Annotated in this window: 112 protein-coding genes, 1 tRNA gene and 1 pseudogene (2 of these 114 only partly in view); 80 read left to right on the top strand and 34 right to left on the bottom strand. The window is 60.7% G+C overall.

Annotation, left to right across the window (positions count from 1 at the left end):
* The 8 genes in view from VGG22_15310 to VGG22_15345 are tightly spaced (at most 41 nt apart) and all read right to left on the bottom strand, a layout consistent with a single transcriptional unit that may run on beyond the window.
* A protein-coding gene (locus tag VGG22_15310) for a hydroxyacid-oxoacid transhydrogenase (GenBank protein ID HEY1729742.1) crosses the window boundary here: on the bottom strand, positions 1–1,282 show its 5' portion. The gene continues 32 nt to the left of window position 1, outside the view; only the first 1,282 of its 1,314 coding nucleotides appear in the window; it begins with the start codon at positions 1,280–1,282; its stop codon lies off the left edge, out of view.
* Positions 1,283–1,292: 10 nt separating this feature from the next.
* Positions 1,293–2,459, bottom strand: a complete 1,167-nt coding sequence (locus tag VGG22_15315; GenBank protein ID HEY1729743.1) for an aminotransferase class V-fold PLP-dependent enzyme — start codon at positions 2,457–2,459, stop codon at positions 1,293–1,295.
* Entirely contained in the window at positions 2,456–3,226 is a 771-nt protein-coding gene (locus VGG22_15320) for an amino acid ABC transporter ATP-binding protein (GenBank protein ID HEY1729744.1), read from the bottom strand. The genes VGG22_15315 and VGG22_15320 overlap by 4 nt, the downstream gene beginning before the upstream one ends.
* Positions 3,226–3,870 carry an amino acid ABC transporter permease gene (locus VGG22_15325; GenBank protein HEY1729745.1) on the bottom strand — a complete coding sequence of 215 codons (645 nt, stop codon included), beginning with the start codon at positions 3,868–3,870 and terminating at the stop codon, positions 3,226–3,228. The genes VGG22_15320 and VGG22_15325 overlap by 1 nt, the downstream gene beginning before the upstream one ends.
* Positions 3,871–3,876: 6 nt before the next feature.
* On the bottom strand, positions 3,877–4,533 hold the full coding sequence (locus tag VGG22_15330) for an amino acid ABC transporter permease (GenBank protein HEY1729746.1): 657 nt from the start codon (positions 4,531–4,533) through the stop codon (positions 3,877–3,879).
* 1 nt (position 4,534) lies between these two features.
* Positions 4,535–5,362 carry a transporter substrate-binding domain-containing protein gene (locus VGG22_15335; protein ID HEY1729747.1) on the bottom strand — a complete coding sequence of 276 codons (828 nt, stop codon included), beginning with the start codon at positions 5,360–5,362 and terminating at the stop codon, positions 4,535–4,537.
* A gap of 41 nt (positions 5,363–5,403) precedes the next feature.
* Positions 5,404–6,669, bottom strand: coding sequence for a hypothetical protein (locus VGG22_15340; protein ID HEY1729748.1), 1,266 nt, complete (start codon positions 6,667–6,669; stop codon positions 5,404–5,406).
* Positions 6,666–7,379: an FCD domain-containing protein gene (locus VGG22_15345; protein HEY1729749.1), complete on the bottom strand. Its 714-nt coding sequence runs from the start codon at positions 7,377–7,379 to the stop codon at positions 6,666–6,668. The genes VGG22_15340 and VGG22_15345 overlap by 4 nt, the downstream gene beginning before the upstream one ends.
* 117 nt (positions 7,380–7,496) lie before the next feature.
* On the opposite strand from VGG22_15345, the gene accB reads away from it, so the two are divergent.
* The 5 genes from accB to VGG22_15370 all read left to right on the top strand — a co-directional run bounded on the left by accB (position 7,497) and on the right by VGG22_15370 (position 13,300).
* Entirely contained in the window at positions 7,497–7,937 is a 441-nt protein-coding gene (gene accB, locus VGG22_15350; protein HEY1729750.1) for an acetyl-CoA carboxylase biotin carboxyl carrier protein, read from the top strand.
* Positions 7,934–9,289 (top strand): acetyl-CoA carboxylase biotin carboxylase subunit, encoded by a 1,356-nt coding sequence (gene accC, locus VGG22_15355; GenBank protein HEY1729751.1) that lies wholly within the window; start codon positions 7,934–7,936, stop codon positions 9,287–9,289. The genes accB and accC overlap by 4 nt, the downstream gene beginning before the upstream one ends.
* Positions 9,286–10,716 carry a pyruvate carboxylase subunit B gene (locus tag VGG22_15360; protein ID HEY1729752.1) on the top strand — a complete coding sequence of 477 codons (1,431 nt, stop codon included), beginning with the start codon at positions 9,286–9,288 and terminating at the stop codon, positions 10,714–10,716. Before accC ends, VGG22_15360 begins: the two co-directional genes overlap by 4 nt.
* Complete coding sequence (locus VGG22_15365; protein ID HEY1729753.1) at positions 10,713–11,861, top strand: thiolase family protein; 1,149 nt, start codon at positions 10,713–10,715, stop codon at positions 11,859–11,861. The genes VGG22_15360 and VGG22_15365 overlap by 4 nt, the downstream gene beginning before the upstream one ends.
* Before the next feature lie 110 nt (positions 11,862–11,971).
* On the top strand, positions 11,972–13,300 hold the full coding sequence (locus tag VGG22_15370) for an MFS transporter (GenBank protein ID HEY1729754.1): 1,329 nt from the start codon (positions 11,972–11,974) through the stop codon (positions 13,298–13,300).
* On the opposite strand, the gene VGG22_15375 is transcribed toward VGG22_15370, so the two are convergent.
* A complete protein-coding gene (locus VGG22_15375; GenBank protein ID HEY1729755.1) occupies positions 13,297–14,058 on the bottom strand; it encodes an SDR family NAD(P)-dependent oxidoreductase in 762 nt (253 codons plus the stop codon). The genes VGG22_15370 and VGG22_15375 overlap by 4 nt on opposite strands.
* A 104-nt stretch (positions 14,059–14,162) precedes the next feature.
* Here VGG22_15375 and VGG22_15380 point away from each other — a divergent pair, with 104 nt between their 5' ends.
* From VGG22_15380 to VGG22_15390, 3 genes are read left to right on the top strand one after another with little or no spacing between them, the layout of a single operon-like run.
* Positions 14,163–14,855, top strand: coding sequence for a FecR domain-containing protein (locus VGG22_15380; GenBank protein HEY1729756.1), 693 nt, complete (start codon positions 14,163–14,165; stop codon positions 14,853–14,855).
* 37 nt (positions 14,856–14,892) lie between these two features.
* Positions 14,893–16,818, top strand: a complete 1,926-nt coding sequence (locus VGG22_15385; GenBank protein HEY1729757.1) for a bifunctional diguanylate cyclase/phosphodiesterase — start codon at positions 14,893–14,895, stop codon at positions 16,816–16,818.
* 27 nt (positions 16,819–16,845) lie between these two features.
* Positions 16,846–18,612, top strand: a complete 1,767-nt coding sequence (locus tag VGG22_15390; GenBank protein ID HEY1729758.1) for a tetratricopeptide repeat protein — start codon at positions 16,846–16,848, stop codon at positions 18,610–18,612.
* Here VGG22_15390 and VGG22_15395 read toward each other — a convergent pair.
* Positions 18,590–19,435: a VOC family protein gene (locus tag VGG22_15395; protein ID HEY1729759.1), complete on the bottom strand. Its 846-nt coding sequence runs from the start codon at positions 19,433–19,435 to the stop codon at positions 18,590–18,592. The genes VGG22_15390 and VGG22_15395 overlap by 23 nt on opposite strands.
* Before the next feature lie 46 nt (positions 19,436–19,481).
* Here VGG22_15395 and ggt point away from each other — a divergent pair, with 46 nt between their 5' ends.
* Positions 19,482–21,080 (top strand): gamma-glutamyltransferase, encoded by a 1,599-nt coding sequence (gene ggt, locus VGG22_15400; GenBank protein ID HEY1729760.1) that lies wholly within the window; start codon positions 19,482–19,484, stop codon positions 21,078–21,080.
* Complete coding sequence (locus tag VGG22_15405; GenBank protein HEY1729761.1) at positions 21,074–22,408, top strand: amidohydrolase; 1,335 nt, start codon at positions 21,074–21,076, stop codon at positions 22,406–22,408. Before ggt ends, VGG22_15405 begins: the two co-directional genes overlap by 7 nt.
* Here the strand turns inward: VGG22_15405 and yihU are convergent.
* Positions 22,405–23,292: pseudogene (yihU, locus tag VGG22_15410) on the bottom strand (sulfolactaldehyde 3-reductase). The gene VGG22_15405 and the pseudogene yihU overlap by 4 nt on opposite strands.
* A gap of 13 nt (positions 23,293–23,305) precedes the next feature.
* The gene (locus VGG22_15415) at positions 23,306–24,343 is read right to left on the bottom strand and encodes a hypothetical protein (protein ID HEY1729762.1); all 1,038 of its coding nucleotides are present in this window, start codon (positions 24,341–24,343) and stop codon (positions 23,306–23,308) included.
* A 45-nt stretch (positions 24,344–24,388) separates the two neighbouring features.
* Here VGG22_15415 and VGG22_15420 point away from each other — a divergent pair, with 45 nt between their 5' ends.
* Positions 24,389–24,802: a hypothetical protein gene (locus VGG22_15420; GenBank protein HEY1729763.1), complete on the top strand. Its 414-nt coding sequence runs from the start codon at positions 24,389–24,391 to the stop codon at positions 24,800–24,802.
* Positions 24,803–24,818: 16 nt separating this feature from the next.
* On the opposite strand, the gene VGG22_15425 is transcribed toward VGG22_15420, so the two are convergent.
* Complete coding sequence (locus VGG22_15425) at positions 24,819–25,874, bottom strand: tartrate dehydrogenase (protein ID HEY1729764.1); 1,056 nt, start codon at positions 25,872–25,874, stop codon at positions 24,819–24,821.
* A 64-nt stretch (positions 25,875–25,938) separates the two neighbouring features.
* On the opposite strand from VGG22_15425, the gene VGG22_15430 reads away from it, so the two are divergent.
* The gene (locus VGG22_15430; protein ID HEY1729765.1) at positions 25,939–26,721 is read left to right on the top strand and encodes a GntR family transcriptional regulator; all 783 of its coding nucleotides are present in this window, start codon (positions 25,939–25,941) and stop codon (positions 26,719–26,721) included.
* Positions 26,718–27,776 carry a P1 family peptidase gene (locus VGG22_15435; protein HEY1729766.1) on the top strand — a complete coding sequence of 353 codons (1,059 nt, stop codon included), beginning with the start codon at positions 26,718–26,720 and terminating at the stop codon, positions 27,774–27,776. Before VGG22_15430 ends, VGG22_15435 begins: the two co-directional genes overlap by 4 nt.
* Here the strand turns inward: VGG22_15435 and VGG22_15440 are convergent.
* A complete protein-coding gene (locus VGG22_15440; protein ID HEY1729767.1) occupies positions 27,773–28,243 on the bottom strand; it encodes a cupin domain-containing protein in 471 nt (156 codons plus the stop codon). The genes VGG22_15435 and VGG22_15440 overlap by 4 nt on opposite strands.
* Positions 28,240–29,334, bottom strand: a complete 1,095-nt coding sequence (locus VGG22_15445; protein HEY1729768.1) for a RuBisCO large subunit C-terminal-like domain-containing protein — start codon at positions 29,332–29,334, stop codon at positions 28,240–28,242. The genes VGG22_15440 and VGG22_15445 overlap by 4 nt, the downstream gene beginning before the upstream one ends.
* A 41-nt stretch (positions 29,335–29,375) precedes the next feature.
* On the opposite strand from VGG22_15445, the gene VGG22_15450 reads away from it, so the two are divergent.
* The 3 genes from VGG22_15450 to VGG22_15460 are packed head-to-tail and all read left to right on the top strand — an operon-like array spanning position 29,376 to position 31,925.
* On the top strand, positions 29,376–30,203 hold the full coding sequence (locus tag VGG22_15450) for a PilZ domain-containing protein (GenBank protein HEY1729769.1): 828 nt from the start codon (positions 29,376–29,378) through the stop codon (positions 30,201–30,203).
* A gap of 10 nt (positions 30,204–30,213) precedes the next feature.
* Positions 30,214–31,062: a PilZ domain-containing protein gene (locus tag VGG22_15455; GenBank protein ID HEY1729770.1), complete on the top strand. Its 849-nt coding sequence runs from the start codon at positions 30,214–30,216 to the stop codon at positions 31,060–31,062.
* Positions 31,062–31,925 (top strand): NAD(P)-dependent oxidoreductase, encoded by an 864-nt coding sequence (locus VGG22_15460; GenBank protein HEY1729771.1) that lies wholly within the window; start codon positions 31,062–31,064, stop codon positions 31,923–31,925. Before VGG22_15455 ends, VGG22_15460 begins: the two co-directional genes overlap by 1 nt.
* Here the strand turns inward: VGG22_15460 and VGG22_15465 are convergent.
* Positions 31,906–32,670 carry an exodeoxyribonuclease III gene (locus VGG22_15465; protein ID HEY1729772.1) on the bottom strand — a complete coding sequence of 255 codons (765 nt, stop codon included), beginning with the start codon at positions 32,668–32,670 and terminating at the stop codon, positions 31,906–31,908. The two genes, VGG22_15460 and VGG22_15465, sit on opposite strands and share 20 nt — an antisense overlap.
* A 20-nt stretch (positions 32,671–32,690) precedes the next feature.
* On the opposite strand from VGG22_15465, the gene ligD reads away from it, so the two are divergent.
* Positions 32,691–33,617, top strand: coding sequence for a non-homologous end-joining DNA ligase (gene ligD / locus VGG22_15470; GenBank protein HEY1729773.1), 927 nt, complete (start codon positions 32,691–32,693; stop codon positions 33,615–33,617).
* Here the strand turns inward: ligD and VGG22_15475 are convergent.
* Both VGG22_15475 and VGG22_15480 read right to left on the bottom strand, forming a co-directional pair.
* Positions 33,614–34,342, bottom strand: a complete 729-nt coding sequence (locus tag VGG22_15475) for an ATP-dependent Clp protease proteolytic subunit (GenBank protein HEY1729774.1) — start codon at positions 34,340–34,342, stop codon at positions 33,614–33,616. The two genes, ligD and VGG22_15475, sit on opposite strands and share 4 nt — an antisense overlap.
* A gap of 93 nt (positions 34,343–34,435) precedes the next feature.
* Positions 34,436–36,553 (bottom strand): sodium-translocating pyrophosphatase, encoded by a 2,118-nt coding sequence (locus VGG22_15480; protein HEY1729775.1) that lies wholly within the window; start codon positions 36,551–36,553, stop codon positions 34,436–34,438.
* 251 nt (positions 36,554–36,804) lie between these two features.
* On the opposite strand from VGG22_15480, the gene VGG22_15485 reads away from it, so the two are divergent.
* The 46 genes from VGG22_15485 to tyrS all read left to right on the top strand — a co-directional run bounded on the left by VGG22_15485 (position 36,805) and on the right by tyrS (position 82,987).
* Positions 36,805–37,824: an ABC transporter permease gene (locus tag VGG22_15485; GenBank protein HEY1729776.1), complete on the top strand. Its 1,020-nt coding sequence runs from the start codon at positions 36,805–36,807 to the stop codon at positions 37,822–37,824.
* Complete coding sequence (cheB, locus tag VGG22_15490) at positions 37,821–38,915, top strand: chemotaxis-specific protein-glutamate methyltransferase CheB (protein ID HEY1729777.1); 1,095 nt, start codon at positions 37,821–37,823, stop codon at positions 38,913–38,915. Before VGG22_15485 ends, cheB begins: the two co-directional genes overlap by 4 nt.
* Positions 38,916–38,977: 62 nt before the next feature.
* Positions 38,978–39,793, top strand: coding sequence for a FliA/WhiG family RNA polymerase sigma factor (locus tag VGG22_15495; GenBank protein HEY1729778.1), 816 nt, complete (start codon positions 38,978–38,980; stop codon positions 39,791–39,793).
* A 42-nt stretch (positions 39,794–39,835) separates the two neighbouring features.
* On the top strand, positions 39,836–40,171 hold the full coding sequence (locus tag VGG22_15500) for a hypothetical protein (protein HEY1729779.1): 336 nt from the start codon (positions 39,836–39,838) through the stop codon (positions 40,169–40,171).
* A 10-nt stretch (positions 40,172–40,181) separates the two neighbouring features.
* Positions 40,182–42,167, top strand: a complete 1,986-nt coding sequence (locus tag VGG22_15505; GenBank protein ID HEY1729780.1) for a flagellar hook-length control protein FliK — start codon at positions 40,182–40,184, stop codon at positions 42,165–42,167.
* The gene (locus VGG22_15510) at positions 42,164–42,487 is read left to right on the top strand and encodes an EscU/YscU/HrcU family type III secretion system export apparatus switch protein (GenBank protein HEY1729781.1); all 324 of its coding nucleotides are present in this window, start codon (positions 42,164–42,166) and stop codon (positions 42,485–42,487) included. Before VGG22_15505 ends, VGG22_15510 begins: the two co-directional genes overlap by 4 nt.
* A 71-nt stretch (positions 42,488–42,558) precedes the next feature.
* Positions 42,559–43,473, top strand: coding sequence for a signal recognition particle-docking protein FtsY (gene ftsY, locus VGG22_15515; GenBank protein ID HEY1729782.1), 915 nt, complete (start codon positions 42,559–42,561; stop codon positions 43,471–43,473).
* Positions 43,474–43,563: 90 nt separating this feature from the next.
* Positions 43,564–44,640: a recombinase RecA gene (gene recA / locus VGG22_15520; GenBank protein ID HEY1729783.1), complete on the top strand. Its 1,077-nt coding sequence runs from the start codon at positions 43,564–43,566 to the stop codon at positions 44,638–44,640.
* A gap of 16 nt (positions 44,641–44,656) precedes the next feature.
* Complete coding sequence (locus VGG22_15525; protein ID HEY1729784.1) at positions 44,657–45,082, top strand: regulatory protein RecX; 426 nt, start codon at positions 44,657–44,659, stop codon at positions 45,080–45,082.
* 20 nt (positions 45,083–45,102) lie between these two features.
* On the top strand, positions 45,103–45,792 hold the full coding sequence (locus VGG22_15530; GenBank protein ID HEY1729785.1) for a response regulator transcription factor: 690 nt from the start codon (positions 45,103–45,105) through the stop codon (positions 45,790–45,792).
* On the top strand, positions 45,792–46,898 hold the full coding sequence (locus tag VGG22_15535; GenBank protein ID HEY1729786.1) for a HAMP domain-containing sensor histidine kinase: 1,107 nt from the start codon (positions 45,792–45,794) through the stop codon (positions 46,896–46,898). Before VGG22_15530 ends, VGG22_15535 begins: the two co-directional genes overlap by 1 nt.
* Positions 46,899–46,928: 30 nt before the next feature.
* Positions 46,929–48,245 carry a glycoside hydrolase family 125 protein gene (locus VGG22_15540; GenBank protein ID HEY1729787.1) on the top strand — a complete coding sequence of 439 codons (1,317 nt, stop codon included), beginning with the start codon at positions 46,929–46,931 and terminating at the stop codon, positions 48,243–48,245.
* A 6-nt stretch (positions 48,246–48,251) separates the two neighbouring features.
* On the top strand, positions 48,252–49,535 hold the full coding sequence (locus VGG22_15545; protein HEY1729788.1) for an adenylosuccinate synthase: 1,284 nt from the start codon (positions 48,252–48,254) through the stop codon (positions 49,533–49,535).
* Positions 49,536–49,721: 186 nt separating this feature from the next.
* A complete protein-coding gene (gene fliF, locus VGG22_15550; protein ID HEY1729789.1) occupies positions 49,722–51,401 on the top strand; it encodes a flagellar basal-body MS-ring/collar protein FliF in 1,680 nt (559 codons plus the stop codon).
* Positions 51,401–52,507, top strand: coding sequence for a flagellar motor switch protein FliG (gene fliG, locus VGG22_15555; protein ID HEY1729790.1), 1,107 nt, complete (start codon positions 51,401–51,403; stop codon positions 52,505–52,507). Before fliF ends, fliG begins: the two co-directional genes overlap by 1 nt.
* Before the next feature lie 3 nt (positions 52,508–52,510).
* Positions 52,511–53,389, top strand: coding sequence for a FliH/SctL family protein (locus tag VGG22_15560; GenBank protein ID HEY1729791.1), 879 nt, complete (start codon positions 52,511–52,513; stop codon positions 53,387–53,389).
* 1 nt (position 53,390) lies between these two features.
* Positions 53,391–54,740, top strand: coding sequence for a flagellar protein export ATPase FliI (gene fliI / locus VGG22_15565; GenBank protein ID HEY1729792.1), 1,350 nt, complete (start codon positions 53,391–53,393; stop codon positions 54,738–54,740).
* Positions 54,741–54,743: 3 nt separating this feature from the next.
* Entirely contained in the window at positions 54,744–55,199 is a 456-nt protein-coding gene (locus tag VGG22_15570) for a flagellar export protein FliJ (protein ID HEY1729793.1), read from the top strand.
* Between the two features lie 12 nt (positions 55,200–55,211).
* On the top strand, positions 55,212–55,859 hold the full coding sequence (locus tag VGG22_15575; GenBank protein ID HEY1729794.1) for a hypothetical protein: 648 nt from the start codon (positions 55,212–55,214) through the stop codon (positions 55,857–55,859).
* Positions 55,860–55,978: 119 nt separating this feature from the next.
* On the top strand, positions 55,979–57,691 hold the full coding sequence (locus VGG22_15580) for a flagellar hook-length control protein FliK (protein HEY1729795.1): 1,713 nt from the start codon (positions 55,979–55,981) through the stop codon (positions 57,689–57,691).
* An 11-nt stretch (positions 57,692–57,702) separates the two neighbouring features.
* Positions 57,703–58,206: a flagellar hook capping FlgD N-terminal domain-containing protein gene (locus tag VGG22_15585; GenBank protein ID HEY1729796.1), complete on the top strand. Its 504-nt coding sequence runs from the start codon at positions 57,703–57,705 to the stop codon at positions 58,204–58,206.
* A 1-nt stretch (position 58,207) separates the two neighbouring features.
* Complete coding sequence (locus VGG22_15590) at positions 58,208–58,615, top strand: TIGR02530 family flagellar biosynthesis protein (GenBank protein ID HEY1729797.1); 408 nt, start codon at positions 58,208–58,210, stop codon at positions 58,613–58,615.
* 104 nt (positions 58,616–58,719) lie between these two features.
* Positions 58,720–60,219 (top strand): flagellar hook-basal body complex protein, encoded by a 1,500-nt coding sequence (locus VGG22_15595; protein HEY1729798.1) that lies wholly within the window; start codon positions 58,720–58,722, stop codon positions 60,217–60,219.
* Positions 60,220–60,347: 128 nt separating this feature from the next.
* Positions 60,348–61,865 (top strand): glycosyltransferase, encoded by a 1,518-nt coding sequence (locus VGG22_15600; protein HEY1729799.1) that lies wholly within the window; start codon positions 60,348–60,350, stop codon positions 61,863–61,865.
* Positions 61,862–62,062, top strand: coding sequence for a flagellar FlbD family protein (locus tag VGG22_15605; GenBank protein HEY1729800.1), 201 nt, complete (start codon positions 61,862–61,864; stop codon positions 62,060–62,062). The genes VGG22_15600 and VGG22_15605 overlap by 4 nt, the downstream gene beginning before the upstream one ends.
* 111 nt (positions 62,063–62,173) lie before the next feature.
* Entirely contained in the window at positions 62,174–63,007 is an 834-nt protein-coding gene (locus VGG22_15610) for a motility protein A (GenBank protein ID HEY1729801.1), read from the top strand.
* Complete coding sequence (locus VGG22_15615) at positions 63,008–63,835, top strand: flagellar motor protein MotB (GenBank protein HEY1729802.1); 828 nt, start codon at positions 63,008–63,010, stop codon at positions 63,833–63,835.
* 11 nt (positions 63,836–63,846) lie between these two features.
* Positions 63,847–64,830, top strand: coding sequence for a flagellar motor switch protein FliM (gene fliM / locus VGG22_15620; protein ID HEY1729803.1), 984 nt, complete (start codon positions 63,847–63,849; stop codon positions 64,828–64,830).
* Position 64,831: 1 nt separating this feature from the next.
* Positions 64,832–65,767, top strand: coding sequence for a flagellar motor switch protein FliN (gene fliN, locus VGG22_15625; GenBank protein HEY1729804.1), 936 nt, complete (start codon positions 64,832–64,834; stop codon positions 65,765–65,767).
* A 36-nt stretch (positions 65,768–65,803) separates the two neighbouring features.
* Positions 65,804–66,148: a flagellar biosynthetic protein FliO gene (locus VGG22_15630; GenBank protein HEY1729805.1), complete on the top strand. Its 345-nt coding sequence runs from the start codon at positions 65,804–65,806 to the stop codon at positions 66,146–66,148.
* Complete coding sequence (gene fliP / locus VGG22_15635; protein HEY1729806.1) at positions 66,145–66,933, top strand: flagellar type III secretion system pore protein FliP; 789 nt, start codon at positions 66,145–66,147, stop codon at positions 66,931–66,933. The genes VGG22_15630 and fliP overlap by 4 nt, the downstream gene beginning before the upstream one ends.
* Entirely contained in the window at positions 66,930–67,199 is a 270-nt protein-coding gene (gene fliQ / locus VGG22_15640; GenBank protein HEY1729807.1) for a flagellar biosynthesis protein FliQ, read from the top strand. The genes fliP and fliQ overlap by 4 nt, the downstream gene beginning before the upstream one ends.
* A 212-nt stretch (positions 67,200–67,411) precedes the next feature.
* Positions 67,412–68,194, top strand: a complete 783-nt coding sequence (gene fliR / locus VGG22_15645) for a flagellar biosynthetic protein FliR (GenBank protein HEY1729808.1) — start codon at positions 67,412–67,414, stop codon at positions 68,192–68,194.
* A gap of 8 nt (positions 68,195–68,202) precedes the next feature.
* Positions 68,203–69,270: a flagellar biosynthesis protein FlhB gene (gene flhB, locus VGG22_15650; GenBank protein ID HEY1729809.1), complete on the top strand. Its 1,068-nt coding sequence runs from the start codon at positions 68,203–68,205 to the stop codon at positions 69,268–69,270.
* 68 nt (positions 69,271–69,338) lie between these two features.
* Complete coding sequence (gene flhA, locus VGG22_15655; protein HEY1729810.1) at positions 69,339–71,447, top strand: flagellar biosynthesis protein FlhA; 2,109 nt, start codon at positions 69,339–69,341, stop codon at positions 71,445–71,447.
* Entirely contained in the window at positions 71,444–71,821 is a 378-nt protein-coding gene (locus VGG22_15660) for a response regulator (protein ID HEY1729811.1), read from the top strand. The genes flhA and VGG22_15660 overlap by 4 nt, the downstream gene beginning before the upstream one ends.
* Positions 71,818–72,423 (top strand): chemotaxis protein CheC, encoded by a 606-nt coding sequence (locus tag VGG22_15665; protein HEY1729812.1) that lies wholly within the window; start codon positions 71,818–71,820, stop codon positions 72,421–72,423. The genes VGG22_15660 and VGG22_15665 overlap by 4 nt, the downstream gene beginning before the upstream one ends.
* Positions 72,420–74,123: a chemotaxis protein CheA gene (locus VGG22_15670; protein ID HEY1729813.1), complete on the top strand. Its 1,704-nt coding sequence runs from the start codon at positions 72,420–72,422 to the stop codon at positions 74,121–74,123. Before VGG22_15665 ends, VGG22_15670 begins: the two co-directional genes overlap by 4 nt.
* On the top strand, positions 74,120–74,590 hold the full coding sequence (locus VGG22_15675; protein HEY1729814.1) for a chemotaxis protein CheW: 471 nt from the start codon (positions 74,120–74,122) through the stop codon (positions 74,588–74,590). Before VGG22_15670 ends, VGG22_15675 begins: the two co-directional genes overlap by 4 nt.
* Positions 74,590–74,832: a hypothetical protein gene (locus tag VGG22_15680; GenBank protein ID HEY1729815.1), complete on the top strand. Its 243-nt coding sequence runs from the start codon at positions 74,590–74,592 to the stop codon at positions 74,830–74,832. Before VGG22_15675 ends, VGG22_15680 begins: the two co-directional genes overlap by 1 nt.
* Positions 74,833–74,834: 2 nt before the next feature.
* The gene (rlmD, locus tag VGG22_15685) at positions 74,835–76,184 is read left to right on the top strand and encodes a 23S rRNA (uracil(1939)-C(5))-methyltransferase RlmD (protein ID HEY1729816.1); all 1,350 of its coding nucleotides are present in this window, start codon (positions 74,835–74,837) and stop codon (positions 76,182–76,184) included.
* A gap of 19 nt (positions 76,185–76,203) precedes the next feature.
* Positions 76,204–76,497 (top strand): Asp-tRNA(Asn)/Glu-tRNA(Gln) amidotransferase subunit GatC, encoded by a 294-nt coding sequence (gene gatC / locus VGG22_15690; protein HEY1729817.1) that lies wholly within the window; start codon positions 76,204–76,206, stop codon positions 76,495–76,497.
* On the top strand, positions 76,497–77,984 hold the full coding sequence (gene gatA / locus VGG22_15695) for an Asp-tRNA(Asn)/Glu-tRNA(Gln) amidotransferase subunit GatA (protein HEY1729818.1): 1,488 nt from the start codon (positions 76,497–76,499) through the stop codon (positions 77,982–77,984). Before gatC ends, gatA begins: the two co-directional genes overlap by 1 nt.
* 44 nt (positions 77,985–78,028) lie before the next feature.
* On the top strand, positions 78,029–79,474 hold the full coding sequence (gene gatB, locus VGG22_15700) for an Asp-tRNA(Asn)/Glu-tRNA(Gln) amidotransferase subunit GatB (GenBank protein ID HEY1729819.1): 1,446 nt from the start codon (positions 78,029–78,031) through the stop codon (positions 79,472–79,474).
* On the top strand, positions 79,461–81,803 hold the full coding sequence (locus VGG22_15705; protein HEY1729820.1) for an endonuclease MutS2: 2,343 nt from the start codon (positions 79,461–79,463) through the stop codon (positions 81,801–81,803). The genes gatB and VGG22_15705 overlap by 14 nt, the downstream gene beginning before the upstream one ends.
* Entirely contained in the window at positions 81,800–82,987 is a 1,188-nt protein-coding gene (gene tyrS, locus VGG22_15710) for a tyrosine--tRNA ligase (protein ID HEY1729821.1), read from the top strand. Before VGG22_15705 ends, tyrS begins: the two co-directional genes overlap by 4 nt.
* Here the strand turns inward: tyrS and hslO are convergent.
* Complete coding sequence (hslO, locus tag VGG22_15715) at positions 82,984–83,868, bottom strand: Hsp33 family molecular chaperone HslO (GenBank protein HEY1729822.1); 885 nt, start codon at positions 83,866–83,868, stop codon at positions 82,984–82,986. The genes tyrS and hslO overlap by 4 nt on opposite strands.
* Positions 83,869–84,001: 133 nt before the next feature.
* Between hslO and VGG22_15720 the strand changes: the two genes are divergently transcribed.
* The 4 genes from VGG22_15720 (at position 84,002) to VGG22_15735 (ending at position 86,458) form a co-directional block, all read left to right on the top strand.
* Positions 84,002–84,322: an HU family DNA-binding protein gene (locus tag VGG22_15720; protein HEY1729823.1), complete on the top strand. Its 321-nt coding sequence runs from the start codon at positions 84,002–84,004 to the stop codon at positions 84,320–84,322.
* 37 nt (positions 84,323–84,359) lie between these two features.
* Positions 84,360–84,436 (top strand) — tRNA-Pro (locus VGG22_15725).
* Between the two features lie 92 nt (positions 84,437–84,528).
* A complete protein-coding gene (locus VGG22_15730) occupies positions 84,529–85,398 on the top strand; it encodes a MoxR family ATPase (protein HEY1729824.1) in 870 nt (289 codons plus the stop codon).
* Positions 85,388–86,458 (top strand): VWA domain-containing protein, encoded by a 1,071-nt coding sequence (locus VGG22_15735; protein ID HEY1729825.1) that lies wholly within the window; start codon positions 85,388–85,390, stop codon positions 86,456–86,458. The genes VGG22_15730 and VGG22_15735 overlap by 11 nt, the downstream gene beginning before the upstream one ends.
* 2 nt (positions 86,459–86,460) lie before the next feature.
* On the opposite strand, the gene VGG22_15740 is transcribed toward VGG22_15735, so the two are convergent.
* Entirely contained in the window at positions 86,461–87,528 is a 1,068-nt protein-coding gene (locus VGG22_15740) for a hypothetical protein (protein ID HEY1729826.1), read from the bottom strand.
* 85 nt (positions 87,529–87,613) lie between these two features.
* The gene (locus tag VGG22_15745; protein ID HEY1729827.1) at positions 87,614–88,594 is read right to left on the bottom strand and encodes a hypothetical protein; all 981 of its coding nucleotides are present in this window, start codon (positions 88,592–88,594) and stop codon (positions 87,614–87,616) included.
* Between the two features lie 106 nt (positions 88,595–88,700).
* Here VGG22_15745 and VGG22_15750 point away from each other — a divergent pair, with 106 nt between their 5' ends.
* From VGG22_15750 to VGG22_15770, 5 genes are read left to right on the top strand one after another with little or no spacing between them, the layout of a single operon-like run.
* A complete protein-coding gene (locus VGG22_15750) occupies positions 88,701–89,108 on the top strand; it encodes a ribonuclease HI family protein (protein ID HEY1729828.1) in 408 nt (135 codons plus the stop codon).
* 6 nt (positions 89,109–89,114) lie between these two features.
* Positions 89,115–89,765 (top strand): hypothetical protein, encoded by a 651-nt coding sequence (locus VGG22_15755; protein ID HEY1729829.1) that lies wholly within the window; start codon positions 89,115–89,117, stop codon positions 89,763–89,765.
* A gap of 11 nt (positions 89,766–89,776) precedes the next feature.
* Positions 89,777–90,481 carry a polysaccharide deacetylase family protein gene (locus VGG22_15760; GenBank protein HEY1729830.1) on the top strand — a complete coding sequence of 235 codons (705 nt, stop codon included), beginning with the start codon at positions 89,777–89,779 and terminating at the stop codon, positions 90,479–90,481.
* 39 nt (positions 90,482–90,520) lie between these two features.
* Positions 90,521–91,090 carry a GNAT family N-acetyltransferase gene (locus tag VGG22_15765; protein HEY1729831.1) on the top strand — a complete coding sequence of 190 codons (570 nt, stop codon included), beginning with the start codon at positions 90,521–90,523 and terminating at the stop codon, positions 91,088–91,090.
* 28 nt (positions 91,091–91,118) lie between these two features.
* Entirely contained in the window at positions 91,119–91,493 is a 375-nt protein-coding gene (locus VGG22_15770) for a hypothetical protein (GenBank protein HEY1729832.1), read from the top strand.
* Here VGG22_15770 and larC read toward each other — a convergent pair.
* Positions 91,462–92,112, bottom strand: coding sequence for a nickel insertion protein (gene larC / locus VGG22_15775; protein ID HEY1729833.1), 651 nt, complete (start codon positions 92,110–92,112; stop codon positions 91,462–91,464). The two genes, VGG22_15770 and larC, sit on opposite strands and share 32 nt — an antisense overlap.
* Positions 92,113–92,203: 91 nt before the next feature.
* On the opposite strand from larC, the gene VGG22_15780 reads away from it, so the two are divergent.
* From VGG22_15780 to VGG22_15790, 3 genes are read left to right on the top strand one after another with little or no spacing between them, the layout of a single operon-like run.
* Positions 92,204–93,817 (top strand): efflux RND transporter periplasmic adaptor subunit, encoded by a 1,614-nt coding sequence (locus VGG22_15780; protein ID HEY1729834.1) that lies wholly within the window; start codon positions 92,204–92,206, stop codon positions 93,815–93,817.
* The gene (locus tag VGG22_15785; GenBank protein HEY1729835.1) at positions 93,814–94,524 is read left to right on the top strand and encodes an ABC transporter ATP-binding protein; all 711 of its coding nucleotides are present in this window, start codon (positions 93,814–93,816) and stop codon (positions 94,522–94,524) included. Before VGG22_15780 ends, VGG22_15785 begins: the two co-directional genes overlap by 4 nt.
* The gene (locus VGG22_15790; protein HEY1729836.1) at positions 94,521–95,735 is read left to right on the top strand and encodes an ABC transporter permease; all 1,215 of its coding nucleotides are present in this window, start codon (positions 94,521–94,523) and stop codon (positions 95,733–95,735) included. The genes VGG22_15785 and VGG22_15790 overlap by 4 nt, the downstream gene beginning before the upstream one ends.
* Before the next feature lie 105 nt (positions 95,736–95,840).
* Here the strand turns inward: VGG22_15790 and VGG22_15795 are convergent, their stop codons facing one another.
* Both VGG22_15795 and VGG22_15800 read right to left on the bottom strand, forming a co-directional pair.
* The gene (locus VGG22_15795; protein ID HEY1729837.1) at positions 95,841–96,944 is read right to left on the bottom strand and encodes a hypothetical protein; all 1,104 of its coding nucleotides are present in this window, start codon (positions 96,942–96,944) and stop codon (positions 95,841–95,843) included.
* 54 nt (positions 96,945–96,998) lie between these two features.
* The gene (locus VGG22_15800) at positions 96,999–98,327 is read right to left on the bottom strand and encodes an aminotransferase class I/II-fold pyridoxal phosphate-dependent enzyme (GenBank protein ID HEY1729838.1); all 1,329 of its coding nucleotides are present in this window, start codon (positions 98,325–98,327) and stop codon (positions 96,999–97,001) included.
* Positions 98,328–98,358: 31 nt separating this feature from the next.
* Between VGG22_15800 and VGG22_15805 the strand changes: the two genes are divergently transcribed.
* Together VGG22_15805 and VGG22_15810 are read left to right on the top strand one after the other, a co-directional pair.
* Positions 98,359–98,994: a pyridoxamine 5'-phosphate oxidase family protein gene (locus tag VGG22_15805; protein ID HEY1729839.1), complete on the top strand. Its 636-nt coding sequence runs from the start codon at positions 98,359–98,361 to the stop codon at positions 98,992–98,994.
* The gene (locus VGG22_15810; GenBank protein HEY1729840.1) at positions 98,994–99,596 is read left to right on the top strand and encodes an FMN-binding negative transcriptional regulator; all 603 of its coding nucleotides are present in this window, start codon (positions 98,994–98,996) and stop codon (positions 99,594–99,596) included. The genes VGG22_15805 and VGG22_15810 overlap by 1 nt, the downstream gene beginning before the upstream one ends.
* Here the strand turns inward: VGG22_15810 and VGG22_15815 are convergent.
* Entirely contained in the window at positions 99,593–101,242 is a 1,650-nt protein-coding gene (locus tag VGG22_15815) for a long-chain fatty acid--CoA ligase (protein HEY1729841.1), read from the bottom strand. The two genes, VGG22_15810 and VGG22_15815, sit on opposite strands and share 4 nt — an antisense overlap.
* Positions 101,243–101,302: 60 nt before the next feature.
* On the opposite strand from VGG22_15815, the gene VGG22_15820 reads away from it, so the two are divergent.
* Entirely contained in the window at positions 101,303–102,103 is an 801-nt protein-coding gene (locus tag VGG22_15820; protein HEY1729842.1) for a DUF72 domain-containing protein, read from the top strand.
* Here VGG22_15820 and VGG22_15825 read toward each other — a convergent pair.
* From VGG22_15825 to VGG22_15865, 9 genes are all read right to left on the bottom strand, one after another.
* Positions 102,093–102,551, bottom strand: coding sequence for an NUDIX hydrolase (locus VGG22_15825; GenBank protein ID HEY1729843.1), 459 nt, complete (start codon positions 102,549–102,551; stop codon positions 102,093–102,095). The genes VGG22_15820 and VGG22_15825 overlap by 11 nt on opposite strands.
* Positions 102,548–103,993: a multicopper oxidase family protein gene (locus VGG22_15830; GenBank protein HEY1729844.1), complete on the bottom strand. Its 1,446-nt coding sequence runs from the start codon at positions 103,991–103,993 to the stop codon at positions 102,548–102,550. Before VGG22_15830 ends, VGG22_15825 begins: the two co-directional genes overlap by 4 nt.
* A 1-nt stretch (position 103,994) precedes the next feature.
* A complete protein-coding gene (locus tag VGG22_15835; GenBank protein ID HEY1729845.1) occupies positions 103,995–104,582 on the bottom strand; it encodes a c-type cytochrome in 588 nt (195 codons plus the stop codon).
* A 62-nt stretch (positions 104,583–104,644) separates the two neighbouring features.
* On the bottom strand, positions 104,645–105,496 hold the full coding sequence (locus VGG22_15840) for a phospholipase D-like domain-containing protein (GenBank protein ID HEY1729846.1): 852 nt from the start codon (positions 105,494–105,496) through the stop codon (positions 104,645–104,647).
* Between the two features lie 9 nt (positions 105,497–105,505).
* On the bottom strand, positions 105,506–106,387 hold the full coding sequence (locus tag VGG22_15845) for a hypothetical protein (protein HEY1729847.1): 882 nt from the start codon (positions 106,385–106,387) through the stop codon (positions 105,506–105,508).
* An 8-nt stretch (positions 106,388–106,395) separates the two neighbouring features.
* Positions 106,396–108,306: a copper homeostasis membrane protein CopD gene (copD, locus tag VGG22_15850; GenBank protein ID HEY1729848.1), complete on the bottom strand. Its 1,911-nt coding sequence runs from the start codon at positions 108,304–108,306 to the stop codon at positions 106,396–106,398.
* A gap of 6 nt (positions 108,307–108,312) precedes the next feature.
* Entirely contained in the window at positions 108,313–108,684 is a 372-nt protein-coding gene (locus VGG22_15855) for a copper resistance protein CopC (protein ID HEY1729849.1), read from the bottom strand.
* Positions 108,681–109,604 carry a hypothetical protein gene (locus VGG22_15860; protein ID HEY1729850.1) on the bottom strand — a complete coding sequence of 308 codons (924 nt, stop codon included), beginning with the start codon at positions 109,602–109,604 and terminating at the stop codon, positions 108,681–108,683. Before VGG22_15860 ends, VGG22_15855 begins: the two co-directional genes overlap by 4 nt.
* A gap of 55 nt (positions 109,605–109,659) precedes the next feature.
* The gene (locus VGG22_15865; GenBank protein HEY1729851.1) at positions 109,660–110,040 is read right to left on the bottom strand and encodes a hypothetical protein; all 381 of its coding nucleotides are present in this window, start codon (positions 110,038–110,040) and stop codon (positions 109,660–109,662) included.
* A 28-nt stretch (positions 110,041–110,068) separates the two neighbouring features.
* Between VGG22_15865 and VGG22_15870 the strand changes: the two genes are divergently transcribed.
* Together VGG22_15870 and rpoB are read left to right on the top strand one after the other, a co-directional pair.
* Positions 110,069–111,613, top strand: a complete 1,545-nt coding sequence (locus VGG22_15870; protein HEY1729852.1) for an adenylate/guanylate cyclase domain-containing protein — start codon at positions 110,069–110,071, stop codon at positions 111,611–111,613.
* 185 nt (positions 111,614–111,798) lie between these two features.
* Positions 111,799–115,343, top strand: the 5' portion of a protein-coding gene (rpoB, locus tag VGG22_15875; protein HEY1729853.1) for a DNA-directed RNA polymerase subunit beta. 295 nt of this gene lie beyond the right edge of the window; 3,545 of the gene's 3,840 nt are visible here — the first part of the coding sequence; its start codon is at positions 111,799–111,801; its stop codon lies beyond the right edge, outside the window.

Consider the following 115,343-nt stretch of genomic DNA (forward strand, 5'->3'; position numbering starts at 1 on the left):
CGCGCAACTGCTCGCGGGATGTCTCGCGCGGTGCGTTATTGATCAGGCCCTTTTGCGGAAACGATCCCTCGGTCAGCGATTCGAGATCGCTATTGTCGTAACCGACCGCAGAGAGTCCGTTCGGGATTCCAGTCTGCTTCATAAGCGCGATGATCTGCTCGCTGATGACTTGACCCGCATCGTCGGGTCCGGCGCTGCGCACATCGGCACCGAGCTTTTCGGCCGCTTCCAAATGGCGCTCCGGACACGCCGGTGCCGTAAAGCGAAAGACCGACGGCGCGTTGAGAATGACCGACATCCCGTGCGGGACCATTGCTTCTTTGGGATCGTAGCCCGGAGCGCGGAAACTCTTGACGAGTCCGGACACCGCGTACGACATTCCATGCGGAAGATGGCAGCCTGCGTTGCCGAACGCGATTCCGGCGAGCATCGCCGCAAACATCATGCGCTCGCGCGCTTCGTCGTCGTTCGGATCGTGCACGGCACGAGCGATGTGCTGGCCGAGGATCGAGAGCGCGCTGATGCATCCGACGTCGCTGTACGGATTTGCGCCCTGAGAAAGCGGACGCGCTACGCCTTTCGCGACGCGCGCCCGGTGCGTGAACGGAAGCGCCGTGTACGATTCGAGCGCATGGCTGAGAACATCGAATCCGCTACAGGCTACGACCATCGGCGGCAGCGAGCGCGTGACGTCGGGGTCGATGATGCCGAGCGTCGGGCGCAGCTCGCGCGCACGGATTCCGGTCTTCGCTTCCATTTCGAGATAATCGAAGATCGCGATGCCGGTGCACTCGCTTCCGGTTCCCGAGGTCGTCGGGCACGCAATGTGCGGGCGCAACGGGCCCGGTACCGGTTTCCCGGCGCCGATCGGTGCGTTGACGTAGTCCATGAATTCCGCGGGATACGTTGCGTAGAGATCGGCTGCTTTGGTCGTATCGATCGTTGAACCGCCGCCGATCGAGATATAGCCGTCGAATTTTCCTCGGACGGCGAACGCGGCCGCTTTTTTGAACGAAACGTCGGTCGGCTCCACCGTTATATCGGTGTACGTCTCGGAATCGATCTTGGCTTCGCGCAGCGACGTAAGCGCCTTCTCGACGAACTCTTGGCGGCGCAGAAACGGGTCGATGAAGACCGCGACGCGCGTCATGCCGAGTGCTTTGGCGGCTTCGCCGACCTCGGAGAGGACGCCACGTCCGTATTTGATCCGTGCTCCGTCGACTTCGAAACCATAGTCGCCCGTCGCGGTCGGTGCATAGTGCTCGTGCTGGCAGCAAATCATGTCTGCCGCTTCATCCAGCCCGGTTTACGCTCCTGGATGCGTGCCCTTGACTAAGAATATCCGCCAAGCGATCGACATCCTGCACCGTATTGAACATGGCAAACGAGATGCGAATCCCATTGCGAACCTGCGAGGCGCGCACATTATGTTGCGCAAGATGCTGGAGCCAAACGCCGGAATCCAGCGCCAGGACATAAATGTGCGAGCGATAGCGGCGTTCACGTGGTCCGACGAGACCTATGCCCAGCGCGTCGAGGTGTCCGATCAATCGATCGCCGAGATCTAGGACGTGCTCGGCGATGGCAGGCACGCCGGCGCTCCGGATGAGGTCGATTGAGGCGTCGAGCGCATGAACGCCGGCGTGATTGTAGTTGCCAAGTTCGAAGCGTCGTGCCCCGTCGGCAAATTCAAACGGTCCCGGGCCGACGACGAGATCGGCCGGCGGATTCGCCAGCGAAGAGAGCGCGTAATATTCGGGCTCGAGGTTCGCCGCGAGCTCTTTGTCGCAATACAGTATGCCGATACCCTGCGGCGCCAGAAGACCTTTGTGCGCGCCGGCTGCGAACATCGCGATTCCGAGCTTCTTGACGTCGACGGGAAGAACACCGATCGACTGCATTCCATCGACGATAAGTTTGATGTCGCGTTCGCGGCAAAACGACGCGAGCCGTTCGAGATCATTACGCTGTCCACTGTGGAACATGACGTGCGATATGGAGATTGCGCGCGTGCGTGCGTCGACGAATCGTTTGAACGTTTCAGCGTCGACCCACTTGCGCGATTCCGGGATGAGCCGCACCTCGAGACCCGCTTTGCGGCGGCCGAGCCAGGCGCATGTATTATTAGGATGCTCGCCCTCAACGAGGAGGACGTTGTCGCCGGGATCGTATCGCAGCGCGTGTGCAGCGATATTTAGGCCCTCGGACGTGTTCTTAGTGAAAGCGATCTCGGAAGAATCTGCGCCGAGCAGCTCGGCGATTTTCGCACGGACGCCGGCCAGGCGCTCGAGCCACACAGATTTTGGCCCAGCATTATAATGAGCTTCGTCGTAAAACGACATCAACCGTTCGCGCACGCTCCTTGCAAGCGGCGTCTGAAACGCTGAGTCGAGATACAGCATGTGCTCCGTGACGGGGAACTCGCGACGGACGGCATCGACGTCGTAGGCGGTCATCATGAGATCGCGGAAAATCGGCGCATGAACCGCTGGAGACGTTCGTCACGCGGGCGATCGATGAGATCGCGAGGTATTCCCTCCTCGACAATCGTCCCGTCGGCAAAGAACACCATTCGATCGGCGACGTCGCGCGCGAAGTGCATCTCGTGCGTCACAACGAGCATCGTCATGCCCTCTTCGGCAAGACTTCGCATGACTTGCAGAACTTCGCCGACCAGCTCAGGGTCGAGCGCGGACGTAACCTCGTCGAACAGCATCAGGCTGGGGCTCATCGCGAGGGCACGCGCGATGGCGACGCGCTGCTGCTGCCCACCGGATAGGTTGGCGACGTGTTCGTGCGCCTTGTGTTCCAGACCAACTTTCGCAAGCAACTCGCGCCCGCGCGCGGTCGCATCCGGGTGCGACTCGCCTTTGACGTGAATAGGTCCAAGCGTGACGTTGTCGAGGGCTCGCAGGTGCGGAAACAAGTTGAACGATTGAAAGACCATGCCGACTCGCGTGCGCAACAGCTCGTTCTCACGCTCGCGGCGCTTGCGTCGATTTCCCTGGGCGTCGACCGTGTATCCAACGGATTCGCCGTCCACCTCGATCGTGCCGTGATCGTAGTCTTCCAAGATGTTGATGCAGCGCAGCATCGTGCTCTTACCCGAGCCGCTCGCTCCAATGATCGCGAGCACCTCGCCGCTCTCGACATCGAGATCGACCCCGCGCAAAACTTCGAGGTCTCCGAACGATTTGCGCAGCCCGCGGATGCGAAGCTTCGGCATTAGTGTTGGAATCCAAGCCGGCGTTCCGCCGAACGCGCCAAAGACGTCAGAGCGAAACAGATAACGAAATAGAGAAAGAGCGCAAACCCGTAGATTTGGAAGGGGGCGATCGTTCGTTGCGCGACCTCGGTGCTTGCCGTCGTGAGCTCCCAAGCGCTGATGACCGAGGCGTAGGACGTTCCTTTGATGAGAATGATCGCAACGTTGATGAGCGGCGGGATGGCCGTACGTGAGGCGATTGGCAAGATGACCAGACGTACGCGCGCCCAAAAAGAAAGACCGATGCTCTTCCCGGCGTCGATCTGCCCTCGGGGAATCGCAATGACTGCGCCGCGCACGACCTCACTGATGAAGAACGTGAAATAGAGGCTCAACCCGATGACCGCGGTCGAGTACGGATCGATGTCGATTCGGATCAGCGGCAAGGAGAAGTAGATGAAGTACAGCACCACGAGGAGCGGGATTCCGCGCACCGAGTAGACGCCGATCTGATTCAGAATGACGATCGGCCAGAATCGAAACGCCGCGAGTACGCCGATTGCCGTCCCGAGTGCGAGGCTGATGCTGAGGCTGACAGCGGATAGCCACAGAGTGTTTCCGGCAGCCTTGAGCAAATATGGCGCATTCTCGATGATGACGTGCATTGCGCTTTACTCCGCGAAGCGGAGTCGTTGCTCCAGCGCGCGCATGCCGACCGTGATCACGCCCGTGACCACCAAGTAGTAAATTGCGACGGCAACAAACGCAAGCGACGTGGCTGCGGTTTGTTCGGCCAGCGTCCGGGCTTGAAGTGTCAGCTCCATGACGGCAATCGTAGATGCGACTGAGGTGTCTTTCACGATCTGGACCAACTCGTTGCTGATCGCCGGAAGCGTTCGTACGACCGCAAGTGGCAGCGTCACGAGCCGCAGTGTTTTCCAGTAACCCATCCCAAGCGCTTTGGCTGCCTCTTTGTGCCTGCGGCTGACCGATTGAAATCCGCCTCGATAAACTTCGGCGAAGAACGCCGCATGCTGCGTCGCGAGCGACAGTGCCGCGGCCTGGAAGGGTGATAACCGCAAACCTATCAGCGGTAGCCCGAAGAAAAAGAAGAACATCTGGACGAGTAGCGGCGTATCGCGAAGCACCTCGACATAGGCTGCAACAAGCCACCGAATCCACGTCCAACGCGAATTCCGTAGCAGCGCGAGTCCAAGTCCGGCGATTGCCGAGATCACGATCGCGATGATCGCAAGCTCGAGCGCCGTCCAGAGTCCCGGCAGCAGGCGTGGAAATACGTACGCGAGCTGCCGGGCAAAGGCGTTCAAGTTATCTCTCGGGTGGAGCGTGCACGCCGAACCACTTCATGTAGACCTTGTCGTAGTCCGTGTACAGTGAACCGTGCCGCATCTCATGAACTAGCGTGTTGAGGTAAAGCCACCACTGGAAGTCGCCTTGTTTCATGAAGATGGCATTGTTATACGTCCCCTGCGTAACACCGGGAAGCATCCGCAGCTCATTTTCGTGTTGGCTGACGATCCATGCCAAGAACGGACGATCCGTGCATGCGGCTTGCGCTTGTCCGCTGAGGACGGCGGCGTATTGGGCGGCCTGCTGCGTAAGATAGATCGCTTTGGATTTCGGATAGAGCAGTTCGTGCCGTTTGTGGTCCGGATCGACGTTGAGGAACGCGATCGTGACCTTGGGATTGTTCAGGTCCGAGAAGCTATGGAGCGGTGAGTTCTTGCGAACCAGGCACCCGTTGCCCGAATCGATGTAGCCTTCCGTGAAGGCCGCCTGCAGAAGGCGCGCCGGATAGACCGTCGTCACCATAATGCCGAAGTCGGCCCGGCCGCTATTGACGGTCTCGAATCTACCGTCAAACGTCGTGCGGACGAATTCGATCTTGTTTTCGTCGTTGAAGAGCGCCTTTGCGATCAACTTGGCGATGTCGATGTCGAAGCCGGCGAGCTGGCCGTCCTTGTCGACAAATGCAAAGGGCGGCGAACCGGTCGTCGTCGCGACACGGACGGTTCCGCGTTGCTGGACCTCGGCGAGAAGCGATGCTGCTTGTGCGTTTACCGGACGGGCCTGCATCGTGAATGGAGCCACGGCGAGCAACGAACAAGCAAGGAGCATACGAACAATTCTAGACATGCGGCGCCTCCTTCGGCGGAAAGTGCGTGGGTGAGAGTCGATCAACCGAAATAGAGTGAGCTCAACGCTTGAGGCTTTGCGAGCATGCCCGCGAGCGCGTCCAGCGATTTGTCGACCGCGTCGACATAGGCCTGTGTTCCACCGAAGCGCGAGAGCGTCTCGGGTGGAATGAACTTGACGAGCAGGTCGCCCGTGCCGGGCGGCACGCCGACAAAGTGTACGGTCAGCACACCGTAATTTTCCAAGAGCAACATGCAGAGTGCGGCCGTCGCCTCGAATGGAACGATCGGCGGCGTCGTCGTCCCGGCTCGCCGCATCGCGGTTTGCAGGATGTCTTCTCCGAGAAGTGCTCCGATGACGGGCGTTTCCGAAACGGTGTCCCCGAGGCGTGAGCGCAACGCCGCCGTTAGTCCTTTCGTGCACGCAACCAGCTCGCGAACGCGCTCGGGCGTATACGATTCGAGCGTATGAACGATCGCGGGATAGAGCAGCGGGCGCACTTCCATTGCGAGTTCCCAGCTCCGCGCGCGGGCTTTTCCAACCAAGTCGGCGCGACCGGCAAGTAACCCGAGACGTGGACCGCGCGTTCCGTATTTGTCGAGACCCGTCGCAACCGCATCGACACCCAGATCAAGAAGTCGTGGTTGATCGAAGATCGCCGGACCGACCCGGGCTCCGCCGGCGTCGTCTGCGTACACGGTGATGCCGCGCGCACGAGCCGCAGCGATGACGCGTTTGATCTGATCGAGCTCGAGAATTTCGTAGGTGACGGCAAGGCGCGTCATGATGACGAGCGCGACGCGAGGTTGGCGCGCCAGCTCTTCCTCGAACTGCTGTGCACCGACGGTGTCGATGAAGGTTCCACCGGCAAGATTCACCGCGCGAGGGACCGAGGGATGACTGTGACTTGCCGTAACTCCGATGACGACGTCGCCGGGCTTTACCGTTACCTGGGCAACTGCAATCGTGGCGCCGGTGAGGCGATTGAAGGCCGCCACATCGTGCTCAGGTGCTTTTCCGCCCAAGTGTTTGAACGTAGCATCGCGCAGCCGATCCGCATAGAGAGACGGCGCCAGCTCGTCGGTGACGAATGCAAGCTCATCCGGCTCCATCGGGAGGCCGTGCTCGAGTCCCGTAAAGTTGTAAACCTTATCGAGACCGCGCGAACGGATGACGCGCCATGCGCGCTCGAGCTTTTTGAAGTCGGTCTCCGTGCTCGTCAGGATGCGGCCGCGTGCATACGGTAGCCCCGCCGCAAGCGGATTCCCAAAACGATCGGTTCGCTGGCTTGGAAGGTCCTTGATCACTTGATTTTCCCTCTGTGAGTTGCTACGGAAAGCAATGGATAGTGGTCGTAGTGTTTGGTGACCGCCGCAACGGCGGCGGTGAGATCTTTGCGCCGAATGGCGTCGGCGATTGCCGCGTGCATGCGTAACGAGATTTGCGCGGTGTGTGGTGTGTAGCGTTCGTGTAGGAGCCACTGATCGTTGCGATGGCGCTCGATCAGTTCGGCGACGGCGTTTAGCAAGAAGGGATTGTGTGCGGCTGCGGCCACCTCGAGATGGAAATCGAGCGTGGCCAGCAGGTAGTCTTTGAGTTCTCCCTTTTCCACCAGCGTCGAGAGTGCGCGCATCTTGCGGTTGAGTCTGGCCATATCGGCGCGCGTCGCCTTGCGCACCGCGAGGCGTACGCACGCGACCTCAAGCGCTTCGCGCGCTTCGAGCGTTTCGGCGATGCCGATTCCGGCTAGCACGGTGCGCCGGTCGCGTTCGAAGTCGGGCTTAGGTGCGCTCGCAACATAACTGCCGTCCCCGACGCGCGTATCGATGTAGCCGGCGAGCTGTAGTGCGGCCAGCGCTTCGCGGACGGCCGCGCGGCTCACGCGATGGCTCGAGGCCAAGGTGCGCTCCGGAGGCAGACGCATCCCGATCGCCCACTCCCCCGAGCTGATGTACTGCAAGAGGCGATCGACGAGCTGGTGACTTTTCTTTGGGAGCGCGAGAGCCCGAGCTTCCAATGGCCCACCCTATTCCACCGGTATGACCGGTCAGACCAATTTAGCCCGTGGTGCCGGTGCTGTCAAGACGCCGTTTGGAAGGGCTGCGGAATCTTTTGCGGGCATGGCTCGCATTCGATGGCAGATCTGAACTACGACGATGTTCGCAAGATTCTCGCGATCCTCGACGCATCGACGCTCGACGAAGTGCACATCGAAATCGGCAATTTTAAGCTCGACGTGCGTCGTCGCGGCGCAAGCGCACCGCTGCCCGCGGCGCAAGCCAAGCCGCCGCCTGCGCCCGCGAAAGCGCCACCGAGCGTAGTGCTTGCGCCGGGGCAATTCGCACTCACCGCGCCGATGCTTGGAACACTTTATCGCGCTCCCTCGCCCGATGCGCCGCCATTCATACAAGTCGGTGGCGTTGTCTCGGCGGACGATACGCTTTGCATCATCGAAGTCATGAAGCTGATGAACACGATCAAAGCCGAGAAGCCGGGCCGCGTCGCCGCGATCGTCGCCGAAAACGGAACGCTCGTCGAGTTCGGCCAGACGCTGATCGTTTTCGATCCGCTGTGATCAAACGTGTTCTGGTTGCGAACCGCGGCGAGATCGCGGTGCGCGTGATCTCGAGTTGCCGCGCGCTCGGAATCGAAACCGTCGCCGTCTATTCGGACGCCGATCGCAGCGGACGTTGGCTTACGCTCGCCGATCGTGCGGTGTGCATCGGTCCCGCAACGGCAGCCAAGAGCTACCTCGCAGCGCCCGCACTCATCTCGGCGGCCCTCGGAACCGGCTGCGATGCAGTGCATCCGGGGTACGGCTTTCTCGCAGAGAATGCCGAGTTCGCACGCTTGTGCGAAGAGAACGCGATCAGCTTCATCGGTCCGGCACCTGACGCGATCGCGCAAATGGGGAACAAGATTGCCGCTCGCGCTATCGCGCGCAAAGCCGGCGTTCCGACGATTCCGGGCTCCGAGGGTCGTCTTGCAGGCATCGATGCGGCGCGGCGAATCGCGGATGAGGGCGGTTATCCGCTCTTGCTCAAGGCGGCGGCCGGTGGCGGCGGACGCGGAATGCGCGTCGTGAGGAGTGAACGCGAGCTCGGCGAGCGCTTTGCCGAAGCCGAATCCGAAGCGCGCGCGGCCTTTGGTGACGATGCGCTGTACGCGGAAAGATTTCTCGAAGGTGTCCGGCACATCGAAGTGCAGCTCGCAGGCGACGGCCGCGACGTGATTCATCTCGGCGAACGCGATTGCACGTTGCAACGGCGTTCGCAAAAGTTGATGGAAGAAGCGCCCAGCGTGGTGTTGGATTCGGAGGTGCGCGAGCAACTAACCTCGGCGGCCGTGGCACTCGGGAAGCGAATCAACTATCGCAGTCTCGGGACGATCGAATTCGTCTACGAGCCATCGAGTAAAGCGTTTTATTTCTTGGAGATGAACACGCGAATTCAAGTCGAGCATCCTGTGACCGAGATGATAACGGGTCTCGATCTGGTCGCCGAGCAGCTGCGCATCGCGGGCGGCGAATCTCTCTCTTTGCAGCAAAACGACGTGCGGATGAGCGGGCACGCGATCGAATGCCGCATCAATGCCGAAGATCCCGAACGTGATTTTCGTCCTTCGCCCGCGGCGATCGAGGCTTGGGACCCGCCCTCGGGTGAGGGCATTCGGATCGATACCCACGCGTACGCCGGATACACGATTCCCCCGTTCTACGACTCGATGATCGCGAAGCTGATCGTCTGGGGCGAAGATCGCGCGCAAGCGCTCGAACGAGCGCGCAGTGCGGTCGCTGGTTTCCGCATCGAGGGACCGCGTACGACGCTCGGTCTACACGCGAACTTGTTGCGCGATTCAAACGTCATAGCAAATCAGACCGATACGACGTGGGTCGAGCGCGAGTTCTTGAAAACGGCCGTCGCGTGAGAAGCATTAAATTTATCGACACGACGCTGCGCGACGCGCACCAGTGTTTGTGGTCGACGCGTATGACGACTGCGATGATGCTTCCGGTCGCGGACTATTTGGATCGCGCCGGCTTCGAAGCGATCGATTTGGAAGGCGGCGCCGTTTTCGACGTGTGCGTGCGCTTCCTGCGCGAAGACCCGTGGGAGCGGATGCGGATCATGAGCGAGGCGATCACACGCACTCCGCTGATCATCATGACCCGCGGCCAGAGCCTGTACACCTTCGAGCTTTTCTCGGACGACGTCGTCGAGCTGAACGCCCAACGCATTGCAGCCAACGGCATCCGCTACCATACGCCCTACGACGCGCTCAACGATGTGCGCAACCTCGTCGTCTCGGTGCGCGCCGCCAAAGAGGCGGGACTCTATGTCGCAGCCGGCGTCGTCTACACGATCAGTCCGGTGCACACCGACGACTACTACGCCAAGAAAGCGCGTGAGATCGTCGCGCTCGGCGTCGATGCGCTGTATCTCAAGGATCCAAGTGGACTCCTGACGCCGGAGCGCGTCCGGACGCTCGTTCCGGCCTTGCGAGCGGCGATTGGAGCGCTTCCGCTGCAGCTCCACACGCATTGTCTCACGGGTCTTGGACCGCTTGCCGCGCTCGAGGCGATTGGCTGCGGTGTCGACGCCGTGCACACGGCGACGTCAGTTCTCGCCAACGGCGCTTCGCAACCGTCGACGGAATGGGTTGCGAGCAACGCGCGGCGCATGGGATACGGCGTTGATCTCGATCTCGATTTGATCGAGCCCGTGCGCGAGCATTTCAAGTACGTCGCCGAGCGCGAGGGCAAGCCGCTTGGCGAGGTTCTCGAGTACGACCCGTTTCACTACGAGCATCACGTTGCGGGCGGTATGATCTCGAATCTGCGCAGCCAACTGCGCGATATGGGAATGGAAATCAAGCTCGAAGCGATTCTCGCGGAGATGGCGCACGTCCGAAAGGATCTCGGCTATCCGATCATCGTGAGTCCGTTCGCGCAATTCGTCGCGACGCAGGCGACGCTCAACGTCATCGGCGGGGAGCGCTACAAGACGATTCCCGATGAAGTGCGACGTTACGTGCTCGGCTACTACGGCGAGCTGGCCGCGCCCGTCGAGCCGAACCTCTACGATCGGATCACGGCCGGGGAACGTGTCGTCACCGAGCGCCCGGGCGACCTGCTGCCGCCGACCCTCGAGCGCATTCGTCGCGAGCGCGGGCCGTTCGACTCCGACGACGATCTGCTCTTGGCTGTGTTCTACAGTGCGGATCAATATGACGCGCTCAAAGCGGCGGGGCCGATTCAGCGAGCCTACGCCGTCGATCGAACGCCGCTACTCACACTTGTACGCGAGCTTTCGGGCCGCGACGACATTGCTTCTTTCCGTTTGGTGAAATCGTGATCGAAATTCTTGGCGGCGTGCGAACGCCCATCGGCAAATTCGGCGGCGCGCTCCAGAAGCTCCGCGCCCGCGACATCGGCACGCACGCGGTGCGCGAAACGATCGCTGCGACCGGCATCGCCGGAAGCGACGTCGATTTGGCGATCGTCGGACTCGCGCGTCAAGCCGGCAACGGGCCGAATCCGGGACGCTTGATGGCAGTCGGCGGTGGGCTGCCGCACACGACGCCTGCGTATACGGTGCAGCAAGCCTGTCTGTCGGGAATGCTTGCGGTGATCAACGGAACGCAAGCCATCGAGACTGGCGCCGCGAGCGTCGTCTTGGCGGGTGGCGTCGAACACATGTCGAGCGTTCCCCATCTGTCGTTCGATACGCGCTGGGGTGCGCGCATGGGAACGTCCGAGCTGGTCGACGCCATGTTTGCCGACGGCTTCATCGATCCAATGTGCGGAAAACACATGGGCAAGTTGTGCGACGAGCTTGCAGCACGCTACGGGATCTCGCGCTCCGAACAAGATGCGTATGCGCTCGAGAGTCAGCAGCGCTGGGCAAAGGCAAACGCCGCGCGCGCGGACGCCGGAATAATTTCGGGCCTCACGCCGCTGGGCGTCGACGAGAATCCGCGTCCGGATTCCGCGCTCGAAGCCCTCGCAAAACTCCGGCCGGCGTTCGATCCCGAAGGCACCGTGACGCCCGGTAATGCATGCGGTCTTGCCGACGGCGCTGCAGCCATCGTGTTTGCGTCTTCCGAAGCATCTCAGCGAATTGGCGCGAAACCGAAAGCGCGAATCATCGGGACGGCGATCGCAGCCATCGATCCCAAAGACTACGCGATTGCTCCGGTAGCCTCGACGCGCAAGCTGCTCGCGAAGCTCAACATGCGCATCGATCAATTCGATTTCGTCGAGATCAACGAAGCGTTCGCCGCGCAGATGTTGGCCTGCATTCGGGATCTCGAGATCGACCGCGCACGCGTCAACGTTTGGGGTGGCGCAATTGCCGTCGGGCATCCGATCGGCATGTCGGGAATTCGCGTGTTGTTAAACGCCGTCCATCAGCTCGAGACATTGGGTGGACGTTACGCGCTTGCCGCGATCTGCGGCAATGGAGGCCAGGGGGCGAGCATCGCGCTCGAGCGCGTCTAGCCTGCGAGCTCGACCCCTCGGGAGTGGTAGCTATCGGTAGCTTGGTCGTTAGACGAGGATAATCAGGGCCGGCCGGAAATGTCCGTACCGGTATAGCCGGGAGGGGAACCATGGCAGTACGTTCGTCCGCTACAGGAACGAGTAATATTCGGCTCGTCGCATTGGCGAGCACGGTTGGCACCACGGTTGAGTGGTACGACTTCTTCCTGTACAACACGATGGCAGCGCTCGTGTTCAACAAGCTCTTCTTTCCGCAGTTCGATCCGGTTGTCGGAACGCTGCTCGCGTTCACCGCGTCGTTCGTCGGATTCATCGCTCGACCGATCGGTGCAGTCGTCTTCGGACACTTCGGCGATCGTATCGGACGAAAGAGCATGCTGATCCTGACGCTCTTGATCATGGGCGTCGGAACGTTCTTGATCGCGTTTCTGCCGACGTATAGTGCGATCGGAACCTCGGCTGCGATTCTACTGCTGATATTGCGCATGGTGCAAGGTTTCGGTCTGGGCGGAGAGTGGGGCGGCGCAGTCTTGATGTCCGCCGAGCACGCGTCGGACCGCGATCGCGGCTTCTACGCAAGCTGGCCGCAAATCGGGGTTCCCGCTGGTCTCGCACTCGGTACGACCGTTACCGCTCTTCTCTCGCACGGCTTGTCGTCGGATGATTTCTTGAACTACGGCTGGCGCATTGGTTTCGCGCTCAGCGCGGTGCTCGTTATCATCGGTATCTACATTCGTTTGCGGATCTTCGAGACGCCGCTCTTCCAGCAGGTGCAAGAGCAAAAGCAGATTGCGACGGTCCCGTTTGCGGAGCTATGGCGCGGCTATAGCCTAAACGTGATCCTCGGCATGGGGATCCGCTACATCGAAGGCGTCGGCTTCAACATATACGCGGTGTTCGTTATCGCATACATGGCTGGAACGCTGAAGTATCCGCGCACCGACGTGCTCAACGCGGTAACGATTGCGGCGATCGTGATGATTTTCTTCATCCCGTTTTGGTCGCGGCTTTCAGATCGCATCGGGCGGCGCAAGGTTTTCGGCGCCGGCGTAATCGCAACGGGCATCCTTGCCTATCCGGCGTTTTGGCTGATGGGCCAAGGCGTGGGCTGGGCGTGGCTCGCGATCACAATTCCGTTCGGAATCGCATACGCGGCGATTTACGGACCGGAAGCGGCGCTCTTCAGTGAGCTGTTCGACACGCGCGTGCGTTACACGGGCATCTCGTTTGTCTATCAATTCTCAGGCATCTTCGCGAGCGGCTTAACGCCGATTATCGCGACGGCGCTGTTGAAGACGAGCGGTACTCCGTGGCTGGTCGCGGGCTATATGGTGATCGTCGCCGTGGTTAGCTTGGCATCGCTCCTGGCCATGCGCAAGTTCTACATGCCGGTTCCCTCAAGCGGCGACTCCGCCATCGCGGCGGCCGGCGCAGGCTAAGCGGTCAGCAAACCGCCGTCAATCACGACGATCGAGCCGTTGATGTACGCGGCGAGATCGGAGACGAGGAACAGCGTTAGGCCAGCAATCTCGGAAGGTTCAGCAATTCTTCCGGCCGGTATGCTGCGCTCGACACGCGCGCGGAGCTCGAGATTCGAGAAGCTATCCTGGGTCATTGGCGTCTGGGTGACCGCAGGCGCGACGGCGTTCACGTTGATTCCGAGCGGTGCGTATTCGCGCGCGAATCCCTTGGTGAGAGCGATGACGGCGGCTTTGCTCGCGCCGTAAAGCACGTTCCCGACCGATCCTCCGCCTTTGAACGCGGAGATCGAAGAAAGATTGACGATCTTTCCGTAGCGTTGTCCGCTCATCATATCGACGGCCGCTTTGCAGCACAAATACACGCCACCGACGTTGATGCGTGAGAGCACCTCCCAATCGGCGGGCGTCGAGTCTCCGAGCGTGCTCGTTCTCAGAATCCCGGCGCTGTTGACGAGCACGTCGAGACGCTTTTCGCGACTGCGAATGCGGCTGAAGACTTCTTGCACGGAGTTCGCGTCGCCGACGTCGAGACCGACCCCCTCGGCAGCCGCTCCATTAGAACGCAGTGAATCAGCCGCGTCGGCGGCCCCGCTCGCATCCAAATCCGCGAGATAGACGCGGACGCCCTCGCTTGCTAGTGCCTGCGCGACGGCGCGTCCGATTCCGTTCGCCGCGCCCGTGACCAGGGCGATCTTGCCACTCAGCCCGAGATCCATGCTCGCGCTGTTCGTTCATTAAGCCCTCGCAAACCTCGGGTCCATTAGAAGGAAGGAAACGACGGGACCCAGGAGCAGCGCTGGTGCGGTCTATAGCGGCGGTTTTGTTTGCATCTGTCGTGCTGCTCGCCGGGGCTCTTCCGGGCGGAACGTCGAGCGATATGACGCTGCAACGGCTTGCCGGCTACGTCGGATATCAGAACAGCACGTCGTCGTCCGTGACGATGGTTTCGATCTCGCATCCGTTCGATAGCGACGCGTACGCGTCGACGCAAGCGCAGTCGATTGCCGTCCTCGATTTTCCGGATGACTCGCGCGTGACGCTGGGCGGAAACAGCGTCATCCAGGTGCACGCCAACTTTTCGAAACGCAAGCACGTGCGCCGGCATCAGGATCCGATCGTATGGGAAGGCTCGGCGATTCGTCTTCCATCGGATGCCTCGATCTTACGCTTCGATATTCATCAACCGTACGACGGCAACGAGCTATACGTCGTTTCGACGCGTTTCGCGCGGATCGCGATTCGTGGAACGACCGCGCTGCTCGCGGACAGCCTAAGCGGCGACATCCTCACGTGTCTTGACTGCGGTGCCGGCGATATCGTCGCCGACGTGGGTGGAAACGACTTCGCGATTCTCAACAACGAAACGTTGCGCATTCGTGCCAACGGACGAGTGACGGTCGAAGAGACGAATCCGGTGATCTTGCAAGAATTCATCGACGCGGGGTTGTCGACATACATTCCGCGACCGCGACCGTCGCCCAAACCCCGCTTTCACTGGCCGATCAAGCTCTAGGCGGGTAAGAATGGCCTCAATTCCACTCGAGGCACCGTTGGCGCGGCTCCTTGCCGTAACGCGCGATATTCTTGAAGCAGAAGATCTCGACCGAGGTCTCGATTCGATTGCATCCGCCGTGCGCGATCTGTTTCATTTCAAATATGTTACGATCGTCGCCGCCGAGGATGCATCTGCGCCGATGCAACGCCGCGTCATGCAGGGTTGGCCCGAAAGCTTAACAGCGCAGCGCATCGGCGAACGCGTCGGACGCGACGAGATACGCGCCATCCTCAAGCGCGAATTCGAAGTCTTTGAATCTTGCTATTTCATTGCCGCCGAGACCGACACGCAGTGGTCGCGCTCGATCTATTCGGGCGATCTTCCCGCGGATGCGCCGCGTCAGGCTCCGGAACGGTGGCACGAGCGCGATTCGCTAACGTTCGTGTTGCGCGACCGGTTGGGTGGAATGCTCGGGTACATGGGCGTCGACGGTCCGGAAGACGGCACGATTCCGCCACGCGATACCTTGCGCTCGATGCAGCTCTTCGTAAACTTGGTCGGGCTTGCGCTCGCAAACGCTCGCGCCCACGCGGCGGAAATCGAACGGCGGCGTTTGCTCGAGGCTAGTCATGCGCAGCTGCGTTATGAAGCCACGCACGACGGGCTCACGCGCCTTCCGAATCGCCAGCTTTTTGCCGAAGAGCTCGAAGCTACGCTGCGCGCGGGCACGATCGCCGGCCGAACCAACGCGGTTGCGTTCGTGGATCTCGACGAGTTCAAAACGATCAATGATACGCTCGGACACTTGGCGGGTGACCTGGTTTTGCTGCGCGTTGCAGAGCGCCTACGCGCAACAACTTCGCGCAGCGACGTCGTGGCGCGGCTCGGCGGCGACGAGTTCGCCGTGCTGCTGCGCGATCGCAAAGACTCAGAAGAGATCCAAGATCAAGTCGATTCGATGATCAACGAGATCATCCAACCAATCGAGCACGAGGACGGCAGAGTCTTTGCGTCCGCGAGTGTCGGCATCGCGATTCTCGAACAACGTCATGTAACGATCTCGGATGTGCTGCGTGAAGCCGACGTCGCGATGTATGCTGCAAAGACGAGCGGACGGTCGCGCAAGGCACTGTTCGATGCCGAAATGCACTCGCAGTCCGCGCGCCGTTTGGGCTTGATCAGCGGTTTGCGTGATGCCGTCGACGGCACCCAATTCACGGTCGAGTATCAACCGATCGTTTCCTTGGACGATGGAACGATGGTCGGCGTCGAAGCTTTGATTCGATGGGCCCATGCAACGCTCGGCAAAGTCTCGCCTGGTGAGTTCATTCCACTTGCAGAGGAGGTCGGCACGATCGTTCCGATCGGGCGCTTCGTTTTGGAAGAATCATGCCGGCGCTACGCGGAGTGGATGCGAATTCGGGAAGGGCGCCCGTTCTCGTTGCACGTGAACCTGAGCGTGCAAGAGATCTTACAACCTGACGTCGTGCCCTTCGTCGAGCACTTGTTACGCGAACGCGGGATTGAACCGGCCGAACTCACGATCGAGATCACGGAGCACGCAATCTTGCGCAGCAGCAACTATGCGAACGCGGCGCTGGTCGGCTTACGCGGTTTGGGCGTCAAGCTCTGCATCGACGACTTTGGCACCGGCTATTCGTCGCTGCGCTATCTTCAAGAATTTCCGATCGACTCACTCAAGATCGATCGCTCCTTCATTCACGGAAGGAGCGGTGGTTTAGGAAGTGAGCCAATCGTCAAGATGTTGACACAACTAGCTGCGTCGTACGAGGTCGAAGTGATCGCGGAGGGTGTCGAACATCAACGGCAGGCCGACGCGCTCGTGCGACTCGGGTGTCGTCACGCGCAAGGTTTCCTATTCGCCGCCTCGCAGACACCCGAGCTGATTTCGAAGAAGCTAGCTGCTACGCAGCCCGCGCCGCAACAAGCTCGAGTTCGAGCGGGTCGTCGCTCTTCGTAACTACACCTCAGTGGGTAGGTATAACTCGTGAAGCAGCGAGGGCGAAATCTTTTGGAGCGTGCGGCGACGGCGTTCCGCGCGGGCGACTTGACGGCAGCCAAGCGCTTCTGCGACGAGGTGCTGGCCGGCGCCGGCGGCGACTCCGAAGCGTTAAACATTTCGGGCGCGATTGCTTTTTCGCAGCGTGATTACCCCGAGGCGGAGCGTCTGTTCATTCTTGCCGCTGCATCTTCGAAAGAGAATCTTGCGGCACTCTTCAACCTCGGCAAAGTCCTCGAAGTGCAAAAACGCTTCGAAGAAGCTGCGAACGCATATCGCAAGATCTTGCGCGTGCAACCCGGAAATATCGAAACGCGCCTGCGCCTTGGGATCGCGCGCTACCAGCAGAATTCCTACGACGACGCGATCGACGTCTTTCAAGATGTCCTGCGTCGCGAGCCGGAAAACGCGACTGCCGCGCTGAGCCTGGGCGTCGCATTCAATACGACGGGGCGTTACGAAGAATCGATCGTCGTTTTGCGTCGTCTCCTCGTGCGCGAGCCGGATCAAATCGAGGCGTATCACGCGCTCGGTGATTCGTTGATCGCGCTACACCGTCCGGACGAAGCCGCGCGGGCTTGCGAATCAGTGCTCTCGCGCAATCCGAACGACGTGCTGGCGACGATCCTCATGGGACAAGCCGAGTGCGAGCGCAACGACTATACCGCCGCCGAGCGTTACTTCCGGCGTGCCGCATTACTCGACCCGAAACGGCACGAGGCCAACATGAATCTCGGCGTCCTCTTTCAACGCCTCGGCCGCATCAATGACGCGCTCTCGTGCGGGAAGATCGCGGTCGAGCTTGCGCCGCGGGACCCGCTCGCGCACGTGAACTACGGGATGGGACTGTTGCTCGCGGGCGAGCTTGCAAAGGGCTGGCCGGAGGCCGAGTGGCGCCAGGCCGATCCGCACATGCGCGGCCATTTCCCTTATCGAGCGCGCCTTCCGATATGGACCGGCGAGCGGCTGAGCGGCAAGCTCTTGATCGCGCGCGAGCAAGGTCTGGGTGATTTCGTGATGGCGTCGCGGTTCTTTGCCGAGACTGCGGCTCGGACAAACGAGGTTGTGGTCGAGGTTCCGGCCGAGTTGATGCCGCTGTTCAAGGAACGGACCGACGTTCGCGTCGTCGCCGACCGTTGCGATCCCGCGATCCTGGAAACGTTCACCGCGCATTTGCCGGTGTGTAGTCTGCCTTTCGTCTTAGGTGTCAACGAAACGAACATTCCGGGGACGGTACCGTATCTTCTTGCGTCACACGAGCTTACCGCGCGTTTCAAGAAGCGTTTTGCGGAGCTCGGGGACGATCTGAAGATCGGTCTTGTTTGGGCGGGAAGTCCCGGCCATCTGCTGGACCGGTATCGCTCCGCGCCGGTCGCGCAATTTGCGGAACTGGCGGACGTCGAAGGCGTGCGCTGGATCAGTCTGCAGAAAGGCACGCACGAACCGTTGCAGGCGCTGCCGATCATCGATCTCGCTCCCGAGCTTACTGATTTTGGCGTCACTGCGGCGGCGATTTCCGCGCTGGATGTGATCGTCACCGTCGACACGGCGGTCGCACATGTCGCGGGAGCGCTCGGAAAGCCGGTTTGGCTTCTCAATGGTTTCGGCAGCTACTGGCTTTGGCAGCTGCGGCGTACCGATTCTCCGTGGTATCCGACGATGCGGTTATTCCGGCAACACGCACCCAATGATTGGAAAGGGTTGTTTCGCGAGCTTCGCGCCGAGCTGGAAGCTACGGAGCGAATTCGAGCATAACGTTCAAAGCGGCTCCGGCCGGAACCAAAATACGTTCGTTGCCGATTTGCATCGTTGGGATCGACCCGGCGGAAAGCGCGGCAGCCGTGGTCGCAAGGCTCGAGGTCCGAATCGTCAGGCCCGCCATCGCTTCATCGCGACCCCCGAGGTCGGGCGCGGCGTCCCGAAATGCGTGCGCAATCTCGGCGCGCGGCATAATCTCGATGCGCGTGCCCTTCGCGCGCACGACGCAAGAATCGCCTTCGAGCGATGTCGCTGCTTCACCGAACATCGTCGCGAAGAGCGTACCGAGGCGATGCGGCTGCGCGGCTTGGACGATGACGCGCGCGATGTCGAGCGCGCCGTTATCGTGATGCTGCCACTCCGGTCGCCAGACAAGCTCGGGCGTGAAATGTTCGCAGAAGTAGAGGCGCGTTGATCCGAAGGCTCCCGGTTCAAAGCGTACCGTTCGAAAGCGCGCTTCCATTTGCGCGCCGTTGGGAAGACGAACCGGCCGCGAAAACGTGAGCGGCGGTTGTGCCGGCAATCCTGCAGTCGCAAACGATGCGGTCAGCGTGTCGGCGTCGTTCGCCCGAAAGACAAGCCCATTCAAACCGAAGGGATAGCGCGAGAGCTCCGGACGCGCATTCGCGGCGCCGCCTTCCCAACCGAGTAGTTCCATGTAGTTCGTTTGGAAGACGGCCAGATGATTGACCGAACCGAGCGTGTGGTAGCCACGCGCTGTAAGCGAAAAGCCGAGCCGTCGAAACAGCGTGACCGCGTCATCGACGCCATCGCGAACGTCAACGACGACATGGTCGAGAATCGGCTCAGATTGGGACATCGTCGAGAGGATATTGCTCCGAGCGATATGTAGGAGCCTTCGAGAGATGAGTTTCGGTACGTCATTCGCCGTCACGACACGGCCGACGATCATGGGAAGAAACGCGGCACTTGTTGCGGGTCATCAGCTTGCCGCGCAAGCCGGCATGCGCATGTTGGAGGCCGGCGGCAACGCGATCGACGCCGCGATTGCGATAGCTGCTGCTGCGGCAGTGCTCAAGCCGGATGCATGCGCTCTTGGTAGCGATCTGTTCTTGCTCTTCGCGCAAGCCGGAACGAACGAAGTCTTTGCGCTCAATGCAAGCGGAGCGGCGCCCCGACTTGCAACGCGCGATGCGTTCCCGAACGGCATCGAACATCTGGGGTTGCGTGCTGCATCCGTCCCGGGAGCCGTCGACGGCTGGTACCGCGCGATCGCGCGCTTCGGCCGCCTAACGCTCGGCGAGGTTCTGGCTCCCGCGATCGAGCTTGCACGTAGCGCTCCGGTCTCGGCGCTGTTCGCCTCGACGCTGGCAAAGAACGAAGATACGTTGCGAGGCTTCCCGGAAACCTATCGTATCTACTATCCGAGCGGACGCGCTCCGCGCGCGGGCGAAGTTCTCGTTCAAACCGATCTTGCGCGTACGCTCGAAGCCATCGCGAGCGAAGGTCCACAGAGTTTTTATCGCGGCGCGTTCGCACAAGCGCTCGACAAATACGCGCAAGCGACCGGAGCCTTCTTGCGTGCCGATGATCTAGCCGGGTACGAAGCCGAATGGCGCGAGCCGCTGAGGTCGACATATCGTGGCTACGAGTTGATCGGGCAGCCGCCGGTTTCGGTCGGTCTCGCCGTACTCGAGGCGATGCAAATCCTCGAGCATTTCCCGGTTGCCGATCTCGAAGACTCGAGCGCAGAACGGATCCACTTCCAGGTGGAAGCGATGAAGATTGCGATGAGCGACGTGCGCGGTCATCTCGGCGATCCGGCATTTGTTTCCGAACGCGCAGTCCCCGAATTGCTCGATCGCAGCCGTTCGGCACGACGCGCGAAGGAGATCGATCCGGCGCACGCGCGCAACTACGAACCTGCAAATCTCTTTGCGCGAGCAGGTTCCGACACGAGCTACGCCGCCGTCGTCGACGCGGATGGGAACGCGGTATCGCTGTTGCAGAGCGTCTATCACATATTCGGTTGCGGGGAAGTGATCCCGGGGACGGGGACCTTGCTCAACAACCGGATGACTGGTTTTTCACTCGATCCGGCTTCCCCCAATGCACTCGAGCCGGGCAAACGCACGATGCACACGCTGAACCCATTGCTCCTGCGCAAAGAAGGTCGTGCCGCAATCTGTCTAGGCACACCCGGTGGTCCAAGTCAGATCTACACGAATATGGAGTTGTTGACGCGTTTGATCGACGACCGTCTCGAGCCGCAACGTGCGATCGATGCGCCACGCTGGTTTGTGACGCCCTCGGGCGACCTGAACGTCGAACGCAGCGTTCCTTCGGACGTACGCGCCGCTCTCGCAGCGCTCGGACATCGCGTCGTCGATTTCCCGGCTCACAGCGCGTCGTTCGGCGGAGCCGGCATCATCGCGATCAACGCGGCGAACGTCCGCGAAGCCGCGGCCGATCCACGCCGCGAAACATACGCGCTGGGATGCTAGCGAGCCCACCACTTGGGGAGCTCAAGGCCAAGCTCGGGTCGATCATCGATGCACACGCGCAATCTTTGACCCATTTCGGCAACGATGTTTTTGCGCATCCGGAGATAGGTTTTCGCGAGGAACGGACCTCTGCGCGGATTGCAGAGGCGCTACGGCGGCTCGATCTTACCGTCGAAGAGGGTTTGGCGCTGACCGGCGTGCGCGCGCGCTTGCGTCTTGGGAAACCCGGCCCGACGGTTTGCGTAATGGGCGAGCTCGACGGATTGCCGGTCCCCGGACATCCGAATGCCGATCCGGCGACGGGAGTCGCACACGCTTGCGGACACAATGCGCAGCTCGCGCATCTTCTCGGCGTCGCAACCGCGCTCGTCGAAAGTGACGCAGCCGCGCATCTTGCCGGTGAGATCGTTTTTCTCGCGGTTCCCGCCGAAGAATACGTCGATTTGGAATGGCGCACCGATCTCGCGCGCCGCGGAAAGGTCGAGTTTCTCGGCGGCAAGCCCGAACTGCTGAAGGACGGCGTCTTCGATGACATCGACCTCGCAATGATGGTGCACGCGTCCGGCACGCCAAACGGCAATCTGCTTTCGACGACCTGGAACTACAATGGGTTTGTCGCGAAGCAAGCCCGCTTCATTGGACGAGCCGCTCACGCGGGCAATGCACCCTATCGCGGGATCAACGCGCTCAACGCGGCGGTGCTGGCGATGCAAGCCATGCACATGCAGCGCGAGACGTTTCGGGACGAGGACCACATACGCGTTCATCCGATCATTACGCGCGGCGGCGATGCAATCAACGTCGTTCCCGCCGACGTGCGCTTGGAGACGTTCGTTCGGGGTGCGTCGCTCGAAGCGATCGACGAGGCGGCGGAAAAAATCGATCGTTCCTTGCACGCGGGCGCCCTCGCGCTCGGGGCCGCCGTCGAGATACGAACGCTGTCGGGATATCTTCCGCTCTCCGTCAATCGCGAGCTTGGTGAGGTGTTTCGCGAAAATGCGGTCGAGCTGGTCGGATCCGCACGCTATGGCGAGTCACCCACCAATTCGGCCTCGACAGATGCGGGCGACCTCTGTCACGTGATGCCGGTGCTCCATCCGAACCATGGGGGTTGCAGCGGCGCGAATCACACCGTCGATTTTCGGATCGTCGATCCGATCGATGCCTACATCACGCCCGCGAAGGCGATGGCGCACACGCTGGTGGACTTGTTGTCCGGCGACGCGGAACGCGCGAAGAGCGTCATCGCCGGATTCAAACCGAAGCTCACGCGCGACGAATATCTTGCAAAGATGCGCGCGCTCAACAGGACGGAGCGGTTTCCCTAACCTTTCTTGCCGTTGCGCACATAGGTGTAGAGCGCAGTCCAGTCCTCACGGCCGCGCCCATCTTTACGTGCAGCATCATAAATCGGACGGGCCGCGGCTGCGGTCGGAACGTCGAGACCGACTTCACGCGCAAGATCGAGCGCCAGTCCGAGATCCTTATAGGCAAGATCGATTGCGAAGCCGGGTGTGCTATCGCCACGCAATACCTTGGCCGGATACGTCGTCGACATGTGGCCTTGCCCGGCAGTAGTCCCTAACATCACGGAGAGCGCGATATCGGGGTTCAAGCCGCTGCGTTCGGCCAGCGTCAGCGCCTCGGCCGTCGTCACATTGAGCGTAACCGACATGAAATTGTTGACGATCTTCATGCGCGAGCCCATGCCGGGCGGTCCGCAATGAATGATCGTATCACCCATTCGCTCGAGGATGGGACGCACGCGCTCGAGTGCAGCCGGCGTTGCGCCGGCCATGATCAGGAGCTTTCCGTCGGCTGCGTGTTGCGGTGAACGGCCGACGGGGGCATCGACCATCTCGATTCCGCGTTTCTGCAAGGCTGCGATAAAGCGGTCGGTTGCCGACGGCGCAATCGTACTCATATCGATGTAGATGGCCGATTGCGGCAGCGTGCTTGCAATGCCGTTGGCACCGAGCAGCGCATCCTCTACCTGCGGCGAGTCGGGAACCATCGTGATCGCGACGTCGGCGTCACGCGCGGCCTCTGCCGGCGTCGCGGCCGCGACGGCGCCGTCGCCGACGAGTTTTGCTACAGCCTGGGGGTTTGTATCATACGCGCGTACCGCGTATCCGGCACGCACGAGATTGCGCGCCATCGGTCCGCCCATCGTACCGAGTCCGACGAATGCGATTTTCTGCATGGTGCGGAGCTTTTTGCCGGAGTTATTGTGCCGCCTGCGGCGAGGGCAAGAAGCTCACGCCAAGCCCGCAGACACCTGCCCATACCAGCGCTCCGCCGAGTAAAGGAGGATCGAACCAAACGCCTCCCGTCGCGAGCGTCACTACAAAATATGCACCGTAATACGCGACCGGGATGACGAAACCGAAGGCATGCAGCCACCGTCCCGCAAGCGGCAAGGTTGGGGAGCGCGCGATGATCGCGTCGGCTGTGATTCCGGCCGCAAGCGACATTACGATGTACGTGAGCAGCATCGGCGTATCGTTCGTGAGCGCGGCGGCGATGATGCAGTTACCGAGCACGAAGAAGATCGTCATTGCGCCGGGGCGCAGTCGAAATCGTGTCGCAAGCCAGACCGCAAAGAGCATAACGATCAGCGTTTGCAAGATGATTACCGCCACGCCAGTGCCGGTTTTGTATAAGAACAGCGTGGTGTTCGTGAAGTAGTCCGGTGAGTAGACAATGGCATCCGGCGGTGTGTACATCCGCGCAGCCGACGGATCGAACGCGTATGCCATTCCGAGGTGCACGAACTCGATCCAGGTTGCCAGCGAGAAAATCAACGGCAGTTGGGACCACAGCGTCCGTAGATCGGAGCGCGATTCGAGCGCAGAGAGAATCGGGGCGCTCGTTACGGTAAGGACACCGATTCCAATAATCAGGTGCGTTGGACTCGTCACCGCGTCGACGCGGTCCTCGATACCAAAAATCGTATGCCAGATCAGATCGCCGACGCCCCCGATGAAGAAGATCGGGACGCCGACGAGCGCGATTTGATATGCCTTGGGGACGAGATTCCAGCCGTGAAAGCCCTGCGCGCGATTTCTGAGTGCCGCCACGCCCAGGACGGCTGCGCCCGCGACCATCGCGGCGTAGAAGATTGCGTGATACGGCGTGAAGAAGGTCTCCACCGGAACGTGCAAATGCGCCCAGGAATCCCAAAGAAAACCACTGGCCAGCCAAAGGCCGATGACGCTGATCGCGAGATCCAGCGTCGCGTTGCGCGGCGGCGCAATCGACATGTCCCCAGCTACCGGCTAGGTAACTGGTTCTCCTGGCTCGCGATTGTGTGCATTGCAACGAGCGGATGCGCATCGGGTGCGCCGCGCGTCCCTTCGAATGTCATCGTCGCCCCACAAGCACCGGCCGCTTGGCCGACGCCGATCGTCGCGGCGCCGAACGCGCTGCCGCAAATTCAAGCGGTCCGGTTTTCGAGTCTCGACGTCGCGCTCGGCAACGATTGGAGCGGCGAGATCGTTGCGTCATCCAATACGGCGAGCATCGAGATATTCACGAATCTCTTCGATTTCAGCGTTCCTCGGCCAACCGTCGGCCACTTTGCGTTTAGCTTTCATATGCTCGACGTTCCGCCGTTCTTCATCCGAGCGTATCCGTTGCGCATCATTGCGCGCAACACCGCCGGGGTGAAAGTCGAAGAGATAGCGCCCTTCAGGATTCGAGGCCGGTCCAGTACGCCGTGAAGACGCTCGTTTTGGCTCAGAGCGCCGCGGCGATGGCTTTGCCGACGTCCTCGGTGCTGGCCGTTCCGCCGATGTCGCGTGTTCGCGGACCGCTTTGGAGCACTTTCTCGATCGCCTGCACGATCGCGTTCGCCGCATCGGGATAACCGAGATGCTCGAGCATCATCGCGCCCGACCAGATTTGACCGATCGGATTGGCGATGCGCTTTCCGGCGATGTCGGGTGCCGATCCGTGCACCGGTTCGAACATCGATGGAAACTCGCGCTCCGGATTGAGATTCGCGGACGGCGCAATACCGATCGTTCCGGTGACGGCAGGTCCGAGATCTGAAAGAATGTCGCCGAACAGATTCGAGCCGACGACGACATCGAACCAGTCAGGATGCTGAACGAAATGGGCGGTGAGGATGTCGACGTGATATTGATCGGTTTTCACGTCGGGATAATTCTGCGCCATCGCCCGCACGCGCTCGTCCCAGTACGGCATCGTAATCGTGATGCCATTCGATTTCGTTGCCGACGTCAGATGTTTTTTGGGCCGGCTGCGTGCAAGCTCGTACGAGAACCGCAAGATCCGGTCGACGCCGCGCCGCGTGAAGACGGATTCTTGCACGACGAGCTCGTCGTCGGTGCCCTCGTTGAGACGTCCGCCGATCGATGAATATTCGCCCTCGTTGTTTTCACGCACGATCCAGAAGTCGATGTCGCCGGTCTTGCGGTTGGCGAGCGGTGATTCGATTCCGGGCATGAGACGGACGGGCCGCAAATTGGCATATTGCCGAAACGCGCGGCGGATCGGGATGAGCAAGCCCCACAGCGAGACATGATCGGGGACGCTCGGCCATCCGACCGCGCCTAAGAAGATCGCGTCATGATGCGCGATGCGGGCCAGACCATCGTCCGGCATCATCTTGCCGGTCGCCGCGAAGACCTCGCAGCTCCACGGGAACGCGTCCCACTCGAACGTGATCCCGGCTTTCTTGGCCGCCTCGTCGACGACGCGAATGCCCTCGGGGACAACTTCCTTGCCGATGCCGTCGCCGGCGATCGTCGCGATTCGGTACGATTTCACGCTACGCTTGTCGGCCTAGATACATAGTGTTCCCTCTTGCCTGGGGTTGTCTCGAGAATGTATTATGACATCTGTCTTGGCCGAGAGGGGTTTCGCGCGCGCCAAGTTCGACGGTCCGGAGGCACTTTACGTGCAGTTGGCCGAGGACTTGGCGAGCCGAATTAATAGCGGCGAATACGGCCCTCGCCGCCGTCTACCGGGCGAATTTGAGCTCGTGGATCGCTATGGGCTCAGCCGCGTTACCGTGCGGCAAGCGATGTCCGTCCTCGAACGGCGGGGACTCGTCATACGACGTCGCGGCGTCGGAACGTTCGTTGCATCGCCCAAAGTGCACCAAGATCTTGCCGAGCCGCTGCGCGGCTTTTACGACGGGCTCATCGCCAAGGGACTCAAGCCGGAATTTTCGCTGGTCGACTTCCGCAAGGTAACGCCGAACGCGCAGATCGCCGCAAAACTTGGGACCGAGAGCGCCATGCTCGTGATGCGTTTGTACAAGCTTGACAACGCGCCGTTCGCCGTAACGAATATTCACCTGCATTCCATCACGGCCGACGTTACGCGCGAAGAAATCTCGTCGATGCCTATCTATCGGATTTTGGAACGGCTGGGCCGGAAGATCGCCCGCGCTGATCTCACGATCCGCGCGCAGGCGGCCGGACACGGACCGGGACGTCTGCTGGAGATTGCTGCCGGAGAACCGGTTTTAATATTGGATCGCACCAGCTACGATGAGAGCGATTCAGCCGTGGAAAACACCGTCTGCTATTTGCGTTCGGACGCCTACGAGTTCGGGCTGTCGATCGGTGGGAACATTCCGCTCTCGCAAACAATTCGAACGTCACGGTGAAAAGAAGGTCGTTTGTCGCGAGCGCTGCAACCGGCGCGATGGTTGCGGCATCGCTTGGCGATGCGCAGGCTTCATTTATGATCGATCCACATAGCGCGATTACCGACGTCGAGGGGATTATGGTCGGGCATTTCACATCGACCGCACGGCCGACGGGATGTACCGTCGTGCTTGCGCCGCCCGGCGGCGCCGTCGGTGGCGTCGATGTGCGCGGGTCGGCGCCCGGGACGCGTGAAACGGATCTGCTCAATCCTGAAAATCTCGTCGATCGCGTCAATGCGATTACGCTTGCCGGCGGCAGCGCATTCGGACTCGATGCCGCGAGCGGCGTCGTTCATTGGCTCGACGAGCACGGCATCGGCTTTGACGTGCGGATCGCAAAAGTACCGATCGTGCCTGCGGCGATTCTTTTCGATCTTGCCGTCGGCGATCCGAAAATTCGTCCTGATGCGGCTGCCGGCTATGCAGCTTGCGTTGCGGCGACGACGCAGCGACCTTCGGAGGGAAACGTCGGTGCCGGTGCAGGCGCGACCGTCGGTAAGCTGTTCGGATTCGACCGAGCAATGAAAAGCGGAATCGGAACGGCCTCGGTTACGCTCGATGGTCTCGTCGTCGGCGCGATCGTCGCAGTGAACGCGATCGGCGACGTCATCGATCCGTCGAATGGAAAAGTCGTGGCGGGCGCTCGCACTGCCGATGGTAAAAAGAAGATCAACGCGGTTCAGACGATCCTGGGCGGCGAGGTTCCCCCGACGCTTGCCCCGGGGACGGCGACGACAATCGGCGTCATCGCGACGAATGCCGATCTGACCAAGGCGCAAGCGCAGAAGATTGCACAGATGGCCCAGGATGGAATCGCGCGTGCGATCGTGCCCTCGCACACGATGTTCGACGGCGACACGATCTTCACGATGGCGACCGGCAGCGCCAAGAAAAGCGGAAATCCAACGCTGCTTGGACTCATGGCCGCCGAAGTTGTCGTTGCTTCGATTCTGCGCGCGGTTATGGCGGCGCGCAGCCTGCCGAACTTACCGTCAGTTCACGACGTGCGTTAGTCTTCGAGGAAGCGGGCGATCTCGGGTTGTGCGCGCAGCTCGCGCAACTCGTCGTCGTTGGGGAGTTGAGGATGGTCGCGTTCGCTAGGGACAAGACACAAGAATCCCATCGGTTCGTCGTCGCCGGCGCGAAATTGATGCCACGTCATCGGCGGTACGCGAAAGAGATCGAATTGGTGGATCGGATGGATCTCCGTTCCGAGCAGCGCTTCGCCGCCACCACGTAAGATCATGACGGCGTGAACGTGCTCGTGCCGTTCCAGGGTTGTATGTCCGCCGGCGCCGACCTCGAAATATCGCCACTGATAGCCAAGCTCGGCTTCTTCGAAGAGTACCGAGCGCGTTACGTCCTTGAACGGGGCGCTGCCCTCTTCTTTATATTGGAGTACGTCAACGCTCTGCCACCGGTAGTGCTCGCCCTCCGGGCGGAACGTCCGTGCGTGACGTGCCTCGCTCGTCTCTCTCATACGCCCTGCACAACCGCCCGGGCGAAGCTTCGGCTTCGTTCCGCAAGACGGTCCCCGGCCGAAAGCAAGCTGCCTCCGATCAGCAGCATAACCTCCGTGCCGTAGAACGCAATCATTTCCGGGACTCGCTCGACCGCCATGCCACCGGCCGGTACCGGCATTGCGGGCCGAATCGTATGCCACGGTTCGCGGGCTGCCTGCGCGAGCGCTCGGCAGACGTCTGCACTGTAGGCGAATCGGCCGCCGTAGTTCGGATAGATCGTCGCATCCGCGCCGAGCAGCCGGAAGAATTTTCCGAAGAGCCAGACCGGTGAGATGCGCGAAGCGCCGCCGAACGCCGGATGCGCGAGAATGACAAAGTCCGGGAACGTCGCCACGAATTCCGCGAACGTCCCCAGACCAATCAGCATCGGTGCAAGGAGCACGGCGCGTACCCCGCACTCTCGGGCGTGTTCCGCTTGCTCGAAGATGCGTCGCGGAGAGCCGACCAGACTGGGAGCGTAGATGACCGGCTTTCCCGTGGCGTCCGAGGCGCGCTCGGCCGCAGCATAACAGGCGCGGACACGTTCGGTGAACGGCGCGTAGGCTTGATCCGCGATGCCGTGGTCGTCCTTGATCACGTCGATCCCGGCGCGTCCGAAGGTTTCGCAGAGCTCCGCGAGCGCCTGGGGCGACGACCCCTGCGGTTTGAGGGCCGTACACGTCAGCGGACGCTTCGGTGCTTGGACGAGCGCGCGCAATCCGCTGATCCCGTGACGCGGTCCGCCGAAACGTTTGAGCAGCTCGGGCGGGAATGCGACGTCCTCGAGCTCGACGTCATCTTGCAGCGAGCAATTTCCGAAGAGCATATTGGTTAGCTGCGTCACATCTTCGCCCGTCGTCGCGGCGGCGATCTGCAAGGTGACGCGGTGTCGCTCTGCATCGAGCGGTTCGATCGACGCGACGCGCGCCACGATCGAATCGCGAATCTTCGGATCGGCGACGGCTTCGAGCGGCATCTCGACGCTTTGCTCCAGCGCAAGCGCCGCCGCGCGTTTGTGGACCTCGTCCGCGCGAGACGCGAGCAAATACGTCGCAGAAACCCAAGCCATACCGCGAGGAGGCTTCGCACGGTGAGGAGTAGAGCCTCTCCATGGCCGACGCAGAGAAGCAACGTACGGCGTTTCGTCTCGAAGTTAATGAAGATATCGTGATAACGCTTGACGGCATCGGTCGTTCGATGGGGGCAACGCTCGTCGATCTTTCCGAAGGCGGCTGCCGCGTACGTACGCGATTGTGCATTCCGTACTCGCAGCTCCAGTTCAAATGGAAAGGACCGAAAAGCCAGATCAAGCTTTACGGCGAGATGGTCGGCATTCGGATCACCGAGCAGAAGACGACGGAGTTCGGCGTGCGCTTCGAGATGCCGCAGAACGAGAAAGACATTCTCGTTCAAGAGCTCCACGAAATTCAGCGCCGCATGGCCTTCAAGACCGAACCGACGGAGGGCGGCGACAGCGGTATCGGGCGCGCTAAGCGCAAAGCATATCGCGCGCCGATCCGTTTTCCCATCTCGTATAAAGTCAAGGGTGGAATGCACGAGCAAGTCGCGACCGCGGCCGATCTCTCGATCGGCGGCCTGATGCTGATTACGCCCGACGCGATTCCCGAAAATACGGAAGTCGAGCTTGACTTCGTGATGCCGGTCGAAGCGGTTGATTTGGGCGGCGAGCAACGCGAAGTCGTCGAGAATACACCTTTCGGGCAACGCAAAGTAAAGAAGCTTGTGCCCGTTCGCCCGTTCGAACCGATTCACTGTAAGGCAAAAGTGGTAAAACGCATCGGCGCGACGGCCGAAGGCACGTCGTACGGAACATCATTTTTCGAGATGCCGGCATTCACGACCGAGGAGGTCGCACGGTTCGTGCACGCTTTCCAATTAACGCAGCTGCGTAAGGCCGCCGCTGCCGCCGACGCCTAGCTCAGCACCGATGAGCGAACCTCGGCGCCAAGCCTTCCGGCTCGACGTCAACGCTGAGATTACCGTTCGTCTTGCGGATCTCGGCCGCGACCTCAAGCTGACGCTCGTCGACATCTCCGACGGTGGCGGTCGTTTACGTTCGACCACCAAACTTCCGCCGCACACGCGCGTCGCGTTTGCATGGATGGGACCGTCGCGCCAACCGATTCCGTTGAGCGGACGCGTCGTAGCCGTTCGCATGAGCGATCCGAAGACGGCCGAGTACGGCATTCAGTTCGACATGTCCGAAGCCGCCAAAGACAAGCTTGCTCATGAGTTGGCCGAAGTGCAGCGCCGCAAAGCGTACAAGCCGGCCGATATGCCGGCGCATCAGATTGACGACGGCGATGTCGGCGGACGCGCGAAGCGGCAGGGTTACCGCGCTGCGGTCACGTTCAACGTCGTTGCGAAAGTCCCCAACAAAGACGGTCGTATCATCCCAGTGCGCGCGGAAGCGCTCGATCTTTCGATTGGCGGCATGCTGATTGCGATGCCGGGCGAATACGAGGAGGGTATCGAGACCGAGATTTCGTTCACGATGCCGGTCGGCGCCGTCGACATGGGCGGCGAAGAAAAAGAAGTGATGGAACAAACGCCGTTCGGCGAGCGGCGCGTGAAGAAGCTCGTACCGGTTCGGCCGTTCGATCCGATCTCGTGCAAGGCAAAGATCGTGAAAAAAACCGGCAGCGCGCGCAACGGCGTGCCGACCTGGGGAATCGGATTCGCCGATCTCTCGGCATTTCTCAAAGAAGAGATCGCGCGTTTCGTCCACGCGCACCAGCTCTCTCAATTGCGCAAGGCCGCCGCGACCCAAGGTTAGTGCGCGGGAAGACGCTGTTCATTACCGGTGCCAGCCGCGGCATCGGGCTTGCTATTGCGTTGCGCGCGGCGCGCGACGGCGCCAACATTGCGATCATCGCAAAGACGACCGAGCCCCATCCAAAGCTGCCCGGGACGATCTTTACGGCGGCCGATGAGATCGAGCATGCCGGCGGAAAAGCGCTCCCGCTCGTGTGCGATATTCGCTTCGAGGAACAGGTCGTAGCCGCCGTCGAGAAGACCGTCGCACGTTTCGGTGGGATCGACGTCTGCGTCAACAACGCCAGCGCAATTGCGCTTACGCAAACCGTCGATACCGAGATGAAGCGCTACGACCTGATGAACGCGGTCAATGCGCGTGGGACGTTCGTGTGCTCGAAAGCGACGATTCCTCATTTGGCGAGGGCGGAAAATCCGCACATCTTGAACCTCGCGCCGCCGCTCGACATGCAAGCGCGGTGGTTCAGCGGTCACGTCGCCTACGCGATGGCGAAATTCGGCATGTCGATGTGCACGCTCGGCATGGCGGAAGAGCTTCGCGTGCAAGGCATCGCGGTCAATTCGTTATGGCCGCTGACGACGATCGATACCGCGGCAGTTCGTAATTTGCTCGGCGGTGAAGTTGCCGCGAGGCTCGCGCGAAAGCCCGAGATCGTCGCCGACGCCGCGATCGAGATCCTGCAGCGCCCTTCGCGCGAGTGCACGGGCAACTTCTTCATCGACGAGGAGATCCTGCGCGCGGCGGGCCTCCGGGATTTCTCGATCTACGCGAACGATCCGGCCTCATCGCCGCAGGTCGATATCTTCATCTCGGACGCGATTCAGGCTCGAATTCCGACGAAGCTCACTCCGAATAGTCGATGATCACAGGAGCATGATCCGAAAAACGTTCGTCTTTGTAGATGCGCGCAGACGTTACGCGTTCGCGTAGCTCGGGCGTGACCAGCTGATAATCGATCCGCCACCCAAGATTCTTTTCGAAGGCGTTGCGCCATCCCGACCACCAGGTGAATTGCTTACGGTCTTGATTCACCACGCGAAAGGCGTCGATCCACCCAAGCTCGCCCGTGACGCGATCGAACCAAGCGCGTTCGGGCGGCAGAAAGCCCGTCGTCGCCGCGCAAGCTCGGACGCTGAAGACGTCGATCTCGAGGTGGGCAATATTGTAATCGCCGCAGATGATGATCGACCGCCGTTCATCGCGCATGCGTTTCAAGTCGCCGAAGAAGCGGTCGAGAAATTCGTACTTGATCTCTTGGCGCGCGGGTCCGCTCGTCCCGGACGGAACGTACAGCGAGCAGATCGTCAATTCGGGGTAGTCGAAGCGCAGGAAACGCGCTTCATGATCGAGCAGGTCCGGGCCCAAGCCGCGCGTCACGTTGTGCGGCGCAGTCCGTGCGTAGATCGCGACGCCGCTGTAGCCTTTCTTCACCGCGTCGAGATACACGGCGGAGTATCCGGCCAACACGGCTTCGCCCGGCAGCTGGTGCTCCTGCGCCTTGGTTTCTTGAATGCAGACGAAGTCCGGCGTTTCGGACAGCATCCATGCAAAGAAGCCTTTGCGGGTCGCGCTCCGTATGCCGTTCGCGTTGAAGGAGATGATGCGCACCAACGCCGAGTCCACGCCCGTTGACTAAGATTCCTACCGGCGAGGACGATCTCACCTTCGCGGTCGGCAAGAAACGCGTCGCGCTGACGAATCTCGGCAAGATTTTTTGGCCGAAGGACGCTTACACCAAGCGCGATCTCTTGCAGTATTATCTCGATGTTGCCAGCGTGCTGCTACCGCATCTGAGCGAGCGGGCGATGGTGATGAAGCGTTATCCCAACGGAATCGACGGCGATTTCTTCTTCATGAAGCGTACGCCGCCCAAGCGTCCGGAATGGATCACCACATGCCGGATCACACATGGCTCCGGAAACGTGATCGACTTCCCGATCATCGACGACGCGGCGGCGCTCTTGTGGGTGATCAATCTTGGTTGTATCGATCTCAATCCGTGGTACGCGCGCTGCGATGACTACGATCGTCCCGACTACCTGCACTTCGATCTCGATCCGGTCGAAGGAACGCCGTTTGCGACGGTGCGCGAGGTTGCGCTAGCCGTGCACGGCGCTCTCGACGGATTGAAAATGCCGAACTATGCCAAGACAACAGGGTCCAAGGGAATACATATCTACGTCCCGATCGTGCGCGGGCCGACGCAGAAGGAAGTCTGGACGTTCGCGAAAGCGCTCGCGCAAGCGATCGAAAAATCGTATCCGAAGATCGCAACTGCAATCTATAACGTCTCCAAGCGCCCACGCGGAACCGTGCTTGTCGACTACAATCAGAATCGCTGGGGCAGTACGCTGGCTTCGATATACTCGGTGCGGCCGCGTCCGCACGCCACGGTATCGATGCCGGTCGATTGGGACGAGGTCGATGGGGGCGTCGAGATCGGGGACTTCACGCTCGCGAACGCGCGTGAGCGCATCGCAAAGCGCGGCGACCTATGGGCGCCGCTGCGTCCGCTGGCGCGCGGACGATTCGAATTGCGAACCTTGCTCGGTTAGCGAACGATCGAGATGACCGGCGCGGGTTTCGCAAGCCCGGGCGCGGTCAGAACAGCATCGACGAGGCCTTCGTGTAAGGCTTCGTCTGCATCCAGGTACCAGTCGGTTTTGTAAAGCTTCTTGCGATAGTATTCGACGGACTTGCCGGTCCGGTTTGCATAGATCTCATATAAGCGATCTTGCAAGCGTTCCTGGAATGCCCGTTCCTCGCCGTGATCGCTCACGCGGCCGCTGCTGCGGTACCAGACCTCATGAAGCAAGAAGAACGAAGAAGCTTCCATGGTGCGGTAGTTCGCGACTTGGGCGATGACGCTGGCCATGCTCATCGCGACGCCCTCGATGTGTACGTTTACTTGCCGGCCGAGCCGGCGAAGCGACGTGATCGTCGAGACGAGCGCCAGGCCCGCGAAAACATTCCCTCCCACGCTGGAGAGAAAAAGCGTTACCGGCTTATCGGGCGCCAGGTTGAGGTGCGTGCGCAGCAACTGTTGCTGCAGCGGGACTACGTGCTGTTCTTCTATCTCACTGTGAAAAAACAGCATCCCCTCGTCGGACGGTTCGACGGGCTCGAACGCGCGGCGTGGTACGACGTCGAGAAGATCGCCCAAGAGCGATTCGCGCATGGTCGCGTCATCAATCTGCACGCGCGAAAGCAGCTGATCGAAGTGTAAGCGGAGATCTGCCCGAGTAGAAGAGACGGACACGAAGAGGCCTCCAGCAGACATGCTATTGCGCCATGGGTATTACCCACGGCTGATTCAATAGATTACCTGCACTCGCGTTCGCGCGCAAGTGAGGGTGACGAAGGGCCTGCTCGGTTATCTAACGAGGAAGCCGACCAAAAGCAGCGCGACGATATTGAGAACTTTGATCATCGGGTTGATTGCCGGTCCGGCCGTATCTTTGTAAGGATCGCCGACCGTATCGCCCGTAACCGCAGCCTGGTGCGCGATCGAACCCTTGCCTTCGTAGTGGCCGTCCTCGATGTATTTCTTGGCATTATCCCAGGCCCCGCCACCGCTCGTCATGGCTATCGCGAGGAACAGCCCGGTGACGATTGAGCCCATCAAGACGCCGCCGAGCATTTGCGCGCCGGTTGGACCCGGAAGCACGCCGACCGCCGCGAGAATGACGATCAGGATCGGAATCCCAACCGGGATGAGCGCGGGAACGATCATTTCCTTGAGCGCGGCGCCGGTGACGATCGAAACGGTCGTCCCGTAGTCCGGACGCGACGTACCGGCCATGATGCCGGGGTTCTCGCGGAATTGGCGACGGACTTCTTCGACGACGGAACCGGCCGCGCGTCCGACCGCTTCCATTGCAAGCGATGCGAAGAGATACGTGCAGATGCCGCCGAGGAAAAGACCGGTGAGGACGTACGGATCGCCGATGCTGAACGAGATCGGCGTCGTCGCGCAGATTGCGCTGGGCGTCGCTTTGCACTTATCGGAAAGCTCTTGCAAGAACGCGGCAAAGAGGACGACTGCCGCGAGTCCGGCCGAACCGATCGCGTAACCCTTCGTAACGGCTTTCGTCGTGTTGCCGACTGCATCGAGGGGGTCCGTGACTTCGCGAACCGATTCCGGAAGCTCGGCCATCTCGGCGATGCCCCCGGCGTTGTCGGTGACGGGTCCGAACGAGTCGATGGCGACGATGATGCCGGCCATCGAAAGTTGCGCCATGACCGCAATGGCAATTCCGTACGTTCCCGCCAGCGAGTACGAAACGAGAATGCCGAAGATGATGACGATTGCGGGAAGCGCGGTCGCTTGCATCGAGATGCCGAGCCCGGCGATGATGTTCGTCGCGTGTCCGGTCGTCGATGCTTTTGCAATACTCTTGACCGGCCCAAACTGCGTGCCGGTGTAGTATTCGGTGATGTACGTGATCAGGCCGGTGACGAGCAAGCCGACGATCGAGCAGATGAAGACGGCCGTACCACTGGGCGTTGCGCCCGCAAATTCAGTGTTCGATACGAAATAGAACGCGATCGCGGAGAGCACGCCGGCAACGATCAGGCCCATGTATAGCGCGCCCATGATGCGCGTGCCTTTGCCCGCAGATTTAGGCAGGCGAACGAAGAGCGTGCCGATGATCGACGCGACGATCGAAACTGCGCCGAGAACGAGCGGGAACGTTACCGCGGACGGTAGCGTGCTTCCGAGGACGAGGTGTCCGAGCAGCATCGCTGCGGTCGTCGTGACGACGTAGGTTTCGAAAAGATCCGCTGCCATGCCGGCGCAGTCGCCGACGTTGTCGCCGACGTTGTCCGCGATTACGGCGGGATTGCGCGGATCATCTTCCGGGATTCCGGCTTCGACTTTGCCGACGAGGTCCGCGCCGACGTCGGCGGCCTTCGTATATATGCCGCCGCCGAGACGCGCAAAAACCGAGATCAACGAGCAGCCGAATGCGAGGCCGACGAGCGCGCCGAGCGAGTTCGTGACCGGATCGGGCGAGCCGGCGTTAACCTGAAGCATGATCCAGTAGTAGCCGCTAACCGCGAGCAGGCCGAGCCCCACGACGAGCAGTCCGGTCACCGCGCCGGAGCGAAACGCGACCGCAAGTGCGGGGGAGAGTCCGCCGCGCGCCGCTTCAGCGGTGCGCACGTTGGCACGAACCGAAACGAGCATGCCGATGAATCCGGCCGCACCAGAGAGCGTTGCCCCGATCAAGAACCCGACGGCGGGTTGCCAACCGAGCGGAGCCGGGAGGAGCGCAATGACGATCCCGAGCACGACTGCGACGATCGCGACTGTCGTGTATTGGCGGCGCAAGAAGGCCATCGCGCCTTCCTGGATCGCTCGTGCAATCTCGAGCATCCTCGGATTTCCCTCGGGTTGCCGAAGTACCCAAGCCGTCAAAACCAAGCCGTAAACGATGGCGAGTAATCCGGCCGCAATTCCGAGCCCGATCGCGATTGTGGGACTCACGCTTTTTCTTTCTCCCTCATCTGTGCTGCGGACGCACAAAAACCGCCCGCGGACGCGAGCGACCTGCCGGGCTTGTCCCCCCTAAACCACTACTCCTCTCCCGATAACCTTGGGTATTGATGCCCGCGCGAAAGTTGTTGCGGGCCCCCCTTGGGGAATCGAGAAAACTTCATAATGATGATGGGCCCGGCGATTTGGGGGCCCCGTGCGAAGCATGGGGGGCGCGCAGCCTGGGGCGAAGCGCCTTTCAGATGGCACGTTTCGTAGTCGCGAGGGCATTCCGCCTCGTTGTGGTTTTGGTCGCAATTACGATCTTCAGCTTCCTATTCCTCAACCTGATCCCCGGAGATCCGGCGACGGTACGATTGGGAGAGCACGCCACGCCCGAGCAGGTCGCCGCGCTGCGCGCTTCGTTCGGTCTGGACAAACCCTGGTACACGCAGCTCGTCATTTATCTCGAGCACGTGGCGCATGGCGATCTCGGCATCTCGATCGACGATCAAGAGTCGGTTGCCGGAAAGCTTGCGCAATATTTTCCGGCGACGCTCGAGCTCACGTTCGGCGCGATCTGCTTTGCCGTCGTTCTCGGCGTACCCGCGGGGATCGCAGCGGCCGTGTGGCACGGCAGCATACTCGATGCGCTTACGATGGTCGCGGTGCTGCTGGGCGTTTCGATTCCGGTCTTCTGGCTCGGTTGGATTCTCGTCTACGTCTTCGCGGTATTGCCGACGGGCCTCGGTTTGAATCTCTTTCCGATCTCGGGACGCATCGACATACAATACATGATTCCGGCGCGCACGCATCTCATGGTGATCGACGCGTTGCTGAGCGGGAACGGCGCGGCTGTGCTCGACGCGCTTTGGCATTTGATTCTTCCGGCTATCACGCTCGGGACGATTCCACTCGCAATCGTTGCAAAGATTACGCGCAGCGGGATGCTCGAAGTGCTGCAAAGCGACTACGTGCGTACGGCGCGCGCAAAGGGATTATCGGCGTCGCGCGTCATCGTCAAGCACGCGCTGCGCAATGCCTTGATCCCGATCATCACCGTCATTGGTTTGCAAACGGGCTTGCTGCTCGGGGGCGCCGTGCTGACCGAATCAATTTTTGCGTGGCCCGGCGTTGGACGGCTGGCATTCGAAGCGATTTCAAACCGTGACATGCCGGTCATCAACGGATGCGTGCTGCTGTTTGCAACCGTCTTCGTCGTCGTGAACGCGCTCGTCGATCTGCTCTACGCGGTAGCCAATCCGCGAATACGGTACGGGTGACGACCGAATCTCGGATTCGCGTCGTCATCGTCGACGATTCGGCATTCATGCGGCATGCGCTGCGGCGCATGTTGGAACGTGATTCTGGAATCGAGATCGTCGGCGCCGCGAAAAGCGGCGAAGAGGGCGTGGCGCTGGTCGAAACGCTTGCGCCCGAGGTCGTCACCATGGACGTCGAGATGCGCGGCATCGGCGGCTTGGAGGCGTTGCGCCGAATCGTCGCGCGAGGGCCGCAAGCTCCGCCGGTGATCATGGTGAGTGCACTAACGACGCAAGGCGCACAAACGACGCTCGATGCGCTGCACATCGGCGCCGTCGATTTCATCGCCAAGCCGCCGCCCGGGGCCGGCGTGCTGGACATTGCGGCGCTCGGCGACGAGTTGCTCGAAAAAGTGCGCACGTTTGGAACGCGACGCTCGCCGCGAAGCTTCAAATCACAGCCCCCCGTCGCGACGCCGGGGCCGCACGGAAGATCGGAATGCGTTGCAATCGGCACCTCGACCGGTGGCCCCGTCGCGCTCTCGCGCATCGTGCCGCATCTGCCGAAAAATTTTCCGGCTCCGATCGTGATCGCGCAACATATGCCGCCCGGATTCACTGCTGCGCTTGCGGAGCGATTGAACGCGTCGAGTGAGATCGATGTCAGTGAAGGGACGAACGGCATGCAGCTTCGCGCCGGCGCTGCAGTCGTCGCGCCCGCCGGCCAGCGCGCACGCGTCCGCCGAATAGGTAAGCAGTTCATGCTCGAATTGGAAGAAGCGGAACGCGGCGCGCTGACTCCAAGCGTCGATGCACTGTTCGCATCCGTCGGCACACTATGTAAGCAAGGGGCGCTCGCCGTTTTACTTACCGGGATGGGCCGGGACGGCGTTGAGGGGCTGCGGGTCGTCCGGGCATCGGGTGGGTATGCAGTCGGGCAAGATGAAGCGAGCTGCGTCGTATATGGTATGCCGCGGGCCGCTGCGGAGGCTGGATTGATCGATCGCGTATGTACACTCGACGATTTGCCCTCACTTTTATGCAGGCTGACGGGCTTAGAGGTACCTTTACAGAGGAGGGAGGGGAGCCGGCCTCCGCTGCCGGGAACGTGAGCGCCACCTAAACCGACACTAGGATTGGGCGTTTGACAGAGAGTCGGAATCCGCCGCAGTACGTGATCGCTGGCGTTTCGTACTCCAGGGAAGAAGCTGTAACGAAGTATCTTCACCTGGTTCGTTACGTCGCTGGTCGCATTTCAATCAATCTTCCGCCGAACGTCGAGATCAACGATCTCATCAATGACGGTATTTTAGGTTTGATTGACGCGATCGAAAAATATGATGACGAGCGCGGCGTCAAGTTCGAAACCTACGCAATCACACGCATCAACGGTGCAATTTTGGACGCGCTCCGGGCGCTCGACTGGGTGCCGCGCGCGGTTCGTCAGCGCGCCCGTGAGGTCGAGCGGACGTACCAAGAGCTTGAAGCGGAACTGGGGCGTGCGGCGACTGAAGACGAGGTCGCGAACAAGCTCGGACTCACCCCTAAAGAGTTCGATCACACGATGCAGCGGATTCGCGGAACGGCGATCCTCTCGCTCGAGGAGTTTCTGCCCAATGAGAAGGGCTATGAGATTCCGCTGGTCGACACGCTGCGCGATCCGATCGACGAGATCAGTAAGGCGATCGAGTCACGCGAGTTGCGCGAGGCGCTCGTCAGAGCGGTCGACTCGCTCTCGTATCAAGAGCGGACCGTCATCTCGCTGTACTACTTTGAAGGCTTGACCCTCAAGGAAATCAAGGGAGTGCTCAACGTCTCCGAGTCGCGGGTCTCCCAGATTCATGCACAAGCCGTCATTCACTTGCGCACCAAACTGCGCGAGCTTCGCGGAGATTTCGGCTACCGTGAGGGCGACCCGAACGTGAAGCAGAAGTATCTGAGACGCGACCCGCCGCCTTCCGACGACCCAGGTCCTGAAACAGGGGCTTGACGCGGACGATACCCTTTAAGGAAGAGGAGCATTTCTTAACCCATGGCCATTCGGCCGGTTGACCTTCAGGCGAACATCTTAAATGCCGCAACATCCGCAGGGGTGCAGCGTCAGGCTGAGGTTGCGGCCCAAAACTCTCAGAGTCTGGCCGGTGCGGCATTCGCTGCGAAAGCCGAAGAGCGCAGCGAAACGGTTCAGGAGACCGCTGAGGCCCTCCGCAATCGTGTCGAGGAGCGGAAAGAGCCGGGCAACCAAGAGCGTGGGCAACGCGGTAAAGCGCGTGTGCCGGGCCAACCGTTCGCGGGAATTGAGGAAGGCGTAATCGACGAGGGTGCAGCCGGAGTGGACGGCGACCACCTGATCGACTTCACGGCCTGAACCCGCTCTCATGTCTGGCGTAAACTCGGCTGCCGCCGCGGCAGCTGCTGCGGCTGCGACCGCCGTTGAAGCTGCGGTTGCAATGGAATTGCAGGCGCTCGCGGCCGACGCGAAAGCGCTGCAGGCAATGCTGATGCCGGGTGATATCGTGCAAGCGACGGTGCAACCGTTCAACGGGCTCACCGACACGTTGCAGATCTTTGGCTTGCGCGTCGCTGCATCGTTGCCGCCGAACGTCTATCCCGGCGACACCCTCACCGTCGCGGTACAAGGTTTTCAGAACGATCAGGTGCTCGTCCAAGTGATGAGCAGAACGCCGTCACCAAATGCGCCTTCCGCCGCGACAACGGCAGCGCCCCTGCAAGAGCCGGACTCCGTTGAACTGACTCGCATGCCGATTCCGATCTTCGTCGGGGACGAGCCGGAATTTCCACCGCTGCCGCCTCCTCCGGTTGCGCCGAGTGAGGCAGCCGAAGAAACGCCGGCAGCCACCAGCACGCTCGCCGCCGCAGCCGCCGCCGACGAAGAAGCCGCAGCGCAAAACACGGTCGTGCAAACACCCGCGCCGACGACGCAGCAAACGGATTACGCGCAAGCGCGTCCGGAAACGCTGAGCATCGAAGCGCGGCTCGCATTTTCGCGTACGACGCCGGTACCGCCGCGCGCTCCCGCGCCGAGTACGAATGCGCCACCGGGCGCGTCGCGCACCGTTCCACCGCCGCGGCCTGCGGCAACGACGGCTTCAGGCGCGCAATCTGATGCCGCAGCATCGCGTTCGATGGCAACTTCACCGGCGGCCGGCCGAACAAATCCGCTGGCTCCGCCGATCATCCCGCGCTCGCCGTTCGCGCCGATCATCATGCCGCGTGCCGATCTCACTGCAAAAGCCGCTCCGCAGCCCTTGCCCGGTGCGCCCGCGCAAATGCGCAATACAACGATGATTCCCGCATCGCAGACGCGTCCGCAGGCGGCACCGACTGCAGAAGAATTACTGCAAGATCCCGTTGCATTGTTGCGTTCGCTGCGCATTCCGCAAACACCGACGACGCTGACGTTCGCCAAGCTCGTCACGCAACAGCCCGAGCAAGTTGCGACCGCATTGCGTGCACTGGAGACGGCGCTCCCGGACAGTGACGATCCGCGTATTCTCACATTGCGGACGCTGGCCGGGTTCGTCGGCAATCTCGATCCGGAATCGCCGACCTTCACGACGCAAGTAACCTCTTATCTCTCGCACGTGATCGAAGGCCCGGAACAAAAACTCGCGATGCTCGTTGCGCAAGACCCGGTTGCGCAAGAGCCTGCGCCGCAAGCCGCCGCGGCCGCAACCGCCCCGGAAGAATCAGCGAGCGCGCCCCCGCAACCGACGACGCCGGTACCCGTGACGCCGGCACCGGCTGCACCGGAAGACTCGACGGTCGCGGCTGCGCATTCGGCCGAACGTATCGCAGCCGTAAACGGCGACCTCAAAACGCAGCTAGTATCACTCTTGGCTTCAGCTCAACCGGACACGGCGCTGGGCGACACCGGCGTCGTGTTGGCGCGCAACGCGCTCACCGGAATCGTCGCATCGCAGCTCAGCGCGTTGAGCGCCCAGCAGAGTCAACCGGGCACGTGGTCGTTCACCGTCCCGATCATGCTCGGTCAACAAATGTATCCGGCGCGTATCAACGTTTCGCGCGACAAACCCGAAGGCAGCCGCAATAACATCAGCGGCGATGATTTTCACATCGCGTTCATACTTGATACCAAACGACTAGGCACGATCGCCATCGATCTACACGCGGTCCAGCGTTCGGTCAGCGTTTCGGTTCGTACCGAACGGCCGAGTGCGGCAACCACGTTCAAATCCGCGCTCGCGAAGCTCGGCAAACGTTTGGAAGACATGCGTTACAACGTGAAAGCACTCGAAGCCGGAACGACCCGGGTCAAGACTCCGGAATCCGCGGCGCCTCCGCCCAGCGACTCGCTGAGCACGACGGACAAGAAAGCATGAACCGAGATCGCTTTTTCGATATGCGCAAGCCGCGCGAAGCGCGGCACGCGGCTGCGGCGTTACAGTACGACCCCGTCAAGACGAAGGCGCCGGAAGTCATCGCCGTCGGTCGCGGCATGCTCGCCGACGAGATCACGAAGATCGCCAAACAAAACAAAATCCCGATTCACGCCGACAAAGGGCTCGTCGAAGCGCTCACCCAGCTCGAGGTTGGGGCCGTCATCCCGCGTGAGCTCTACGTCGTCGTCGCGGAAGTGCTCTCGTGGGTCTACATGCTCGACGCGAGCCACGGCGACCCGAAGGACGTAACCCCGAAGTAGGCGTGCAGCCTGGGGCGGAGAGCCTTAGATCGAACAGGAGTTCGATTCCGGCTGGGGAACGTTTCTTTCCCGTGGGATGGATTGGGCGGCTCAAGGACGCCCTGAAGCGGACACGCGATGGCCTCGCGGGGGTCGAGACGCTGGCTGCAGCACGGCGGCCGCTGGATTCGGCATTTTGGGAAGAGCTCGAAGAGATTTTGATCGGCGCCGATTTCGGCGTGGCTACGACCGAAAAGATCCTCGACGGCCTCAAAGACGTCGCACACAAAGAGATGTGGGCGACGAGCGATCTCGTGATCGCACGCTTCAAGCGCGACGTCGCGAATTTTCTCACGCTTTCGAGCCAATTGCATCTCGATGCGAAGCCGAGCGTCATCTTGATCGTGGGTGTCAACGGCAGCGGTAAGACGACGACGATCGGCAAGCTCGCAACACGCTTTCGCAAAGACGGAAAGCGCGTATTGCTGGTCGCAGCCGACACGTTCCGCGCCGCCGCGGCCGATCAGCTAGAGATTTGGGCGCAACGCAGCGGTTCGGATATCGTGCGCGGACGTGAAGGCGCCGATCCGAGCTCCGTGGTGTTCGACGGTATCGCCGCAGCCAAGGCACGCAGCGCCGACATCGTCCTCGTCGACACCGCCGGTCGTTTGCAAACGAAAGTCAATCTCATGGAAGAGCTCAAGAAGATGCGGCGCATCATCGAACGCGAGCTGCCGGGTCAACCGGCTGCGACACTGCTCGTGCTCGACGGCACGACGGGACAAAACGCGATCTCGCAAGCGACGCTTTTCAATGTGGCGACGAAGCTCACGGGTGTCGTCGTCACCAAGCTCGATTCGACGGCGAAAGGCGGCGTGATCGTCGCGATCGTCGATGCGCTCGAGATCCCAATCGCGTTCATCGGCTTGGGTGAGAGCGCGGATGCGTTACAACCTTTTGAGGCCGCGAGCTTCCTCGAGGCTCTCTTCGATACGGTCCCAGCGTAGAAATGAGAGTGTCGAACAGTTGGCACTCTTGTCAACCAACATATCTGCGACATAGAGCTGTAAGACGCAAGACATAGGAGTAGAACAAACATGCCGCAAGACGAGCGCGCCGTCGCCCTCAACAACGCCCTGGTACAAATCGAGCGCCAATTCGGAAAAGGCGCGATCATGCGAATGGGCGAGATCACCGAAAGAATGGCGTTCGAGACGATCTCGACGGGCTCGGTCGCCCTCGATCTCGCGCTCGGGATCGGCGGCCTGCCGCGTGGGCGAATCGTCGAAATCTACGGTCCGGAATCCAGCGGTAAGACGACCCTGGCATTGCACGTGATTGCCGAAGCACAACGCGGCGGCGGCACTGCAGCGTTCATCGACGTCGAGCACGCGCTCGATCCAGCCTATGCAAAAGCGTTGGGAATTGATCTCGACAACTTGCTCGTTTCGCAACCGGATACCGGCGAACAAGCGCTGGACATCGCTGAGATGCTCGTACGTTCGAATGCTGTCGACGTCATCGTCGTCGACTCGGTCGCCGCGCTCGTCACCAAAGCCGAGCTCGAAGGCGACATGGGCGATACGCATGTCGGCTTGCAAGCGCGGCTGATGTCGCAAGCGTTGCGCAAGCTCACCTCGGCGATCTCACGCAGCAAGTGTGTGATGATCTTCATCAATCAGTTGCGCGAAAAAGTCGGCGTCATGTTCGGAAGTCCGGAAACGACGTCGGGCGGCCGTGCGCTCAAGTTCTACGCATCGATTCGCCTCGACGTGCGCAAACTGGAGCAGATAAAGATCGGTCAGGACGTCGTCGGGACCCGGACACGCGTCAAAGTCGTCAAGAACAAAGTCGCGCCACCGTTCCGTCAGGCCGAATTCGACATCACGTACGGACACGGGATCTCGAAGATGGGCTCGATCATCGATGTCGCACTCGAGCGCAACATCGTAGGAAAGAGCGGTTCGTGGTACACCTACGGCGATCAACGGATCGGTCAGGGACGCGAAAACGCCAAGGCGTTCCTCGAAGAGCACACCGATATTGCGGACGAGATCGCAACGAAGATCCGCGAAGCGCTCAAGACGCCCGTCTCGACGAACGGCGCGAACGGCGCGAACGGCGCGAACGGCACGAACGGCGTCGCCGTCGGTGCATCCGCAGAGTCAGACTAAGCGCCCTTCCGCTTACGTGTCGGCGCTGCGTTCGTTAGCGCAGCGCCGTCTCACGGAGGCGCAGCTCTGGTCGCGTCTCGAGCGCAAGGGCTTCCAAGACGACGAGATCGCTGATGCGGTTGCTCGCTGCAAACGCGATGGCTACCTCGATGACAAGCTTTACGCAGAGCTATACGTCACCGGTACGCGCAAGGCCGTCGGCGACGCGCGCATGGTTGCAGCGCTCACGGCGAAGGGCATCGATCGTGAGGTTGCATTCGTTTCCGTGCAGCGCGGGCCGCTCGATGAACGCACGCGCTGCAATGCAGCGCTCGAAACGCTGCAGCGACGCCGGCCCGAGATCAGTTATCCTTCGGCAGCGCGGTCGCTCGAACGTCTCGGCTTCCCGGCCTCGTTGATTTACGCGATTCTGCGCGAACGAATTGGGTCCGGCGGCATGTGACAGCGGGCACTCCCATTGACATGGGAGCCATCCGCATTCTTCTGGCTGAAGACGACGATGCAATTCGTACGCTGCTCGATCATCATCTGAGCAGTGAAGGTTTCCGGTGTGCTCATGCGAGCGATGGGATCAGCGCACTCGGCACGGCGCGCGACGGAGTCGATCTTGCAATCCTCGACATCGGTCTTCCACGACTCGACGGTCTGGAAGTCGCACGGATGTTGCGGCGGGAAGGGCGGCGCGTTCCGATTCTCATGCTGACCGGCCGCAGCGACGAAGTCGATCGCATCGTCGGCTTCGAGATCGGTGCGGACGATTACGTTACCAAGCCTTTCTTGCCGCGAGAGATAGTGGCGCGCGTGCGTGCGATTCTGCGGAGAACCGGGATTGCGTTCGAGGACAGTCCTCGCACGTTACGTTTCGGACGCCTCGTCATCGACGAGGGTGCACGTGAAGCGCGCGTCGACGGCGCCGACGTTGGGTTGAAACCGCGAGAATTCGCGCTCCTCCTCGAGCTGGCGTCGAACGCCGGTGTCGCGCTTTCGCGCTCGATGTTGCTCGAGCGCGTATGGGGCTTCGACTATGACGGCGACGAGCGTACGGTCGACGTACATGTCCGGCGCTTGCGCGCGAAGATCGAAGAGCAGCACATGATCGAAACCCCAATCGCGACCGTCCACGGCTACGGTTACAAGTTCGCGCGAGCGTGATGCCGGCGCGCCGCTTCCTCACAAAAGCCGGTTTCGCGCGCCGCCTTGCGCCGATGCTCGAGCGGCGCCGCGTTCCGTTGCTGGTCATTCGGCTTCGCGAAGTCGAGCGCGTTGCTTGGCTGCAGGGCCGCGCCTCGGCGCGCCGCCTCGAGAAGCGAGCCTGCGCGGTTCTCGCCGATGTTGCGCATCAACGGCTGCGCACCAGCGACTTGCTGGTTCACGAGCGCAACAGCGAGATTTTCTCAATTGCCCTACGCGAGCGCAGCGACGACGAGACCATCTCCGCGGAAGATTGCCGCGGCGCCCTCGAGCGCACGACTGCGGCGTTCGCACGCGCGTTGCCGATTGCAGTCGAAACCGGCTGGACTCTGCTTAGTCCGGGTGAGGTGAGCCTCGATCTGGCGACGGCATCGGCGCTCGAGCGCGGCGCGCACGAACGCCAGCGCCTCGATTTCTTTTCCACCGTCGCGCACGAAATGCGCTCGCCGCTCGGGGCGATTCGCGGCTATTTGCAGACGCTGCTCGAGGAGCCGCTCGATCCCTCGAGCTCGCGGCGTTTTCTCGAGATCGCGCGTAACGAGACGTTGCGCTTGGGGCGCATGGTCGACGGAATGTTCGCTGTTTCGCTGCTCGATCTCGAATACGGAGCCGGGCCGCCCCTCTCACAGGAGCGACGTACGTTTCCGCAAGACGCCCTTGACGCGGCGCTCGCCGCGCTTGCGCCGCGCGTACGCGAGCGGTGCGGCGATGTCCGGCACGCGCACATGCCGGCCTGCCCGGTAGCAATCGCGTTCGATCATCTCGTGCAGATTTTCATCAACGTCATCGGAAACGCGCTCGAACACGCGGGCGAGCACCGGCACGTGACCGTATGGAGCGCTCGGCGCGCACGCGAGGTCGAGGTCGGCGTCGACGATGATGGTCCCGGTATCCCGCTCGACGAGCGTGAATCGATCTTTACGTTCGGTTATCGTGCGCGTAGCGCCGGAGCCGGCCTCGGGCTTGCGGTTGTTCGTCGTCTGCTCGAACATGTCGGCGGCAGCGCGTGCGCAACCGAGTCTCCGCTTGGTGGCGCGCGCATCGTGATTCGCATTCCAACGGGATAATCACCGGCTGCGCGGAAACGTAGTATTCCGATGCGGAACGGTATTATCCGCGTCGCGTCGCTCGTGTGCGTCGCGACTTTGCTGATAGCTCCACTTGGTGTCCGGGCGCTCGAGCAAGATACGCTGGCTCGCGCTGCGGTTGACTATCGCAACCCTTCGAATCCGAAGCTCGAGGCGATGTTCCGAGCCGCGCTGCTCAATACGTCGAAGCAGATCACGATGGCGCAGGACGGGACCGCATACATCAAGACCGGCGATATTCCGGCCGAATGGTTGCGGGACGCCAGCGCCGAGTCGCGCCCGTTTCTGTATTTCGCCAAGGACGATCCGTCGACGCAGAAATTGCTTCGAGCGGTCATCGCGCGCATGGGTAAATACCTGCAAGTCGATCCCTACGCCAACGCCTTCACGCTTGACTACCGGGTGTGGGAAGAAAAATTCGAGCTCGATTCGCTCGCGTACCCACTGATCTTGGCGTGGACGTATTGGAAGGTCACCGGCGACGCAACGATCTTCACCGACGATTTCTCAAAAGGACTCGATCGCGCGCTCGATACGATGGAGCGCGAGCAAGATCATCCGCGCAACTCGCACTACACGCATCGTGAGCTCAAAGACGGCAAGGGAAATCCCGTCAAGTACACGGGGATGATTTGGACGGGTTTCCGTCCCTCCGATGATGCGTGCGTCTACAATTACTTGATTCCGTCCGAGATGATGGCGGTCGTCGCGCTCGGCGAGATCGAAGAGATCGAGCGCGTCGTCTATCGCAATCTGATCAAAGCCCAGCGCGCGAAAGCGTTGCGAACGGAAGTCAACAACGGGATCCAGGAATACGGCCTGGTCTTCATGCCGAACTACGGCTATGTTTACGCGTATGAAGTCGACGGACTTGGTCACGCCGTGTTGATGGATGATGCCAACATCCCGAGTTTGCTTTCGGCGCCGTACATCGGCTATACGAAGCCGACCGGCACGGTCTATGAGAACACGCGGCGCTATCTGCTTTCGAAAGACAATCCCTACTACTACACCGGGACGGTCGCGCACGGAATCGGCAGCGCGCATACCAGTGACGGCTGGGTGTGGCCGCTCGCGCTTGTGATGCAGGGACTCACGTCGACGAACGATGCGGAGAAACGCGACGTTCTCAACGAGCTGCTGGCTTCGGATACCGGCGATCACGTTCTGCACGAATCGTTCAATCCGAACGATCCGACAAAATTCACGCGGGCCGATTTTGGCTGGCCCAACGCGTTGTTCAGCGAGTTTGTGATGACGTCGTTCGACGGAGTCAAACCGTTGCCGACCTCTCCGACCGGCGATCTCGAAATCCTCGGCGAATAGCGCCGGGTGAGTCAAAACGGAAGCCGCGGTCTCGTGACCGTCATCGTCGGCATGCAGTGGGGCGACGAGGGCAAGGGCCGGGTCGTCGATATGATGGCCCGCGACGCGAATATCGTGGCGCGCTTCGGTGGCGGCGACAACGCTGGTCACACGCTAGTGGTCGAGGGCCTGAAATTGGCCCTGCGGATCGTCCCCTCGGGCGTCCTGGTCCCGGGGGTCGAGATGTTCGTGGGCGGGGGGACGGTCGTGTCGCTCTCTTCATTGATAGAAGAGCTCGATCGGCTCAAGGACCTCGGCGTCGATCTCTCCCGGATCAAGATCTCCGACCGGGCTCACATCGTCTTTCCTTATCACATCCTCGCAGACCGCGCCGGCGAGGCCGCGCGCGGAAGCGGCGCGATCGGGACGACCGGGCGCGGCATCGGGCCGGCCTATGTCGACAAGGTCGGACGCCAGGGGATCACGTTCGGTGATTTGCGGCAGCCGACGGTGCTCGCCGACAAGCTGCGCTTCAACTTGATGTCGCGTGCGGCGGGACTCGCGTCGGCGGGGACCCTGCCCAGCGAAGAAGACCTCATCGCTCAGACGCTCGCCTTCGCGCAGCGACTCGGACCGCACATCGTCGACGGTGTCGTCTACATTCATGATGCGCTGGCAAACGGGAAGCGCATCCTGGCCGAAGGCGCGCAGGCAACGATGCTCGATATCGGATTTGGAACCTATCCGTTCGTGACGAGCTCGCACACGATCGCGGGTGCGGCAACGATCGGATTAGGAATCGGTCCTAAAGCGATCGGGCGTGTGATCGGAATCGCAAAAGCATACTGCTCGCGGGTCGGCGCAGGACCGTTCCCCTCAGAGTTGCACGATGAACTCGGGGAACGATTGCGCCGCGACGGCGGCGAGTTTGGCACCGTGACGGGCAGACCGCGCCGCTGCGGATGGTTCGATGCAGTCGTCGGGCGCTACGCAGTTCAGGTAAATGGCCTCGATTCAGTCATCCTCACCAAACTCGACGTACTGAGCGGACTCGATCGGATCGGCGTCGTGACCGAATACCGGCGGGGAGAACGCGAAGCCGGCATCTCGGCCCTCGGCGATCCCAGCCTGGAGGTCAAGATCGAATGGTTCGAGGGCTGGAAAACCGACATCGGCGGTGCGCGTTCGCTTGTGGACCTTCCAACGGCCGCACGCCGCTACGTCGATGCACTGGAAAAGATGTTGGGCGTGCCGGTCGACGGAGCTTCCGTCGGGGCGGAACGCGCGCAGTTCGCCGCAGCCTCCTCCTAGGAGGTCCTCGCAGACCCGGCCGACCCAGCCGACCAAGCAGAAACTTGACCGTAGAGGCACTAGGTATGGAAGACGGACGGCGAAGCCGATACCCGTACCATAGGTCGCGCAAGGACGTTCGACCCATTTCGCCACGGTGGGCTGCTCCGCGGGTTTCCTTTTCAGGAACCCGTTAATAGGTGTCATTTGGATCGGTTGACGACCTCGTGGCAAGACATCTCTGCTCGCGCACGGGATTTTTTCGGAAGTCTCAGTTCGGGACAACGTCTCGCCGCCGGATTTATCGGCATCGCGCTCGTCATTGGAATTGGTGCGTGGTCAGTGTTTTACGGGCCACTGCACAAGGAACCGTATGCGGTTCTGTTTTCAAATTTGAATCCTGACGATTCTGCGTCGATAATCCAAAAACTCAAGGACGATAAGGTTCCGTACGTACTTACTGACGGCGGAGCGACGGTCAAAGTACCGCAAGCGAATTTGTACGATGAGCGCGTACAAATTGCAGGTTCCAATCTGCTCAAGGGCGGCGGAACCGGTTACGAGCTGTTCGATAAAACGAACCTCGGCATGACCGACTTTCAAGAGAAAGTCGCTCTGACGCGTGCGGTGGAAGGCGAATTGCAGCGCACGATTGACGGACTTTCGTCCGTGCAATCCTCGCGCGTGCACATCGCCAAGCCCGACGAAACGCTGTACAGTTCGGTCCAAGCACCGACGACGGCATCCGTTGCCGTGAAACTGAAGCCGGGTCTGAATCTCGACTCGGAACAAGTTTTGGGCATCACGGATCTCGTATCGTATGCGGTTCCGGGTCTGAAGCCGGAAAACGTCACGATCGTCAACCAAGACGGCAACATTCTCGTGCCACGCGCGACGGCGGGATCCAACGTCGCCGAGCAACAAGCCACCGCGCTGCAGCTGACGCAAGAGCAGTTGATCGCGAAGGAACGCTACGAAGCGAACCTTCAGGAAAGCATTCAAGGAATGCTCGATCAAACGCTCGGACCGCATCGCGCAGCCGCACGCGTTGCAGTCGACATGAATTTCGACACGACGACGTCGGACAGCCAAACGTATGCGCCGACCGGAACGGTTCGTTCCGAGCAAACCGAGCGCGAATCGTATAACGGCCAAGTTCCGAATCGTTCGCCGGCAGTCGGCGTCCCGGGCACGACGACTAACGTCATCGGGACGTATCAAGGTTTGCAAACGGCACAAAACGGCCGTTACAACCGCAACAAGACAACGCGCAATTACGAAATCACGCAGACGAATACCAAGCACATTCTCGCGCCCGGTAAAGTGACGCGCTTGAGTGTGGCCGTGCTCGTCAACGTTCCGAACGCAGCGCCGGTTACTGCGGGTGCGAATGTACCGTACGCCGTCGCAGCCACGGACGTTGCGAAAATCCGCAACGTCGTCTCCGCAGCCGCCGGCATCGATCCGACGCGCGGCGACATCGTGTCCGTAGAAGCGGTTCCGTTCAATCCTGCCGTCGTTGCAGAAGCCCCGCGGCCTGGCTTGATCCAGATCAGACCGACGGTCTTCGGAATCCCGGCACAAGCGCTCATCATCCTCGGGTTCCTCGCGCTGCTCGTAGCGGTCGGCGCGGGCGCGCTCGCCGTACGGCGCCGCCGTCCGGCCTTCCATCCGCCTGAGGAGCTGCCGACGTTCGACTCGACGTTGGCGGAAGAGCTGCCTCCATTCCAAGAGCATCCGATGCTCGATCAGCCACCGGGACTGGCCGCGCCGATTCGATCTGCTGCTGACCTCACACGCGAGCAGATGATCGAATACGTCACGACGGTCGCTCAAGAAAATCCGGAAAGTATCGCTAAATTGCTCAAGCTGTGGATGGCGGAATAATGGAGCTCACGGAAGGTCCTATTATCAAAGTAGGCGCGTCGGCGGTGCCGGCCGCCCCGACCTCCGCGGGAGGCCTCGAGCTCGATCATGGGCTCACGTCTCTTGCGCTCGAGATTCCAGGACCCGAAAAAGCGGCGATCTTGATGATCACGCTGGGTCTCGAACTCTCCTCGACGATCTTCAAATTCTTACGACAAGACGAAGTCGAGCGCGTCGTTCTCGAAATCGCGAAAATCTCGACGGTTCCGATCGAGAAACGCGACGCCGTCATTCAAGAAGCGTACCAACGCGCTATCGCGCTGAAGTACATCAACGAAGGCGGCATCGAGTACGCCAAGGAGATCCTGGAGCGGTCGTTCGGCACGGGTCAAGCCGACGACATGACCAACAAGCTGTTCGCGGCGCTCAAGCACGGCAATCCGCTCGAGCTCATCAAGAACGCCGAGCCGGGTCAGCTGCTCGAGTTCATCCAAGACGAACATCCACAAACGATCGCGCTCATCTTGGTCTACATGGCTCCGGAACAAGCCGGCGCCGTGCTTTCGCAGCTCACACCGGAGCTGCAGTCCGAAGTCGCGATGCGTATCGCAATTCTGCAGAAGACCGCACCGGAAGTGCTCGAACAGCTCGACGAGTTGCTCGGACGGCGTCTCACGCTCACCGGCGGAGACTTCACGAAAGCCGGCGGCGTGCAGTCACTGGCGCAGGTCATGCAATACGTCGACCGCGAGACCGAGCGCAACATTCTGGAGGGACTCTCGAAACGCGATCCCGAGATTGCGACCGAAGTCAAGAACCTGCTGTTCGTCTTCGAAGACATCATCAATCTGGACGATCGTTCGATCCAGCGTGTCCTCAAAGAAGTCGACGGCAAAGATCTGGCACTTGCGCTCAAGACCGCAAACGACGATCTGCGGGCTCTTATCTTCAAGAACATGTCGTCGCGTTCGTCACAGACGCTGCGCGAAGAGATCGAATTGCTCGGACCGACGCGCATGCGCGACGTCGGTAAGGCGCAGCAAACGATCGTCGACGTGATTCGCACGTTGGAAGAGCAAGGCACGATCGTCATTGCCCGCGGCGGCAAGGAAGACCAGCTGGTTTAATCGATGGGTCGCGTCGTCAAAAATCCAACAGCCAGTGAGGAGCGATATGTCGTCGCTCCTCCGCATGCAAGCGGCTTGGGGAATGGGAAGACAGCGGATGAGGTACTGTACGCAGATACCGTCGAGACGCACGTCGAGCCGGAACCCGTATTCCCGGCTCCGGTAGAAGCGGAGCCGATCGATTGGCCATCGCTGCATCATCAGGCCGGCGAGCTTTTACAAAGCGCAACGGCGGATGCCGAAGCGATTCTCTCCGAAGCACATACGCGTTTGCGTACTATCGTCGAAAGCGCGCAAACCGGTGCAGCGGAAATAACGCAAGAAGCACGCAGTCAAGGCCATGATTCCGGCTATCGCGAGGGCGTCGCGAAGGCCGAAACCGAGATGGAAGAGATGCTTACGACGATGCGAGGCTTGATCGACATGGCTCGCGTCGAGCGGCACAAGATCGTCGAAGGCGCGGAGCCTGAGATCGTAAGGCTTGCGATGGGCATCGCCGAGAAGATCCTGCACAAGTCGATCGAGACCGATCGCGACGTCGTCGTCGCAATCACCAAAGCGGCGATCGCAGAGCTCGTCGATCGTGAATCGATTACGGTGCGCGTCAATCCGATCGATCTCGAGCGGATGAAGCAGCATCGCGACAGCATGCTCGCGCTCGGTGAGACGAAACATATGCGTGTCATTGAAGATCAACGCGTCGATCCGGGTGGCGTCGTTGTCGAAACCGAAGCCGGTTCGCTGGATGCGAAAATCGAGACGCAGGTCGAAGAAGCCAAACGCGTTCTGCGAGTCGAGGGTGGCGAGTTCTTGGTCGAGCATTCACCCGACTCGCTGCGCGGCAATGGTTCGGGAGCCGTAACCGCCCCGCCCGAGTCGTAGCATGACAACGACCCTCGAGCATGACGCGGACGAAATCAGCGTTCGTCCATTCTCAGCCGATCGTTATCTCGCCGACGTTCATTCGACCGAGCTGATCCGCCATAACGGAAAGGTCAACCAAGTCATCGGCGTCGTGATCGAAAGTCACGGCCCGTCGATGTCGGTCGGTGAAACCTGCGAGATTCTCTACAAACGGATGGATGCACCGGTAATCGCCGAGGTCGTCGGATTCCGCGATAATAAAGTTCTGCTGATGCCGCTGGGTGAGCTCGGCGGGATCGGAGCAGGCGCTGAAGTCAAAGCGCTCAATCGTCCGCTCAGCGTCGCACTCTCGCCGCAGCTTCTCGGTCGCGTTCTCGATGGTCTCGGCCGTCCGATCGATGACCGCGAGGAGATCATCGCCGAGCGGCGCGTGCCGACAACGTCTCAACCGCCCGATCCGCTCGCGCGTCCGCGCGTCACCGAAGCGTTACCGCTCGGGATTCGCGCGATCGATGGTTTACTGACGTGCGGCAAAGGACAGCGTGTGGGTATCTTCTCGGGAAGCGGCGTCGGAAAATCGACCGTGCTCGGAATGATTGCGCGCAACACGACGGCCGACGTCAACGTCATTGCGCTCGTCGGCGAGCGCGGCAAAGAAGTTCGCGATTTTATCGATCGCGATTTGGGTGAAGAAGGCTTGCGCCGCAGCGTCGTCGTGGTTGCGACGAGCGATCAGCCTGCGCTCATTCGCATCAAGGCCGCGATGGTCGCGACCACGATCGCCGAGTATTTCCGCGATCAGGGTCTCGACGTCATGTTCATGATGGATTCGGTCACGCGTTTCGCAATGGCGCAGCGCGAGGTCGGTCTTGCGATCGGCGAGCCGACGACGACCCGCGGCTACACGCCGTCGGTTTTCGCGCAGTTGCCAAAGCTGCTCGAGCGCGCCGGCACGTCAGCCAACGGAACGATCACCGGACTCTACGCAGTACTCGTCGACGGCGACGACATGAACGAGCCCGTAGCCGACGCGGTTCGCGCGATTCTTGACGGGCACATCGTGCTCTCGCGCGCACTTGCCTCCGCCAACCACTATCCCGCGATCGACGTGCTTCAAAGCGTCTCGCGCGTCATGCCCGACGTCACGGATGCCGCGCATCAATCCGCAGCCTCGGCGGTTCGCGATATTCTCGCAACGTACAAAGAAGCTGAAGATCTGATCAACATCGGTGCGTACGTTTCAGGATCGAATCCGCGCATCGACCTAGCTATCTCAAAGATCGAATCCATCCGTCATTTTCTGCGTCAAGGGATCCGCGAAGCATCCGGGTATCAAGAGGCGCTTCGGAGCCTCTATGCGGTCGCGTAGTCGATGGCACGCTTCGTTTTTAGACTCGCTCCCGTCTTGCGACAGCGCGAACGCATCGAAGAACAAAAGAAGCAGCTCCTCGCGCGCGAACAGCGCGTTCTCGCCGACGCCGAAGCGCGCCGCGAGATGCTACGCACCCGCCGCGAAAACCTCGCGCGCGAGCTCATCGCCGAGCATCGCAAGCTCGATGCCGAAGGCTTGCGACTCGCATACGGACATCTGGATTTCCTCGCACGCGAGATCACGGGGGCCGACTATCACGTCGCCGCATGCCAACAAGCCGTCGAGCGCGCACGCGCGGTTCTCGTCCGAGCGACCAAGGATCGTAAGATCCTCGATCGCCTGCAAGAGCGTCAGCGCGAAGCGTTCAAAGTCGAACAGCTTCGCCTCGAGCAGCGCGAGCTCGACGACGACAACGCACGCCGTTACCATCGCGCATCGCAGTCAGCCCATCACTAGGGAGTTTAGGTCATGATCGTCACTCGTCAGCGCCCCAAAAAGAAATTCAACCCACGCAAGCTCATTTTGCCGTTGGTTGCGGTCCTTGCATTGGGGTTCGCGCTGTGGTGGCCGCCCTCGCAAAAACGGATCACCGGCTTCGTTACGAACGGACCTCTGAATCCGATCGTGGCCCGCGTCGGCGCGTTTTTCACGCCGTACCTCGCGCCGCTTCACTTCGCGGCGCAAGAACAGGTCATCGCGGACCGCAACCGTCAGATCGAAGGGCTGGGCGGCGAGATCGAGAGCCAGCGTAAGGACATGGCGTCCAAAGACGCGCAGATCACGGCGCTGCAATTCCAAATCAAGCAGATGCAATCGGCTGCCTCCAAAGCTGCCGAGTCATCGCCTTCGCCTGCGCCCCGTATCGTTTCCGCGAATGGCGAGCCACCGGCGCCGGCCGCGACGAGCTCGACGACCGACGATCCGAAGCATGCCGCCCAAGTCTGGGCGACGATGGACCCGGAACAAGCCGCTGCGGTCGCACAAAAGCTTCCCGTCGATTATACGGCCAAGGTTTTGGCACTCATGAGCAATGATGCTGCCGGTCAACTGCTCGGGGCCCTGCCACCGGACTACGCTGCGAAGGTCTCGCAAGTCTCGAGCCCCGTTCCCCAATAGCCGGGGTTAACCGGGGCTAAGGCCGGCGGGCTATCCGGCCGATGAGCAAGTTAGGCGGAGTTGATCCGCCTAGGTTTGCTTTGGCATACCCAATCTCGATCAAGAGAGGGGGTGAAATATTGAACACAAGTCTCCAAAATTTATTCTCACTAACACCAACACAAACGCAATCCGCCGGCAGTGCGCTGAGTGGATCACCGTTGTTTGGCCAAAAATCAAATGGCACGAACATCGGCGATCACATGTTCGGTCAACTGTTGTCGGCACAATTGCAAGGTTCGAAGTCATCCTCGCTCGGTAGCAGCCCGCCTGGTTCCGCGCAGCTTTCGACGCTTACGTCGCAGCTGCAAACGCAAATCACGCAGATGCTCAAGAGCGGAATGTCGCTCGAACAAATTGCGCAGCAGCTCGGAGGATCGCTCACCTCGACTATTTTGGCTCAACTGCAGTTGCAGGGAGTCAACGTATCGGGTTTGCGCAGTTCTCTGACGCAAATGATCTCTCAAGCATTAGGGCCTCCGTCTAATGGGCCGCCGGATCAAACGGCGGCGCAAATGGCGTCTTCCTTAGTGCAGAGGTTCACGCAAATAGCCAACGCACTGACGACGACGGTCAGCGCATACGCAACGGGGCAGCAGCACGACAGCCTGGGAACATCCTCGGACGCAAACGCGGGAGGAAGCTCAGCCCCAAATCAAACCGCGGGAATCGTACAGTCCGCACTCGTTGCGTTACAGCAGTCCGCCGTAAACGGCTCGGCGTCCGCCGCTTCAGCGGCAACGCTCGGCTCGCAGAGCGGAGGGCCCGCCGCACCACCCGCACCGTGGGTGTCTTCGTCGGGACCGCTTGGCAATAGCGACACTACAACGAACGGCATGGCTACGCAGACGATGCATCCGCAAAACGCATCAGCTGCCATTCCTCAAAACTCGGGCGGACCAACCGTCACGGCCAATCCTTCCTTGACAATGCAAGGAACTGGTGCGGATACCGTGATCGGGCGGATTCTCGCGCGGGCTGCAAACGTCGCAGCCGATCAAGCCAACTCCGGTAGTAATCCATCCAGTTCGACCGACACGCCCAACTCGACCGCGACTCTGCAGCCGCAGATCGCAGTTTCGGGAGCGGCGTCGGGGTCAGGTGGCGCGATGAGCGATTCGCTCACGGCGTCGCTGCTGCAATCGTTGCAGAACGCGATCAACTCGATCCCGCAACAAAAGAGCGATTCATCCACTACGGCGGATTCGTCGGCTCCGGTCGCGGGAGTAGGGGGCGCGCAGGCGTCGACGTTGCTGGCAAGCGCTTCGTTTGGCGGATTGTCGCCTCTGGTTTCAACCGCAGGCAACACTCCGACAACCGCTGCACAATCGCAGACTCCGGCACAAGTGCCGGTCGATCCGAATGCGGTCGTCGACCAAGTACTCCAAGGCATCAGCATGCGCACGCTTTCCGATGGTTCGCAAACCCTTCGGATGCGCTTGGTGCCCGAATCACTTGGTAGCGTAACCGTAAGTCTCCAAGTTCAAGGTAGCTCAGTGAATGCAACGCTAGTCGCACAAAACACGGACGTGCGCGACGCATTGCTAGCCAATCAGCAGATGCTGACGCGATCGCTGGCTGATGCCGGTCTGAAGCTCGCGGGCTTCACCGTCAACCTCGCAAACCAAGGATTCCAACAACAACAGCAAGCGTATCAACCGCGCTTCGGAACGACCCGGCGATTCGTCGGCGTTACGACCAGCTCGGACGACGACACGATTGCATCAGTACCCAGTTACGGTCCACGGTCTTCGCAGCTCGCTGCGATGCAGTGGCTGAACGCACTCGCTTAGGAGCAGCAACAATGGCAGGAGTCGGAACAACGGCTCAGAGCCCGCTCGTAACCCAAACCAGCACCACGCCGGGACAATCCGGCACTGGTCAAACGTTGGGTGCGACGGCATTTCTCTCGCTGCTGACGACTGAGCTTCAGAATCAAGATCCACTCAATCCGATGGACTCGACGCAGTCCGTCACCCAGCTCGCACAGTTCCAGGCGCTGCAATCGCAAGTTACGCTGGCAGACTCGTTCCAGAGTTTCCAGAACAACTTCTCGATTTCGCAGGCGGCCAGCCTGATCGGGCTTACGGTGGCGGTCAACACGACCGACGGAGCCGGCAACACGAGCACGCAGACGGGTATCGTCTCGGGCATCCAGATTGTCAATGGTACTCCGGAGTTCGCGTTGACCAGTCTTAGCACTGGACAAATCATCACCGGTTCGGACGGAAGCCCAGCGCTTTACCAGATGAACCAGATCACTGCGGTCGTTCCAACCGGAAGCTCGAGCACGAGCAGCGGCGGCTGAGATGGATCCCAAGATCCCTGAATCTATCAGTATCATTCCACCGAGTACTGCGCCGATACGCCCGCAGGGCATACCGGTTCAGATTCCGCCTACCACGACGACCGGACCATCATTTCGTGACGTCCTCACGCAACAAGGCGTCACGTCTGGAGCCGGTCTCAAGTTTTCTGCGCACGCAATGCAACGATTGCAATCGCGGAATATCACGCTCTCCCAGGACGACGTCCAAAAGATGAACGTGATGGCGGACAAAGCGGCCTCGAAGGGCGCACAACAGTCGCTCTTCATGGTGCACGACGTCGGAATGATCGTCTCGATCAAAAATCGCACCGTCATCACGGCGGTCGATCCCGATTCGATGCGAGAGAACGTATTCACAAACATCGATTCCGCGGCGGTGATCAAGTGATCGCCTCGCAAAAAGCACAATTCAAGGGCGGACCGCATGTCGGATGCCCTTGCCGGAGCGGGGATGGATTGAACCGCGCCGGAGTTCACTAACGAAAGGGCAAGATGCCAACCGATTCGCTATTTACAGCAGTATCGGGTCTGAACGCCTATCAAAACGCGATCGACGTTATCTCCAATAACATCGCTAACGTCGGCACGACAGGATTCAAAGATCAGAACATTACGTTCCAAGATCTTCTGTATCAGACCCAGGCGTTCGCAACCGCTCCATCTCAAACGCTGGGCGGCACGGACCCGCAAAACGAAGGTCTCGGCGTGAAGACCGCGACCATCGACAACAACTTCTCACAAGGCGGCTTCCAGACCACGGGAATCAACACCGATCTCGCGATCAACGGCTCGGGATTCTTCATCCTCGGTGCGGTTGACGGCTCCGGTTCGCCGGTGTACACGCGCGACGGGCACTTCGGAATCAACTCCAACGGTATTCTGTACGATCCGTCGAGCGGCTTAGCCGTCGATGGGTACACGGCAAATTCCGCGGGCGTCGTCAATGCCAATGGCGCACCTTCGACGATTCAGATTCCGCTCGGCCTGAAATCGCAGGCAGTCGGCACGGGCTTCGGAACGAAGACCGGTCCGACGGGCGACACCGAGTTCGACGTTCAGTTCGGTGGAAATCTCGATCAGACGTTGTATCTCCAAGCCAATACGGGAGCTGCAACACCGGTCACGATCTCCACGACGGTCTATGATTCCCTTGGTAACTCGCACCTCATCAACGTAACGTTCACGCCCGTCACTTCGGGTGAAGTCACGGGATTCGGCACGGGCCTCGACCCAGCCACGACGCAAGTCAACAACACGGCAGCCGCGGCGACGTCCGTTGGTACGGAATGGGAATACCAGATCACCGGTGGCGATCCGACGGATCCGCTGACGGCTGAGCTTGCTGCCAATCCAGCCTCCGCCACGGGCTTCGTGTTCTACGATCAGAACGGACAGTTCATCAACACGACCCAGACTGCAGCCGGAACGGGCGCGACGCACGTGGCCGGATCGCAAGCCGCGCAAAATCAGGGTAACCTGCTCACCATCGCCAACTGGGGTTCGCCGGCCAACAACTCGGCGCCGACGACCGCAGCAACTCCGGCGGCAATTGCCCTCAGCTTCGCGGACATGAGCTCGCTTGCGGGTTCTTCAACGGCAACGACGGTCTCGCAAAACGGCTACGGTCAAGGAACGCTGTCGAACATCACGATCGGCCAGAACGGCGCGATTACGGGTTCGTTCAGCAACGGCCAGTCGCAGACGTTGGCGCAGCTCGTTCTCGCCACGTTCCAGAACGACCAAGGTCTCAACAACATCGGAAACAGCCAGTTCACATCCAGCGCAAACTCGGGCTTGGCACAAATCAATGTCCCGGGTAATGGACAGCTGGGGACTATCGTCTCGGGTTCGCTTGAAGAGTCGAACGTCGACCTCTCCAACGAATTCGTGAAGATGATCGAAGCGCAAAGCGCGTTCACTGCAAACTCAAAGAGCATCAGTGTCGCACAGCAGAACGATCAGACGGTTCTAAACCTGATCCCAGGCGGCTAGTTCGCTAGTCCTCTAGGGGGTTGATGAGCGGCTGGGCCAAGATGGCCCGGCCGCTTGTCGTTTGGAAGGCGCTCCGCCCCAGGCTCCGCGCGAGGGGGCCCATAACAACAAAAGAACCAAAATTTAAAATGTTGGATCTTCCCGAGCCGCCCAACGGCTGGCCGCAGCGGCGTGCCGGTGTGAGCCTCTGCATGATCGTCCGCGACGAGGAGCGTTTTCTGGGTGATGCGCTCGCGAGCGTGCGCGGCGTCGTAGACGAAATTTGCATCGTCGACACCGGGTCGAAGGACGAGACGCTCGAGATCGCTCGCAAAGCGGGTGCGCGAATTCATGAGATCTCGTGGGAAAACAATTTTGCGAAGGCGCGCAACGCCGCGCTCGCGCTAGCGACCCATCGCTGGATTCTCGTTCTCGATGCGGACGAGCGGCTCTCACCGCGTTCGCGCGAAATCGTTAAAGAGCTGGGCGCTCAAAGCGCGCATCTGACCGGGCTGTGGACGCGAATTTTTAATTTCACCGAAGACTACAAGGGAACCGGTGCGATGTCGAACATGCTCGTGCGGTTCTTCCCAAACGACGAACGCATCCGTTATCGCAATCCGATTCACGAGTTTATCGCACTCGATGGCAACGAAACGGGGATGCCTGCAAAAGTCTCGCCGATCGAATTAATCCATTTCGGATATCGCGACGATGTCATGCTCGAGCGCAAGAAACACGAGCGCAACATGGAGATCGCGGAGGCGGCACTGCGCGATGCACCCGATGACGCGGTCAATTGGTATAACTACGGAACCTCGGCAATGCTCGCCGACAACACGTCGCCCGCGATATCGGCGCTCGAGCGCATGCGGGAGCTGGTGGAGATTCGTCAGCGCGAGCGCGTCGATGCCCGCGTTCCAAGCTTTGTTCCCAACGGGTTGTGTCTGCTGGCCGGTCTCTATCTCAAGAACGGTGTGGTCGCAAAAGCCGAAGCCGTCGTTCGCGAAGCGCTGAAATACTCGCCCTCACTCGCCGACGCGCATTTCGTCTTGGGGAAGTGCTTCGTCGCACAACGTCGATTTGCCGAGGCGCGCGAAGCATATGCGGCCGCGATCGAAGACGGGAAAGAAGCGCATCGTCAACCGCTCGTCGACAACGAAGTCTTTCTCTGGAAGTCGCACTCCGAGATCGGCGCGACGCTCATGGAGGAACGCGGCTACGAGCTCGCGATCAAATGGTTCGATCTCGCGCTCGCCGCGCGGCCGAAGGTGCAGCCTGTTCGACTCAATCGCGCGCGTTCGCTCGAAGGGCTCGGGCGGTTCGGCGAAGCCGAGGTCGCGTTCTCCGAGGTGTGGTCGGACGACGGCGACGTCGCTGCGGCCAATGAGTACATGAATTTTCTCTTGCGGCGCGGCGAGGACCGGAAAGCGCTCGCATTCATCGAGGCGAACGCGGAGCGGTTGCCTCCGGAGTTCCGGCTTATCATGTACGGGTCGGCCGCGGCGATCGCATCGCGGTCGGGACTAAATGGGACGGAGCACTACCTGGACCTGGCAGTGGGCATTGAGGGGGTCGACCATCATCGGGCTCGGCTACGCGGGCTGTTCCAGCACCTCGGTGAGGTGCGGGCGCTCGAGCTGCTGGAAAGGAAGTCTGAGGCATGATCCCCCTGAGGCGCCTGAACAACCAGCCGATCATCGTCAATTGTGACCTGATCGAGTCAGTCGAGTCGACCCCGGATACCGTGGTCACCCTGACCTCGGGAAACAAGCTGATCGTCCGCGACTCGCTCGACGAGGTCCGCAAGCGGGTCATCGAGTTCAAACGCGCGATTTACGGGCCGGCGCCTGGGGCGTCGTGAGCCCGCGCACCCGCTCTTTTAAGCCTCCGTCAAGGCCGAGGGTGCCCTAGCCGATATTGAGGAAGAGGGGCTTCGGAGCCCCCGGACTTTCCTTTTCGAAAGGTCGCTGCTTTGGATCTCGCGACGATTCTCGGTCTTGTACTTGCTTTTGGATGCGTCATACTGTCGGCCTTTATCGGCGGTATCGATATGCGCATTCTCTACGAGCGCTACGAGGCGTTCATTTTGGTGTTTGGTGGTACGCTCGGTGCGTCCATCATCTCGTTTCCGTTGCGAACGTTCCTGAACGGCATTTTGACGGGATTCCGCACCGCATTTTTCGAGCCCGAGCACCACGAGCGTCAGACGATCCAAACGCTCGTAACGTTTGCCGAAAAAGCGCGCCGCGAAGGTCTCCTCGCGCTTGAGACCGAGGCCGCAGAAGTTCAAGACGACTTCATGCGCAAGGGAATTCAGCTCGTCATCGACGGGCGCGACACCGAGATTATCCGCAAGATCCTCGAAACCGAAGTTTCGCTCATGCAAGAGAAGGGTGCCAAAGCCGAAGCGGTCTTCATGACGATGGGCGGCTACTCGCCGACGCTTGGTATCATCGGTACGGTTCTCGGACTGATCGGCATGCTCAAGGGTTTGGCTGCCGCGAGCAGCGGCGGAAACGTCACCGGTTCGATCGGTAACGCAACCGCGCAAGCTTTCGTCGCAACGTTCTTTGGTATTTTGCTTGCGAACCTCGCGTGGCTCCCGATTTCTGCGAAGATCAAAGAGCGCAATACGCAATCGCTGTTGCTGCGTGAGATTCAAATCGAAGGCATCCTCTCGATTCAGGCCGGCGACAATCCGCGTCTGCTCGAAGAGAAATTGCACGCCTACCTGCCGGCCGATGCGCACGAACCCGAAGAGCAGCCTGCTGCCGAAGGCGCCGAACCGGCCGGATCGCAGGCCTAATTGCCGGCAATTAAATCTGCGGCTCGCGCCCACGAGTCGCGCCTAAAGAAACGGGCGACGGAAGAAAAGCTCGAGACCGCAGGTATGATGCGGTGGCTTCTGACGTACGCCGACATGATCACGCTGCTCTTGGCCCTGTTCATCATCTTGTTCTCGATCTCCACGATCAACAAGGTCAAGCTGCAGCGGCTAGTCCACGATATCTCGGGCGGTTTCAACTCGATCGACGCGATCAACAATCCGCCCGAAGGTGGCGGACTCGAGCACGCCCAGCCGTCGAAAGAGCTGGAGCAAGAAGCGCAGATCATCAAGACCTACATCCAATCCAAGCAGCTCCAAAATCAGGTCAAGGTTCAAATGACGAGTGAGGGGCTCGTCATCTCGCTGCTGACCGATAAGGCTCTCTACGACAGCGGCAGCGCTAACCTGCGGCCCGAAACCGTCGGTTTACTCGAGGAAGTTGGCTCAGTTTTGAAGCGCACGGAACCAACCGTGCGGGTGGAAGGCTATACGGACAACACGCCAATCCACACGTCGCTCTACCCGACGAATTGGGAGCTTTCTGCTGCGCGCGCAGCGGGTGTTACGCGTTTCCTAGTCGAGAAGGGCTACATCGATCCGCATAAGATCTCGCTTGCCGGATACGGGGAATTCCACCCGACCCATCCGAATGGCGATGCGAACGGCCAACAGTTGAATCGCCGCGTTGACATCGTTGTCGTCAACGCCACGGCCGTACTCGGAAAAAAGTTAATCGCGCCCGGTCAGGCAACGTCCATACCGGTCGCGGCAAAGAAAACCATCACCACTAAAACAAAGGGGCAATAACCGCCGTGTCGATGCTCTCGCAAGAAGAGATAGACGCCCTTGTAAAGCAGCTAGCCGCGCCCGAAGCCGAGCACGGCGCCGTTGACGGTCGGAAGATCAAATCATTTGACTTTCGTTACAATAAACGGCTCGAGAAATTCTCAACCAACCAGCTGCAGACACTTCGGACTCTTCACGATAACTTCACCCGACTGCTGAACAACTCGCTTTCTGTCTATTTGCGCACGCGCGTTGAAGCGACGGTGACGTCGATCGAGCAAATCAGCTACGGCGACTTTATCGCCGGCATATCGCTGCCGTCGATCCTCGCGATCTTCTCGATGGATCCGCTTCCCGGAAGCGGCATCGTGCAAGTCGATCTCAATCTCGTGTTCTCGATCATCGATCGCCTGCTCGGCGGTCCCGGTTGGTTCCCGCAGAAACTTCGCGATCTGACCGACATCGAGCGGACGCTGATGCAGCGTTTCATGGCGCGCATGCTCAACAGCTATCGCGAGTCGTGGAACTATCTTTTGACGCTGTCGCTGAAGATCGAAGCGCTCGACTCTAATCCGCAGTTTATTCCGCGTATCATCCCGCTCGACCAAATCGTCGCATATGTCTCGTGCGAGCTGAAGGTGGGCGATATGACGGGCGTCATGAATTTCTGCCTGCCCTATCTCGTGCTGCAGTCGATCGGACCGCAGCTGAGCGATTTCCAGTGGTCGCCGTCGGTCGTCGCCGGCCGCGGTATGACGGAAGAAGACATCCATCAGCTGGCGCGCAACGTCGAGCGCGCGGAAGTCGATTGCACGGTCGAACTCGGCCAGACGATCGTCTCACTGCGCGATCTGATGTCGCTGGCGCCTGGCGACCTGATCCTGTTCGACAAGGAAACGTCGACGCCGTTGGTCGCAAAGGTCAACGGGATGGAAAAATTCGAGGTTTTTGCCGGCACCTATAAGGACCGGCTGGCCGTACAGGTCGCAAGTATAAAAGAGGACGAGAATGAGTAGTATGCCGGACGGGCAGCTGGATTCGGTCGCCGGCGAGATGATGGCCTCGGCCGCGCAGGTGCTTTCTGCGCTGGTCGATCGGGGTGTTACGGCCGGCGCAACGTCGTCGTCCGTCAGCGAATCCTCGCTGCGCGTCGAAGAAGATTGGGTCGCGACCAAGACCGACATTCCGTCGCTTAGCGCCGGGTTTATCTGCCGTTATCCAAAGGCTGATCTCGCAAAGATCGTCGCCCTGATGGTCGGCGCCGAACCGGGTGGCGAGATGGACGCCATGCAGCTCTCGATCGTCGCGGAAACCGTCGCGCAGATCTCAAGCGCTATGGGCGAGCACCTCGCCCAAGCCCTGGGCAACTCGACGGAGGGCATCGTCTCCGGCGTCGTCGGCGATACGGGCAGTTTCCCGCCGCCGCCCTTCACCACGTACGAGGCCGAGCTCGAGATCACGGGTGAATTCCCGGTCGCAGTGCAGGTCGATTTCGACGGCGTTGCGCTCTCCAAGCTTGGGGCCGCCGAGAAGCCGGCCGCTGCACCGTCAGCCGCCGCTGCTGCACCGGCAGCACCTCTGCCTCGTGCCGCCGCGCCGGCTGCCGCCGAGCCTCCGCGACGCCAGGCCCCGACCGCTCCGGCCAAGCCGGCGCAATTCGCGAATATGGCCCCGACCGGCGTTACGACCGCCGCGCCCGGCCACTCGAATCTCGATCTCGTCCATGACATCCCGCTGCAAATCAGCGCGGTCTTGGGCCAAACCTCGCTCGCGCTGCGTGACGTCGTTGCCATGCAAGCGGGGAGCGTGTTCGAGCTCGACAAGCTCTCGGCCGATCCGATCGATCTGTTCGTTAACAATATCTTGATTGCTCGCGGCGAGGTTGTCGTCGTCGATGACAAGTACGCTGTAAAGATCAGCGAACTCAACCCGTTACAGCACGAACGCGCTTAGCTTTGGCTAAGCCGCCTCGGGCGGAGCGCCTCTCGTATGGAACTTTCCGTTTGGATTCGAGCGATTACAGCGCTCGCACTCGTTGCGTTGTTGCTCTACGGCATGTTTTGGGCGTTGCGTTTCCTTTCGCAGGGGCGTCTCGCGGCGCTGGGACGCTCGCGTCTCGCGGTCGTCGTCGAATCAACGTTCCTCTCGCAGAATACGGCCGTGCACGTCGTAAAAGTCGCGCGCCGCTATTATCTGGTCGGCGCCAGCAACGGTCACGTCGCATTGATCACGGAGCTGCCCGCCGACGAGGTCGAACTGGTGATCGAATCCCAGCGCCACGCAGTCAATCTCCAATCCGAGCGCATCAGCGCGATTTTCAGACGCCGTAAATGAGACGCTTGCTCTACATCCTGTGGCCGTCGATCGCGATGATTCTCATCGCGCTCACGGCGCATCCGGCCATGGCGCAAAGCGTCCCCGGTCCCAGCAATCCCATCGTTCCGATTCCGTCGATAAACCTAGGCGTATCGCCGTCGTCCAAGCCGCAGCAAGTTGCAATGTCGTTGCAGATATTGCTGCTGCTGACGATTTTAACGCTCGCGCCCTCGATGCTCGTGCTCGTGACGTCGTTTACGCGCATCATCATCGTCCTCTCGTTCGTGCGCACGGCTATGGGCACGACGACGGTCCCTCCGACGCAGGTGCTTGTCGGTTTGGCGCTGCTGCTGACGTTCTTTGTGATGCGCCCGGTCGCCGTCGACATCAACAAAAACGCGCTGCAGCCGTATCTGGCCAACAAGATCAGTCAGGGCGTCGCGCTGGATAGGGCGCAAGTTCCCCTGCGCGCCTTCATGTTCAAGCAAACCCGCGAAAAAGATATCGCGTTGTTCTACACGCTTTCGAAGGACCCGCGCCCGGCGAAACAAGCGGATGTTCCGACGTATTTGCTGGTCCCGGCGTTCGTGATCAGCGAGTTGAAGACGGCCTTTGAGATCGGGTTTGCGATTTATATTCCGTTCATCGTGATCGACATGGCGGTCGCCTCGATCTTGCTCTCGATGGGCATGATGATGATCCCACCGATCACGATCTCGCTGCCGTTCAAGATTCTCGTATTCTTGCTCGTCGACGGCTGGAATCTGACCATTCAAGCGCTCTTTGCGAGCTTCCACACGTGAACTTTGCAGACGCCATGACCCTGGGGCGCGACGCGCTCCTCGTCACGATGATCATCTGCGCGCCGGCCCTCGTGCTCGGGTTGATCACGGGTCTCGTCATCTCGCTGATGCAGGCCGTCACTCAGGTCCAGGAACCGACCCTGGCCTTTATCCCCAAGATCCTGGTGGTGGGGTTGACCATGCTGTTTTTCGGGCCGTTCATGCTGGCCGTCGTCACCGACTTCATGCGCCGGGTAATCCTGATGATACCCGGGTTCGTGAGGTGACCCAGTTTAACGGCGCTCCGCGCCCCCCACGCTAACGCGCGGGGCCCCAAAAGCGCTCGGCCCGTCACCGTGTGATTCGGGGCACGGTTCTCGCACCGGCCTCGCAACAACCCAATTGCCATAATTTAACGGTTGGTGACCCTATTCGACGAGGCAGCGGGGTACCGGATGGCCTAAATCCCCCGAGATGCCACCGCGAGGATTAGCGCGGCTTGATTAATCTTTTTGGCCTGCACACCGCCGAGCTCGAAACGTTCTTTCTCATATGGGTGCGTTGCTCGACGATGGTCATGATCATGCCGATTTTCGGTACTTCGTCGATCCCCGGACTCGTGCGCGTTGCGCTGGGTCTGGTCATCAGCTTTGCTGTCGCCGGTACCGTGCATCCGTTGCGTGTGCCGCTCGACTTCGACGGTTTTGCGGTCGGGATACTGTGCCAAGCCATCATCGGCGTGCTCTTCGGATTCGTGACGCAGCTGATCTTCATGGGCATCCAGTTCGCCGGCGAGATTCTCGACGTGCAGATCGGTTTTGCGGTCGCGAACATTCTCAATCCGACGACGCAGCAACAAGTTACGATTATCGGCGAGCTCGAGCTCGCAATCACGACGCTGATCTTTCTCGTCACGAATTCGCACTTGCTGTATTTCCAGGGCATGGCCGGATCGTTCAGTCTCTTACCGTTGCCATGGGCGGAGATATCGCAAGGCACCCAAGATTCGATCGCGCTGTTCTTCACGCAAGCCTTGCTGATCATTTTTAAAATAGCGGCGCCGGCCTCGATCACGCTGTTTCTCGTCAACGTCACGCTAGCGTTCATGGCACGCGTCGCGCCGCAAATGAACATTTTCGTCGTCGGGTTTCCAATTCAGATTAGCGTCGGCCTGATCATGCTCATCATTTGCTTGCCGCTCATGGGTTACGCGCTGCCCGATTTGTTCAGTCAGGTTCCACGGCAGATCGATACGCTGATGCGCAGCTTGGCGCCGGCTTAGGTACGTAGATGGCAAGACCTGAACAGACCGAAAAGGCAACTCCAAAGCGCCGCGGCCAAGCACGAAGCCAGGGGCGCGTTGCAAAATCCGTCGAGGTCGCGCCGGCCATGGTGTTTATTGCGGCCATAATGATCCTGCACTTCGGCTTCATGTCTTGGCTCGGGCACATCTACAGCCTGATGCTCGTGAGCATCTCGCACGTCGGTACGCATCAGCCCGTCAACATCTTTTCTGCCTGGGTGATGTTCCGCGAGGGTTTTGCGCCTCTCGCCGGGCTGCTCACGATGATCTTCTCGGTCGCGCTCTTGCTCGGCGTGCTCGGCAACGTCTTACAGTTCGGCTTTATGTTTTCGCTGGGCAGCATCAAACCGAAATTCTCGAAGCTCAATCCGCTCAACGGTCTGAAAAGCGTCCTGCTCTCGAAGCAAACCGCCGTCCAGCTCGCCAAGCAGCTGATCAAGCTGTTTGCTGTGGCGTTCATCATCTTCGGAGTGGTCCACAGCCAAATCGCGACGATCTTCAATGCGGCGCGCAACTCGCCGCACGATTGGATCATCGTCATCGAGAACATGATCTACTCGATCGCGCTTCGATTCAGTCTGTTCTTGCTCGCGATGGCTCTTCTCGACTTGGTCTATCAACGCTGGCAGTTCGAAGATTCGATGAAGATGACCAAGGCCGAAGTCAAGGACGAGATGCGCTCGGCCGAAGGCTCGCCGGAAGCAAAACAGGCCGTCAAAGCGCGTCAGCGCGCCGCAGCCCGCAAACGCATGATGACCGCCGTTCCCAAAGCGACCGTCGTCGTCACCAACCCGACGCACTTCGCGTGTGCGTTGGAATGGGACGAGATCGCAATGGAAGCGCCGGTGCTGACCGCAAAGGGCGCTGATCTCATGGCGCGCCGCATCCGCGAGCTAGCCAAAGAACACGACATCCCAATCGTCGAGAACGCGCACTTGGCGCGCACCCTTTACTACAAGGTCGAGCTCGATCACCCGGTGCCCTCGGAGCTGTACGCTGCAACGGCACAAGTGATCGCGTTCGTCTACCGTCTCAAACGGAAGACCATCGCGTAATGCGGAAGGAACGATACTAAATGGCGGCTTCTCGAGCACCCGTCCCGGCGGCGAAGGGGTCCAGCGTTATGGACCGGCTCAGCCAGACTTCGGGAATGTGGATTGCGGCCGCGACGGTCTTGATCATCGGCTTGATGATCGTTCCGATCCCGCCGGAACTCCTCGATCTGTTGCTGACGCTGAACATCACGGCAGCCGTCTTAATTTTGCTCACGACGCTGTACACGGAAAACGCGCTCAGCTTCAGTGTCTTCCCGACGTTGCTCTTGATCATCACGTTGTTCCGCTTGTCGCTCAACATCAGCGGAACGCGCTTGATTCTGCTGCACGCCTATGCCGGACGTGTCATCGAGTCGTTCGGTAACGTCGTCGTCGGCGGAAACTATGCCGTCGGTATCATCATCTTCGCGATCTTGATCATCATTCAGTTCGTGGTCATCACCAACGGCGCCGGGCGCGTCGCGGAAGTCGCGGCCCGCTTCACGCTCGACGCAATGCCCGGTAAGCAGTTGGCGATCGACGCCGACCTCAACGCGGGCTTGATCACCGAAGCCGATGCCCGGCAACGCCGTCGCGACATTCAGCGCTCGGCCGACTTCTACGGCGCCATGGACGGTGCATCGAAATTCGTGCGCGGCGACGCGGTCGCCGCCGTCATCATCGTCTTCGTTAACATCATCGGCGGCTTTTTCGTCGGAATCTTGCAGCAGGGCTTGACCCTCGTCCAAGCTTTGCAACGCTTCACGCTCCTGACCGTCGGCGAAGGCATCGTCACTCAGATACCCGCGCTGTTGATGTCTACCGCGACCGGTATCATCGTCACGCGTGCCGCGTCGGAGATGAACTTCGGCAACGAGTTCACCCGCCAGATCATTCAAGAGCCACGCGCGATCGCGATTACGTCGGTTCTCTTGGTCGTCTTTGGTTTCTGCGGACTTCCGCCGCTCTGGATGTTCCTGATGGCCGGCATCATGTTCGTGATCTTCTTGCGCCAGCGCGGCTTGCAAAAGAAGGGCTTGCTGCCCCGCGGAGACGGCTCCGTCCCTGCACTCTCAGGTGGACCGAACGCTCCCGGCGTGCAACCCGGCGTCACGGCGCAGCCCGCCGTCAAGCCTGCCGAGTCGGTCGTTCCGTTGCTCTCGTACGATCCGATGGAGCTGGAGATCGGCTTCGGTTTGATCCCGCTCGTCGACGTCGCGCAAGGTGGCGACTTGCTGGAACGGATCACGATGATTCGCCGGCACGCCGCGCGCGAGCTCGGTATCGTCGTCCCGCCGATTCGCGTGCGCGACAATCTGCAGCTCAAGCCGTCGACGTACGTGATCAAGATATATGGTTTGGAAGTCGCCCGTGCGGAAGTCATGGTCAGTCGCTTGCTCGCGATGAACCCGGGCACCGCTACGCAGCCGATCGAAGGTATCCCGACGACGGAACCAGCGTTCAACTTGCCGGCGCTCTGGATTCCGGAAAGCGGACGCGGCGACGCCGAAATGGCGGGATATACCGTCATCGATCCAACCAGCGTCATCGCAACGCACCTCACCGAAATCATCAAGTCGCATGCGCCGGATTTGCTCGGACGTCAAGAGACGAGCTCGCTGCTCGACAACGTCAAGCAGCACTACCCGGTCGTTATCGAAGAGCTTATTCCCAACTTGCTGACGGTTGGCGAAGTCCAACGCGTTCTGCAGAATCTCTTGCGCGAGCGAATTCCGATTCGCAACCTGCTCTTGATTCTGGAATCGCTCGCAGACGGCGCTCGACAGAGCAAAGATATCGACTACCTCACGGAGCGCGTCCGTGTGGCGCTCGCGCGGCATATCTGTGCCGAGTACTCCGAAGACGGCTTACTGTCGGTCATCACCGTCGATCCGCGTCTCGAGACGCTGCTCGGTGAAGCGGTGCGCCGCGGCGAGGACGCCTACGCGTTGCTCGATCCGCAAACCGTCGCGAAAATCTACACGTCGCTCACCAAGCAGATTCAGGCAGCCCAGGCCGCCGGTTTGCATCCGATCGTGTTGTGCTCGCCGACGATTCGTCTGGCGCTCAAGCGCCTTACCGAACGAGCAGCGCCGTCGCTGGTCGTGCTCTCATACTCTGAGATCGCGCCGGGTCTGCGAGTCGAATCGATCGGACAGATCTCGACAGTTGACGAGCCGGAGCCCGTCGCAACGTGAGCAAGAAGCGCGTTCTCGTCGTTGACGACGCCGTCGTCATGCGAATGATGATCAAAGACATTCTTTCCAAGAATGGATACGACGTGGTGGGAGAAGCGCAGAACGGGGCCGACGCCGTCGAGAAATACAAGGCCTTGCGTCCTGACGTCGTGACGATGGACATGGTGATGCCGGGCGTGGACGGAATCGGCGCGGTGAAGCTGATCATCGCCGAAGATCCCAATGCCAAGATCATCATGTGCACGTCGATGGGACAAGAAGCGTTGCTCAAAGAGGCGCTCGATGCCGGAGCGAGTACGCGGCTTACCAAGCCGTTCCGCCCAGCTGAGATCCTCGACGTGATCGGCAAGTTGGTGGACGGCGCAGAAGCGTGAGCGATCTGCTGCGGCTGACCGACTTGCAAATCGATGCGCTCAAAGAAATAGCGAACATCGGTGCTGGTCATGCAGCCACAGCCCTCTCGCAGCTGCTCAATACCACGATCAAGATGGAAGCACCGCGCGCCGAAGTCATTCGGTTCGGCGAGGTGTATTCGCGCGTAATCGACGCGCGCGTCTACGCAGTCTTGCACGTCTACGTCCGGGGCGGCGTACCCGGGCATTTGGTCGTCATGTTCGATCATCAGGATGCGCTCGATTTCGTCGGAATGTTTCTCAAGCGCGTCGGCGGTGATCTGCAGCTTTACGATGCCGTCGTGGAAACGACGCTCAAAGAGCTTGCCAACATCGTTGCGTCCTCGTATCTGAGCGCGGTCGTTCAGCTCACCGGCAAGAACATGATTCCGTCGGTCCCAGTCATATCGTACGGTTCGCTTCAGGCGACGTTCGAAGCGCTGATGCCGAACTCGCCGCAGCGCGACGTTCTGTTCGTCGAGTCGACCTTTCTCGATCGCGGTGCGAAGATATGCGGTCATCTCGTCTTCGTTCCGGAGGCGGGTTCGCTCGAACCGCTCCTGGCTGCGTTCGGCGTCGGGTGAACGAAGAGCCGTTCGATCGAGCCGAGCTTCTCCGGTATTTCAAAGATGAGTCGGAGGAGCTGCTTCAGCAGATCGACGCAGATCTGCTCAAGCTGGAGCCGCTTGCGGCCTCCGCGCGCTCCGACCCCGAGACGGTCAACTCACTCTTTCGTGCGCTGCACACGATCAAAGGCAGCGCCGGCATGCTCGAGCTTGGCGACGTCGCCACGTTTGCGCATAAACTCGAGAACGTCTGCGACCTGGTCCGCAACGGCCGTCTTCCGATTTCGAGCGTTCTTATTGAGATACTGTTCGAAGGGCGTGACTTGCTCACGGCTCTCATTCGCGCCGGAACCGACGGTACGCCGGCGACACGCAGCGGTGCCGGTTTCGCGGAGCGTCTCGAGACGGTCGTTCTGCGCCACACGCGCTCGGAAGATGAAGAAGCGCAGCACGTTACCGCCGATCCCGCGACGGCGAGCGCAGGCAAAGCCCGTCCACGGACGATCCGCGTCGACATCGCACGGTTGGACGTGCTGCTCGACCTGGTCGGTGAGCTCGTTATCACCAAGAACCGGATCATGCAGATCAGCACGATGCTGACGCGTGGCGAAGCCGCCGATGCCGCTAAACTCGTGGCACAGCTCAATACCGCGGCCGCCCTTTTGGCGCGCACGAGCACCGATCTTCAAGAAGCCGTCATGCACTCGCGCATGGTTCGCATCGCGGGAGTGTTCGAACGCTTCCCGCGGGTCGTTCGCGATCTCGCAAAGTCACGCGGCAAAGAAATCGAGCTGGCGATCGAGGGCGCCGAAACGGACCTGGACAAGACTATCGTCGACGAGATCGGCGAACCGCTGATGCATCTCGTGCGCAACTGCGTCGATCACGGAATTGAATCGCCCAAACGCCGCCGTGAATGCGGGAAGGATCCGGTCGGAAAGATCGAGCTGCGCGCCGCTCACGAAGGGAATAGCGTCGTGGTGCAGATTCGCGACGATGGCGGCGGGGTCGATTTGGATCGCGTAAGAGAACGCGGGCTTGCACTCGGACTTATCGCAGCGGATGCGGTTCAGACCGAACGCGACCTTTTGGAATTGTTGTTCGTCCCCGGTTTCTCCACAGCGCGGACGGTCAGCGAAATCTCGGGACGCGGCGTCGGCATGGATGTCGTGCATCGCGCGATCGGCCGTCTTTCCGGAACGCTTGAAATAGCCTCGCGGCCTGGTGAGGGGACAACCTTCACGATTCGGCTGCCGCTCACGCTCGCGATTCTCGGCGCATTGCTGGTGCGCATTGCGGGCGAGCTCTACGCGATTCCGATCGACGCGGTTGGCGAGTCGTTGCGCTTGGATGCGAGTGAGATCGCGCGCAGCCAAAGCGGCGAGTCGATCGTTCATCGCGACCGCTTCTTGCCGGTGATCCGCGGCGCAGAATTCTTCGAGCTTAGCAGCAGAGGCCGCGAAAGCGGGAGCGTGCTCGTCGTCGTACTCCGCGCAGCCGATCGTGAAGTCGGCCTCGTCGTCGACGAGTTCGTCGGCGACCAGGAGATCGTCGTCAAACCACTTTCCGAACTGGTCGGTCCGATCGCCGGGATCGCGGGCGGTACGATCCTCGGAGATGGCTCGATCGCACTGATTCTAGATCCGAACGCGCTCGTGAGCGAAGTTCATCGCGGGCCCGGATCGGTCGTTATTTCCGGAGCCATGCCCCAACGATGACGACAACAGCCGACACGCGGCAGATCGTCGTGTTCGCGTTGCAAAGCAACGAATTCGGTATCGACATCGGGCAGGTTCGTGAGATCGACCGGTTGGTGCCGATAACGCGCGTGCCGCGCGTTCCCGCACATGTCGAAGGGATCATCAACTTGCGTGGCCAGCTCGTGCCCATCGTGGACTTGCGCACGCGCCTGGGCATGCCGCATGCTGCCCCGACCAAAATGGCGCGCATCATCGTCGCCGAAATCGGGCCTCGCAGCATCGGTATGATCGTCGATGAAGTCCGTGAAGTCGTTCGTATCCCGACGGATCAGATCGAACAAAGCGAAGGGGTGCTCGAAGGGCTCGCAAACGAGTTCATCGGCGCTCTGGCGAGAATCGATGAGCGCTTGATCATTCTGTTGGACGTGGAAAAGGTGCTCGGACCGGAGGCACCCACCGTTCTGACGGATAAAGAAAGCGTGTGATGCAGACGCCGACCGAACACGTGCAAGGAAATGGCGTTCCGCCCGAATCCAACGCGGCGCGGGATGCGACGCTGCGCCGTACGCTCTTCTGGCTTGGCGTAGCCGGCGTTTCGGCTGCAGTGACGTTCGTCGTCATCCGTTCCGCGCTGCGGCGTCCGCCTGCTGATCCGACAACACAACGGATCGAGGCGTTGATCGACGAGGCGAATCGGCTCCTGCGGGCCCTCGAAGAACAAAAATAGAGATCGGCAGCGAACACGACGTTCGCTTCACCGACCTGCTCGCAAACGGTCAGGGCGTCGGTAGAGTAGATTCGCAAGTGGTCTTCGTATGGGGACCGCTGCCGGACGAGCGCGCCCGCATTCGCATCACTGAGATGAAGAAATCGTATGCGGTCGGCGAGCTGATCGAAATCATCGAGTATTCGCCGCAACGAGCGACGCCGTTTTGTCCCGTCTTCGGAACGTGCGGCGGATGCCAAGTGCAGCATCTCTCATATCCGGCCCAGCTTGCGTGGAAGTCACGGCTGGTTCGTGATGCGCTCGAACGCATCGGTGGATTCTCAGGCGTGCAGGTCGCTCCGGCGGTCGGCATGGATCAGCCGCGCGGCTACCGCAACAAAATGGCGCTCGTCGTAGAGCGGTTAAACGAGCGCGTCGCATTCGGCTTCTATCAGATGCGCAGTCACGCGTTTGTCTCGATCGATGCGTGTCCCGTCGTCTTGCCGCAGCTCGATGCGGAGATCGCCGCGCTGCGGCAGGCAGCCGATGATTCGAAACTCGGCGGCGCTTTCGCAAACGTCAAGCACGTGATCGCACGGGCGGGGGCATCGACCGGTGAAAGCGTGACCGCCCTGACGACGCAGGAGCCTTCACCGCAAATCGCTTCGGCGGCGGCGGAGTTGGCAAAACGTTTGCCCGGCACGAAAGGGATAAGCAACTCGTTCTCACCGCCGAGCGCAAATGCGATTCTCGGACGGAAACAGCGAGTTGTATGGGGCGAAAGCGAGATGGAAGAGCGCATCGCGCTGCCGGCCGGTTCTGAGGTCCGCTATCGCGTCTCGGCGGCTTCGTTTTTTCAAATCAACACCGCGATGGTTGGGCGATTGTTCGAGAAACTCGCGCAGCTACCGAAGCCTAGCAACGTCGTCGATCTGTATTGCGGTGCCGGAACGTTCTCGATTTGGTTCGCACTCGGTGGCGCGACCGTGACGGGAATCGAAGAGAATCCCGCCGCGATTCGTGAAGCGAAGGACAACGCGATCCTGAACGGGGTCGCGAACAAGACGCAATTCCTGTGCGGCCGTGTCGAGTCACTCCTCGGAAAGCCCGAGGGTCGCAAGGCGCTACGAGCAGACCTTGCTTTTCTCGATCCGCCGCGAAAGGGCAGCGACGTGCAGACGCTCGATGCGCTTGCGGCGGCACGGATCCCGGCCATCTGGTATCTGTCCTGCAATCCCGCGACGTTGGCGCGCGACCTCGCGCATCTGCGTACGGCCGGATACGTGCTGGAAGAGACGACCCCGTTCGACTTCTTTCCGCAGACGGGTCACGTCGAGACGCTTGCTCGCGTGCGAAGGCAGGATGCTGCTTAGGGAGAATTCGCCTTAGCTTATGGCCAGCCCCGATCTTGACGTCCGCTACGTTGCAAAGCTTGCTCGCATTGCCCTAACCGACGACGAGGCGCGCACCTATGGTGCGCAGCTCGCCGACATCCTGGGCCATGTTGCCGCGCTCAATGAGCTCGATACCTCGGATGTAGCAGCGACGGCGCAAGTGATCGAGTCACGCAACGTCGAGCGCGAGGATTCGCCGGCGCTCTGCTTGACACGCAGCGAAGCGTTGGCTGGCGCTCCCCGCGAGCAGGGCGGATACTTTCGCGTGCCGCGCATCATCGGTGAATCATAATGGCTGATTCGCTGATCGAGATGACCGCCGCCGAGACGGCGCGCAAGGTCAATGCACGCGAACGCTCGGCGCGCGAGATCGCCCTGGCGACGTTCGAACGCGTGCGCCGAACCGACGGCGAGGTCGGCGCATTCCTTACGCTAACGGAAGACCTTGCGCTCGCGCACGCAGATCGAGTCGATGAACGCATTGCAGCGGGCGAGAGCCTTCCGCTTGCCGGAGTGCCGCTTGCCGTCAAAGACAACATGTGCCTGCGTGGTACGCAGACGACCGCGGGTTCGAAGATATTGCTCGGTTGGAATGCGCCATACACGGCAACGGCCGTGCAGCGCATCCTCGACGCGGGCGCGATCCCAATCGGCAAGACGAATCTGGACGAGTTTGCTATGGGCAGCTCGTGCGAGAATTCGGCGCTCGGCGTTACTCGCAATCCGTACGATGCGCAGCGCGTCCCGGGCGGAAGTTCCGGCGGCAGCGCAGCAGCAGTGGCGAGCTACGAAAGCACGATCGGTCTCGGCAGCGATACCGGCGGTTCGATTCGTGAGCCGGCGGCGTTTTGCAATATCGTCGGATTCAAACCGACGTATGGGCGCGTCTCGCGCTACGGATTGATCGCCTTTGCATCGAGTCTCGATCAAATCGGGCCGCTGACGCGGAGCGTCGAGGATGCGGCGCTCGCGTATGACGCAATTGCGGGCGTCGATCCGATGGACGCAACCAGCGTTGACGTTCCGCATGAGAGCACCGCGACGAGCTTGCGCCAGGATCTCAAAGGCCTCCGCGTCGGCATCGTCAAGGAATACCGCGCGAAGTCGCTTGGCCCGGCCATCGATGAAGTTTATGCCAAAGCGTACGCCGACCTCGAGACGCTCGGCGCCGAGATCGTCGAGATCGGGTTGCCGACGGCGGATTATGGGATCGCGACATATTATTTGATCGCGCCCGCGGAGTGCTCGTCGAATCTCGCGCGTTTCGACGGCGTGCGCTACGGATTGCGCGTCGAAGGCAACGACATGGCTGAGACCTACGACCGCACGCGCGCGGCCGGTTTCGGTCCGGAAGTCAAACGCCGTATCTTGATCGGTACGCACGCGCTTTCGAGCGGCTACTATGATGCGTATTATTTGAAGGCGCAAAAGGCGCGCACGAAAATCGCGGCTGATTTCGAAAATGCCTTCGGAGCCTGCGACGTCATCGCAGCACCGGCGGCCGCATCTCCGGCGTTCCGCCTGGGCGCGAAGAGCGACCCGTACAGCATGTATCTGATGGACTACTATACGATCCCGGTATCGCTTGCGGGCTTACCTTCGATCTCGGTCCCATGCGGTTGGGCGCGTCCGGACGACGGCGCGGAAGAAATGCCGCTCGGCTTGCAGCTCACCGCGCCACTCTTCGGCGAGAGGCTGCTGCTCGGTGCAGCACATGCGTATGAAATCGCGACGAAGCATGCGAAGAAACACGCTCCGCGCATCGGCGTGAGGGCATAGTCGTGGCGATTGCATCCGAGAGCGTCCGCACAAAATACCAGGCCGTGATTGGGCTCGAGTGTCACGTTGAGCTCAAGACCGCGACAAAGATGTTCTGCGGGTGCAAGAATGAGTTCGGCGGCGAACCGAACACGAAGGTTTGTCCGGTTTGTCTTGGCTTCCCCGGCGCACTACCCGTGCCGAACAAGAAAGCGATCGAGCTGACGATCAAGGCGGGTCTCGCGTTTGGGTCGGAGATCCCGCGTTTCTCGAAATTCGATCGCAAGAACTATTTCTATCCCGACATGCCAAAAGATTATCAGATCTCGCAGTACGACATGCCGCTCTGCAAGGGCGGCGTCGTCGAGTTCTGGCTCGAGAACGGTGCGCGCGGCGAGTGCCGTCTCACGCGCATCCATCTCGAAGAAGACACGGGCAAGTCGACGCATGCCGGATCCAGCGACGGTCGCCTTGCGGGCAGTACGTATTCGCTGGTTGATTTCAATCGCGCCGGCGTTCCGCTCATGGAGTGTGTATCGGAGCCGGATTTGCGCACGGCCGAAGAGGCCGTCGGGTATCTCGAAGCGCTCAAGCGAACCTTCGTGCAGCTCGGCGTTTCCGACGTCAAGATGGAAGAAGGCTCGTTGCGTTGCGATGCCAACGTTTCGATCCGTGCCACCGGAAGCACGACGCTCGGCACGAAGGCCGAGATAAAGAATATGAATTCATTCAAGTCGGTACGGCTTGCAATCGAATCGGAGATCGCGCGTCAGATCGAGCTCCTGGAGTCGGGTAACCGTGTGACGCAAGAAACGCGTGGTTGGGACGAGAGTTCCGGCACGACGCATTCACAGCGATCGAAAGAAGAAGCGCACGACTACCGGTACTTTCCGGACCCGGATCTCGTGCCGCTCGAATTCGAAGCGGCCTGGATCGAGGAGCTGCGTTCGACGCTACCGGATCCACCGTTCAAGCGCTACGTCCGCTACGTCGACCAATACGAACTGCCGACAAAGAATGCGGCGCAGCTCGTGGAGAACCCGGCCTGGGAAGTGTTGCTCGATGGTGCGGTGCGTCGCGGCGTCAAGCCGAAAAGCTACGCGAACCTGCTCTTAGGCGACGTTGCGAAGAAACAAAATGAAGATGGCCTAAGCGAGCCGGCAGCGACCTTTACAATCCCGGCGTCGTCCGAGTTCGTCAAGCTGATCGAGAATGGAACGATCACCTCCAAAGCGGCGAAGGAGATGTTTCCGCGCATTTGGAGCGGCGAGATCACCGATCCGGCGGAGTACGTCAAGCGTGAAGGGCTGGCGCAGTCGAGCGATCGCGACGAGATCAAGAAATTCGTCGATGAGGTCATCGCAACCAACGCCGATGCGGTCGCGGAAATTCGCAAAGGCAAAGAACGTGCGCTGCAGTTTCTGCTGGGCCAAGTCATGAAAGCGAGTCGCGGGAAAGCCAATCCTGCCCTCGTCAACGAGCTCTTGCGGGAGGCGATTGGCAGCGGCTAGCGCTCTGTGCGACGCACGCACGTGCGAGGTTCTGGATTGGGCCGCGATTTGCGAGCGTCTGGCCACGCACACGCACAGCGATCGGGCCACCGTCTGGGCGCGACATCTCTCGCCGCAAGCGAATTTTAATGCGGCGAAAATAGCGCTCGAAGAAACAACCGAGATGCGTACGTTGGTCGGCGAAGGCTTTTCGCTCGCGCGCGTCATCGAAACGCAGGAAGCCGTGGCCACGGCGAAGCGAGGCGCGGCAATCGCACCGCTCGATCTTCGTGCAATCGGCAACGGAATCGCAGCCGGGAACGCCGCCGTTCGCCGTGTTCGCGAAGCCGGGGGTGAGCGGCTCGTTTCCCTGTGCGCGGGCTTCATCCCGATGCCCGACGTGGCCAAGCGTATCGATAACGCAATCGGCGAGCGCGGCGAAGTACTCGATCGCGCATCGCCTGAGCTTACGCGGCTTCGACGCGGGATCGCATCAGCCGGCGCCGACGCCCGCGAACGCACGACGGCAATTGCCCGCTCGCAACGGTACCGCTCGATGCTGCAAGACGACGTCGTTACCGTCCGTGACGGCCGCTTTGTCGTTCCCGTCAAAGCCGAATTCGCGGGCACGTTCAAGGGGATCGTGCACGATTCGAGCTCGAGCGGACAGACATACTTCGTGGAGCCGCTTGAAGCGCTCGATGCGAACAACCGGTTGCGCGCGCTGCGTACGCAAGAGGAACACGAGGTCGCCCGCATCCTTGCGGAGCTTTCACAGCTCGTCGGAATGCATGCCGATGATATCGAGCGTGACGCGGAGATTTACGCGTTCCTCGATCTGGTGCACGCGAGAGCGCGACTGGCGCAGATGCAACGCGCCGAACCACCGCAGCTCGAGGATGCCAAAGTTCTTGCTATCGATGACGGCAGACATCCGCTTCTCGGCGAACGCGCAGTCGCGCAATCCTTACGCCTCGACGATCAAACGCGGATGCTGCTGATCAGCGGCCCCAACATGGGCGGTAAGACCGTGACGCTCAAGATGAGCGGCCTGTTCGTGTTGATGGCGTATTGCGGGATGCACATCCCGGCGGGGCCGCAAAGCACGATCGGCCGGTTCGAGCGCATTTTTTCCGACATCGGCGACGAGCAGTCGATCGCTCAGAATGCATCCACGTTTTCGGAGCACTTGCGGCGTTATGCCGAGATTCTGCGCGGAGCGGGTCCACACGCGCTCGTGCTCGTCGACGAAATCGGTGGCGGGACGGAGCCGAGCGCCGGCGCGGCCCTTGCGGTTGCGATTCTCGAGCGCTTACTTGCGCTCGGTGCGTTGATCGTCGCGACGACACACGCAGGCGAGCTCAAACTCTTTGCGCACGACACGCCGTACGTTCGCAACGCCAGCGTGCGTTTTGACCCCCAGACATATGCGCCGACGTATCAGCTGGAACTGGGCGCGCCCGGACAGTCGCTCGCGTTTCCGCTAGCGCGTGCCATGCATGTCGATCCGGCCGTCGTCGACCGCGCGGAAACGATTCTGAGTACGAATGAACGCGACTACGATCGGGCCCTCGCAGACCTTGCGCAAATCAATGCCGCTGCTGCAGCCGAGCGCGATGCGGTCGGGCGCGAGCGCGCACGGCTCGCAGCGCTCGAGACCGAAGCACAGCGGCGCAACGACCAGCTCGAAAGCGAACGCCGCAGCTTCGCGCGCGACGCCGATCAACGTTTGACGGCAGCGCTTCGCGAGTTCGTTCGCGATCTCGAACGGCGTTCGGACGAGCGTAAGCGCGCGAAGGTCACGCCCTCGCAAAGTGCGGCACTCGGACGCGCGATCGATCAACTCCATCGCGACCTTGGAATTGATGCGCGAGGACACGAGCGTGAGCGCGCCGAGAACGTTCGCGTCGGCGACCGGGTTACGGTCGGAAGCCTTGAGCAAGAGGGCACGATCGTCGCACTCGATGACGATGGTGGTTCGGCGGTCGTGCAAATCGGGCCGATGCGCACGACCGTGCAAAGGGACGATCTGCATCCGGCAGCCGTAGCGCGCCCCAAACGCACGCAGTCGAGCAGTTCGCCCAACCTCGAAGTCGCCTCCCGTGCCATGCCGGAGATCGACGTGCGCGGCAAGCGACTTTTGGAGGCGCAGCCGCTCGTCGAGCGATGGTTGGATGAAGCACAGCTCGTGGGGCATTCGCCGTTGCGCCTGATTCACGGGAAAGGGACGGGTTTGCTCGGACGAGGATTGCAAGAATTGTTGCGAACCTATCCGAACGTGCGGAGCTTTCGTTACGGTAATGAGAATGAGGGTGGAAGCGGCGTGACAATCGTCGAGCTACGGGCATGACGCCACAAGAGGCAACGGAGCTTCTCGTCGACGGTTGCGAGCATGTCGTCTCACGCGAGGAGCTGCAGAAGCGCCTCGAGAGCGGAGCGCGCCTTCACGTTAAATTCGGGATCGATCCGACCGGAAGCGAGCTGCATCTCGGGCATGCGGTGGTGCTACACAAGATGCAGCAGTTCGTCGAGCTCGGACATCGCGTCACGCTCTTGATCGGCGACTACACTGCGCGAATCGGCGATCCGTCGGGACGAGCGGATTCGCGGCCGGCCATGAGCGGCGAGCAAATCGACGCGAATATGAAAACGTATCGCGAGCAGTCCGGGCGCATTCTCGATCTGGAGCGCACCGACCTCATGTACAACTCGACGTGGCTGGCGCCGCTGACGACCGTCGATTGGATCCGGTTGCTTTCGAAGTCAACGGTTGCGCAGATCCTCGAACGTGAAGATTTCAAGAACCGCTACGCGAATCGCACGCCGATCTCGCTCCACGAGCTGTTATATCCGGTCGCGCAGGCCTACGACAGCGTCGCGATGGTTGCCGACGTCGAGCTTGGCGGCGACGATCAACTGTTCAATTTTCTGCTTGCGCGCGATTATCAAGTCGACGTCCAGCAGACGCCGCAAGTTTGTATGACGATGCCGATCCTGGAAGGGACCGACGGCGTGCGGCGGATGGGGAAGTCGCTCAACAACTTTATCTCGTTGATCGAGCCGCCCGAAGAGCAGTTCGGAAAGATGATGCGTCTGCCCGACGATCTCGTCCCGCGCTACGCTCGCCTGGCGGCCTTCTGGTCTTCGCAGCAGGTTGCAGAGCTGCAGGCCGACATTGCGGCCGATCGTGTTCCGCCGATCGACGCAAAGAAGCGCGTCGCCGAAGCCATCGTGGCGAAGTATCACGGCGCCGACGCCGCCCGCACTGCACGCGAGCGCTTCGAGCAGACCGTTCAGCGCCGCGAGCTTCCGTCCGAGATGCCGACACTCGCAGCCGGCGCCGACCGCAAGCTCGTAGATTTGATCGTGCGGGCCGGATTTGCGGATAGCAAACGTGCGGCCGAGAGGCTCATCGCTCAAGGCGGTGTGCGCATTGACGGAAATGCGGTCAGCGACCCTGCCCTAGGACTCGACTCGAGAGAAAGCTTCGTCTTGTCGGTCGGGGCGCGCCGGTTTGTGCGCGTCGTGCGCTAGCGGATCCGCTCCGCCAAGTCACTGACCTCGTTTGCCGACAGTTTCCAGACGCGCTTGCAGAATTCGCAGGTCGCCTCCGTCGTCGGCTGTTCCTGCGCGATTTTGACCAGCTCATCGTGACCGAGTCCGAGAAGTGCGGTCTCGACCTTTTCGCGCGTGCAACGGCAGGCGAAGATTACGTCGTACTCGCGTTGACGCTTCGTGGGCATCCCGGCGGCAATGCGCTCGATCATGGCTTCGGGTTCAGCTCCGGCCAGGATCTGCGACGTGATCGCGTCCATCGCGTTGGCATTGTACTCGAGCCGCCCGATCGTTTCGTCGTCGGCGCCCGGGAGAACGTGCGCGATGACGCCACCCGCCGCACGCACGCCGGACTGATCGAGATGTACGCCGACCGCGACGACGCTCGGCACTTGTTCCGAGTATGCGAAGTACGCCGCAACGTCGGAGGCGATCTCGCCTGTGATGAGGTTCACTATACCGGTGTAGGGCTGACCAACTTCGTATGATTTAGTTACAAGCAGTTTGCCGCGCCCGACAAGCTCTGCGACGTTGAATCGTCCGTCGCTTGTCGGCGGAACGTCGGCTTTGGGATGATGCGCGTACGCTCGTGCGCCAACCGTATGGTCAGGAAGCATCATAACCTCAGCGACGATGCCGCCGATCGTGCCGCTGCCTGACACTTGTAAAGAAAGCCGCTCGCGTCCCTTGAGATTGGCACCGACAAGGGCCGCGGCAGTGACGAGACGACCGATCGCGACCGAAGCTGTTGGGGATGTGTCGTGACGCTTGCGCGTCTCGGCAACGAGCTGTGTTGTGATCCCAGCGACCAGGGCAACGGTTCCGTCCGCTGCGCTTGCCGTAACGAGTCGGTCGCGCACTTTTCTTTGTTTCGAAGGCGACGTCAAAAAGCCCGCAGGGCAGGAGCGCCCACGCACGCTTCGTATACGACTCAGGCGGAGCGCGGGGTACGTCGCGAAGCGTTCATCGTCACGGCGTGTTAGGAGTTGTCAGTTGACGAAAGCCGATCTCATCGATTCACTTTCCGGCGAGTTCGAAGTTTCCAAACGCAAAGTCGGCGACATGATTGACAAGCTGCTCGAAGAGATTACGAGCGCGCTCAAAGCCGGCGACAAAGTTCAATTGATTCCGTTCGGAAGTTTTGTGATTCGCGAACGTCGCCGCCGCGAAGGACGCAATCCGAAAACGGGTGAGGCAATCGTTATTCCCGCGCGTCGCGTTCCGGCATTTCAGCCCGGCAAGTCCCTCCGCGAAGCGGTCGGCGGCGTTCGCCGCAAAGCGGTCGCGTCCAACGGGAAAGCCGCCGCAAAGTAAGGGGAACTCGGCCGTTCATCGCGTAGGCTCGCCTACGCGGGCGGTAGCGCAGCTTGGTAGCGCACCAGTCTGGGGGACTGGGGGCCGCAGGTTCAAATCCTGTCCGCCCGACCATCTTGGGAAGAGCCCGCAAGCATGCGGGCTCTTTCGCTGTCCCTCGACTTCGCTCGGGATGACAAGAGGAGGGAAGCACGAAGCGCCGGGGCATGACGCCGGAACAAATCCGAGAAGGCTTTCTCAAGAGGCGCTACATTGCCGGCGACGAGTTCACGACGGCATTTCAGCTGATGCTCGCGCTCGAAAAGCCGCTCCTGATCGAAGGGCCGGCCGGCGTCGGTAAGACCGAGAGTGCGAAAGTGCTCGCGGACGTCCTTGGCACGAAGCTGATCCGTCTGCAGTGCTACGAAGGCCTCGACGCCGCCAGCACGTTGTACGAGTGGAATTATCCCAAGCAGCTCCTGCGCATTCGCTTGACGGAAAACGAAGACGTGTCCGCCGATGCGCGCGAGGCTCAGATCTTCGGCGAAGAGTTCATGCTGCGACGTCCGCTGCTCGAGGCGATTTTACAAGATCGGGCTCCGGTGCTCTTGATCGATGAGATCGATCGGTCCGACGAAGCCTTCGAAGCGTTTCTGCTCGAAGTGCTCGGCGAATTTCAAGTCACGATTCCCGAGCTCGGGACCGTTCGCGCAAAAGAGCGCCCGGCCGTCATCATTACCTCAAACCGGATGCGCGAGCTTTCCGACGCGCTGCGGCGGCGTTGCCTCTACCTATGGCTCGATTACCCCGACTTCGAGCGCGAGATTCAGATTCTCACGACACGCATTCCCGATATCGACGCTCGTCTCGCAAAGCAGATCGCAACGTTCATGCGCTTCCTGCGCGATCAACCGCTCCAGAAAGTCCCGGGCGTTGCGGAAGCGCTCGATTGGGGGATGGCGCTCGTCAAGCTGCACCGCAGCGCACTCGACGAAGCCACGCTCGAGCTTACGCGCGGCTGCGTCATCAAAGTACAGGAAGACTGGGAATTTCTGCGTTCACATCGCGACCGTTATCTCTCCGCGCTTGGAGCCTGATTCCGGAACGCTGAGCGGACGGGTAACGGTTTTTTGCCGCTATCTTCGCGAACGTGGATTTCGCATCGGGATCGGCGAGACGCAAGATGCTTTGCGTGCGATCGAGACTACCGGCGTCGAGGATCGCGCGCGATTTCGAGCGGGTTTGCGCGCGGTCATCTGCGGCAAGCGCGGCGAACTTCTCATCTTCGATCAAGTCTTCGAAGCATTCTTTGGCGATCGCGAACTGCTCGAACGCGAATACCTGCGGCCCTCGCCGGAGGTCGAAGCCCTGCCCATACACGAGGATTGCGATCAAGACCGCAATCCGAATTGGGAGGCGCTCGTCGCAAAATACAGCGCCGCGGCCGGGCGCTCGGAGCCTCCGGCAATCGCGCGCGAACAAAGCGGCGACCTACAGCGTTCGGTCGATGCCCTCGTGCGCACCGTCGCGCTCGGACACTCGCGCAGATGGAGGCCGCAGGCCCGTGGTGAGCGCTTCGATTTGCGTGGAACCTTACGTGCGAGCTTGCACTCGGGTGGCGACCCGGTACGCGTGCGTCACCTCGGTCACCCGCGACGTAATCCACGCTTCATGCTCGTCATCGACGGCAGCCGATCGATGACGGAGCACGCTGAAAGGATTCTGCAATTTGCGCATGCGCTCGTACGCCGCAGCCGCCGTGCACGCGTCTTTGTATTCAGCACGGAGTTGCGTGAGATCACGCACGAGCTGCGCCGTTCGAAGCTGCCGGATCTCGGCGAAGCGTGGGGCGGCGGTACCCGCATCGGCGCGACCTTGCGACAGTTTGTGCGCAGGTTCGGCGCCTCGCTCAATGATGATACCGTGACGTTCGTATGCAGCGACGGTTTGGATTTCGGTTCGCCGGACGTGTTGGCTGAGGCCGCTGCTGAGTTGCACCGGCGCTCGGCGGCATTTATTTGGGTTAATCCTGACGCGGGCGTTCCGGGCTATGTTCCCGCGACGCTCGGGATGCGCGCCGTCTTACCGTTTACGAACGCGCTAGTCAGCACGACCGAGCTGCCGAAGCTCGCAACGATCGTGCGACGAGCGCTCTAGGTCTAGGGATTCCCCTCCTGCCAATTGACGTTGGGGAGTCCTTGACCATACGGGTTGCCCGTTCCGACCAATATCCAGATGGTCGTATGCGAGTAGATCGGAATCTGCGCGGGCAGTCCAAGGAAGGCCTGATACGTGCTCGATTGGGTCACGCATGGCGTGACGACGGTATTTACGCTCGTCGTTCCGCAAGCGGAGTATGAGTTGTAGTTTGCAGGTGTCGACGTGTAGATCTGAACGGGTCCGCTTAGCGGCCCGAAGCTGTTCGCGCTAAACGAGATTCCCCAAATGTCGAAGAAGGTTTGCAGCGTGAACGGTGATGCATAGTTGCACAACTGTGTCGGCGGATTGCCACTGGCAGCGCCGCAGTTCTGCGGAGTATTGTAGGCGGTCTCAACATGGATCATGCCGCTGTTGTCGTGCGCGTGCATGTCGTAGTAACAATCGGCGTAATAGCTCTGGTTCAGAACGCCGTTGATGTTATCGCTGGGTGGATCCGGATTGACCATGCCGACGCCGGCAGGTATGCCGAGCTCCTGTCCGTTGTAGAACACGCCCAAGAAGAAATGGACGTGATAGTCATTCGACATGGAGGCTGCGCACGGAACGCCGTCGACGACTCCATTGTTTACCGGGCCTTGGCCGCCACCGCTTGATGTAGCTCCCTGATCCCCCGGCTCGAGATTTCCGCCGTGCATGTAGCCGCGGCTATCGGGCGCCGTGTTGATGACGAGCAGCGGATTGACATTCCCATTCGTCTGGCCGTCCCCGACTTGAAGAGTCGTCGTCGAGGGCGTCGGCGTTGCTGGCGGCGGAGTCGGCGTTGGGGTTGGACTCGGCGTTGCGCCCTTCGGCGTCGCCGTTGGTGTTGGCGAGGGGGTTGCGCCGACGGGGGTCGGCGACGGCGTCGCACCTACCGGGGTTGCTGTAGGCGCAACGGTTGGAGCAACCGGATTTCCGGGTGCGCTCGGCGCGCTCGGAGTGCTTCCTCCTCCGCCGCCGCACGCAACGAGAAGTCCGATTCCGGCGACGAATGAAAATGCGGCAAGGATCTTCGATAGTTTTCGCATGGTCAGGTACAGCGTAGTCTGGCCTGGCGCAATCAACGAGTCGCTTGCAGCCCCATTTTTCTGGGACTTAAGAACCAAGCCAGCGCTACGGATCCCCTTCAACCCAATTGATATTGGGAAGGCCTGAACCCGACGATCCAGCTGGATTTGGTGTGCCGATGACAAACCAGTACACGGAGTGCGAATAGATCGGCTGCGCTTCGAGCTGTGAAAGCGAGCCGGTGTACGGCGCGTATGACGTCGACGTCGTAGAACACGGCACGATCACGTCGTTAGAGCTCGCTCCGCACGCTGAGTACGAGTTGTAGCCCGCAGGCGTCGTGTAGATAAGCACCGGGCCGGTCAGCGGGCCAAAGTTGGATGTCGTGACGTTGATGCCCCAGATGTCGAAGAATGTTTTCAACGTGTAGGGCGCGGCGTAGTTGCATTCTTGCGTCGGCGGATTTCCGCTGGCGGCACCGCAGAGTTGCGGGGTATTGTATGCCGTCTCGACGTGAATCATGCCGCTATCGTCGTGGACGTGCATGTCGTAATAGCAGGACGCAGTCCAGCTTTGATTCGGAACGGCTCCCGCCGTTGGCCCAGGCACCGGATTGCCGTTGTACACGTACTGATTGGGCGGATACGGGTCTACCATGCCAACGCCGGCTGGTACGGATACTTGTTGTCCGTTGTAGATAATGCCGACGAAGAAATGCACGTGGTAGTCGCCGGACATTGACGATGCGCACGGGATTCCGTCAACCGCGCTTCCTTGGCCGCCACCAGCCGATGTCGCGCCACTTTGTCCCGGCATGAGATTGCCACCGCCGCTATAGCTGTGCGTATTCTGCGCCGTCGAAATCAACAGCGATTGCGCGCTGCCGTTTGTCTCACCGTAGCCCACGCCGATCGTCGTCGCCGCCGGAGCCGGCGTCGACGTCGGACCTTGTGAGGGACCCGCCGGGTTCGATCCCCCCGGAGTGGTCGGCGCGCTCGAACCGCCGCCTCCTCCGCCGCAAGCGGTAAGGAGTGCGATTCCTATAGACAAGCCAAATGCAAGAAGAGACTTCGGCGGCTTTCGCATGGTTACCAGAGCGTAGTCCTAGCCGGAAGCGCGAGCGAGTCGCCGTTAGCCCTATATGCGTGGTAACAACAGGTCGTCGCGCGCGTGACTTTCGAACCAATACTCGGTGAAGGCGACACTCTATGCCGACGGCGGGTCTCGCGGAAATCCGGGGCCGGCGGCCTACGGAGCCGTGCTTTTCGATCAGGGCGGCGAGACGCTGTGCGAGGTCTCCGAGTTTATAGGAATCTCCACGAATAACGTCGCGGAGTGGTCCGGCCTGATCGCCGGCTTAGAGGCCGCGCTCGAGCTTGGTGTAGATGAGATCGAGGTCCGGCTGGATAGTGAGCTCGTGGTTCGGCAGCTTTCGGGAGCGTACCGCGTCAAACAACCGCACTTGATCCCGTTGCATGCGAAGGCCAAAACTCTGTTGCGCCGCTTTCCGTATGCGCACGTCGCGCACGTTCGTCGAGAGTTCAACAAAGAGGCGGACAAGCTCGTCAATCAGGTTCTCGACGCTCACAAGGGCAAGTAGCGCCCCATGAATCGCTCCCCGGTCATTCCCTTGGCAATCACCGTGCTCGCGATCGCATCGGTCGTGATTGGTTGGATGATTTATTGGCCCATCGAATCATCGCGCTATGCCGCCACCCGCACGGTTGAACGCTCGAAGTCAGTTATCCGCATGACATACACGGTGACGCACGAGCAGGGGCCGATTGCGCGCGAGAGCCTGACGTTCACCAACGTCAACGGCAAAGCCGAAGTCGCGTACGAAGGGATGAATCGTCCCGGCACCGCGATCGCCCGCTTTAAGCTGCCCGTCTCCGGGTTCACTGTTGCGTCTCTGTTCGGTGAAGCCGTGCACGACGGCGTCTGGGATCTGCGGACCATGCCGCCGCGCGGCGATACGACAACCTCGTACACGATCGCAATCTACCAGTTGACCGACAATCAAAGCGGCGGCCATACCTTCACATTCACGGATCCGCATTATTGGGCGACGACCGCCGGACATCAATACCATATTCATCTCGAGAAGGACAAACCGGTGCCGGATCTTCTGACGCTGCGCAGCACATCGCTTGCCGAGCCGCGCTACGGCTTGATCGTCCACGATTTTAAAGCGTTCGATCCTCCGGGGTTGCGCGCAACCTTGGCTGCAGCACGAGCAAAACTACGCGCAGCATAACGCTAACGTCCGTGGCGGCTGCGGTCCTGGGTGGAGCAGCGTACGCGGCGTATCAGGCGGTGCAGCATCCGCGGAGCAGATTTTTCGGGGACACGTTCACCGGTCTTGCGCCCGGGCGCCGGATCGTTGCATTGACGTTTGACGACGGACCCAACGGCGAGGACACGCGCGCCATTCTCGATGTGCTGGGCGAAGAAGACGTGCACGCGACGTTTTTTCTCGTTGGTAAAGCCGCAGCCGAGCAGCCCAAGACATTGCAGCGCATGGTTCGTGAGCGTCACGCCCTCGGAAATCATACGTGGGATCACGCGCACTTGAACCTACGCTCGCGAGCCGGCATCGCGCATCAACTTCAGCGAACCGACGACGCAATCTATGCGGCAACGGGGACGCGGACGTGGCTTGCGCGCCCGCCCTTCGGTGCGCGAAGCTTTCTTGTCCTCGATGAGCTGCAGCGCTTGGGCTATACGTGTGTCTTGTGGTCGACGCCGCTAGCGCGCGAGTGGGAATTTCCCGGCGCCGCTGCGATCGCTCGTCGAATCTTACAACGAAGCGGCGACGGATCGATCATCGCGCTCCATGACGGCAACCGGGGAAGGCGGGCAGATCGGCAGGACGTGGTGCAGGCCGTCCGCATGATCGTGCGGGGCCTGCGGCAACGCGGCCTTACGTTCGTAACGATTCCGCACATGCTTGCACTGGAGGCATTGCAATAGCGGGAGGTTTCCTGGGTACCGCAAAGACGCGACATGAAAATGCGTAGGCTCCTCACCGCACGACTCGATCTGATCCCGGTCGACGACGAAAACGCTCGGAATCTTTGGCGCGTCCTGCAGCAGCCGAACCTGCGCGAGTTCCAAGATATTCCGCGCATCTCAGTCGAGGAATTCGAGCGGCAGGTGCGCACGCGTCCTACTCGCTTCGGTCCAGGTGCAATCGGGCGATTTGAATGGCTGATTCGCGAGCGGCAGAGCGGTGCCGACGCTGGGTGGGTTTCGGTGCGCATCAACGATCGCACGCGCGACCATGCCGAGCTGGGGTACAGTTTGCTCACCACCGCGCGTCGCAAAGGCTATGCGCGGGAAGCGCTACGTGCTTTGGTCGACGAGATTTTTGCCGTGACGGAATTGGCTGAGTTGCACGCCTGCACCGTACCCGAAAACCTTTCGTCGCGGCGTGTGCTCGAAGGCTTGGGCTTCACGGAGACGCGGCTGCTTCATGGCGGAGCCCTCGTGCGGAACCGGCGCGTCGACATCATCCTCTATATCTTCACGCGCGCGCAACAGCTCGAAGAGCTCAAATCGCGGCAACGGGTCGTCGGTTAAGGGGCAGCCGACCGGGAAAAAGGTGGTCATGATCCTCAGGCTGACCACGCTGCTCGCGCTGGCTTCGATCTTGTCCTCGTGTGGCGTCGCTCACACGCCGGAACGCCTTGCGGATCTAACGACGCGCGCGCTCTACGAGGACAATCATGACGCCGCCGTCGCCAATTTCGATGAGCGCTTAAAGTTGCGCGTCACACGCGAACAGGTCGGCGCGATCTCGGATCAGATGCACTCCCTCGGCCGTTATAAGGGTCTGAGCACGCTCCACGCCGACGATCCCGGGCGTTTTCGATACAAGGCGAACTTCGACCGCGGAACCATGATCGTCATGGTGATGATAAATCCGGCCGGCCATATCGCTGCATATCGCGTCAAGTCAGCCGGCCGACTTCAATCCGAGTAACGTTCGGCATCGGAAAATCGCTGCGGCCGGCGCCGTAGCCGCTTAATTCAACATGCAGATCCGGACGAAATCCGGGCCGCTCGACGAGCGTCGAAAGAATCGCTGCACCGGTTGTCGTGACCATCTGTTTGCCGCTGGTCAAGCTGAGGTCGTTTGGAAACGCCGAGCAGAAGCAACGCTCGATGCCAAAGAGATCGAGTGCAATGCACGTCGCCGCGATATCGATGATCGCGTCAATTTGACCGATGGGATGAAAGTGCAACTGCCCCTCGGCGCGCGCTAAGCGCTCCGCAATAGTCGTTGCCAGGTCCACTTGCGGTTTCGATAGCCGCGAGCACTTGAAGATGTCGATGACTTCGGAGAGCGTGCGACGTCCGGGCGGATGCCGATGCGCTTCCGTATGTTCGAAGTGATCGTCCTCACCCGGAATGACGACATCGATGTACGTTGCCGCGACTCCGCGGCGTTGCGTGCGCTCGCGCACAATTGACCACCCGTCGACTGGAATCGTCTCGAGCATCTTGACGATTTCATCAAGATTCGCGCCTGCATCGACAAACGCGCCTAAAAGCATGTTGCCGCTGGCGCCGCCGATCAAGTCAAAAAACGCTGCGCGCACCTGAGAAATCCCTGGGTGCAAATCTCATCCTGCTCTTAGACCATTTGAGGCCATTCTGGGAGCCCGAACAGTTAATAGAGACAGGTAAGCAATGATGAAAATACTTGAACGTCCTCATACCAACGGCCACACGAAAGTTAGTTTTTCGCCAATTCCGCCTAAACGGCGTTGGCACCGCTCTTATACGATACTCCTTGCGGCGTTCGCGATCATCGCGCTAATCGCCGGGTCGTGGGCTGTTTTCCGCCCTCGCGCTGCCACCGCCGTCCTCACACAGCCGGCAACACAGGGAACGCTGACGCAGAGCGTTACGGCAACGGGTACCGTTAATCCACAAGACACGGTAAACGTCGGTACACAAGTCTCGGGAACTATCTCCCAACTCTTCGTCGACTACAACTCGAAGGTGAAGAAGGGCCAGGTTCTCGCGAAAATCGATCCGACGAGCCTACTAGCAGCTCTTCAGTCGGCACGTGCCTCGCTCTCGCAATCGCAAGCCCAGGCTACCGCAGGCGCGGATAATGCCAACGGCTCTCAGTCATCGGTTGCGGCTGCGCAAGCCAACGTCGCTGCCGATCAGCAAGCCATCGCCTCCGCGAAAGCTCAGATCGCAAAGGCGCAGAGCGCAAGCGCGCTCGCACAGCAAACCGTCTCACGCGACAAGCAGCTTCTCGGTCAGGGATTCATCTCCCAAAGCCAATACGATACGGATAGCTCGAACGCAGTCGCCGCGCAGTCAGCGTTGCAAGCCGCACAAATAGCGGTAACGCAGGCCCAAGCGCAAGAGACTGCTCAAGTAGCCACGACGGCTGCGGATGCCGCGCAAGCGCAAGGTGCGCAATCGACCGCAGCCGCGAGCCAAGCCGGAATCGGCATTCAGGAAGCACAGGTCGCGCAGGCCGCGTACAACTTAAACAACAGCGTCATCACATCGCCGGTCGACGGCACGGTGATCGCGCGTGACATATCGGTCGGGCAGACCGTTGCGGCCGGCCTACAAACGCCGACGTTGTTCTCGATCGCCAAAGACCTTACGAAGATGGAAGCCGATCTGCAAGTCGGCGAACCGGACATCGGCAACGTGCAGGCGGGCGACTCGGTTTCCTTCACGGTCCTCGCATACCCCACCCGAACGTTCACGGGCACGGTAACGCAGGTTCGCAAGAACCCGACGACCGTCTCGAACGTCGTCACCTACACAACCGTCGTCGACGTCAACAACCAAGACGGCGCGCTGCTCCCGGGCATGACGGCGAACGCAACGATCGACGTCGCTTCGGTGAAAAACGCGACCATCGTCCCGCTCACTGCGCTGCAATGGCATCCGGCTGCGGGTCAGTTCAAAGGACGTAAATCGTCTTCGAACACGACTGAGCGTACGCAAAACACCGCCGGCAGCGGCAACCCGTGGGGTGCGAGCGCAAGCGCCACCAGCGCGACAATCGTAGCCGGAACGCACGGACACGTGTTCGTCAAAGCCGGCAACGACGTACAGATGGTTCCCGTCAACATCCAAATGATCAGCGGGACGAACGCGGCAGTTACGCCGCTACACGGAACGCTTGCGGCGGGAACGCCGGTGGTCATCGCTGGCGGCGCATCGGCATCGCACCCGCAGCACGCTGCGACGACCAAAGGTAGCTCACCGCTGAACGCGCAGCCTTCCCGTGGAGTGCGCGTCGGTGGCGGAGGATACGGACGATGACACCGGTCGTACAAGTGACCAATCTGGTCAAAGACTATCCGATGATGGATCACACGGTGCGTGCCCTTGACGGCGTCGATCTTTCGATCGAACAAGGAGAGTTCGTCGCCGTCATGGGTCCATCGGGATCCGGTAAATCGACCTTCATGCACATCGTCGGCATGCTGGATCGTCCGACTGGCGGTATCTACCACTTCGAAGGACGGGAAGTCTCGTCACTATCGACGGACGACCTCGCGGACACACGCAGCAACAGGCTCGGGTTCGTGTTCCAAGCCTACAATCTGCTTCCGCGAACCACGGCAGTCGAAAATGTCGAGCTTCCCATGGTGTATGCCGGCGTCGATCCACAACTTCGGCGCGCGGCGGCACTTGAAGCGCTCGGGCTCGTCGGACTCGCGCACGTCGCAAACCATCAACCGAGTCAGCTCTCCGGCGGTCAACAGCAGCGTGTCGCGATCGCGCGATCGCTGGTGAATAATCCGGGATTGATTTTGGCCGACGAACCGACCGGGGCGCTCGACACAAAATCTTCGGAAGATGTCATGGCGCTCTTCAGCAGGCTCAACGAAGAGCGCGGCATCACGATCTTGCTCGTTACGCACGAGCCTGATGTGGCCGCGCACGCAAAACGCATCGTGACGTTCCGAGACGGTAAGATTCTCTCCGATCGTCCGGTCCTCTCACAGGAAGCAGCACTACGATGACATTCCTTGCAACGCTCCGTCTTGCGGGCCAAGCGCTCTTGCGCAATCGCGTCCGCTCGATACTCACTATGCTCGGGATCATCATCGGCGTCGCAGCCGTTATCGTAACCGTAGGCATCGGAGTCGGTGCACGAAATTCAGTGCAAGCTCAGATCAACTCGCTCGGCAGTAACATGCTGATCGTTATGCCCGGCAGTCTCAATCAAGGCGGCGTGCGGACCGGTAATGGCGGCGCATCGACGCTGACGCCTGCCGACGGTATGGCGATCGCGCAGCTGCCGGGCGTGGCAGCAGTCTCACCGGAAGTCAACTCGCGCACGCAAGTCGTAGCCAACGGCAACAACTGGCAGACGACCGTGACGGGCGTCGCGCCGACGTTCCAGTTCATCCGCTCGTGGCCAACTACGTCGGGCTCGTTCTTCACGCAATCCGACGTGGACTCGGCTGCAAAGGTCGCCGTCCTCGGCCAAACCGTCGTGCAGAATCTCTTTCCTACCACCTCACCGGTTGGTCAAACCGTACTCATCGGGAACGTTCCGTACACGGTCGTTGGCGTGCTCAGCTCCAAGGGCCAGAGCGGCGTCGGACAGGATCAAGACGACACGGTCCTCATTCCGTATACCGCCTCAATGGAGCGCATGACGGGTCAAACCAGCGTCGGAATGCTGCTCGTCTCGGCGGCGGATCCGTCGCAAACCGATGCGGTGCAGACTGAGATCACCGGATTGCTCGAGCAACGGCATCGCATCGTCGCGGGCCGTCCGGACGATTTCCAAATTCGCAACCTGCAAGACATTGCGGCAACGGCCTCGCAGACCGGAAACATTCTCGCGGTTCTGCTTGCTGGAGTCGCTTCCGTTTCGCTGCTCGTTGGCGGAATAGGAATCATGAACATCATGCTCGTTTCGGTCACGGAACGGACGCGTGAGATCGGCTTGCGTATGGCCGTCGGCGCCCGTAACTCGGTGATCTTGCGCCAGTTCCTCATCGAGGCGACCGTGCTCGCGACCGCCGGCGGCGCAATCGGTGCGCTGCTCGGCGGCATCGCGACGGTCGGTGTATCGATGACCGCGGGTTGGGCGACGTCGGTTCCTCCGGCGAGCGTCGCGCTCGCAATCGGCTTCTCGGCGCTCGTCGGTATCTTCTTCGGATACGCGCCGGCGCGCCGCGCGGCGCATCTGAATCCCATCGAGGCCCTGCGCTTCGAATAATGTCATCCTGAGCGTAGCAACGCGTAGCGTTGCGTAGTCGAAGGACAGCGGCAATGCTTACCGTCTGACAAGAGCCGCTGTCCCTCGACTACGCGCCCAAGGGCGCTACGCTCGGGATGACACAGAAGAGCGAATCAGTTTCTCCAGCGCGGCCGGGATGCGCGGCACGTACTCATGTTTGTACGGATACATCTCGCGCGAGTCGACGAGATGGACGATCATAGCCGGATCGATCTCAAAGATGAGGACGCGGCCATCTTCGAGCACGCTACAATCGATTCCGAAGTAGTCGAGTCCAACGCGCCGGGCAATTTCTTGTAAGACGCGCTCACGAGGTCCGTCGAAGACGTTGCCGACGTCGGCAAGAAAACGTTGCTCCTCGTCGCGTATCCATTGCTCTTTCGCATTGAGCGCGTTGTAGTAGTGTACCATCCAATTCTGCGAGATGGCGAGATGATGTGCGTATGGGACGCCGCCCACGAAGATGATGCGATACTTCCGAAAGTATCCGTCCTTGCGCCGGTAATCGATGAACGGCATCACGTAGAACTCATCGCCGGGAGTCTCGCGCAGGTATATGTCGAGCTCTTCGGACGTCTCGATCCTCGAGAACTGCGCACCCGCCTGCGAGCCGACCGGACGAATGACGTACGCAGCCTCCAAGACGATGTCCTCACGGCGCAGGCGTCGCGTTACCGGTACCAGTGCACCATCAAGGTCTGCAAAGTCGCGAGCAACGCCATCGCGGCTTAGCCGCTGAACACTAGCCGGATCGTTGAGCACGCGCCGTCCGAGTTTTGGAAGCCAACTCTCGAGCAGCTTCAAGGTTCGACCGGATTGCTCCGAATGCGCGATGACGTTGAAGACGACGTCGAAGGGTGGAAGAACGCCGCGCGGAGGCAACGGGTCGACGTCGTCGACGTACATCTTCATGATCCCGACATTGAGTGAACCGTACAAAAACTCGAGCGGGACGTTGGCTTGCCAATCACCGGGAATCGCGACGAGCAACATGGTGGGCGCACCCTGCGGCGCGGACTTGTCGAGAAAGAGACGCTGCTTGGCCAGGACGCGCGCCTGGTGCTCGAGTGCGCGTTCGCGATCGCCTTTGATTTGAAATGCTTCGTACAATCCGAGATGTGCGGGAATACTTTCGGGGTCGGCAGCTATCACCCGGTTGAACGCAGCGATTGCATCGTCGGCTTTCATTGCCCGGAGAGCTTCTTGGCCCGCGGCAATGTTCGTATCGGAGGACATCGGCGACTAGGTGCTGCGAGTTGCCGAGCTCGTATGCCTGCTCTGCGCAAGGGCGGCGGCAAATCCGGTGGCGGCCCGGTTACTAAGACGCGCGATCGTGGCGCGAATCGCGGGCGGCGTTTCGATTCGAAAGCGCGTTCCGGGAGCGCACGCATAACCGGCGTCTCGCAGCTGGGCGAGCGTTGCGGATTCGTCTGCGACGGGGATCCAACAGTTGAGCCCGCTCGGAATCGAGACGTCGATTCCGACCTGCGCGAGTGCGGCGATCAACATCCCACGACGCGCAGCGTAGCTTGCGCGGGCCTGGTCGATAGCGCGCATGACGGCGGGATCACCCCAGAGCGCGAGCGCTGTCGATTGCAGAATATTTGAGACCCAGCCGACGCCGAGTTGCTGTGTCCCTTTGATCCGTGCAATCGTCGCGGGATCGCCGGAAGCGATCGCGATGCGGAGATCGGGACCGAATGGTTTTGAGAACGAGCGAACGACGAACCAGCGTTCGCGCTTCGGCGTTAGACTTCGATACGGCGCGCCGGCGACAAGCCATGCGTGATCGTCTTCGATTACGAACAGATTCTCGGCTTGCGCGATCGTTGCAAGCAGATCCACTTGCCGTTTTGCATCGATGGCGGCGCCGGTCGGATTCTGCGCGCGAGGTGAGATGAGGAGCGCACGCGCGCCGCGGCGTATCGCAGCCGCGAGACGATCGGGAAGCATGCCGTGTTCGTCGAGCGGAACGGGAATTGGCGTCAGGCCGAGTGCGCCGAGCAAATCGAGATGCGCGGGATAGATCGGATCTTCGACCGCGACTTCGTCGCCCGCGCGAAGATTTGCGGCAAGGGCGCGTTCGATGCCGTCGAGCGCGCCGCCGAGCACGGCGATCGCGCTGTATCCGACATTGTCACTCTTGAACGCGCGCGCGGCGCGTTCCATCAAACGCGCATCATGCGCCGGTCCGCCGTAAAGGACCGGCTCCTTGGGGACGGCGCGAAGCGCGGTCGTTAGGCGCGGAAGAAGCGCCGGATCGGGATTTCCGTCGGCAAGGTTTTCGAGATCGCCCGCGACCTCGAGTTTTCCAACGCTGCGGAAAACGGGGGGCGCCGGACGTACGATCGTTCCGCGGCGTCCGTCGGAAACGATGACGCCGCGCGTTTGCAAAATGCGATAAGCAGCCGCAATAGTGCCGTGACTGCGCTGGAGTTCTTTTGCGAGGGCGCGTACCGTCGGCAGTTTTACGCCCGGCGTCAAGCGGCCGTCACGAATCTCCCGTTCGATGCTGGACGCGATCGCGTTTGACCCCTCGCCGTTGATCTGATATCGTAATGGTACGTTCACTGGTTTGTACTATAACAAAGGAAAGTCGATCATGCAAACTCGGCTGCGCGTCCGCCGTCACCCCGAGCGCGGCGTGTACGATCGGGAGCCGATCTACGCAATCTTGGATGAAGGCATGATTGCGCACGTCGCCTTCGTCGATGTCGAGTCTCCGGTCGTCATTCCGACCGCCTTCGGACGCGACGGCGATTCCATATACTTGCACGGCAGCGCGGCGGCGCAGTGGTGCAAGCGAATGTCGGAAGGCGTCCCTGTCTGCGTGACCGTGACCTTGACCGACGGTTTGGTCCTGGCGCGCAGCACGTTCAAGCATTCGATGAACTACCGTTCCGTGATGATCTTCGGAGCGGCGCAGCTGGTGAGCAACATCGAGGAAAAGCTGCACGGCCTGGAATGCATCGTCGAACATCTCGTCCCGGGACGTTCACGCGAAGCGCGGTCGCCGAATGAAAACGAGCTGAAAGCGACGTCCGTCGTGAAGCTCTCACTCGAAGAAGCGAGCGCGAAGGTCCGCACCGGCGGCCCCCTCGACGATCGCGGTGACTTCGAGCGCCTGGTTTGGGCCGGTGTGCTGCCGATGCGAACGGCCTACGGTACGCCGATTCCGGATGCCGCGGTGACGCCTATCGTCGGCGTTCCCGAGTATGTGCTAACCTATAAACGCTGATGTATATTCCCAAGCACTTCATCGTTGACGATCCGGACTGGATCCGTTCTTTCATGCGAGCGAACGCGTTTGCGACGCTCGTGACGACGTTGCGTGGCGAGCTGTTTGCGACGCATCTGCCGTTTCTCTACGATCCGAAGCCCGCGCCGCTTGGCAGGTTGCGCGCTCATATGGCGCGAGCGAATCCGCATTGGCAGTCATTCGGGGATTCGGGGCAGCTCGTGATCTTCACAGGCCCGCACGCGTACGTCTCGCCGACGTGGTATAAAACGGACGCCGCGGCCGTGCCGACCTGGAACTATACCGCGGTTCACGTTTACGGAAAAGCCAAGATCGTCGACGATCCATCCGACGTTCGCGAGCTTCTGCGGACGCTGACCGATCGCGAAGAGGCCGGAATGAATCCGCGCTACACGGTCGAGGACGTCGATAAAGAATATTTCGAACACATGGCTCGACAAATCGTAGCGTTCGAGATTCCCATCGTACGCATCGAAGCCAAGGCAAAACTGAGCCAAAACCGCACGCCTGAAGAACGGCGTCGCGTCGCCGACACGCTTGGCGGCGATCTCAAAGCACTGATGGAAGAGATCAGTCTTTAAGAATTGCCCGTATAAAGATCTTTGTAGCGCTCGCGCAGCTCACGTTTGAGGAACTTTCCAACGCCCGTGCGCGGAATCGCGTCGACGAACACCACACGATCGGGCAATTGCCACTTTGCGATGCGCTCGCCAAGCCACGCGCGGACCTCGTCCTCTGAAAGCGTGACGTTCTCGCGCACGACGACCGCGGCAACCGGGCGTTCATCCCATTTCGGATGCGCAACGCCGAACACGCAGGCTTCTTTGATGTGCGGATGACCCATCAAGGTGTTCTCGAGATCGACCGAGCTAATCCACTCGCCGCCTGACTTGATGAGGTCTTTGGAGCGATCGACGATCTCGATGTAGCCGTCTTGGTCGATCGTGACGATGTCGCCGGTGCGAAACCATCCGTCGGCAAACGCGTTCGAAGCCGGCGTCTTATAATATGCGGAAACGACTGACGGACCGCGGACCCACAGCTCGCCGCGCGTCGCCCCATCTTGCGGGACCTCGTTGCCGAGATCGTCGAGCACGCGCCATGATACGATCGGCGAAAATTTTCCCTGCTTGCGCTTACGTGGGGTCAGCGCTTCGAGTGGTCCGTCTTCGGGGCCGAAGAGTGGAACCGTCGTTCCGAGCGGACTCATCTCGGTCATGCCCCAGGCATGCGTGACGCGAATGCCGAGCGATTCCAAATCGTCCATCAGTTGCGGTGGAACCGCAGAGCCTCCGATAATCACACGATCGAGCGACGGCAAACGCTTTCCGGCCGCGCGAAGCGCGTCGCGTATCGCCAGCCAAACGGTCGGGACGCCGCCGCTGAAGGTAACCCTTTCGGATTCGAAGAGCTCGATGAGCCCGGCTGGATCCAGACGGCTGCCCGGCATGACGATCTTGGCGCCTGAAAGCACGGCAGCAAACGGAATGCCCCAAGCGTTGACGTGAAACATCGGCACGATCGGGAGCACGACGTCGCGACGCGCGATGCTGAAGACGTCGGCACTGTTGATCGCGAGAGCATGGATGAACGTCGAACGATGGCTGAAGACCGCTGCTTTTGGATCACCGGTCGTCGCCGAGGTATAGCAGATCATGGCGGCATCGCGCTCGTCGAGCACGGGCCATTCGCACGACGGCGATTCGGCGGCCAGTAATGTTTCGTAATCGTAGGCGTTGGGGAGCGTCTCCGAGCCTTGGCCCATGACGACGTAGATGCGGTTCGCGAGCTGGGGTCGCGCGTCGATCGCTTTCCGCAGAACCGGTACCAGTGAAGCGTCGACGAAGATTGCTTTGTCGTCGGCGTGCTCGATCACATATGCGATCTGGTCTGCGAAGAGCCGAATGTTTGCCGTATGCAGTACCGCACCGGATGACGGTACGGCATAATAGAGCTCGAGATGCCGATGCGTGTTCCACGCAAAACTTGCGACGCAATCACCCGGACGAATGCCTAAACGCGCGAGCGCGTTTGCCAACTGCGCACAACGGCGTCCAAAATCAGCATAGGCGTACCGGAAAATTGCATCACCGTCGCGCGAGACGATCTCGCGATCGCCGTGATTGCGAACCGCGTGCGCCAATATCCCACCGATTCCGAGTGGGATATCCATGATCAACCCGGGCCATGTTACGAGCGGCGTTTTGGCGCGCTCCGCGCTTTGCATGGCAGACTCTCCGCCTCAGGCAGGCCGGTTTCCCTCCCGACGCCGCGAAGTTTGGTTTATATGGCGGCGAAACTCTATGTCGGAACGTGTGGATACTCATACGCTGAGTGGAAGGGCACGTTCTACCCCGAAAAGATCAAGGCGACCGACATGTTGCCGTTCTACGCACGTCATTTCGGTGCAGTCGAGATCGATGCGACCTACTATCGGATCCTAGGCGCGAAGACGTTTGCCTCGATGGCAGCGCGGACGCCAGACGACTTCCGCTTTGCGGTCAAGGTGCCGGGGACGGTTACGCATGCCGCTGGTGCAGAGGTGGTCCATCCGGATGCCGCGGCCTGGCTCGACGGCGTACAGCCGCTGGTCGAAAGCAAGAAGCTCGCCTGCGGGCTTTTGCAGTTTCCGAGCGGCTTCAAACCGGAACCCCGCAACGAAGCATATTTGCGCAAGGTGTGCGAGGCACTCGGCGCGGTTCCACTCGTCGTCGAATTCCGCAATCGCAAGTGGCAGACGAACGAAACGCTGACGCTGCTCAGTGAGCTGGGTGTTTCGTGGACCAACGTCGACGAACCCCAGTTTCGAACGCTCTTGCGTCCGGGCGCCGACGTAACCGCGTCGCTCGCATACGTTCGGTTTCACGGCCGCAATTACGAGCAGTGGTGGAGCGGCGACAATGCGACGCGCTATGAATATTTATATTCCCAAGAGGAGCTCACACCGTGGACCGATCGGATCATCGATCTCGCGGCGCAGCCGAAAGTCCGCGAGGTTTACGCCTACTTCAACAATCACCGCCGCGGAAACGCGGCGCGCAATGCCGAGATGCTCGAGGAGCTTTTGCGCGAGAAGCTTAGTCGTTGAACTCGATCGTAATTCCGGCTTCTTGGAATCCATAATAACCGCGGCGGTCGCCGTTCAGATAACTGAGGAGGGGTTTGCGGACGACGTCCGCGCTTAGACGCTCGCCGACCGACGCGAGAGGTACCCACGCGAAATCAACGGCGTGCAGATCACCGTCGCGCATCTTCGGCTCGCCGTCGGAGCGCACCACAAACGCGACATTGGTGAACTGCGTTTCGGTTAAGCGATCGAACGACTCCGCCACGTACGCAACGTTCACGATCTCGACCGGCAGCGAGACCTCTTCGTCGAATTCGCGCTGCAGCGCAGCCTCGAGGAGCTCGTACGGTTCTTGCCGTCCTCCCGGAAGATTCCAGAGTGGGCCGGGATGATTGCGGTACCGGCTCGCGACCAGAAGAAGGCAACCCGCGCGCTCGAGGATGCCCGTACAAAGATGAATCCGCTTCATGCCATGTAGTCGACCTCCGTCATCATGCCGTCCATCATATGCACATCGTTGTGGCAATGCAGCACCCACCGGCCGGGCGGAGAAGTCGCCGCGAATCGCCACGTTGCCGTTCCACCGTTTGGATCGACGAGCGTCACGTCCTTGGACAACGGATAGCGAAGGGCACGGCCGTTCATCGCGACCAGCTCGAAAACGTGCCCGTGAAGATGCATTGGATGATGCATGTCGGTCGTGTTCTTGAAATGCACCTCGACGCGATCGTCCCGACGGACGACGATCCTTTGTGTGTGCGGCCACGTTTTGCCGTTCATCGTCCATCGCGAAGAGGCCCATTTGCCTCCGCCAAGTACGTACGAGGCGCGCTTGTCTATCGGAATTGCGGCCGGTCTGCTCCCGGGAGAGCCGGCTGCGCCAGCCAGTTCGTACGTGAAAAAGCGGACGCCTTCGAGCGCGGAGGGCGAACCGAGCGGCGATGCATTCTCCATGCCGGGCGTGTGTACGACAACGGCTTGCTCGAAGGCCATCGGATCCGCAGCCAGACCTTGCAGCAGCCACGCGCCGGGCTTCGTAACCTCGAACCACGCATCGTAGCGTTCCGCGACGCCGACACGCAACGCGTCGACGTCGATCGGTTGCGGCAGCGGATTACCATCGCTGTGCGTGACGTGCAACCGATGTCCGCCTAGGCGGATGTAGCGCGTCTGCGTCGGATTCGCGTTGAGAATACGCAAACGAACCCGGTGACCGACGCGAACCACGATTGGACGCACGTTAGGATAGCAGGCACCATTGATGCAATGCGCCGCGTAGGCAACCTCATCGCCCATTCTATCGTCGGGCGACATTGCCAGAAGTTCCGGCGAACCGGCAGGGTCAACCATCGGGGCCGTGCTGACGCCACGCATGGCGGCTCGGATCGTCGACCTCTTAGGCACGTCGTGAAAGACCAACGCAACGTCGACGTCAGCGGGTTCGTCGCGCACGTCGTCGACGATGATCATTCCGAAGAGTCCCTGGAACAACTGGTCGCCGACGTGGCTGTGATACCAGCGCGACCCGGGCGGTCCCGGAACGAATTCGTAGAGATATTCGTCGCCGTCTCGTACGGGCTTTTGCGTCACGTAGGGAACGCCGTCCATGACATTCGGTAAGATCATCCCGTGCCAGTGGACCGTGCTGAGCGAGCCGGTCCGATTGAGGAAATGCGCGCGCAGACGTTGCCCGTGGCGAATGCGAAGCAGCGGCCCCGGAATACTGCCATTATAAGCAAGTCCCGCAGAGACGACACCGGGAAATGGCCGAAAGGTCAACGGCTTCGCGGTCAGCGTGACGTCGAGCGTTTCTGATTCGGCGGCTTTTGCGGAGAGCGGTGCAACGACGCTTGCCGACATGAGCGCCGACGCCGAAGCGCGCACGAACGCGCCGCGAGCGATTCGAATCATGTCAGCCTCCGACGGTGATCGGCACGGCCATCACTTTACCGCCATATTGCACGCGGATCATCCACGGTCCACCCATCGAGAAATGGACCTTCGTTGCGAGCGTATGTGGATCCGAGGTCTTGTGGAGCGGTAGCCATCCGCTTCCGTGACTCATCGAACCCATTTGCATCGTCGCTTCGACTTGCGCAACGGAAGGCGGTGTGCCGGGGAACGTGACGTTAACCGTCGCCTCTTGCGTCGGATTCGCCGGAACCAGACGCACAATTGGCTTGCCATTGCCGCCGTCGAGCCCGGAAAGATACGCGACGACGTTGGCCACCTGCTTCTCGCTCAGTCCGAAACGTGGCATCGGAGGCTCCGGATCTTGTATCGCCTTTGCGATCTGCGCGGGACTCATACGTTTCTCAATGCCAACGAGACTCGGTGCTGTCGAACCGCGTAGGCCGGCGCCGTGGCAACCTTCGCAGCCGGAGACTTGCACGAGTTTGGCGCCCGCGGTCGCGTTACCGCTCGTGTACCCAGCAGCGTTCACCATCGCCGGAACGAGCGGCGCTATCACCAAAACTGCAAAAGTAGATATGAGCTTCACTCCGATCTCCTTTCGTGTTGCCTTTCCATCGTCGTCAGACGAGCGAAGAGCGACACCGTGGTTCACCCGAGGACTGAACGAAGAAAAGGATCCCGGATGTCGCACGCGAGCGCATGCCCACACAAAGATGGATCCGCTTCATGCCAGAGCCGTTCGGCTTGTGCGTCGAGCTTGGCTGCCTGCGCACCACGAAGTTCGGTGCCCCACTCGAGACCGAGGCCGGTGTCGCCGCCCGTGACGGTTGCGTTTGCCGAGCCGACCCAAACGCGGTCCCCGACGCACGCGAGCTTGTGATTGTTATCCGACTGCTCGATACGAACCCCGACGCCGCGGAGTTCGGCCAAGGCATTTTCGCGTCCATGCGTAGACTCGGTCGCGTTATAGATGAGGCGAACGTCGTCGCCACGTTGCGCGCGTTCGAGGAGAGCCCTTGCGATCGGACCCGGACCGAAGGATTCCGTCGCGACGAGAATCTCGTGGCCAGCGCCAGAACGAATCAGAGCGGCTTCCTCAGCGATCACCTGCGCTTTGCTGCGAATCGGAAGCGCCTCGTCGATGTCGGCCGAGAGGATCGCATCGTTCCCACCGCTGCTTCGCCAGTTGCGATCGTCGTAGAAGACGCGATCGTCAACGATAGCCACCTTCGCATGAATCGAACCCGATCCAACTCCCGGATTCGCGACGACACGTACGCCGTGATCGCGAAGGTCGCTCGCTATCGATGCGAGCCACTTCTTGGCGTCGTCCTTGCCGGCTGGACTATCGCAAAGATTGACGCTGACGTCTGCGCCACGATCGGCCGCGCGTTCGAGAGCGTGAAAAACGGCCCCCCGTCCAAGTACGTAGGCATCTAGCTTAACGCACTTGGCGCGATCGATTGCGGCGACGACATTCGATAAGACGACAAGTTGCACGCCTCTCCTTCACGACGATTGCCATAAATGGAAAGGATGCTCGAGGCGACGCAAATTCAATCGCAGCTCCTCGATCGCACCGCGGGCAGCGTTCGCGACGCGGTCACGAGGCGACTGCTCCGCGTTGAAGAGGCGGTCGATCTCGGCGAATGCGGTAGCCCATTCGCGCTCGAGGCGCGCGACGACCGGACGGGCCGCGGGCGGATGATTGCCGCGATAACGACGGGCTGATTTCCCTTTGTGTCCGTAGATGTTCGCGAGCGTTGCGACCTCGGGCAAGGGCGGATCGTAGTCGACGATGTTGCCGAGTGCGAGATAACGGCGGTCTTTGACCGCGTACAGCGCCGGCGGCAAGACGTTCCCGTAGTGCGCGTAGCGGTATGGGACGATCAGCTCCTTGCCGCGCAGCCCTTCGATTTTTTCGTGCACCGCGTTTCTCCAGCGCAGCTCCCGATCGAATCGATAGATGCAGAACCGGCGCGCAACGTCGCTGATCCATGAAAACGAGCCGAGGAAATGATCCGTGTATCCGTCGACGGAGCCGTATTCGTTCCCGAGCTTGGGCAAGAGACCGCGCGCGAGTCCGGCGATTCCCTCGTCGTGAACTTCGTCAGCGTCGAGCCACAGCACCCAATCCGGCGTTGCGTTGGCGGCGAGTGCGGCAAACGCATCGTTGCGCATTGTTGCAAAGTCGACGAACTTTGTTTGGACGACACGCAGCCCTCCGGCTTTCGCGACCTCACTGGCCGTTATCGTCGCCAAGTTCGGATTGAGCATGTCGCCTGCATTATCGTTGACGACGAGTACATCAACGACGCTCGCAATCGATGCGAGCGTCGCTTCGAGATACGGCTCCGGAGACGCCCCTACACACAGCGCGCAGGCCAGCATTTTTGCCGTTAGCCGCCGTGGCCGGCGTGATTTGCTGCCGCAGCCGGGATGCGCGCCACGCGCACCGCATCGGTGGAAAGCGTCGTCGTATCCGCCAAACCGGCGTGCGCTGTCCAACGCGCGCGGACGCTGCCGTTGCGGTCCAGTATCAGTTCCGTTTCGTTGCCGTCTTTGGGAGAACGAAAGAGCCCGAGCATATGCCGGACGTCATCGGAAACATTGATGGCCGGCGTCGCGGACGAAGCGTGTGCGACGTCGACTGCAAGGCAGGTTACGCCCTTTAACGCGGCGAGTTGTGCGAGGCGTTCTTCGGGCGCGTTAGCGAACAAAACGAGCAGCACGGGTCCGGTCTTCAACGTCTGACTCAGAGTATTCTGCGCGCCCTTTTGCTCAAACGCAAAATCCGGGAGTGGGGGCGCGGCAGTCGTGGAGATCCGCGAGCCGACATCGCCGACCTGAACGGCGGCCGCGTGGGCCAGGACGTAATTGATCACATCCCAGCGCTGCGCCGGTGTCAGCTTATCCGCGAAACCCGGCATGACGCCGCCGAGCCCATAGCTCACCCACCAAAAAACGTCCCCGACTTTGTGCGCAAAGATGTGCTCTTCGGTTAGGTCGGCAGGCCGTATCGGAAGTTTGCGTGCGAGCGGACCGTCGCCCCGGCCGTCCGCGCCATGGCAAACCGTGCAGTTCGCCATGAAAAGCGGCGCGCCGTGCGCGACCGAGGGTGCGGAGTAGGGCTGCGTTGATGCGAAATACGTCGTCGGATACGCGGTTACGACACCGGGCCGCAGCGCGATTCCGCCGATTACTGCGCAAACGACGAGTGCGACGAGCGAGGCGACCATGCCGCGATGACGTCGCTGCTCGGCCGTTACAACAGCCGCTACCAGGAAGAGGGAAAATAGGACGAAGGCGACGTCGACGATTTTTTGTGCGCCGACCGCGATCTCCGCGAAGTCGATCCGAAACGGTAGGGGCCAACGTGGTTCCGTATGGAGTCCCGGCGGTAGCGTGCCGATGATTCCGACGATCGCAAGGACCAAGAAACCGAAGCTCGCTTCCGTTGAAGCGTTCCGGCACAGACGGCGGATTGCGCTGATCCCCGCCGATAGGTTGCGTTCGGCGCGCTCGAGGAGAGGCGAAAGCCGGAGGAGGTTGATGCGCGCAATCACGATCATCGCCGCGAAAAACGCAATTTTGAGCAAGAGCAGTTGACCATACAGCGTTCCGAGTAATGCGGCCGCGGTGCCGCTGAGAAACCACGTATTGAGTATTCCGGTGATCAAAAGCGTTGTTACACACGTGATACCGAGCACCGAGAAACGCGATGTCACTCGGCCTGCAACGGAAACGCTTTCGGCGTCGCCGTCTTTCCAGATACCCGCGAAGAACAGGGCGAGCGGCGGGAGCGCGCCCAGCCACGCGCCCGACGCGATCAGGTGCAAGAGATCGGCCGGCAGATGCAAGACGTCGAAGGGAATATCTTCGGCGGCAGCGCCGTGACCGGCCCATGCTAACGAAGCAATGAACGCCGCCGAAACCGCCAAGCCAATCCAACGTGCGACGTTTCTCCAGCCGCCGACCTGGACTGCCAGACAGATGCCGATGATAACGAGCAACCCCGCGCGCACTTGCCAATCGATACCGAATTGCGTTTGCGTCAAGACGATGCCGAGCACGCCGCCTTGCAATACGCCGGAAAGCGGTGTGCCGCTCATGTTCGACGACACGTCGAACAGCCACCCGATCCCGCTAAGGAGTGCTACGCACCAACTCGCCCAGGCAAGCACGACGAGCCGGCGATCGATGCGTTCCGGCAATGTGCGCGCGATCAAGCACCAAAAGACAAAGGAGCCTTCGAGCGACGCGGTCGCTGCAAAATGCAGCGTCCGCGTCACGATCAGGAAAGCATCCATGCCGGCTTAGCCCTTGCCGACGTGAAAGCTATAGTCGCCCTGCGTCCGATGCGTGTCGACCGACAGGACGTGCCACTGGACTTTGTAGGTGCCGACGTCCAATGTTTTCAGCTTGACGTCGAGTTCGAATTTGTTGCCCGAATCGATTTGCGCGGGACCATCGTTGACGGGCGCGCCCGATTTGTCGGTTACCGTCACCGAGCTGAACGCGGGTTCAAGCTGCTGAGTGAACCACAGATGGATGACGGCAGGCGAAGTTGGAACCGTGCTGCCGACGGCAGGATCCGAATGATCGAGAAACGCGTGCGCCCCCGCGCAAACCGGAGAAAGTAGCAATGCGGCGACCGCAATGCTCAGAACGGCACGTATGATCGTCATTGTTTCTCACCCCAAAGATCTTTGTTGATGATAGGTTTTCCGAAGAAGTCTTTGTAGGCAAAGTCATCGAGGAACAGGTGGAATTGGAGCACGTAACCGACGCCCTGTTGCATTCGTGTCGTCGAATTGGAAGGCAATAGCGCTTCCACGCCGACTTGCCAGGTGTTGGCCTCGTACAAGATTCCGGGAGCGATCGTCCCCGTAGGCGGTCCGCCGTTATCGACGTTCGTCATCGAAAATTCGACCAGTGGGATCAAGCGGCCAACCCATCGCGGCACGTTGAGCGCCTTGATGTGTTGCATCTGATACGGCATCGAGTATTGCAGTGACGCAGAATACGCCCACGCGTTTGGGCTCGCGAGTGGTGAATCGGAGAAGATGCGACTTACTTCGCCGGTGACGGCAAACGGACGCCAGAAATCGCTCTTTAGATCGCCAAGTCCCTTGCCGACGTAAAACGTCGGCGCAGTGCTGCTAACAGTGTCGATCGCGCCGGCGCCGCTCAATTGCTTCGAGCCTGTACCGATGATCTCTCGCACGACGCCGACAGACCATGCGAGCTCGTGCTTATCGATGCACGGGAGCTCGTCTTTCAGCGTAATCGTGATGTTGTCCCAGCCGTTTTGGGCAGGTCCGGGATTGCCTTGCTGGATGTAGTCGCCGTTGACTGCGAAACCGAGATCTTGCGTGATGCTCTTGTCCCATTCGTAACCAATCGTCGTACTTTGGCTCGCTGGGCTTGGGATATGCTGAATCGTGGGCAACGAAAACTCGTTTCCGACACCGGGATCGTCCATGGTGAGGGTTGCGGGAAAGACGCGGTCGCCGCAGATAACGTGAGCCTGTGCGGCGCTACGCGCAACGAGAAAGAATGCGATGAACGCGGCCGTGGTGACGGCACGCATAACGGCGGTATACACCGAAAGACTCCTCCGATCGAAATGTGTGAGTACGGCGCGCTACGGCGCCAATCGATCAGAGGAAGATTGGCGGTGCGCGGCTTGCGCGGCGTCGCGCGAGCGGATCGAGACGATAAGCGAGGACGGTCGCGAGGCCGAGGTCACGTAGGACAGGGGTGCGTCCCCGGGACGCCGCTAGCCGTGCAAATGCCTCACCAATGCGCGCGAGGATCGGTTCGAGTAGGCGCCGCGCGATCGCGGTGACTGCTGCGCACGCGACGCCGAGAATCAACCCGATGGCACCACTGACCCAGCAGTGACAGCCGTCGATCTCAGGCAAACCCGCGAGCGCTCGATCCGCGCACAAATCGTACGCGTAGAGCATGCCGGTCGCGCCGGCGGTCACGATCAGGCCGAGTACCCATGGCGAGCACGTCCGGACCCAACGGCGAAGCATGATTAGGTATTACGGCGAAAGACCATCCGTGGCCTACGACGCCTTATTCCTTGGCGCGTTTTTCGGTGTGCTCATCGCCGTGGGTTTGTACCACGCGTTGATGTACGTCCTATTACGTAATCGAGAACTGCTCGCGTACGCGGTGTATGTCGCGGCGCTGGTGGCCGAGGAAATGGTGCGCACCGGCTTCGCCGCCGATTTTCTGCTGACGGGGACGACGCCGCCGCTCATCTCGTCCCTCACGTTTTCATTTCTCGCGATTGCCTCGTTCTGGTTCTTCACGTCGTTCCTTCAGATGCGCGAACGCGCTCCGCGCAGCTATCGCGCGATCGGTATTCTCACCGGCGTCGTCGTTGCGCTCAACCTAACGCTTGGTCCGTTTGGCGGCGCAGGCGTCTCGACACTGATCCAACTGCTATCGCTGCTGACGCTCTTCGCGGTGTTCGCCGTTGCCGTCGATCAGATACGGCGCGGCGATCGTACCGCGCGCTACTTCATCATCGCGTTTTGCGGCGTGTTGTTCGGCGCCATGCTCTTTGTGCTCGGGAAGATCTTTTGGCCGCAGACATTCCTCGTCAAGATCGGCTTCGAGCTCGGCACCGCGTTCGAGGCGGTCGCTCTGGCGCTCGGCCTTGCGGATCGGATTCGCCTCGCCAATGAGGAACGCGACGTCGCCCAGCGCCGGATATTGGAAGAGACGCGCAGTCTCAATGTTGCTTACGCGCGTTTTGTGCCGCGCGAGTTTCTCGAGCTTCTCGGCAAGGACGATGTACGCGAGGTTCGCCTGGGCGAAGCGGTCCAGCGCGAAATGAGCGTGCTCTTCAGCGATATCCGTTCGTTCACGTCAATCTCCGAGAAGATGACGCCGCGCGAGAATTTCGATTTTCTCAACGGCTATCTCGAACGCGTCGGACCGATCGTGCGTCAATATCGCGGTGTGATCGACAAATATATCGGGGATGCGATCATGGCTCTGTTCGCGGGAACCAACTCCGACGACGCGCTCCGCTGCGCGATCGGACTGCAGCGCGAGGTGGCGGCAATCGACGTCGAGCGGGTCGCCGCAGGCTTGCCGCCGATTGCGATCGGCGTGGGCCTTCACACCGGCGCCCTGATGCTCGGAACGATCGGCGAGAGCGAGCGAATGGACGGCACCGTCATCGCCGATGCCGTCAATCTTGCCTCGCGGGTCGAGGGGCTGACCAAAAACTACGGAGCGGCTGTGCTGCTAACCGAGCAAACGCGCGAACGGCTGGCGGATCCCTCGCGATACAGCCTGCGCCACCTCGGCCGGGTTGCCGTAAAGGGCAAGGCCCATGGGGTCGGTCTGTATGAGGCCTGCGACGCCGATGCTCCGCCGGCGCTGGAGGCCAAGGTCGCGACCCTCGGCGAGTTCGACGCAGCGGTCGAGGCGCTGGGTGCCGGCCGGTTCGAGGAAGCGCAGAGTATATTCGGCCGGGTCCTCGAGGGGAGCCCGGGGGATGCCGCCGCCGCCTACCTTCAGAAGCGCGCTCAGGCACTCCGAAATGCCGGTGAACCATGGGACGGAGTCGACCATGTAACGACCAAGTGACCGGCCTTGACCCCTCCGTAGGCCCGTGATACGATACCGGCCTATGCCGCTCGGCTAGTGCCAAGCGCCGATGAAGCGAGGTCCTCTATTCGAGGTGGGGAGACCTTGCCTTTTTGCGTTGTGGTGCAGTCAGGCGATTCGGCGGCAACCGCGGTGAGCGGACCGGTCTTTATAACGAAGAGTAGATGGCGACAAAGGCGACAACGAGCACACCAAAGACGAAGACTGCCAGCCCCAAGACCCGGAGCAAGAAAAAGGCAGACGGAGCGACCGGAAACGGTTCAACCGCTACACTTCCGATTGCGACGTTCCAGGTAAACGCGGAAGCGTTTACCGTTCCGACGGCGCCGGATCCGGGGCCTAAGCGCGACCGTCACGGGTTCGCGAAGATTCCGAACGTTCTCGACCTTCCCGATTTGATCGAGCTTCAGAAAGCTTCGTTCAAATGGTTTATCGGCGATGGTCTGCGTGAAGCGTTCGATTCGATTTCACCGATCAAAGATTTCACCGGTAACTTGGTGCTCGAATTCGGCGAGCACAGTTTGGGTGAGCCGAAGTATTCGGTCGAGGAATGCCGCGAGCGAGACATGACGTATAGCGCACCCTTGCGCGTGCGCGTGCGCTTGATTACGGCAGAGTCGGGCGAAATCAAAGGCATTCCCGACCAAGAAATCTTCATGGGCGACTTCCCGCTCATGACCGACAAGGGTACGTTCATGATCAACGGCGCCGAGCGCGTGATCGTGAGCCAGCTCGTACGCTCGCCGGGCGTGTACTTCTCACAGGACGTTGACACGAACAATCGCCCGGTTTTCAACGGGACGATCATCCCAAATCGCGGCGCTTGGATAGAATTCGAAACCGACAACGGTACGAAGAACGACGAGACCGAGGGTACGATCGGCGTTCGGATCGACAAGAACCGCAAGATCTACGTCTCGACGTTCATTCGCGCGCTCTCGAAGCCCGAGATGGGCCACAACTGGGAGAGCGATGAAGCGATTCTCGAGCTCTTCGACAACTCGCCCGTCGTTCGTAACTCGATCGACAAAGACAGCGACGTCAAGACGCACGAAGACGCGCTGAAGGAAATCTATAAGAAGCTGCGGCCCGGCGAGCCCGAGAACGCGGAGAACGCCGAAAAACTGCTCGAGTCGTTGTTCTTCGATGAGAAGCGCTACGATCTGGCCGGCGTCGGCCGTTACAAGCTTTCGGGCAAGCTCGAACGCGACTATAACGATGCGCACGTCGCGATTCCCAGCATCGAGAAGAAGTGTTTGACGCGCGAAGACATGGTCGCCGTCGTTCGCCGGCTGATCAAAGTCGTCGAGCGCCGCGCCAAGGTCGACGACATCGATCACCTCGGCAACCGCCGCATCCGTTCGGTCGGCGAGCTGCTGCAGAATCAGTTCCGCGTCGGCCTGCTGCGCCTCGAGCGCGTCGTGCGCGAGCGCATGACCGTTCAAGACATCGAAACGGTCACGCCACAAGCGCTGATCAATATCCGGCCGGTCGTTGCCGCGATCAAAGAGTTCTTTGGTTCCAGCCAACTCTCGCAGTTCATGGACCAAACGAATTCGCTCGCCGAGCTGACCCACAAGCGCCGTCTCTCGGCGCTTGGACCGGGTGGTCTTTCTCGTGAACGTGCCGGCTTCGAAGTCCGCGACGTCCACCACAGCCACTACGGGCGCATCTGTCCGATCGAGACGCCCGAAGGTCCGAACATCGGACTGATCGGTTCGCTTGCGACGTATGCGCGCGTCAACCGCTACGGCTTCATCGAAACGCCGTATCGTGTCGTGCACAACGGCATCGTCACCGATGAGATTCGCTATCTCACAGCCGATCGCGAAGACGAGTTCATCGTTGCGCAAGCCAACACGCCCGTCGACCCTAAGGGCAAGATCACCGCAGACTCGGTCGTTTGCCGCTACGCCGAAGAATACGTCGAAGAGCCGCCGCAAAAAGTGCAGCTCATGGACGTTTCGCCGAAGCAGATCGTCTCGGTCGCGACCGCACTGATTCCGTTCCTCGAGCACGACGATGCGAACCGCGCTTTGATGGGCGCAAACATGCAGCGTCAGGCTGTTCCGCTTCTGCGTCCTCAAGCTCCGGTCGTCGGAACCGGCATCGAGTATCGTGCTGCGAAAGATTCGGGCGGCTGCGTGCTCGCAAATGCCGACGGCGAAGTCGTTGCCGTCGACGCCAAGCAGATCACGGTCAAACACGACGAAGACGGCCTCGAGCATCCTTACGACCTGCTCAAGTTCACGCGCAGCAATGCCGGAACGTGCATCAATCAAGCGCCGATCGTTGAAATCGGCGAACACGTCGTCAAGGGCCAGATTCTCGCAGACGGACCTTCGAGCGAACAAGGCGAGCTCGCGCTCGGCCAAAACGTGCTCGTTGCGTTCATGCCGTGGGAAGGCTACAACTACGAAGACGCGATCCTGATCTCGGAGCGGATGGTCAAAGACGACCGCTTCACCTCGATTCACATCGAGGAGTACGAGTGCGAAGCCCGCGATACGAAGCTCGGACCCGAAGAGATCACGCGCGACATTCCTAACGTTGGCGAAGATTCGCTCAAGGATCTCGACGAGAACGGCATCGTTCGCATCGGCGCCGAGGTTCGTCCTGAAGACATCCTCGTCGGGAAGGTTACGCCGAAGGGCGAAACCGAGCTGACGGCTGAGGAGCGTTTGCTGCGCGCTATCTTCGGTGAGAAGTCACGCGAAGTGCGCGACACGAGTCTCAAAGTTCCGCACGGCGAAAAAGGTAAGATTATCGACGTCAAGATGTTCTCGCGAGAGAACGGCGACGAGTTGTCGCCCGGCGTCAATCATCTCGTGCGTGTCTACGTCGCGCAGAAGCGCAAGATTCTGCAAGGCGATAAGATGGCAGGCCGTCACGGCAACAAAGGCGTCATCGCCAAAGTACTTCCGGAAGAGGACATGCCGTATCTCGAAGACGGCACTCCGGTCGACATCGTGCTCAACCCGCTGGGCGTACCATCGCGTATGAACCTCGGGCAAATCATGGAGACTCATCTCGGATGGGCCGCCAAGATGCTCGGGATGCGGATCGCTACGCCCGTTTTCGACGGCGCGCACGCGGAAGATATTCGCGAGTGGCTGCAAGACGCGGGTCTTCCCGCCGACGGCAAAGCTTGGCTGCGCGACGGACGCACCGGAGATCGGTTCAATCGGCCGATTACCGTTGGTTTCATCTACATGATGAAGCTCGCCCATCTTGTCGACGACAAGATCCACGCGCGCTCCACGGGTCCATACTCGATGATCACGCAGCAACCGCTGGGCGGCAAAGCCCAGTTCGGTGGGCAACGTTTCGGCGAAATGGAAGTCTGGGCGCTGGAAGCTTACGGCGCAGCATACACGCTGCAAGAGCTGCTCACTGTCAAGTCCGATGACGTCGTTGGTCGCGTGAAAACGTACGAAGCGATCGTCAAGGGCGAGAACGTGATGGAGCCAGGTGTTCCGGAATCGTTCAAGGTCCTCATCAAAGAGATGCAGTCCTTGGCGCTCGACGTCAAAGTCCTCACGGAAAACCGGGAAGAGATCGAGATCAAGATTGCGGACGACGACGTCGGTGAGCGTGCACAAGAAATCGGCTTGCTCATGGGCGACGAAGATCCGCGCTTGACTCAAACCGCTGCGGCGCAGCGTGAAGCCGAGCAAACGCGCGGTGTCGCCGAAGTTGGAGAAGCCGA

It is taken from the genome of Candidatus Baltobacteraceae bacterium (assembly GCA_036489885.1).
Lineage (GTDB): Bacteria > Vulcanimicrobiota > Vulcanimicrobiia > Vulcanimicrobiales > Vulcanimicrobiaceae > JAFAMS01.

Coding starts and splice junctions, on each gene's coding strand:
- gatA (HEY1729818.1), top strand. CDS start 76,497: ATGGCTGATTCGCTGATCGAGATGACCGCCGCCGAGACGGCGCGCAAG.
- VGG22_15755 (HEY1729829.1), top strand. CDS start 89,115: ATGAATCGCTCCCCGGTCATTCCCTTGGCAATCACCGTGCTCGCGATC.
- VGG22_15855 (HEY1729849.1), bottom strand. CDS start 108,684: ATGACGATCATACGTGCCGTTCTGAGCATTGCGGTCGCCGCATTGCTA.
- gatC (HEY1729817.1), top strand. CDS start 76,204: ATGGCCAGCCCCGATCTTGACGTCCGCTACGTTGCAAAGCTTGCTCGC.
- VGG22_15680 (HEY1729815.1), top strand. CDS start 74,590: ATGCAGACGCCGACCGAACACGTGCAAGGAAATGGCGTTCCGCCCGAA.
- VGG22_15790 (HEY1729836.1), top strand. CDS start 94,521: ATGACATTCCTTGCAACGCTCCGTCTTGCGGGCCAAGCGCTCTTGCGC.
- VGG22_15320 (HEY1729744.1), bottom strand. CDS start 3,226: ATGCCGAAGCTTCGCATCCGCGGGCTGCGCAAATCGTTCGGAGACCTC.
- VGG22_15450 (HEY1729769.1), top strand. CDS start 29,376: ATGGCCGACGCAGAGAAGCAACGTACGGCGTTTCGTCTCGAAGTTAAT.
- VGG22_15675 (HEY1729814.1), top strand. CDS start 74,120: ATGACGACAACAGCCGACACGCGGCAGATCGTCGTGTTCGCGTTGCAA.
- VGG22_15540 (HEY1729787.1), top strand. CDS start 46,929: ATGCGGAACGGTATTATCCGCGTCGCGTCGCTCGTGTGCGTCGCGACT.
- flhA (HEY1729810.1), top strand. CDS start 69,339: ATGGACCGGCTCAGCCAGACTTCGGGAATGTGGATTGCGGCCGCGACG.
- fliP (HEY1729806.1), top strand. CDS start 66,145: ATGAGACGCTTGCTCTACATCCTGTGGCCGTCGATCGCGATGATTCTC.
- VGG22_15730 (HEY1729824.1), top strand. CDS start 84,529: ATGACGCCGGAACAAATCCGAGAAGGCTTTCTCAAGAGGCGCTACATT.
- VGG22_15455 (HEY1729770.1), top strand. CDS start 30,214: ATGAGCGAACCTCGGCGCCAAGCCTTCCGGCTCGACGTCAACGCTGAG.
- VGG22_15815 (HEY1729841.1), bottom strand. CDS start 101,242: ATGCAAAGCGCGGAGCGCGCCAAAACGCCGCTCGTAACATGGCCCGGG.
- fliN (HEY1729804.1), top strand. CDS start 64,832: ATGCCGGACGGGCAGCTGGATTCGGTCGCCGGCGAGATGATGGCCTCG.
- recA (HEY1729783.1), top strand. CDS start 43,564: ATGCCGCAAGACGAGCGCGCCGTCGCCCTCAACAACGCCCTGGTACAA.
- VGG22_15575 (HEY1729794.1), top strand. CDS start 55,212: ATGATCGTCACTCGTCAGCGCCCCAAAAAGAAATTCAACCCACGCAAG.
- VGG22_15335 (HEY1729747.1), bottom strand. CDS start 5,362: ATGTCTAGAATTGTTCGTATGCTCCTTGCTTGTTCGTTGCTCGCCGTG.
- VGG22_15395 (HEY1729759.1), bottom strand. CDS start 19,435: ATGTCCCAATCTGAGCCGATTCTCGACCATGTCGTCGTTGACGTTCGC.
- fliG (HEY1729790.1), top strand. CDS start 51,401: ATGGAGCTCACGGAAGGTCCTATTATCAAAGTAGGCGCGTCGGCGGTG.
- VGG22_15805 (HEY1729839.1), top strand. CDS start 98,359: ATGCAAACTCGGCTGCGCGTCCGCCGTCACCCCGAGCGCGGCGTGTAC.
- VGG22_15780 (HEY1729834.1), top strand. CDS start 92,204: ATGATGAAAATACTTGAACGTCCTCATACCAACGGCCACACGAAAGTT.
- VGG22_15370 (HEY1729754.1), top strand. CDS start 11,972: ATGGCAGTACGTTCGTCCGCTACAGGAACGAGTAATATTCGGCTCGTC.
- VGG22_15430 (HEY1729765.1), top strand. CDS start 25,939: ATGACATCTGTCTTGGCCGAGAGGGGTTTCGCGCGCGCCAAGTTCGAC.
- VGG22_15820 (HEY1729842.1), top strand. CDS start 101,303: ATGGCGGCGAAACTCTATGTCGGAACGTGTGGATACTCATACGCTGAG.
- VGG22_15325 (HEY1729745.1), bottom strand. CDS start 3,870: ATGCACGTCATCATCGAGAATGCGCCATATTTGCTCAAGGCTGCCGGA.
- copD (HEY1729848.1), bottom strand. CDS start 108,306: ATGGATGCTTTCCTGATCGTGACGCGGACGCTGCATTTTGCAGCGACC.
- tyrS (HEY1729821.1), top strand. CDS start 81,800: ATGACGCCACAAGAGGCAACGGAGCTTCTCGTCGACGGTTGCGAGCAT.
- accB (HEY1729750.1), top strand. CDS start 7,497: ATGGCAGATCTGAACTACGACGATGTTCGCAAGATTCTCGCGATCCTC.
- VGG22_15510 (HEY1729781.1), top strand. CDS start 42,164: ATGAACCGAGATCGCTTTTTCGATATGCGCAAGCCGCGCGAAGCGCGG.
- VGG22_15485 (HEY1729776.1), top strand. CDS start 36,805: ATGGCACGTTTCGTAGTCGCGAGGGCATTCCGCCTCGTTGTGGTTTTG.
- VGG22_15745 (HEY1729827.1), bottom strand. CDS start 88,594: ATGCGAAAGCCGCCGAAGTCTCTTCTTGCATTTGGCTTGTCTATAGGA.
- VGG22_15810 (HEY1729840.1), top strand. CDS start 98,994: ATGTATATTCCCAAGCACTTCATCGTTGACGATCCGGACTGGATCCGT.
- VGG22_15570 (HEY1729793.1), top strand. CDS start 54,744: ATGGCACGCTTCGTTTTTAGACTCGCTCCCGTCTTGCGACAGCGCGAA.
- VGG22_15595 (HEY1729798.1), top strand. CDS start 58,720: ATGCCAACCGATTCGCTATTTACAGCAGTATCGGGTCTGAACGCCTAT.
- VGG22_15535 (HEY1729786.1), top strand. CDS start 45,792: ATGCCGGCGCGCCGCTTCCTCACAAAAGCCGGTTTCGCGCGCCGCCTT.
- VGG22_15590 (HEY1729797.1), top strand. CDS start 58,208: ATGGATCCCAAGATCCCTGAATCTATCAGTATCATTCCACCGAGTACT.
- VGG22_15630 (HEY1729805.1), top strand. CDS start 65,804: ATGGAACTTTCCGTTTGGATTCGAGCGATTACAGCGCTCGCACTCGTT.
- VGG22_15830 (HEY1729844.1), bottom strand. CDS start 103,993: ATGATTCGAATCGCTCGCGGCGCGTTCGTGCGCGCTTCGGCGTCGGCG.
- VGG22_15530 (HEY1729785.1), top strand. CDS start 45,103: ATGGGAGCCATCCGCATTCTTCTGGCTGAAGACGACGATGCAATTCGT.
- VGG22_15795 (HEY1729837.1), bottom strand. CDS start 96,944: ATGAAAGCCGACGATGCAATCGCTGCGTTCAACCGGGTGATAGCTGCC.
- fliI (HEY1729792.1), top strand. CDS start 53,391: ATGACAACGACCCTCGAGCATGACGCGGACGAAATCAGCGTTCGTCCA.
- VGG22_15845 (HEY1729847.1), bottom strand. CDS start 106,387: ATGCTGGCCTGCGCGCTGTGTGTAGGGGCGTCTCCGGAGCCGTATCTC.
- VGG22_15560 (HEY1729791.1), top strand. CDS start 52,511: ATGGGTCGCGTCGTCAAAAATCCAACAGCCAGTGAGGAGCGATATGTC.
- VGG22_15440 (HEY1729767.1), bottom strand. CDS start 28,243: ATGAGAGAGACGAGCGAGGCACGTCACGCACGGACGTTCCGCCCGGAG.
- VGG22_15825 (HEY1729843.1), bottom strand. CDS start 102,551: ATGAAGCGGATTCATCTTTGTACGGGCATCCTCGAGCGCGCGGGTTGC.
- VGG22_15605 (HEY1729800.1), top strand. CDS start 61,862: ATGATCCCCCTGAGGCGCCTGAACAACCAGCCGATCATCGTCAATTGT.
- VGG22_15865 (HEY1729851.1), bottom strand. CDS start 110,040: ATGCTTCGCCGTTGGGTCCGGACGTGCTCGCCATGGGTACTCGGCCTG.
- VGG22_15740 (HEY1729826.1), bottom strand. CDS start 87,528: ATGCGAAAACTATCGAAGATCCTTGCCGCATTTTCATTCGTCGCCGGA.
- VGG22_15585 (HEY1729796.1), top strand. CDS start 57,703: ATGGCAGGAGTCGGAACAACGGCTCAGAGCCCGCTCGTAACCCAAACC.
- VGG22_15415 (HEY1729762.1), bottom strand. CDS start 24,343: ATGTCGATTGCGCCGCCGCGCAACGCGACGCTGGATCTCGCGATCAGC.
- VGG22_15785 (HEY1729835.1), top strand. CDS start 93,814: ATGACACCGGTCGTACAAGTGACCAATCTGGTCAAAGACTATCCGATG.
- VGG22_15445 (HEY1729768.1), bottom strand. CDS start 29,334: ATGGCTTGGGTTTCTGCGACGTATTTGCTCGCGTCTCGCGCGGACGAG.
- VGG22_15770 (HEY1729832.1), top strand. CDS start 91,119: ATGATCCTCAGGCTGACCACGCTGCTCGCGCTGGCTTCGATCTTGTCC.
- VGG22_15600 (HEY1729799.1), top strand. CDS start 60,348: ATGTTGGATCTTCCCGAGCCGCCCAACGGCTGGCCGCAGCGGCGTGCC.
- VGG22_15375 (HEY1729755.1), bottom strand. CDS start 14,058: ATGGATCTCGGGCTGAGTGGCAAGATCGCCCTGGTCACGGGCGCGGCG.
- VGG22_15315 (HEY1729743.1), bottom strand. CDS start 2,459: ATGATGACCGCCTACGACGTCGATGCCGTCCGTCGCGAGTTCCCCGTC.
- VGG22_15505 (HEY1729780.1), top strand. CDS start 40,182: ATGTCTGGCGTAAACTCGGCTGCCGCCGCGGCAGCTGCTGCGGCTGCG.
- VGG22_15765 (HEY1729831.1), top strand. CDS start 90,521: ATGCGTAGGCTCCTCACCGCACGACTCGATCTGATCCCGGTCGACGAC.
- VGG22_15500 (HEY1729779.1), top strand. CDS start 39,836: ATGGCCATTCGGCCGGTTGACCTTCAGGCGAACATCTTAAATGCCGCA.
- flhB (HEY1729809.1), top strand. CDS start 68,203: ATGGCAAGACCTGAACAGACCGAAAAGGCAACTCCAAAGCGCCGCGGC.
- VGG22_15475 (HEY1729774.1), bottom strand. CDS start 34,342: ATGTCTGCTGGAGGCCTCTTCGTGTCCGTCTCTTCTACTCGGGCAGAT.
- VGG22_15405 (HEY1729761.1), top strand. CDS start 21,074: ATGCTAGCGAGCCCACCACTTGGGGAGCTCAAGGCCAAGCTCGGGTCG.
- fliM (HEY1729803.1), top strand. CDS start 63,847: ATGCTCTCGCAAGAAGAGATAGACGCCCTTGTAAAGCAGCTAGCCGCG.
- ggt (HEY1729760.1), top strand. CDS start 19,482: ATGAGTTTCGGTACGTCATTCGCCGTCACGACACGGCCGACGATCATG.